Genomic DNA, 115,343 nt, shown 5'->3' with positions numbered 1-115,343 from the left:
TTCGAATATTACCATGGACAGGATAGGCCAGGTGGAGATGATTGAAAAACCGAAAGAAATGTAGGGAAGAACCCGTTCGAAAAAATGAACGGGCTCTTTTTTTTTGACTATATGAAGCGCTTCCAATAGGTGTAATTATATACCATTTTAACTATTCAAAAAATTGACATTATTATACACCCCCCATAGAATGTTAGTTACAAGGGGGAATTGAAATGTCAAAAATTGATTATAAGAAGATAGCTGCACAGCCGGAATTCGAGGCACTTCTTAGAAAACGGAACAGGTTCATCCTGCCGATCAGCATCTTTTTCATCATCGCCACTCTTATTTTTCCAGTGCTGACGGGCTATACCGATCTGCTTACCAATGAAGCATTCGGTAATATTTCATGGGCATGGATCTATGCATTTCTGCTCTTCATCATGGTATGGACACTCGTCACCATCTACATGAAAAGGGCGAAGGAGTTTGACAAGGAAGCCGACGAAATCATCAGAAAGTACAGGGAAGGGGAATACGAATGAATTTAACAGTCATCATCATGTTTCTGGTGTTTGTAGGGGCAACATTGGTAATTACATATTTTGCTTCCAAACGCACACAGTCCACGAGTGATTTCTACACTGCAGGGGGAGGCCTGACAGGCTGGCAGAACGGTCTGGCAATTTCAGGGGATTATCTGTCGGCGGCATCATTTCTTGGTATTGCCGGTGCGATTGCATTATGGGGATTCGATGGGTTCTTCTATAGTGTGGGATATCTGACGGCATATCTGGTCGTTCTGTATATAGTCGCAGAACCGCTCAGGAATCTGGGCAAATATACAGTAGCGGATATGATTGCAGCGAGGTTCGAGCTGAAAAAGGTCCGGGCATTCGCCGCCCTCTCATCCATCACCATCGTCATCTTCTATATGCTTGCCCAGCTCGTCGGTGCAGGCGCGCTCATACAGCTTCTATTCGATATACCCTACAGCATTTCCGTCATTCTTGTAGGTATCATGATGACGATCTATGTGCTGTTCGGCGGCATGACGGCAACGAGCTGGGTACAGATGGTCAAGGCTGTCCTGCTCATGATCGGTACGCTCATCATTTCTTTTCTGGTACTGCTTAACTTCAACTTCAATATATTCGCGATGTTCGGTGAGATGAAGAACATCACTGCGCCGGAATTGGAAGGTTCATTCCTGAATCCGGGTGCACAGGGGAACTCTCCGCTCAATAACATTTCCCTGATTGTCGCCCTGCTGTTCGGTACGGCAGGTCTGCCCCACATCCTCATGAGGTTCTTCACCGTCAAGGATGCAAAGACGGCGAGAAGCTCTGTCATGTGGGCGACATGGATTATCGGAATCTTCTATATCCTGACCGTTTTCCTCGGTTTTGGTGCTGCGGCACTGCTGACGCGGGAAGAGATCATCGCTGCAAACCCGGCAGGCAACATGGCGGCGCCATTGCTTGCTGAAAGGCTCGGGGGAGACTTCCTGATGTCCTTCGTTGCAGCTGTCGCATTCGCAACAATCCTTGCTGTAGTCGCCGGACTGGTGCTCTCCGGCGCAAGTGCATTTGCACACGATATTTATGGACAGGTGATAAAGAAAGGGAAAATGACGGATAGAGAACAGATGCTGGCGGCGAGAACAGCTGCTTTAAGCGTCAGTGTGCTGTCCATCATCCTTGCGATATTCGCCCAGGACCAGAACGTGGCCTTCCTGGTGTCGCTGGCATTCTGTGTCGCCGCCAGTGCCAATCTTCCCGTCATCGTCTATACGATATTCTGGAAGCGCTTCAACACGCAGGGGGCGATCACCGGCATCATCACCGGTCTTGTCGTCTCCCTGGCACTCGTCATACTGAGTCCGAATGTAATGGATCCAACCGGAAGTGCGTTCATCGCCATGGAGCCAATCTTCCCATTGGATAATCCTGCGTTGATTTCTGTGCCTGCCGGCTTCATCGGCGCCTTCCTGGGAACATTCCTCGGCAAAGCGGAATCCCATGACAAGTATCGTGAAGTCAAGGTCAAATCGGTCACAGGCATATCGACATCGGATGTCTCCCACTGATAATAAGATTATCTTATGAGCATCAATAAGATAATTAATTGTTTCTTATGAAGGCGGTGATTCCATTAAATTACCGCCTTTTCCTTTTTGTAAGGGCTTTCGAGCGGGTTAACGGTAAATTTTTCACAATCTAATATATTTTCTTGATTTATTCACAAAGTTCTTGAATTTGATATAATGGTATAGAAGCCGAAGTGGCTATTTTATGAATTACTAAGAAGGAGAGTCAATATGTCTGACAAAAAAGGTTTAGAAGGTATTGTAGCGGCCGATTCCCGCATCAGTTCTATCATTGGTTCCCAGCTCACTTATTGTGGCTATGAAATCGATGACCTTGCTGAAAATGCATCGTTTGAGGAAGTAGTCTTCCTGCTCTGGAACGACAGGCTCCCGAATCAATCGGAACTGGACGAGTTCCAGGCCAAACTATTCGAGCATATGACACTCAACCCGAGAGTCTACAACCATTTTGAAGAATATGCTGCAGACAAGGTCCACCCGATGACGGGCATCAGGACTGCACTGTCATATCTCGCGCATTTCGATCCGAATGCAGAAGACATGAGTGAAGAGGCGAACCAGGAAAAAGCAATCCGCATCCAGGCGAAAGTTGCATCCCTGGTTTCTGCATTCTCAAGAATCCGCAATGGCCAGGAAGTCGTGAAACCGAAAGAAGGACTAAGCTATGCAGCCAACTTCCTGTACATGCTCAATGGAAAAGAGCCGAATGATACTGAAGTTGAAGCGATGAACAAAGCACTTGTCCTCCATGCGGACCACGAACTCAATGCATCCACATTCACTGCACGTGTATGTGTGGCGACACTGTCCGATGTATATTCCGGTGTCACGGCGGCAGCCGGAGCATTGAAAGGCCCACTCCATGGCGGCGCCAACGAACGTGTAATGAAGATGCTTTCCGAAATCGACTCATCGGATGATGTGGAAAGCTATCTTGAAGAGAAGTTCGCCAACAAGGAAAAAATCATGGGCATGGGCCACCGCGTCTACAAAGAAGGGGATCCTCGTGCAAAATACTTGAGGGATATGTCCAAGAAGCTGACAGAGCAGATCGGTGAACCGGATCTCTATGAAAAGTCCATCAAAATAGCAGATATCGTGGAGAAGGAAAAAGGTCTCCTTCCAAACGTCGACTTCTTCAGTGCATCCGTCTACCACTCGCTCGGCATAGACCATGACCTGTTTACACCGATTTTCGCCATGAGCCGTGTGTCCGGATGGCTTGCACACATCCTTGAACAGTATCAGGACAACCGTCTGATCAGACCAAGGGCCGAATATGTGGGCCAGACCGACAGAAAATACGAACCTATTGAAGAAAGATAATCAATCAAGATAAATAATTGGAGGAATAAATTCTATGGCTAGTCAAAAAATAACTACAGACAACGGGGTACTCAACGTACCGGATCAACCTGTCATTCCATTCATCGAAGGGGACGGCATCGGTCCTGACATCTGGAGTGCAGCAAGCAAGGTGCTTGATGCAGCAGTTGAAAAAGCGTACGACGGCAAAAAAGGAATCGAGTGGAAAGAAGTGCTTGCGGGACAGAAAGCCTACGACAAGACAGGCGAATGGCTGCCACAGGAAACGCTCGATACGATCGATGAATATCTGCTGGCCATCAAAGGACCTCTTACAACACCAATCGGCGGCGGCATCCGTTCACTCAACGTGGCACTGAGGCAGGAACTGGACCTCTTCACATGCCTTCGTCCTGTAAGGTATTTTGAAGGTGTGCCTTCTCCGCTGAAACGTCCGGAAGAAACCGACATGGTCATTTTCCGTGAAAATACAGAGGACATCTATGCGGGCATCGAATTCCAGGAAGGGACTGATGATGTCAAGAAAGTCATCGATTTCCTGCAGAATGAAATGGGCGCAAAGAACATCCGTTTCCCTGAAACTTCCGGAATCGGCATCAAGCCGGTATCCAAGGAAGGTACTGAGAGACTTGTCCGTTCGGCGATCAACTATGCAATCGACAACAACCGCCCGTCTGTAACGCTTGTCCACAAAGGGAATATCATGAAGTTTACAGAAGGTGCATTCAAAGCCTGGGGCTATGACCTTGCTGAGCGCGAATTCGGAGATAAAGTCTTCACGTGGAAAGAGTATGACAAGATTGTAGAGGATGAAGGCAGGGAAGCGGCCGACAAAGCCCAATCCGAAGCTGAATCAGCAGGCAAGATCGTCATCAAGGACGCGATTGCAGACATCTTCCTGCAACAGATCCTTACGCGTCCGAAGGACTTTGGCGTTGTAGCGACGATGAACCTGAACGGCGACTATGTCTCCGATGCACTTGCAGCACAAGTCGGCGGTATCGGCATTGCGCCGGGCGCGAACATCAACTACGAAACAGGACATGCGATCTTCGAAGCAACCCACGGTACTGCACCTAAATACGCTGGACTTGATAAGGTGAACCCTTCTTCAGTCATCCTCTCGGGCGTCTTGATGCTTGAGCACCTCGGATGGCAGGAAGCTGCTGACCTCATTACTAAATCAATGGAAAAAACGATCGCTTCCAAAGTCGTCACATATGACTTTGCCCGTCTGATGGATGGAGCAACGGAAGTGAAGTGTTCCGAATTTGGAGATGAACTGATCAAGAACATGTAATCATGTTTGATGACAAGGAGCGTGGACAGCATGAACAGAAAGAAGATTTCGGTCATCGGCGCCGGATTTACCGGTGCCACGACAGCCTTCATCGCTGCATCAAAAGCATTGGGCGACGTTGTGCTGGTCGATATTCCGCAGGCTGAAGACCCGACCCGGGGCAAGGCCCTCGATATGTCGGAGGCGACACCTGTCCTGGGTGTCGATGTGGACATTACAGGCACGAGCAATTATGAAGATACAAGAGACTCCGATATTGTCATCATTACAGCTGGAATTGCGAGAAAACCGGGCATGAGCAGGGATGATCTGGTGAAAACAAATCAGAAGGTGATGTCTGCCGTTACGCGTGAAATAGTGAAATATTCACCTGACTGTTCAATCATCGTCCTGACCAACCCGGTGGATGCAATGACCTACACTGTATATAAGGAGTCCGGCTTTCCCAAAAACAGGGTGATCGGCCAGTCCGGTGTACTCGATACAGCGAGGTTCAGAACATTCATCGCCGAAGAACTGAAGCTTTCCGTCAAGGATGTGCAAGGCTTCGTCCTTGGCGGCCATGGTGATGACATGGTACCGCTCATACGCTATTCCAATGTAGGCGGTGTGCCACTTACGAGCCTGCTGAGCCAGGATAGGATTGATGCCATCATCGAGCGGACAAGGAAGGGCGGGGCTGAGATCGTCAACCTGCTTGGCAGTGGTTCCGCCTATTATGCGCCTGCTGCCGCACTTGTCGAAATGGCTGAAGCAATCCTTTCGGATCAGAAGCGTGTGCTGCCGGCTATCGCCTATCTCGAAGGCGAGTATGGCTATGGAGATATCTATCTTGGTGTGCCTACTGTGCTTGGCGCAGAAGGCATAGAGAGCATCATTGAACTCGAACTGACCGACGAAGAAAAAGACCAGCTGGATAAATCCAAAGAGTCTGTAACGAACGTCATGAATATGTTGAAATAATATTTGTAAAATTCAAGTATGGGCATTATACTGATAAGGCTGCCAATTTGGTGGCCTTTTCGGTTTACAGTTTAAAATGGGAGGAAATTTTTGAAATGGAAAATGGTAGAAAGAAAAATGGTATTTTTCAAAAATTCCTTGATTTTGTCGAGTGGCTGGGTAATAAACTGCCTCACCCGGTAACTCTGTTTGCGCTGCTTGCAGCGCTGACACTGGTAGCGTCTGCCGTCCTATCGATATTCGAGATTACGGTGGAGCACCCAGGAGAGGATCAGGAAACTGTTTCAATCAATAATCTGCTTGACAGTGAAGGGATAAGCTACATATTCTCAAGCATGACCGACAACTTCATCAACTTTGCACCGCTCGGCGTAGTGCTTGTCACAATGCTTGGTATAGGTGTTGCTGAAAGGTCCGGACTGATCAGTGCTGCATTGCGCGGGTTCGTTCTGTCCATACCGAAGCAGCTGATTACTGCCGGACTGGTCTTTGCCGGTATCATGTCTTCGCTCGCTTCCGATGCAGGATATGTCGTACTGCCACCACTTGGGGCCGTACTGTTCCTCGCACTTGGCAGACATCCGCTTGCAGGTCTTGCAGCTGCATTCGCCGGTGTTTCTGCCGGATTCTCTGCCAACCTGCTCCTCAGCGGAACAGACGCGATGCTCGCGGAACTTTCAATCGCAGCGGCATCAGTCATCGATCCGGAATATGCAGAAGGCATGAACGTGGCGATGAACTACTTCTTCATCTCAGCGAGTGTATTCCTGCTCACCCTTGTAGGGTGGTTCGTCTCCGACAAGATCGTCGAGCCGAGACTCGGGAAATTCAATCCAAAGAATGGCGATTCCACTGCAGTGGAAAGCACGGATGAAATGAATCCCCTGAAGCCTGTTGAGAAGAAAGGGCTGATCTGGGCGATCATTTCCGCTGTTGTGGGCATAGCGCTCGCACTGCTCCTCGTCGTGCTGCCGAATTCTCCGATGCGTGGTGACGATGCGATCGGCAGCTACATGGATACAATCGTCCAGTCTCCATTCATGAGTGACGGACTGGTGCCGGTGATTGCTATACTCTTCTTCATACCGGGTCTAGTCTATGGACTGATTACCCGCAGTATCAAAAATGATAAGGATGTTGCCAACCAGATGACCGAAACGATGGCTGCGATGGGCATGTTCATCGTCCTGGCATTCACAGCAGGCCAGTTTGTCGCGTACTTCGCAGAATCCAACATCGGCCTGGTCATCGGCGTCTATGGTGCAGAACTGCTCGAAGCGCTCAACCTCACTGGCATCCCGCTGATCATCGGCTTCATGTTCGTCACGGCCGTGGTCAATCTCTTCATCGGAAGTGCCAGTGCCAAATGGGCGATGATGGCACCGATATTCGTGCCGATCATGATGCAGCTCGGATACTCTCCGGAACTGACGACCATGGCATATCGTGTAGCGGATTCTTCCACGAACATCATTACACCACTGATGACATACTTTGCGATCATCATCGCTTTTGCACAGCAGTATGATAAGAATATCGGGATTGGTACATTGATTTCCGTCATGCTCCCATATTCCATCTTCTTCTTTGTCACGTGGGCGATCATGCTCATCGTATGGATGCTGTTCGGCATCCCACTCGGACCGAATGCACCAATCGAATATAACGGGTAAGATAGAGGCGCAGCTTTGGCTGTGCCTTTTTCTATGGATTAAACCGGCACGGAAATGTATAATCTGATATGAAGAGGCTGAGTTGGAACGGTCGGGATAATTCAGCGGAGAGGAGATATTATAATGAAGAAACTGATTCTAATAGATGGGAACAGCGTGGCTTTCCGTGCCTTCTATGGACTGCCGCTGTTGAGCAACCAGAGCGGACTTCATACGAATGCCATTTTCGGCTATGCCAGGCTTTTGGAAAAACTGATTGCAGATGAGTCTCCCACTCATTTCCTCGTTGCCTTCGATGCAGGGAAATCAACATTCAGACACAAGCAGTATGAAGAGTATAAGGGAGGCAGGCAGAAGATGCCGCCTGAACTGGGTGAGCAGCTGGCCCCGATCCGCAGACTGATCGATGCCTACGGCATCAAAAGATACGAACTGGATGAGTATGAAGCGGATGACATCATCGGGACGCTGAGCAGGAAAGCGGACGAAGAGGGCTTTGAAACGATCATCATCACGGGAGACAGGGACCTCACCCAGCTGGCCAGTGACAACACCGTCATCTACTATACGAAAAAGGGCATATCGGATATCGACAGGTATACACCGGAGTATATCGAAGAGATATACGGCCTCGATCCCGAACAGATCGTCGACCTGAAAGGCCTGATGGGCGACAAGTCGGATAACATACCGGGTGTACCGGGCGTCGGGGAGAAGACGGCACTCAAACTGCTTAAGAATCACGGCAGTGTCGAAGAAGTGCTGAATCATCTGGATGAGGTCAAAGGGAAGAAGCTGAAGGAGAACCTGACCGCGCATAAAGAGGATGCACTGATGAGCAAGTCCCTTGCAACCATCCACCGGGCGGTGCCTCTGGATTTCGGTATGGACAATCTCAGATTCACGGAGGACAATGAACAGGAAAAGTATGAACTCTTCAAGGAGCTTGAGTTCGAGTCGCTGCTCAAAAATATGGAGGCCAGCGAGACCGAGGACAAGGTCGAGTTCACAGATGAACGTGTGGATCAGATGGATGTACTCGGGGAAGATATCTCCCTCCACCTGGAAGTCCGTACGGAAAACTATCTGGTCCATAGGCCGGAGTACATTGCAATCACCGACGGCGAGCGGACATTCATCAGCCCTATGGACGGGGTCGATCCAGGGCAGCTGGAAACGTTCCTCAAATCCAGGAAGATTATCAATGTGTACGATATCAAGCGTCAGATGGGGCTCCTCAAACATCTGGACATCCATTTCCAGGATTTCGACTACGATATCATGCTGGGCAGTTTCCTGCTCGATCCATCCAGGAAAATCATTGATGTCGCAGAGACGGCCGGCCAGTTCAATATCAATATAGACAGTGACGACTATCATTACGGCAAGGGTCGCAAGGCCAAGCAGCCGACCGGGGAGACGCAGTTCAAGTTCCTCAATGACAAGGTGATGGCTGTGCATAATGTCAGGACACTGATGGAAACCTCACTCGAGGAAGATGAAATGCTCGGGTTGTGGAAAGACCTCGAAATCCCTTTGGCCAAAGTACTGTCCAGGATGGAGTACCGCGGTATCAGAGTGGATCCTTCGCGCCTCGAGGAGATGGAGTCGGAGATCAAAGAGCGGCTTGATGAAATAGAAGAGCGAATATACGCACTTGCAGGTGAGGAGTTCAACATCAACTCGCCGAAGCAGCTCGGTCATATCCTTTTTGAAAAGCTGGAACTGCCGGTGATCAAGAAGACGAAAACGGGGTATTCGACTGCAGTCAATGTACTCGAAGAGCTCCAGAACAAGCATGAAATCATCGATTATCTGCTGGATTACCGCTCTCTCTCCAAACTCCAGTCCACCTATGTCATCGGACTCCAGGGGGAGATAAAGGAAGATTCGAAGATCCATACGCGCTTCAACCAGACACTGGCACAGACGGGCCGGCTGTCATCCGTCGAACCGAATCTCCAGAACATACCGATCCGCATCGATGAAGGCCGCCGGATCAGGAAGGCATTTGTACCGAAGGATGAATCGCACGTACTGCTGGCACTCGACTACTCACAGATTGAACTTCGGGTGCTTGCCCACATTACAGGTGACGAGACGATGACCAGTGCATTTACGAGTGATACAGACATCCATACAAAAACAGCGATGGAAGTCTTCAATGTGGAGAAGGAGGATGTCACTTCCGAAATGAGACGGAACGCCAAAGCCGTGAACTTTGGTATCGTGTACGGCATCAGCGACTACGGACTGAGCCAGAACCTTGGCATTACACGGAAGGAAGCCAAAACCTTCATCGACAATTATCTGGATTCCTTCCCCGAGGTGAAGAGCTTCATGAAGTCCATCGTCCAGGATGCCAAACGGGATGGCTATGTAAAGACCCTCCTCAACCGCAGAAGGTACATCCCGGATATACACAGCCGCAATTTCAATGCAAGAAGCTTCGCAGAACGGACGGCCATGAACTCCCCGATACAGGGAAGTGCTGCGGATATCATCAAACTCGCCATGGTCAAATACGAACAATCGAAAGAAGCACAGAAATTCAACGCCGAATTATTGCTCCAGATCCACGATGAGCTGATTTTTGACATTCCGAAAGATGAAGTGGAAGATTTCATTCCGGTCATCAAAGAAATCATGGAGAATGCAATGGAACTCAATGTGCCGCTTAAAGTGGACTACGGGTATGGCAATGATTGGTATGAAGTAAAGTAGGTGATGAAATGCCGGAACTACCGGAAGTGGAACTGGTCCGACGGTCCCTGGAGAAGGAAGTGGAAGGCGCCTCGATCGAGGCGGTCGCCTTTTCCGACTTCGTAAACAAGGGCCACGCAACCAGCCGAAAGACAATTGTAAAGCAGGATCTGGATACATTCAGCAGCAATGTCAGTGGGGCGACAATAAGGAAGGTAGGCAGACGTGGAAAATATCTGTATTTCATCATGGAGAAATCCGATGAAATTTTCCATATGGTCTCGCATCTGGGCATGTCGGGTGCCTTCTTTGTCACAGACTCCATTGAAGCCATTGCGGACAGGAACTACAGGAAGCATTGGCAGGTCGCCTTCAGACTGGAGGATGGACGGACATTGTCATATTGCGACATCAGACGATTCGGAGAGATGCTGACCATCGGCAGGATGGGTGACTTCCCGCCATTCGGCCGCATGGCAGTCGAATATACACACCCCGACAGCATGGTCGACTTCATCGACAGGGTGAAGGCCCCGGCAAACAGGAGCAAGGCGATCAAAGCCGTAATCATGGACAGTTCGGTCATACCGGGTGTCGGAAACATTTATGCATCAGAAGCCCTTTTTGCTTCGGGAATACTGCCGACGAGAAAAGCCGGAAACGTCTCAGTCAAGCGGCTGATGGCACTGCATAGGGCAATTGCCGATGTATTCGACCTCTCCATAGAGAACGGCGGCTCGACCATCTCGGACTATCGGGGTGTGTCGGGGGAAAAGGGGAGCATGCAGGACCGTTTCCATATCTATCAGAAGAAATCCTGTGCCTCGTGTGGCGGACCGGTGAAGACGAAAACGATCGCAACGAGGAACACATTCTACTGTACCAAATGCCAGAGGTGATGAAATGAATTATATAATCGGTCTGACGGGTGGAATTGCCAGCGGCAAATCCACTGCTTCAGACTATATCAGATCAAAAGGGTACCCGGTCCTCGATGCGGATACCTATGCAAAGAAGGCCACTGCCAAGGACGGCCCGGCATACCAGGGAATCATCGACCACTTCGGCGCGGATCTCCTGCAGGATGATGGAGAAATCGACCGGAGGAAGCTCGGTGCCATCGTCTTCAATGATGATGGGGAGAGGAAGGTTCTGAACCAGCTGGTGCATCCGGAAGTGCGGCGGATGATGGACGCTGACAAAGAACGCCTGGCCGAAGCGGGTCATGTGTTCCTCGATATCCCGCTGCTCTTCGAAAATGGCCTTGACCGGCAATGTGACATCACATTGACGGTATATGTGGATCAGGAAACCCAGACCGAAAGGCTTATGGAAAGAAATGGATTTTCCCATTCCGAAGCCCTGTCCCGGATAAACAGTCAGATGCCGCTTTCCGAGAAGCGCAACAGAAGTGATGAAGTGCTTGACAACAGTGGTTCAAAAGACGATCTGTATGCGCAGATCGAAGACTTTCTGGCGAAGATTGAAAAATAGACAATTTATACTAAATACTCCTTTTAATCAATAAACAATATGTTATACTAATTATTGAAAAGTATAGCATAAAGGGGCTAATGTCATGAAAAAAGTAGCAATCAACGGTCTTGGAAGAATAGGGAGAATGGTATTCCGCATTGCCGCCGCTTCCGATGAATTGGATCTTGTAGCGGTCAATGCCAGCTATCCGGCAGAAACACTTGCGCATCTTCTCAATTATGACACCAACCATGGCAAGTGGGACAAGCATGTGGAGCCGAAGGAAGGCAAGCTTGTCATAGACGGCAGTGAGATTCAGATCACCAATGAGAGGAATCCTGAAAATCTGCCATGGGAATCACTGGGTGTAGACCTTGTCATAGAGGCGACAGGTGCATTCAACCATGGTGACAAAGCCATTGCCCACGTCAAGGCAGGCGCAAAGAAAGTGCTGCTTACTGCACCCTCCAAAGGTGGCGATGTGCAGACGATTGTACTCGGCGTCAATGACGAGGCTCTTGACCTCGATACATATGATGTATTTTCAAATGCTTCATGTACGACAAATTGTCTGGCGCCGGTTGCGAAGGTGCTCGATGACGAGTACGGCATCAATAATGGCCTTATGACTACGGTCCATGCCTATACAAATGATCAGAAAAACATTGATAATCCACACAAGGATCTGAGAAGGGCGCGGTCATGCGGAGACAACATCATTCCGACTTCAACCGGAGCGGCAAAGGCGCTTGGCATGGTACTGCCGCAGCTGAACGGCAAGCTTCATGGTCTGGCACTCCGCGTGCCTGTATCCAATGTCTCCCTGGTGGATCTGGTCGTCGATCTGGATAAGCCGGTCACCAAAGAGGAGCTGAATGAAACATTTGAAAAGTATGCACAGGAGGATCTCAAAGGCATCCTCGGTGTTACGGACGAGCCGCTCGTATCCAGCGACTTCAATACCGACAGCAGAAGCTCGATCATCGATTCCTCGCTCACCATGGTCATGGATGACAGGAAGGTGAAGGTCCTCGCCTGGTACGACAACGAATGGGGCTATTCCACACGTGTCGTGGAACTTGCTGAAAAGATCACTGCAGACCTATAATCGATATTTGGAAAGAAGAAACTTCTGTTTCTTCTTTTTTTATTCGGAATATATTATAATGGTATACTAATCCCGGGAAGTGAGGTGGTCATATGAGATGTCCAAACTGCCAGCATACGAGTTCCAGAGTAGTCGATTCCAGGCATACGGATGAGCTGTCCGCCATCCGCAGACGCAGGGAATGCGAAGAATGCGGCTTCAGGTTCACCACTTTCGAGCGCATGGAGCTGTCTCCGCTCGTCGTCGTCAAAAAGGACGGCAACCGAGAAGTCTTCAGCCGCGACAAGCTGATGGACGGACTGCTCAGAGCGTGTGAAAAGCGTCCGATTCCATATGAGGCGCTGGAAAAAACGACTGCACGCATCGAATCTGCACTCAGGAATCTGAACAAGGCAGAGATATCAAGCAACGAAATCGGTGAATTTGTGATGAAGGAATTGATTACACTGGACCAGGTCGCCTATGTCAGGTTTGCATCCGTATATAAGGAATTCAAAGATATCGACCAGCTGATGGATACACTGAAACACCTCGCCAAAGGCAGGGATGATGATGAACTTCAATGAACGACTGAAACCGAATACCGAGTTCATGATCTATAATCCCGCGTCTTTTGAAAAGTCGCACCTGAATGTGCTGAACGAACTGTATCTTCCGCTCATCCATCAGGATGCTCTGATGGCATATATCTATCTGCAGGAGTCCTCCCTGCATCATGATACGCTTGAAATAAGATTCCATAAGGAGATTATGGACGAGCTGAATATGCCCCTGTCCACCTTTTCAGAACTGCTGGAAAAACTGGAAGGGATCGGTCTCGTAAGGTCCTTCGTCTCCAATGAGGCCCACGATGACCTGTTCATCTATGAACTGCTTCTCCCTCTGACCCCGGAAGACTTTTTCAAAGACCCCATGCTGAGCCTGTATCTATACAGCCATATCGGTCCTAATGCATACAAAAAGAAAAAAGAGCGCCTGGCATATCCGCTGAAACCAAAGAATATCACCGAAGTGACGCGGAAGTTCACCGAAGTGTTCCAGGCAGGGAGCGGAGAGGGCTTCACCGTTCCCGACGAATCATTCAAAAGGGAAAATGTCTCCAGCGGCCCCAATCTGGACCTCGATGACTTCGATTTCGATGTGCTTTTTACACACTTGAAAGGGACGAAGATCGACCGGTCCTTCTTTACCAGGGAAGTCAGGATGCTGATTGTGAAGTTGAGCGTGCTCTTCAATTTCAATGCCTATGATATGAAGCAGATTCTGCTTTCCTCGACCACCCAATATGCCGGCATCGACAAGGAGCAGCTGAAATACGAAGCCAGGAAGTATTATCAGAAGGAGAGCCGGGGAAAGCTGCCGGCAATATCGAAACCGCAGACGGAAAACAAGGGCACGGAAGAGGACTCCTATATCGAGCGTCTCGAATCCATCAGTCCGCTTGATAGGCTGAATGATATCAGAAACAACCAGCCAAGCGATAATGACCTCAAGCTTGTGACAGATATCATTGCCAGGACAAGCCTGCCGAACGGAGTGATCAACCTCCTTCTGGAATATGTATATCAGCAGAAGAACGGCGACCTTGGATACAACTACACGATGAAGATCGCAAGGGACTGGGAGGACAAGGGCATCCGTTCCGCCAAAGAGGCCTACCAGTCCATAATGGACTACAGGAAGCAGATGAATGCGAAGCGCAAAGGGCCAAAAGACCGCCAGGGGGAACGCAAGCCATCATGGATGGACGGCGGCCAGAAGCCATCAACGAAAAAAGAAGTGAAGAAGCAGGCACCGCCTAAAAAGGAAGCTGTCCAGAAGACGGCCAAGGACGATCCGGAAATCCAGAAAATGATAGACGACTTTAGAAAATCCAGGTGATATGAATGGAACCCATTAACCAGTTCTTGAAGAACTCGAAAAAAATAAAAGATAACAATGACAAGCTGTATGATTCCCTGATACAGCATCCGAGAATCATAGAGCTGATAGAGAACAGCGATTTTGAGATCACCCGCTCCATGATCAGGAACGATCTGCTTCAGCTGAAGCGGTATACCGAACAGTCGCTGGCCTGTGAGAAGTGCAGCTCGCTCGGTGAATGCATCAACCACCCGCAGGGCTATGTACCATCGATAGATGTCAGAGGCGGCCGGATCCATATCATCTATTCACCATGCCCGACCAAGATAAAGGATGATGCATTCCGTGAAAAGGAGAAGATGATCGAATCCTATCATGTGCCAAAAGACGTCAAGGATGCGACATTCGAAACGGTGTTCCTCGATCCGGATTCGAACAGGCAGGAGATCATCAAGCGGGCAATCGGCACAAGCAAGAAGATCATCGAAGGCATCGATACGAAGGGCCTTTATATACATGGCAGCTTCGGCATCGGCAAGTCCTATCTGCTCGGCTGCATCGCAAATGAGCTGAAGGACCAGTCGGTATCCTCCATCATCGTCTATGTGCCGGAAATCATCAGGGACCTGAAAGCAGGGTTCAAGGATGGCACGACGGATAAGAAATTCAATACCATCAAGAATGCCCAGGTGCTCATGCTGGATGACCTCGGCGCGGAGGATGTGACGCCATGGGTGAGGGATGAAATCATTACCGGCATACTGCATCACCGCATGGTGGAAGGACTGCCGACCTTCGTCAGCTCCAACTATTCCATAGAGGAATTGGAGTACCGCTACAGCAGGACGAAGGAGAACGGGGTCGAAGAGACCAAGGCCCGCCGTATGACGGAGAGGCTCCGGGCGCTGTGCGAGGAAGTGCAGCTCGAGGGCAGCAACTACAGGAACAATTGACGCTTGATTAATGGACGGCCCTGAAGTATACTCAATGTATAATTTCATTAATTAAATTCCAAGGACAATACTTTTTCGTGTTTATTCAAAGAGAGTGCATGATTGGTGTGACATGCATAATGAACCGTCTGAGTTACTCCCTTGATATATGCTGGCTAATACCCAGACGGATCGGACCGTTATTTCCGGCTGAAGGCAGGTCTCTGACCTGCAAATCAGGGTGGTACCGCGGTGAAAATCGCCCCTCTATCAACGAGGGGCGTTTTTTTTATTTTCCATATATGATCAATAATTTTGAAAGGGTGGACATGATGAGTGAGATAGAAATCAAATTCCCCGATGGGAATGCCAAAAATTTCGATGAAGGTGTAACAGCTGAGGAGATAGCACACTCGATCAGCCCGGGTCTCAGGAAGGCGGCGCTTGCCGCGAAGGTTGATGGTGACATGTATGACCTGAGGAGGCCGATCGAATCGGACAGTGAGATAGAACTGATCACGAACAAGAATGCGGAGGGGCTGGAAGTATTGCGCCACTCCACGGCCCATCTCATGGCCCAGGCACTCAAGCGTCTGTACGGCGATGTGAAATTTGGTGTCGGACCCGTCATCGAAGAGGGCTTCTATTATGACTTCGACATGGACGAAAAGATTTCCTCCGATGACTTCGACAAGATAGAGAAGGAAATGAAAAAGATCATCGACGAAAATGTCGAAATCGAACGCCGTGAGCTCTCAAGGGACGAGGCGAAGGATCTATTCAAGGATGATCCCTACAAGCTCGAGCTCATCGATGCGATTCCAGAGGACGAAACGGTGACCGTCTATTCACAGGGTGAATTCACGGACCTGTGCCGCGGGGTGCATGTCCCGTCCACTTCGAAGATCAAATCGTTCAAGCTGCTGTCCACAGCCGGTGCCTACTGGCGGGGGGACAGCGACAACAAGATGCTCCAGCGGATATACGGCACAGCCTTCTTCGACAAGAAGGATCTGAAGGCATATCTGAACCTGCTGGAGGAGCGGAAGGAACGCGACCACAGGAAGATCGGCCGGGACATGGAGCTCTTCCAGAACAATCAGCTGATCGGCGCAGGACTGCCGCTATGGCTGCCGAATGGCGCGACGATCCGTCGTGAAATCGAGCGCTACATCGTGGACAAGGAGATTGCGCTTGGCTACGACCACGTCTATACACCTGTGATGGCGAACGTGGACCTCTACAAGACGAGCGGCCACTGGGAGCACTATCAGGATGACATGTTCCCGCCGATGGACATGAACGGTGAGGAGCTGGTGCTCCGTCCGATGAACTGTCCGCACCACATGATGATCTACAAATCGAGCAAGCACTCCTACAGGGAACTGCCGATCCGCATTGCGGAACTCGGCATGATGCACCGCTACGAAGCGAGTGGTGCGGTCAGCGGCCTGCAGCGTGTAAGAGGAATGACGCTCAACGATGCCCATGTGTTCGTGAGACCGGACCAGATCAAGGAAGAGTTCAAGCGTGTGGTCCAGCTGATCATCGATGTGTATGAAGACTTCGGATTCGAGAACTATTCGTTCCGCTTGAGCTACCGCGATCCCGAGGACACCGAGAAATACTTCGATGATGACGAAATGTGGAACAAGGCGGAGTCCATGCTGAAGGAGGCGGTCGATGAAATGGCGCTCGACTATACGGAAGCGGATGGGGAAGCGGCGTTCTATGGCCCGAAACTCGACGTCCAGGTCCAGACGGCGCTCGGCAAGGAGGAGACGCTGTCCACAGTACAGCTCGACTTCCTGCTCCCTGAGAGGTTCGACCTGACCTATACGGGCAGCGACGGCGAACTCCATCGCCCTGTCGTCATCCACCGTGGTGTCGTCTCCACGATGGAACGCTTCGTCGCATTCCTTACAGAGGAGTACAAGGGTGCCTTCCCGCTCTGGCTTGCACCCCAGCAGGTGGAGATCATACCGGTCAACCTCGACCTCCACTATGATTACGCAAGAGCCCTGAAGGATGAAATGAAGAGCCATGGCATCCGTGTCAATATCGATGACAGGAATGAAAAGATGGGCTATAAGATCAGGGAGGCGCAGATGAGGAAGGTGCCTTATCAGATCGTCATCGGGGACAGGGAGATTGAAGAGAACCAGGTCAACGTCAGGAAGTATGGGGAGAAGGACCAGAACACCTTCGACCGTGATGACTTCATATGGCAGCTCGTGGATGAAATCAGGCTGAAGAAATAGACACTTGACATTCAGGGCATAAGCGTGTAATATATTAGGAGTTGATAAGAACGGACAAGAAGAAGCTCCCGCTTCTCACCCGCAAGCGCCCAGTGTGGCAGCGACCGGGTTTGTACAGTGAGAATGGAATGCAGAGGGCACGGCTCTTCTGCATGCATCTCAATGCTGGTTGGCGGGCGCATTATGTGCCCGCCCTTTTTGTTCGTCTTCAAAATTTATGGAGGTGTCAAAGATAGCAAAAGACCAAACTTTAATCAATGACAGGATTCGTGCCAAAGAAGTGCGCCTTATTGGGCAGGATGGTTCCCAGCTCGGAATCAAATCCAAAAATGAAGCACAGGAAATGGCAGACCGTGTAGAACTTGATCTTGTACTCGTTGCACCGAACGCAAAGCCGCCGGTTGCACGCATCATGGACTACGGCAAGTACAGATATGAACAGCAGCGTAAAGAGAAGGAAGCACGCAAGAAACAGAAAGTGGTCAACGTCAAGGAAATCAGACTTTCCCCGACGATCGAAGACCACGATTTCAACACCAAGTTGAAAAACGCAAAGAAATTCCTTGCGAAAGAGGACAAGGTGAAGGTTTCGATCCGATTCCGTGGCCGTGCCATCACGCACAAGGATATCGGACGCAAAGTATTGGAGCGGTTCGCAGACGAACTTTCCGAAGTTGCAACAGTTGAACAGAGACCGAAGATGGAAGGTCGTTCAATGTTCCTCGTGGTTGCCCCAATCACTGAAAACAAATAATAATCCGGAGGTTAGACCCATGCCAAAAATGAAAACTCACAAAGGTTACGCCAAACGTGTAAAGCGTACTGGAACAGGTAAATTCAAACGCAACAGCGCGTTCACTTCCCACCTGTTCGCCAATAAATCGACTAAACAGAAACGTCACCTGAGAAAAGCATCTCTAGTGGCTAAAGCTGACCAGAAGCGCATCAAAAAACTACTATCATATGTAAAATAATCGAACGATTAAGGAGGAGCACACATGGCACGTGTTAAGAATGGTTTGACGTCCCGTAAAAGACGTAAAAGAGTATTGAAGCAGGCAAAAGGATATTTCGGTGCGAAGCGCACTCTCTATAGAACAGCAAAACAGCAGGTTATCAAATCCGGTCAGTATGCATACCGTGACCGTCGTCAGACAAAACGCGAATTCCGCAAGCTTTGGATTGCGCGTATCAATGCAGCAGCCCGCCAGAATGGCATGAGCTACAGCCGCCTGATGAACGGCCTGAAAACTGCCGGTATCGACATCAACAGAAAAATGCTCTCAGAAATTGCGATTTCTGATGAAAAAGCATTCGCAGAAATTGTAAGCCAAGCTAAAAATGCTCTGGAAAAATAGAAATGAACCAAAAAGGAGCCACTCATAGAGGAGTGGCTCCTTTTTGGTTCAAATATGTCTGGAAAGTTCCTCCAGCAACGGCTCGGAGAATTCAAAATAGCATTCCTTCTGCTCCTTGTTATCATCGTCCGTCTTCTGTTCCGGAAGGATATCCAGCCGGATCAGCTTTTCCCCTTCATCAAAGAACGGGAGGGTCTGGTCGGCATATTCATCCGTAAGCCTGTTGTAGAGGCCCACCGCTTTGTCATCTTCATAAGTGCTGCTTTTCACAAGCACTTCCTGGCCGGATTCTTCAATTTTTGATACCGTAATATTCATCAAGGTAACGCCTCCTAGAGTCTTTCTAAATCTCTGTCTATAATGATGATATCAACTTATCTGAAATATGTGTATCAATATGGGTTATATTACGGAAACTGAAATAATTTATGGTAGAATGGAATCATCTTAACAAAAGACAAGGAGATTGATTATGGACAAGCAGCTTCAAATGATGAAAAGCCTTACGGATACCCATGGCATTTCCGGTTTTGAGTATGATGTGAAGAAAGTGATGCAGGAATATCTGGAGCCGGTGAGTGATGAACTCGTACAGGATAATCTGGGCGGCATCTTCGGCAAGCGCAATGCCAAAGAAGGCTCGCGCACACTGCTCATCGGTGGACACCTCGATGAGATCGGCTTCATGGTCACGAGAATCGATGATGAGGGCTTCATCCGGTTCACTCCGATCGGCGGATGGTGGAACCAGGTCATGCTTTCCCAAAGGATGAACGTAGTGACTGGATCTGGTGTGCTGACAGGTGTCATCGGCTCCAAGCCGCCTCACGTGCTCTCCCAGGAAGCACGCAAGAAACCGGTGGATATGAAGGACATGTTCATCGATATTGGTGTCGCTTCAAAAGAGGAAGCGGAAGAAGCAGGTGTTAAAGTGGGCGATATGATTACGCCGCATTGCGACTTCACCGAGATGGCCAACAAGGACTACCTCCTGGCGAAGGCATGGGACAACAGGTTTGGCTGCGGGGTCGCTATAGAAGTGCTCGAATCACTGAAGGATGAAGATGTCAACATCAACGTCGTAAGTGGGGCGACAGTGCAGGAGGAGGTCGGTCTCCGCGGTGCCAAAGTGGCGGCGAACAAAGTGAAGCCGGATCTTGCGATTGCAGTGGATGTCGGCATCTCCTGGGATACGCCGGGCATGAGCGAAAAGGATGGCACCGGCAAGATGGGAGACGGTCCGCTCGTCCTTCTGCTTGACGGTTCCAATATCGGCCATGTCGGCTTCAGAAGACATGTCGAGAAATTGGCTACGGAAAAGGGCATTCCGGTGCAGTGGTCTGCGATCACAGGCGGAGGCACCGATTCAGGCGCCTTCCATGTTTCCAATGAGGGTGTTCCCTCCATCTCGATCGGTGTTCCGCTCAGATACATGCACTCCAATGTTTCCATCCTGAACAGGAATGACTACAACAATGCAGTGCGTCTCGTCACTGAAATCGTCCGCTCGCTCGATGACAGCAAGGTGGAAGAGATCATTTGGTAGAACCGAAGCACATTGCGTCGAAGGACAACAGGCGCATAAAGGAATTGAAAAAGCTTCAACTGAAGAAATACCGCAAAAAGCAGGGCCTCTTCCTGATCGAAGGGGCGCACTTGGTCGAAGAGGCCATCAGGCATGACCAGGAAGTGCACACACTCATTGCCCTCGAAGACTACGATTACAGCCCTTACGTTACAGAAGGCATGGAAGTGATTACTGTCACTCCGGGCGTGATGAAGCTCCTGTCTTCATTGGAGACGCCACCCGGCATCATGGCTGCGGTGTCATACAGGAAGCCGCAGCCGGACGGCCGCCACGTCCTGCTGCTTGACGGCATCCAGGATCCGGGGAATCTGGGCACACTGCTGCGTACTGCAGATGCTTTTGGCTTCGATCGTGTCATCCTGTCACCGGATACGGTCGATCCCTTCAGTGACAAGGTGCTCCGAAGCGCGCAGGGCAGCACTTTCCACATTGAAATTACTGTGGCGGATGCTCTCCAGTCTGTCCGTGAATTCGACGGGAGGGTGCTTGGCACCTCCCTTGATGGGGCAGCATTCCTGGAACAGATGGAGCTCCCTGAAGGGCCGGTGATGGTCGTACTTGGCAATGAAGGACGGGGTGTGTCGGAAGAAGTGCTCTCCAATGTGGATGTAAAAATGAAGATAGATATGCCCGGTGGCAGCGAAAGCCTGAACGTGGCGATTGCCGGCGGCATCATCATGCATCATTTCAGAGCTTGATTTTTAATCACTTTGATTTATAATAATCCTATAGACGAATATCAAGCTTCAGATGAAGCCGGACATAAATGGTCCAGGAATCCGATACAGGGAGTGCAGCACATGGACTGGAATGCTGCGCACGGATGGGACCAGGGTTCACCTGGCAGATGGAGCAACGGGATAATCCCTTATCTTTCCAGAAGTGTCTGTATTTGTTATGCAGAAAATCAGGTGGTACCGCGGAAACTCCGTCCTTTGATACAAGGATGGAGTTTTTTATTTATATTGGAGGAGTGGAAACATGGATACAGCAGGAATTTTGGAAGTCAGAAAGTCGTTCGATGACGCGATATCGGACGTCGGCAATCTGAATGAACTACAGCAATTGAAAGTTGAGTACCTGGGCAAGAAGGGCAAAGTCACCGGCCTCATGAAGGAGATGAAGAACCTCTCCAACGAAGAGCGTCCGGAGTATGGTGCAAAAGTGAATGAAGTGCGTACACATATCACGGAAGCGATTGAGCGCCGGGGGGAAGTGCTGGAAGAAGCGGCGCTTGAAGAAAAGCTCCGGGAGGAGATGATCGATGTGACGCTCCCGGGACGGACATTCAGCCTGGGAAGCCCGCATCCGCTCAGCCGGACGATCGAGGACATCGAGGATTTCTTCCTTGGGCTCGGCTATGAGATAGCGGAAGGCTATGAAGTGGAGACGGACTACTATAACTTCGAGGCGCTCAACCTGCCGAAATCCCACCCTGCACGGGATATGCAGGACACATTCTACATCTCGGAGGAGACGCTGCTCCGGACACATACCTCGCCGGTACAGGCTAGAACGATGGAGTCGCGGAAAGGCCGCGGGCCGGTCAAGATCATCTGCCCGGGCAAGGTCTACAGGCGGGACAGCGATGATGCGACCCACAGCCACCAGTTCACCCAGATCGAGGGACTGGTCGTGGACAGGAACATCCGCATGAGCGATCTGAAGGGGACGCTCGAGCTCTTCGCCAAGGAAATATTCGGGGCGGAGCGCGAAATCAGGCTGCGTCCAAGCTATTTCCCATTCACTGAACCGAGTGTGGAAGTGGACATCTCCTGCTTCAAATGCAAAGGTGCAGGCTGCAACGTCTGCAAGGGCACCGGCTGGATAGAGATTCTCGGAGCTGGCATGGTTCATCCGAACGTGCTTGAAATGGCAGGTTTCGACCCGGATGAATACTCCGGTTTCGCATTCGGCATGGGACCGGACAGGATTGCGATGCTGAAGTACGGCATCGAGGATATCAGACATTTCTATACGAATGACTTAAGGTTTATCAATCAGTTCAAAGCGACAGAAGATGGTGGTGCGACAAATGAAAGTATCTAAAGAGTGGTTGAATGAATGGATCAGGATTGATGTGCCGATCGATGAATTGGCCGAGAGGATTACACGCGGGGGCATCGAGGTCGATGATGTCATCGACTACACTTCCGAGGTGAAGCATCTGGTCGTCGGTTATGTAGAGAGCGTGGAACAGCACCCGGAGGCGGACCGGCTGAAGATCTGCCAGGTCGATACGGGTGAAGAAAAGAGCCAGATCATCTGTGGGGCGCCGAACGTCAAAGCCGATTCCTACGTGGTCGTCTGCAAAGTGGGTGGACGCCTGCCGGGCGGCATCAAGATCAAGCGGGCGAAGCTCCGCGGGGAGGTTTCCGAAGGCATGATCTGTTCCCTCGAGGAACTGGGCATTCCGGAAGACTATGTGCCCCAGGAATATCAGAACGGCATCTTCATCTTCCCGGAAGAGAAGACGGTCGGGAACAGTGCACTCGAAGCACTGCTGCTCGATGATCAGGTCATGGAGTTCGACCTGACACCGAACCGCAAGGATGCACTCAGCATGGCAGGTGCGGCCTATGAGACACGGGCGCTGTTCGGCGGCGAAGTGGTTCTGCCGGAGCATGAAGTGGCTGAAAAGGGAACGGATGGAGACGGCACGCTCGAAATCAAAAATGAGGATGCCACCGCTGTACCTTACTATGGTGCACGTGTCGTCGAGAACGTGAAGATTGCGCCGGCACCGGCATGGATGCAGCTGCGTCTGATCAAGGCGGGCATCCGTCCAATCAACAACGTCGTCGACATCTCGAACTACGTGCTGCTTGAATTTGGGCAGCCCCTCCACATGTTCGACCGTGATCATATCGGATCGGACCGCATCGTGACGCGCTATGCCGAGGAAAATGAAACGATGAGGACGCTTGATGGCAAGGAAAGGCGTCTTGAGAGCCAGGATATCGTCATCACAAACGGCAGTGAACCGATTGCGCTTGCCGGTGTCATGGGAGGCGAATTCTCGGAAGTGACGGATGAAACGACGAATGTCGTGATCGAATCCGCCGTCTTCAATCCCGTCTCCATACGCAAAACGAGCAGCCGTCTGAACTTGAGGAGCGAAGCTTCCACAAGGTTTGAAAAGGGTGTTTCCCACGAATTCGTGCTCAAGGCGCTGGACCGTGCAGCCCTGCTGCTCGAGCAGTATGCAGGCGGCACCATCTCGACACCGGTCATCTTCGACGGCGCAATCGACCTTCAGGATACGACGATAGAAATTTCAGAGCAGTTCATCAATGCCCATCTCGGGATGAACCTCACGACTGAAGAGATCCAGGAAAGCCTCTCGAAACTTGGTCTGGAGGCAACAGCGAAGGGGGAAGTGCTCGAAGTATCCATCCCATCCCGGAGGGATGACCTGAAGATCAAAGAGGACATCACTGAAGAGGTGGCGCGTATCTATGGCTATGATGCCCTGCCATCGTCCCTGCCTGAGTACACGAAGATCACACCCGGCAGGCTGACGGATGAACAGAGCAAGGTGCGCATCATCCGCCACCAGCTCGAATCACTGGGACTGTCACAGTCGATCAACTATGCATTGACGAGCCACGGGAAGGCGGCCCAGTTCAGCGGATCAGGAGAAGCGCTTGAACTTCTGATGCCAATGAGTGAAGACCATGCGGTACTCAGAAAAAGCATGATTCCCCATCTGGTGGACAATGTCATCTACAACAGGAACCGCCAGCAGAAGGACGTTCAGTTCTACGAAATCGGAAAGATCTTCATTTCCAACGGCACGGCTGTGCTGCCGGATGAAGAGGAGATGCTGGCCGGCATTCTGACGGGGGACATGAACCGTACGGACTGGCTGGGTACGAAAGTCCCTGCAGATTTCTATGCTGCCAAAGGCATCGTGGAAAGCATCCTTGAGAAACTGGGTCTTGAAGACGATGTCCGGTATGAACAGACTGCAAGGTTCGATGAACTGCACCCGGGCAGGTCGGCGGATGTACTGCTGGACAACGAAATAATCGGGTTCATCGGCGAACTGCATCCGAAGTACGCCCAGCAGAACGACCTTGACCGGACAGCGGTGTTCGAAATCAATCTGGATCGGCTGCTTGCTGTCAGGCAGGGGAACATCGTCTATGAACAGCTCTCCAGGTATCCATCCATCACACGCGATATCGCACTGGTCGTCGACGAGTCCGTTGCGGCGGATACACTCGTCCGCATCATTGAGACGGCAGCACGGAAGTATCTTGTGGATGTCTTCGTCTTCGATGTCTACGAAGGTGGAAATATGGAAGCCGGCAAGAAATCCGTGGCACTGCGCCTCACCTACCTGAACAAGGAGAACACACTTACGGATGAGGAAATAGAAAAACTGCATGCACCTGTCTTGGAAGCCCTTGAAGAAAGCGGTGCGCAGATCAGATAGAAAAAGGACGATCACATCAAAATGTGATCGTCCTTTTCATGTCCGTTCGGCTTTATTTGGCGAATACAACGTCCCAGCCGTCTTTTTTGGCAAGCATGTCCCTGGCAATCTCCTTGGCACCTTCCAGGCTGTGGCTCGCCGCCCAGCCGCACTGCACTTCATTGCATGCAGGGACTTCATCGGCTTCGAGCACATCATTGAGTGTGTTTTCCACCACTTCCTGGATATGGTCGAAGTCATCATCGTTCAGCACGGCAAGGTAGAAACCGGTCTGGCAGCCCATCGGGCTCAGATCGACGACTTTGTCGTGATGGTTCCTGATGTTTTCTGCCATCAGGTGCTCGAGCGAGTGCAGTCCCGGCATCTCCATATGTTCCTTATTCGGCTGGCAGAACCTTATATCGTATTTGTAGATGACGTCCCCGTGCTCACCTTCGCTCTTTCCCGCGAGGCGGATGTAGGGCGCATCGACTTTCGTATGGTCGAGGTTGAAGCTTTCGACATTCATTTTCGGCATTTTAAAGACTCCTTTATCTGATTGATTATTCCCATAATAAATGAAAATCCATTGTTTCTCAAACGAATGGAACCTACATGGATCCTTTCTGCCTGAGCAGATCCATCACCTTCCGCCTGGACTTGAAATGCTTCTTGGTCATATTGTCGAGGTAATCCATGCCATGCCTGTCTGCAATCTTTGCTGCGAAGGCATCCGTCTTCCCGCTGGCTCCTCTCGGCACCTCGGTTTTCAGATGGCGGTTCAGGTTCTCCATCTGCTCCAGGTATTTGCTCCGGGCCAGTATGCTGGCGCAGGCAACGGCGATCGATTTGGACTCCGCTTTCGTCTCCTGGTGGATCAGTTCCGGCCTGAACGGCTCCGGGACATACTTCCTGTAGGCGTTCTCCGTCGTGAACTGGTCGATGACGATCGCCTGGACATCCTGCTGCGCTCCGCTATCGAGCTTTTCAAATACATTGCGGATGCAGTGGTCGTGGAGCACCGCCTTCAGTTTGACGATGTTCCACCCCGCGTCTATCTTTTCATTATAGGATGGGTTGTCCAGTATGACGAGGGAGTAGGGGACGATATGGGTGATGTCGCGGGCCAGTTTCCGGACCGTTCCATTGGAGAGATTTTTGGAATCCTTCACGCCAAGCTCCCTGAGGAGGGCCACTTTTTCAGCGGGGACATGGGCGGCACATACCGTCATCGGACCGAAGTAGTCTCCGACACCCGCCTCATCGCTGCCTATCGTATTCAGTTGGTCATAATTCATATTTAACCGTTCCTTTATGTTTTTTTCGTATGCATATACTTGTATAACCACTGGTGGATAAGTATAATAAATTAATGATAACATAAAGAGCTGAAACTTTTGATAGGGAGGCAATGTCAGATGGCAGAATACAGAAACCGCATTGCTGTCGAAATAAATGATCAGCAGTATACGCTGGTTGGGGAAGACGACCCGGAACACATCCGTTATGTGGCCAGGCTCGTCGATGAAAAGATCAAGGAAATCGGTATGAAGAATGCAGGGCTTGATACCACAAGGAAAGCAGTGCTTACAGCAGTGAATGTCATGGATGAATACGTAAAGCTGGCAGAAAAGCACGAGGCATTATTGAAAGAATTGGACCAGCAGGGTAATTGATGTCATGACGCTACTATTACTGATCCTGCTTCTCATAGGGATGGTCATCGGCTACCGCAGGGGCATCATTTTGCAGCTCCTTCATCTGATCGGTACGATTTCGGCCATCATCATTTCTGCCCTGAACTATGAAAAACTTGCCTCCCGCTTCGATATGGTGATGCCCTACCCATCCACTGCCGAGACGCTCACGAATCCGCTGCTGCCGGAAGTGGGCAATGCGGAATTCGCCTTCTATAAGATGGTGGCGTTCTTCATGATATTCGTAGTGGCGAAAATTGTAATACAGCTGATCGTCAGTGCGTTCGACTATCTTCAACAGGTCAACGCATTCGGCACCATCGGTGATGTCCTCGGCACAGCGCTCGGGCTGATCGAGATGATCTATATACTGGTCGTGCTCCTGATGATGACTGCTGTAGTGCCACTGGAAGGTGTACAGACGATGATGGAGAACTCGGGATTTGCACAGTTCCTGATGGACAACACTTTCATCGTTTCCGATAAGTTCATAGAATGGTTACAAACTGAGTCATAGCGATATGGCTCTTTTTTTGGAGGACAATATGACTAAAAAAGATATTATCAATCTGCTTGAGACGATAGCGACATATATGGAACTGTCTTTGGAAAATCCGTTCAAAGTCTCCGCCTACCGGAAAGCGGCCGGGGCGATTGAAAGGGATCCGAGGTCACTTTCCGAAATCGATGACTTCTCTGAAATCAAAGGCATCGGCAAAGGGGTCAACGAAGTCATCACCGAATACGTTCAGAAAGGGGAGTCCTCCGTGCTCGGGGAATTGAAGGATTCGGTCCCGGCACCGCTCATCCAGATGCTCAAGCTGCCGACGCTCGGACCGAAAAAGATTGCGAAGCTGCACAAGGAGCTCGGAATCGTCTCCCTGGAAGCGCTCAAGGCGGAATGTGAATCAGGCCGGGTGAGCGAACTGAGCGGGTTCGGCAAGAAGACGGAGGAGAACATCGCGAAGGCCATTGACGAGCTTCTCACGCGTCCCGAACGGTACCCGATCGAAAAGGTGCACCAGTTCAGAAGCATCATCGAAGCGGCATTTGAGGGCATGGAAGGCATCAGCCGGTACGATAATGCGGGCAGTGCCAGACGCTTCAAGGAAACGAGCAGGGATCTGGACTTCATTGTGGAGACGGAGGATGCAGCCGGTGTAACGGAAACGTTCATTGGTCTGCCATTTGTGAAGGAGGTTGTCGCGAGAGGGGAGCGCAAGCTTTCCGTAGTGATCGAACATGATCTGGATCAGATTGGTGTCGATATGCGTTTTGTGACGCCTGAAGCCTACGCGACGACTCTGCACCATTTCACCGGTTCGAAGGAACATAATGTCAAAATGCGTCAGATCGCCAAAGGCAGAGGGGAAAAGATCAGTGAATATGGCGTGGAGAAGGACGGTGAGGTACTCACATTCGATTCCGAAGCCGATTTCTTCGGCCATTTCAATCTGCCCTATATCCCGCCGGCAATGCGGGAGACGGGAGAAGAAACGGATATCGATGTAGCTGGCATCGTGACGATGGATGACATCCGTGGAGACCTGCATATGCATACGGTCTATAGCGACGGCGCCTATTCCATCCGCGAGATGGTGGAGGCCTGCATTGCCAAAGGCTATGAATATATGGTTATCACGGACCATTCGAAAAGCCTGCGTGTAGCAAACGGACTGGATGAGGTGCGTCTGCGCGAGCAGATTGAGGAAATAAAGGCGCTCAGACCGGAATATCCGGAAATAGACATCTATTCCGGTACCGAAATGGATATACTGAAAGATGGCACCCTGGACTTCCCGGATGATATGCTCGAGGAACTCGACTATGTCATCGCTGCCATCCATTCGAGCTTCCAGCAGACGGAGGATGAAATCATGCACCGTCTGCAGGCGGCATGCGAGAATCCCCTTGTCCGGCATATCGCCCATCCGACAGGCAGGCTGATCGGCAGGAGGGAAGGCTATGCCGTGGATATGGAGAAGCTGCTCCAGATGGCCAGCGATACCGGTACGGTGCTCGAAGTGAACGCCAATCCAAGGCGTCTCGACCTTTCATCGGAAGTGATCAGGAATTCCGGCCTGAACCTGACGGTCAATACGGATGCACACCATTCCAGCCATCTGGATTTCATGGACTATGGCGTGGCGACCCTGCAGAAGGGTCTGATAGAAAAAAATCAAGTGATCAACACACTCTCCCGGGAGAGTTTCAGAGAGTGGGTCAAAAAAGGGAAATAGAGGGTTTACTATGAATGAAAGAACGATAAATACATTGGAGTTCAATAAGATACTCTCCCAGCTTTCTGCATTTGCAGAGAGTGGGAAGACCAAAAAGCTGATCACTGCGGACATCGTATCGACCGAGCTCGAAGAAGTGCTGCAGATGATCAATGAAGTGGATGATGCTTCAACGATGCTGAGGTACAGGCCGGTCGAACTCGGCGGCATCACCGACATCAAAAGGCATGCCAGACGGGCGGAGATCGGCAGCATGCTTGGTGTGCAGGAACTGAATGAAATCAGATCCATGCTCAGCCGCAAGCATGCCCTGAATACGGTATTCAATGATTTCGAGGAAGACGAGATCATGCTGCCCCACCTGCCGGTCTACATCAATGGGCTGCCTGACATCCATTTCCTGTACCGCCGGATTACGGAGACGTGTGACGACACCCAGGTGCTGGACCATGCATCCGAAGCGCTGCTCCGGATAAGGAGGAAGATCAAATCCGAGGAGGGGAGGATACGGGACCGCCTGAATGACATCATCCGCGGCGGCAACCAGAAGAAGCTGTCCGACAGCCTCATCACGATGAGGAACAACCGGTACGTGGTGCCGGTCAAGGTGGAGCATCAGGGCGAATTCAACGGCATCGTCCACGACATGTCCTCAAGTGGACAGACGGTCTATATGGAACCGATGGCAGTCGTCCAGATGACCAACCAGATCCAGAGGCTGAGGGATGAAGAGCAGTCGGAGGTCGAACGCATCCTCTACCAGCTATCCTCCGAAGTGGCCGAAGTGGCCTCGGAACTCGGCATGACCGATGACGCCCTGCACCATATGGACATGGTCTTCGCCAAAGCGAAGTACGGCGCGGGAATCCGTGGATCGAAGCCCGAAGTGGCGGCAACGGGCGGCATCTATCTGCCCGCTGCCTTCCACCCGCTGATTCCGGGTGATGAAGTCGTGAAGAATGACATTGCGATGGATGAGGATACACGGGCCGTCATCATCACCGGCCCGAACACCGGCGGCAAGACCGTAACAATCAAGACCATCGGCCTCAGCGTGCTGATGGCCCAGGCCGGCATCCCCATCCCAGCCCGTGACGGCAGCCGCCTCCGCCTGTTCGAAAAGGTGTACAGTGATATCGGCGATGAACAGTCGATCGAACAGTCACTGTCGACCTTCTCAAGCCACATGACGAATATCACCGGCATCCTCGATGAGGCCGATGACAACAGCCTCGTCCTGCTGGATGAGCTCGGCGCAGGTACTGATCCGGAAGAAGGGGCAGCGCTGGCCATCAGCATTCTGGAGTATCTGCTCGGCAAACGGACGACGGTCGTGGCGACGACGCACTACCCGCAGCTAAAATCCTTCAGCTATACACGGGAGGATACGATCAATGCCAGTGTAGAATTCGACGTCGAAACACTGTCGCCGACATACCGGCTGCTGATGGGCATTCCCGGAAAGTCCAACGCCTTCGAAATATCGAACAAGCTCGGGCTCGACGAGACGGTCATAGAACGTGCGAGAAAGCTCGCAGGCCGTGATTCCAACGATGTCAATGATATGATCTCAGCTCTTGAGCGGCATACGAAGACCGCCCAGGACAACGAGCGGGAAACGCATCAGCTGCTCAAGGAATCGGAAAAGCTCCACAATGAGTTGACATCCTATATGAGTGACTATGAAGCATACAAGGAAAAACTCAGGAAAGAGGCACGGGAGAAGGCGAACCGGGTCATAAGGGATGCCGAGGCGAAGGCGGATGACATCATCCGCACCCTCGAGGACATGAAAAAACTCGGGGCCGACATCCAGGAACACGAACTGATCGACCAGAAAAAGGCACTGTCCGACAGCTACCATCAGGAGGATATACGCAAGAAGGAGCGGGCAGCCAAGGTGGAGCAGATATCCCCCGGTGATGAAGTGGATGTGCTCTCCTACGGACAGAAGGGCGAAGTGATTGAAGTGAAAGATGATTCCGTCACCGTCCAGATGGGCATCATCAAGATGAAGGTCGGCAAGGATGAAGTGAAGCGGCGCAAGAAGGAGAAGCCGAAGCGGACGGTCTCCAGACGGATCGGGCAGTCCCCTGTGAAGAGGGAGCTGGATCTCAGAGGAGAGCGCTATGAGGAAGCCCTCCAGAAGCTGGACAGGTACCTTGATCAGGTGATACTCTCAAACTATAATGAAGTGGAGATCATCCACGGAAAGGGAACGGGTGCGTTGCAGAAAGGTGTGCAGCAATTCCTGAAGTCCCATTCCAAAGTGAAATCATTCAGGGGCGGCATGCCGAGCGAAGGCGGCTTCGGAGTGACCATAGTTGAAATGAAGTAGGTGGCCGGATGGACAATTTTGATATGTATAAATTGGCGAAGATACTGATAGCAGTCGGCATCCTCATGTTTTTGAGCGGTGTCGTCTATCTGATGTTCTTCGCTTAAGCAGTAAAATTGAGGACAAATATATCATCGTGATATACTTGATGCATAATTCAACCAATGGAGGTATTTTATATGGCTATTATAGAAGTGAATGACCAGAATTTTAAAGAAGAAGTGGGAAGCGGCATCAAATTGGTGGACTTCTGGGCACCTTGGTGTGGACCTTGTAAAATGATCGCACCGGTCCTTGAAGAAGTGGCACAGGATGTCGAAGGGAAAGCGGACATCGCCAAGCTGAACGTCGATGACAACCAGGCGACAGCCAGCGAATACGAAGTCATGAGCATCCCGACACTCATACTGTTCAAAGATGGCCAGCCGGTGGATAAAGTGGTCGGCTTCCAACCGAAAGAACAGCTCGTTTCACTTATTGAAAAACATGCATAATTAATCTAGCCGCCTTCGGGCGGCTTTTTTATCATGAAATGTCGAGGGATTATTATGGAAGAACTCAAATTGAAATTGTCGGTACTGCCGACTGAACCGGGATGTTACCTGATGAAGGACCGGCATGGGATCGTCATCTATGTCGGCAAGGCCAAAAACCTGAGGAACAGGGTGCGGTCATATTTTACCGGTGCACATGATGAGAAGACGATGCGGCTCGTGAAGGAGATCACGGACTTCGACTTCATAGTGACAAACTCCGAAGTCGAGTCGCTGCTGCTCGAACTCAATCTGATCAAGAAGCACTATCCGAGGTACAATATTCTGCTCAAGGATGACAAGAGCTATCCGTTCATCAAGATCACGAAGGAAGAGCACCCGAAGCTCATCGTCACAAGGACGGTGAAACCTTCGACGGGCACCTATTTCGGACCTTACCCGAACGCCTACAGTGCACACGAGACGAAGAAGCTGCTGGACCGCATATACCCCCTCAGAAAATGCAACACCATGCCGGACAGATTGTGCCTCTACTATCATATCGGACAGTGCCTGGGTCCGTGTGTCTACGATGTGCAGCAGGAGCAGTACAAGGAAATGATTGATGGCATCACGCGGTTTCTGAACGGCGATACGAAACAGATCGTCGATGAACTGAAGGAGAAGATGGATGCAGCCTCCGAAGCACTTGAGTTTGAAAAGGCGAAGGAGTACCGCGATCTTCTTGGACATATCGAGGCGACGATGAACAAGCAGAAGATGATGACCAAGGATATGACCGCAAGGGACTGCTTCGGCTACAGCGTCTCCAAGGGATGGATGGCCGTTTCTGTACTGCTGGTCAGAAATGGCAATCTCATCGAGAAGAAGGCGGACATGTTCCCTGTAAACGATGATGTACAGGAAGAGTTTTTCCGGTATATCGCCCAGTTCTATGATCTGAAATCCAATATTCTGCCGAAAGAAGTCCATATTGCCCAAGGGCTGAAGCATGAAATCATCGATGAATATCTGCCGGTGACAGTTGTACAGCCCAAAAGGGGGCAGAAGAGGGAAATGGTGGATCTGGCGACCAAGAATGCCGAAATCGCCCTTGAAAACAAGTTTGAGATGATTGACAAGGACGAAGCGAGGACGGTAAAGGCAATTGAATCCCTGGGTGAAATACTGAATATCGAAACACCGGTCCGCATAGAGGCCTTCGATAATTCGAATATCCAGGGGGTCGATCCCGTCAGTGTCATGGTATCCTTCGTGGATGGACGGCCGAGCAAGAAGGACTACCGCAAGTACAAGATAAGGACTGTGACCCAGCCGGATGACTATGCATCGATGGCGGAAGCGGTCAGACGCAGATACACCCGGGTCCTGAAAGAAGGCCTGCCACTGCCCGACCTCATCATCGTAGATGGTGGCGTAGGGCACATGAATACCGTCAAGTCCGTGCTGATGGATGAACTGTCGCTGGACGTCCCGGTAGCGGGCCTTGCGAAAAATGAGAAGCACAAGACGGCGGAGCTGCTCTATGGCGACCAGGCATCCATCGTCCCATTGAAGAAGAACTCGCAGGAATTCTACCTCCTGCAGAGAATCCAGGATGAGGTGCACCGGTTCGCCATCAGTTTCCACAGAAATACACGCCGCAAAACCACGGTCTCATCGAAGCTGGACAATATTGAAGGTGTCGGTCCGAAGCGGAAGCAGAAATTGTTGAGCCATTTTGGATCCATTAAAAGGATGAGCGAAAAGGAAATAGAAGATTTTACAGAAATAGGCATACCGGCGCCGATTGCCAAAAGGATTTTGGAAGCATTGAATGCATGATCGACACGTTTGAATTTTCACAATCTTTTTTTGTGCAACGCTCCAAGTTACCTTGATTTATGCATACCTTGAGAGTAAAATAGTGGTTGTGTAAACTTATTTCATTGGAGAGTTAGGGGGGAATTCGAGTGTCGAAACAAGATTCAAGTTTTGCGATTAGGCGCCTTCATTCTTTGTTGGGAGTAATTCCATTGGGTGTCTTTCTGATCCAGCACCTGCTGGTCAACCACACTGCTACAAGAAGCGAAGAAGCGTTTAACACAGCATCAGAGTTTATGGGCAACCTGCCTTTTGTACTATTCCTGGAGATTTTCATAATCTATATTCCGATTCTATTCCACGGCATCTATGGTATCTATATAGCGTTTACTGCCAAGTATAATATCGGAGGCACAGGCTACGGCTGGCACAGTACATACAGAAATTGGATGTTCTCTCTTCAGAGGATCAGTGGCGTAATCGCTTTTGTCTTCATCGCAATCCACGTCTATCAGACGCGGGTACAGGTATTCTTCGGTGAAGAGGTCAATTTTGACATGGTACATCAGATTGTTACGAACCCGGCATGGCTGGTGTTCTACATCATCGGTATCATCGCGACTGTATATCATTTCGCCAATGGTCTATGGTCGTTCATGGTGACATGGGGCTTCACACAGTCCGACAGGTCACAGCGTGTGATGAGCTACGTATCGGCTATCATCTTTGTGGTAGTCAGCTTCATCGGCATACAGGCAATACTGGCATTTATTTAATAAGGAGTGGACAGAATGGCTAATGATAAAATCATCGTTGTCGGTGGCGGACTCGCCGGATTGATGGCAACGATAAAAGCAGCTGAGACAGGCGCCGAGGTAGACCTGTTCTCAATTGTGCCCGTAAAACGCTCTCACTCCGTATGTGCTCAAGGCGGAATCAATGGAGCGGTCAACACGAAAGGTGAGGGCGACTCTCCAGCAATCCACTTTGATGACACAGTGTACGGTGGGGATTTCCTGGCCAATCAGCCTCCGGTCAAAGCAATGACGGATGCAGCGCCTCAGATTATCCACCTGCTGGACCGCATGGGCGTCATGTTCAACAGGACCCCTGAAGGTCTGCTTGACTTCAGACGGTTTGGTGGAACGCTTCACCATAGAACTGCCTATGCGGGTGCGACAACAGGACAGCAGCTGTTATATGCACTGGATGAGCAGGTCAGGAGATATGAAGTGGATGGTCTGGTCCGCAAATTCGAAGGCTGGGAGTTTCTCGGTGTGGTTCTCGATGACGAGGGACGCGCACGGGGGATTACAGCACAGCAGATGACAAATGCTGAAATCCAGACATTCAAATCGGATGCTGTGGTCATGGCAACAGGTGGGCCGGGAATCATCTTCGGCAAATCCACAAACTCCATGATCAATACAGGGTCTGCTGCATCGGTCGTATACCAGCAGGGTGCAATCTACGCAAATGGTGAATTCATCCAGATCCACCCAACAGCAATTCCTGGTGATGACAAGCTCAGACTGATGAGCGAATCCGCCCGTGGTGAGGGTGGCCGCATCTGGACATATAAGGATGGCAAGCCGTGGTACTTCCTCGAAGAGAAGTATCCGGACTATGGAAACCTGGTGCCAAGGGATATCGCAACACGTGAAATATTCGATGTCTGTGTCAACCAGAAGCTCGGCATCAATGGTGAGAACATGGTCTACCTCGACCTCTCGCATAAGGACCCGCATGAGCTTGACGTCAAGCTTGGCGGCATCATCGAAATCTACGAGAAATTTACAGGGGATGATCCGCGCAAGGTTCCAATGAAGATATTCCCGGCGGTCCACTATTCAATGGGTGGCCTGTATGTGGATTTCGACCAGATGACGAATATTCCGGGACTGTTTGCAGCCGGGGAGTGCGACTATTCCCAGCATGGCGGAAACAGACTGGGTGCGAACTCGCTGCTTTCAGCCATCTATGGCGGCATGGTAGCAGGACCGAATGCCATCGAGTATGTCAAAGGTCTGGATTCTTCATTTGAAGATCTTGATGACGCCATCTATGAGAAATACACGAAGGCCGAACAGGAAAAATTCGATAACATCATGAGTATGGACGGCGATGAGAATGCTTATGTCATCCATAAGGAACTCGGTGAACTGATGACGGACAACGTCACTGTAGTGCGTCATAATGACAAGCTGCTTGAGACGGACAAACGCATTGTCGAACTTATGGAGCGCTATAAGCGCATCAACATCAATGACACCAAGAAGTGGAGCAACCAGGCGGCATTCTTCACACGCCAGCTTTGGAACATGCTTGTACTGGCGCGTGTCATCACCATTGGCGCATACAATAGAAATGAATCCCGCGGTGCCCACTTCAAGCCCGATTTCCCTGAGCGTAATGATGAGGAATGGCTCAAGACGACAAAAGCATACTACGAAGGGCCAACCGAAGCACCACGCTTTGAATACGAAGATGTTGATGTAAGCCTTATCCCGCCTCGTAAAAGAGACTATTCTGCAAAGTCGGAAGGGAGTGCTAAAAAGTAAATGAGTGAAAAAACAGTAAAGTTCAATATAAAGCGTCAGGAAAATACTGAATCCAAGCCGTACTGGGAAGAATTTGAAGTTCCATACCGCGAGAACATGAATGTAATCAGTGCACTGATGGAGATTCAGAGGAATCCGGTCAATACAAAAGGTGAAAAGACGACACCGGTCACTTGGGACATGAACTGTCTCGAAGAGGTCTGTGGTGCATGTTCAATGGTCATCAACGGCAATGCACGCCAGTCGTGTACAGCGCTGATCGACCAGCTGGACCAGCCGGTCAAGCTGGAACCGATGTCCACATTCCCTATAGTCAAAGACCTCCAGGTCGATCGTTCATTCATGTTCGACAGCCTGAAGCGCGTAAAGGCATGGGTGCCGATCGATGGCACATACGACCTTGGTCCTGGACCACGCATGCCTGAAAAGAAACGTCAGACAGCCTACGAGCTTTCGAAATGCATGACGTGTGGCGTATGCCTTGAAGTATGTCCGAACGTCAATGACAGTTCCAAGTTCATGGGTGCTGCACCGATCAGCCAGGTCAGACTGTTCAACCTGCACCCGACGGGTAGCATGAACAAGCATGAAAGGCTGGATGCCCTGATGGGCGTCGGCGGTGTTGCGGAATGCGGCATGGCACAGAACTGTGTGCAGGCCTGCCCTAAAGGCATCCCTCTCACCACTTCCATTGCTGCAATGCAAAGGGAAACAAGTTTCCACATGTTCAAGTCCTTCTTCGGAAGCGACCATGAAGTTGAATAACCCAAAATGGGAAGAGCGCTGCTCTTCCTATTTTTTTATTTTCAAGTACGTTATAATGGAGGAAATAATCGAGAAGGACTGGGGTCAATGAGTGATAGGGAATCCATCATATCCATAGAAAAATCGATCAGATACATATCCGCCCATGTCAAGAGCCATGGACGGGAAATACTGAAGAAATATGAACTGTCCCCTCTGCAGTTCGTCGCCCTCCAATGGGTGGATGACAAGGAGGGCATCACCATCGGGGAGCTGTCGAACAGACTTGATCTGGCACATTCCACAACCACCGATATCGTCGACAAACTTGAGAATGGGGCGTTTGTAAAAAGGCAGAAGTATGAAAAGGACAAAAGGATCGTGCTGGTGCTGATGCAGGACAAGGGCCGCCAGATCATCAAGGAGGTCATCGCCAAGCGTATTTCCTATATTTCCGAGATTACGGCGCATCTCCCAGCCGATGAAAAGGAGATGCTTCCAGTCATTCTGGAATCGATTCTGCATGAAAGTGAAAAACGGAGCCATGAATAAACCGATCGGCGTGATGGATTCAGGCGTCGGCGGACTGACGGTGGCACGGGAGATTATGAGGCAGCTGCCGGACGAATCGATCATCTATTTCGGGGACCTGAATCGATGCCCCTACGGCAACCGCCAGATGGAGGAGGTCAGGCGCTTCACCATCGAGGTCGCCGACCACCTTGTGGGCCGGGGCATAAAGATGCTGGTCGTGGCCTGCAACACTGCTACGGCGGCGGCACTCGACACTCTGAAAAAAAGATATGACATCCCGGTGCTCGGCGTCATAGAACCGGGGGCAAGAAGCGCGATACAGAACAGCACGAACCAGAATGTCATCGTACTGGCAACCGAGGGGACCGTACAGTCAGGGGCATATCCGGAAGCCATCCGCCATATCAACCGCAATTTCAGGATTGAGAGCACCGCCTGTCCGAAATTCGTCCCCCTCGTAGAAGAACTGCGGTATAAGGACAGGGTGGTGGTACGCATCGTCATCCACCAGACTTTGAAGCACCTGTGGGACTCCAGGGCGGATACCGTCATTTTGGGATGCACCCACTATCCGTTGCTTGCCGATGAAATCAGGGACTATTTCCATGGCAGGAAAAAAGTGATCGATTCCGGGTATGAGACTGCACGTGAGGCCAGTGCCATACTGACACTGCTCCAGTCCCATGCGCCAACCGGGGCGGAACCGCAGTACCTGATGATAGTGAATGGGGAGACTTCACGGTTCGAATATATCCTGAAGGACTGGATGCCGTTCATGGATTACTCGATGGAACAAATTGAACTGTAGGAGGAATGGATTATGGTCAGAATAGTGGTCGCCAGCGGCAATGAAGGAAAAATAAAAGATTTCAGGGCGATTTTTCCGGATGATGAAATCATCGGAATCAAGGAGATTCTGCCCGATTTCTCGGTTGATGAGACTGAAGATACATTCAGGGGGAATGCCATCCTGAAGGCTGAAGCAGCATCAGCGCAGCTGAACATGCCGGTCCTGAGCGATGACTCCGGCCTGAGCGTCGATGCTCTGGACGGAGCGCCTGGCGTCTACTCTGCAAGGTTTGCCGGGGCGGATGCAACGGACGGGGAGAACAACAAAAAACTTCTCTCTGAACTCGAAGGCGCCGAAGACCGCAGTGCACATTTCACGTGTGTCATCGCCCTGGCCATCCCGGGCAGGGAGACACGGACATATGCAGGAGAACTGTACGGCGAGATTCTGGAATCACCGCAGGGCGAGGGCGGATTCGGATATGACCCGCTTTTCAGGACGGAAGATGACAGGCTGCTCGGCATGGTTAGTACTGAAGAAAAAGGGGAAATAAGTCATAGAAGAAATGCATTGGACCGGTTGAGGGAAGATACGGCAGTATTCGATGTACTAATACGCTATGATGGGGATGATAGGAATGAAGATTTTGATCGTAAGTGACAATCATGGTGAGCAGGGAATCGTGTATGAGGCCTATGGCAGGAACACAGGAGACCTGAATATCCATCTGGGAGACAGCGAATTCAACTACGATGACACTGAAATGGTGCATTTCGAGCGTGTCAGGGGAAATGTGGACACGGACAGCCGCTATCCTGTGGAAGGACATCATGAAGGGTCGGGTGTGTTCTATACCCACGGACACTTCTACGATATAAAGAAGGGCAGAGAGGTGCTGGCGGACCGGGCCAGGGAATACGGAGCGACGTATGCATTCTACGGCCATTCACATGTGGCGAAGGCTGAAATTGTGGGCGATGTCTACTGCATCAACCCGGGAAGCATCTCGAATTCGAAGGGTGAACTTGAGGAATCCTATGCAGTGCTTGATACTTCCACCAACATCGTCACTTTCCTGGACAGGAAACATGAAGTCCTGAAGGAAGTCGATCTGGATACGCTCTAGACTGTCTGGCCTAACCGGCCAGAACCGTCAAAAGCATCAGTACAGTAAGCACGAGCATGGTCCACTCCATCATACCCCGCTCGTGCCCATAATGCATGGCAGCCCATATGAAAACGAGCAGTACGATGGAGGCGATGGCGAAGATTGAAGGATGCATTTCAAATGTTGTGTACCGTCCGGTCAGATAGAGTATGGACAGGACGGTGAAATAGGTGGCGAGAAATATTCTGGCTGTATTCTTCATTGGCATTCTGCATCCTTTCCCACTAAGTTTATAAGTCAGGAGGGTCAAATATGAATATACTGTATTTCGATGACGATTGCATCATATGCAATCGTTTTGCGAAGACGATCACTGCATTGGACCGGAAGGATGTCATACGCTTCAGCTCCATAAAGGCACTCGATGGCATTGTTCCCGAGCATATCGATTCCGTCGTATACTATTCCGATGACATGTACCTCCATTCCGATGCCATCATCGAAGTGGCGGCCGACACGACAGGCTTCAGGCCCATACGCCTCCTGAAGGCCATTCCGGTCTGCTGGCGCAACGCCCTCTACAGGCTGATTGCGAAAAACCGGTATCGACTGAACGAAAAGATGTCATGCACCATCGACCCGGATGTGAGAAGGAAGATCATCACGTAGGGCAGCGGATGGGCTGCAGCGACTAAACATGACAGAGGGATCATAATATGGTGAGAATAAAAGTGGATGCAGATATAGAACTGAAGGCCATGGCGCAGAAGGACAGGGAGCTGGTCTTCGGCACAGTGGACCAGAACCGTGGCCATCTCAGGAAGTGGCTGCCATGGGTCGACTACATGACAAGCCCGGAAGACTATATCGGAGTGATAAAAGTATGGCAGGAGGATATCGATAACGGCACAGGCCTGCAACTCGGCATATTCCACAAGGGTGAGTTTGTCGGCATGTGCGGATATAATGAAATATTCTCCCTCAGCAGGCGCGGACAGATCGGCTACTGGGTCTCGAAGAAAGGGCAGGGGAGAGGAATCGTCAGGCGATCGGTCGAAAAGCTTGTGGATTATGGGTTCAATACACTCGAACTGAACCGCATCGAGATCATCTGTGGCGAATACAACTACAGGAGCAGGGCACTGCCCGAGGGTATGGGATTTACAAAGGAAGCTGTACTCGCCGATTACGAATTCCTGTACGACCATTATCATGACTGCATCATGTACCGGCAGCTGAAAAGGGAGTACGATTTACGCAAGTTTTAAAAACGGAATATCCGATGGTGTAATAAAACATGAATAATTTTAAATAGGTGTTTGACTTCAAGGGGGCATTTTGATTATAATTGTATTTGTCCGATTCAGTCCTGGTAGCTCAGCCGGATAGAGCAATAGCCTTCTAAGCTATCGGTCGGGGGTTCGAATCCCTCCCAGGACGTTATGAAAGAACCCCCCTTGAGCGGGGTTCATTTTTTTATCATTCCATATGGTGTCCCAGTAGCTCAGCAGGATAGAGCGACAGCCTCCTAAGCTGTAGGTCGGGGGTTCGACTCCCTCCTGGGACGTACTTTTCAGAAAAACAGTATATTATGTGAACCCCCATAGCCTCGTGGCTATGGGGTTTTTTATTGATGAAACTTTTCTACTGGAATAAAAAGGATATACTTAAACAAGTGTTTCACCTTTCAAATAGAGGGAATTCTTAAGTAAAAATGTGGAGAGGGGACATGTCGATTGAGTTATCAATTTGAGGAATTATTTTCGGAAATTCTGGATGATAATCGGGAGGTTCTTGAGGAAATTGAACCGTTTGAGCATCCGCTTGTCGTGCTGCTCCGTAAGTGTCTTGAAGAACAAGAGTCCATGCTTGAAAGGCTCATAGAGGAGTTTGAGGAGGGGAAAACTGAGCTTAAGGATATCAAGACCAACTGTTCTGCCTTGTTCCATGCCAACCAGAAAGTGAATCCCTATTTTGCGGATTGGAAGCGTGCGACGGGGTGGATCGGTTATAAAGATGACAATCCGTCAAAAGAACTGATGGAATCGTTAAAGGAAAAACTGGGCGTTATGCAGGATGACCTGATCAAGATTGCTTCCAAGTTGGACGAAGAATATGGAGAGTCGACTGCCAAATACTTTATACCAACATTCTACTTGCCGGAAGAGAGGGTTGACTGATGGGCTGGAAACATGAACGAATCGACCAAAATGTATATAGCCAGGGTGAAGTGGACAAATGGGTGTACAGCACCTGCGGGCTCTGCTCGGTCGGCTGCGGCTGTTATGTTGCTGTTAAGGATGACAAGATTGTAGGTGTGAAAGGAAATGGGGATGACCCGATCAACCGGGGGAGGCTGGGCCCGAAAGGGGAAAACCAGTGGCATGCCAATAACGCACCGGACCGTCTGAAGACACCGATGATCCGGAATGCATCCGGTGAACTGGAGCCTGCAAGCTGGGATGATGCCATGAAGCTGATTGTGGATAAGGCGAAGCAGTCCCTTGAAGAGAAAGGCAGGAACAGTGTCAGTATATACTCTACAGGGCAGGGTTTCTTTGAAGACTATTATACAATTGCCAAAGTGGGGCGGGCTGGACTGCAGACCCACCTGCTGGATGCGAATACCAGACTATGCACCTCTACTGTCGAGTTTGCACTGCTGCAGTCATTCGGTGCGGACGGTACACCGGCTTCCTTCGATGACATAGACGAAGCGGAAACACTGATGCTGTTCGGCCATAATGTAGCGGAATCGGGAACAGTGCTGTTTGAACGCATCATGGAACGCAAGGTAAGAACAGGAAAACCATACATCATTGCTGTTGATCCGCGTAAAACACTGACGGCAAGAGAAGCGGATCTGCACCTTCAGTTATCACCAGGATCGAACCTTCCATTGATGAACGGCCTGATCAATGCACTGATTGAGCAGGACAAGGTGGATAAGGAATTTGTCGAAGCACATACCGTTGGATACGAAAAAATGAAGGAATCGGTAAAAGGATGGACGCTCGCAAAAACGTCCGAAAGCACCGGCATACCGGAAGATCAGCTCAAGGAGTTCTATAGAGTTATGTGTGATACGCCCTCACTGGTATCAACGACACTCCAGGGGGCCTTCCAGAGTGCAGAAGCGACAAAAGCATGTGTGGCCATCAACAACTTCCATCTGATTCGCGGTCTTATCGGCAAACCAGGTTGTGGTCCGCTCCATACAGCCGGGCAGCCAAGCTCGTCGGCAAACCGGACAGCTGGTGGCGTCGGCACTTATCCTGCCCACCGCAACCCGACCAACCCCTCACATATGAAGGAAATGGCACAACTGTGGAATGTGGAACAGGACTCACTGCCTGCCGGTCCGGAAAAAGGGATTGAGGAGATCATCTCCCATATTGAAAAGGAAGAAGTCGGCTTCTTCTGGAATATCGGGACAAACCCTCTTGTTTCCCTGCCGAACCGCCACCGTGTAAAAAAAGCACTGAAAAGCGTGTTTGTTGTCGTGCAGGATCCATTCCTGACAGAAACGTCGGCAGTAGCCGATGTCATTCTCCCTGCTGCCATGTGGGGTGAAAAGGAAGGAACGATGGAGAATGCCGACAGGACTGTCACCATTTCAAGAAAAGCAGTGGAACCACCAGAGGGCGTGCGATCTGATTTTGAAATTCTTGTGGACTTTGCAAATCGGATGGGGTTCAAGGATAAGGATGGGCAGCCGCTGGTCGACTACTCGACGCCAGAAGAATGCTTTGAGGAGTTCAAGGTCATAACTAAAGGACGTCCTTGTGATATGACAGGCATTACCTATGAACGCCTGGAATCATTGAACGGCATGCGCTGGCCTGTGCCGGATGAAAAATCTACAGGCACACCGAGGCTTTATTCCGACTATAAATTCCACACAACCGTGGATGATGCCCAGGTCTTCGGCAAGGATCAGTTTACCGGCCGCGCGCTGTCGAAAGAAGAATTTCAGGAAATCGGCGCAGAGGGCAGAGCGATACTACACGAAACGCATCATCTGCCACCGTTTGAGCAGCCGAATGACCAGTATCCGATGTGGCTGACGACTGGCCGTTCGGTATGGCACTGGCATACAAGAACGAAGACAGCACGTGCGCCGATGCTGCATATGGCAGCTCCGCACAACTATGTTGAAATTCATACCGAGGACGCCAGGGCGCTCGGAATTGTCCAGGGCGAAGTCATACGCATATCCTCTCCACGGGGTGAAATTGAAGTCCCGGCCCGTATCGGAGAAACAGTTCAGAAAGGACTGCTGTTCGTGCCTTTCCATTTCGGCAACCTGGAAAAGAAAGAATCTGCAAACAACCTTACCAACGACTTCGTCGATCCAATCTCAAAGCAGCCGACCTACAAGCAGTCAGCGTGCAAAATTGAGAAGGTACGGGATGAATACAAGGTGAAGGCGGAGGAATCCTTGGAGGACATTGCCTCCAACTATGGTCTGACAGCAAAAGAGCTGCAGGCCGCAAACAATCTATCTACACCTTATGAAATAGAGAGGGGGACAACCATCGAAGTCCCTGCATCTGTAATAAACACGCCTATCCAACCGTATACGCCGCATCGATGAAGCAAGTGCATCCAGAATCATGACCAGTTCCATTTTCCAATACGGACCACCAGGGATCTTTCACAAGTAGATCTGACTTGTGAAAGGTCTTTTTGTGATGGCATTTTCAGACGAAATCGAATTTTACTGTAAGCAGACGAAAGATTTTTCATTTTACAAACAAAGTACCCTTCTATAAACTTGTAATGAATTTATAAAAAGGAGAATACGTATGAGTAAATTTGATGAACCTATTCTCGTAGTACCGAGGGATGTTCTTTTTAATAATGAGGCGGATGCCTTCAATGGTTTTATTGGTATGAATGATAGAAGGTACGAAAGCATTCTTTCAACTTTTCCCGAGTTCGAGGTCAGACGCCGGGGTGATATGGAGGAGGATCCAGCTTACAAGCAGCTGATCGGTTACGTCATCATCACTTCTGATAATGGTAAAACGCTCTTATACAAGCGGTTGTCTGGCGGCGGCGAGGCACGCCTGCATGGTATGCTGTCGATTGGTGTCGGCGGACATATGAATGATGTGCCGGATGCTTCTGATATCGAGGAAAAGCTTTACATCAATGCCGGCAGGGAGTTGTCTGAAGAGGTCGGATTGTCCCAGGAACAGCTCGAGGACATCGAAATCGTCGGCCTGATCAACGATGATGACAATGAAGTCGGCCGTGTCCATATCGGTGTGGTCTTCAAGGTGACGGTCGAAGAAGCGGATGTCGAGTCACATGAAGAAGACACACTAGAACTGATCTGGGAACGGGATGGCAAACTGTCTGAAAGATCCCCTTACGAATCTTGGAGTGAACTGATCATCAGGGATGCCTATGGACGATAAAGTCATCTCGCACCAGCGGTTTCTCGGCAAGATGAAACGGGACATGGAGGCCGACCACCAGAATGGTGATCATGAGGCGTTCATCGCCAAATTCAGAAGATATGAGGAACTTGGGGAACCGGATATCGGACTTGTCGAACGGTTCTACGAGGCGTTGGATGCCATCGGGAAGCATGATGAGATCATCGATTATGCGCTGCTCCAGATGAATGCAGGCCGGGGGCACTACGATGTGCATATGCGTCATCTGCTTGAGGGGCTCCTGAGCCAGGAGCGGTATTTCGAGGTGGTGGAATTCTCCGACCACCTCATGAAAGAGGAAATCCCACATGACTTCAGAATCGAAGTGGCGGCACTCCGGCACAGGGCGAAGAAGGCGATTGATGAGAAGAAGGAGGCTTTCATCCCTGAAACACCGGAAGTCGATACCCGCGACTATCAGGATATGCAGCCCTATGAAAGGATGGATTTCCTGAAAAGGATCATCGAAGCGGAAGATGACCGGTACGTGAGGCTCATCCGTGAAGCGTCGGTTGCGGAAAAGAAACATGAATTGCTGACCTTCATGCTCCTTTATCTGAGAGCGGTTGGGGATGGGGAGGTGCTCACAGTCCGTAAGATGGGCGAGCAGTTCGACGTCATCCCCCGTGAACTGCCCGACCTTGAAGCGGCCGGAGGCTTCAGGCTGGTGAGTGGGCATGTCATGGACGAGGTGGAGGACAGGATACCGCAGTTTGCCGAGTCGGCAGCTGCCATGCTGATGTCCCACATGCTCCATTGCTATCCGGTCGAGCCCCCTTTTGGAACAGACGTCCTGGTACATGCCTATCTGGAGGAGATACTCGGCATGGTGAACATCGAGTATGAACATGAGGCCGATGCAGATGCCGTCTCCTGGATCCGTTCCCTCGAGCAGGCGATTGCCGGGGAATGAGCGGTGGAAATCAAATGTTGGATATGAAAAATTGATATGTTATACTATACTGGTTGATTGAAATCATGGACTAACGGAGGAATAATAATATGTCTCAAAAGTGGGAAAAACAAGAGGGTAATGAAGGAGTTCTGACTGTCACAGTTCCTGCAAAGGAAGTTGACGGTGCTCTCGATGAAGCATTCAAAAAAGTATCAAAAGAAGTAAGCATACCTGGATTCAGGAAAGGCAAAGTGCCTCGTCAGATGTTCGAAAAGCGTTTCGGTGTCGAATCCCTTTACCAGGACGCACTGGATATCCTGCTTCCAAAAGCTTACACAGAAGCTGTAAATGAAGCGGAAATCAACCCGGTGGACCAGCCTGAAGTGGACATCGAGCAGATGGAAAAAGGCAAAGACCTCATCTTCACTGCGAAAGTCATCGTGGAACCTGAAGTGAAGCTCGGCGAGTACAAAGGACTTGAAGCTGAGGAGCTTGAGACTGAAGTGACTGAAGAGGATGTACAGAAGGAAATCGACAACATGCTCGAAGCACATGCGGACATGGTTGTTAAGGAAGACGGAAAAGTTGAAGAGGGAGACGTCGTCAACCTCGACTTCGACGGCTATGTAGATGGCGAGCAGTTCGAAGGCGGACAGGCTGAAGGATATGAACTCGAAATCGGTTCCGGCAGCTTCATCCCAGGTTTTGAAGACCAGGTGGTCGGCATGGGTGCTGAAGAGGAGAAGGACGTCAACGTCACTTTCCCTGAGGAGTACCATGCAGAAGAGCTGGCTGGCAAAGAAGCGACTTTCAAAGTCAAGGTCAACAGCATCAAATCAAAAGAGATCCCTGAGCTTGACGACGACCTCGTGAAGGAACTCGATCAGGATGTTGAAACTGTGGACGCCTTGAAAGAGAAGCTCGAAAAAGACCTTAAAGAAGCTAAGGAAAACGAAGCAGATGTGACGATGAAGGAACAGCTCATCGAACAGGCTGCGGAAAATGCAGAAATCGATGTACCGGAAGCGATGGTCAAGACTGAAACGGACAGGATGCTCCAGGAATTCGAACAGCGCCTCTCCCAGCAGGGCATCAACATGGAGATGTACCAGCAGCTGTCCGGCCAGGACGAAAATGCGCTCCGTGAACAGATGAAGGACGATGCACAGAAACGTGTACGTACGAATCTCGTACTCAAACAGATTGCTGTTGACGAGGACATCGAAGTGACGGAAGCGGACATGGACAAAGAGCTTGAAAAGATGAGTGAACAGTTCGGCATCGGTGTGGAAGACATCAAATCCACTCTTGGCGACCTCTCCATGCTCCAGGACGACCTCAAAGTACAGAAGGCAATCGATGTACTTGTAGATAACAGAAAACAGAAGTAATGGAAGCAAAAGAGTACAAATGAATCAGGAGCTCTGCAACAGGCCGTTGCAGAGCTCTTAGCTTTATGAAGCTCTGAGACTGTATATTTGATTTTAATGATGATTTCTAGTATATTTTACAGGAATGAAAAAAGAGGTGTTGAAAATGTTTAAATTTAATGAAGACGACACAAATCTCACTTGTTCCTTCTGTGGTAAGGATCAGGAACAGGTGAAGAAATTGATCGCAGGCAGTGGTGTCTACATTTGTAACGAATGTATCGAACTCTGTCATGAAATCATCGAAGAAGAACTGAAGTCCGAGAAGACGGAAGTGTTTACAGAAATACCGAAGCCACAGGAAATACTGGAAGCGCTGAATGACTATGTCATCGGTCAGGACAATGCCAAGCGTGCGCTGAGTGTGGCTGTATATAACCACTATAAACGTATCAACCAGAACCAGGAAGACGGCGTGGAAATCTCCAAGAGCAACATCGCGCTGATTGGACCGACAGGAAGCGGCAAGACACTGCTCGCCCAGACACTGGCCAGGACGCTCAATGTGCCTTTCGCCATTGCGGATGCAACAAGCCTGACTGAAGCAGGTTACGTGGGCGACGATGTCGAGAACATCCTCCTCCGTCTGATCCAGGCAGCAGATTTCGATGTCGAGCGTGCTGAACAGGGCATCATCTATGTCGATGAAATCGACAAGATTGCACGCAAGAGCGAGAATACTTCCATTACAAGGGATGTCTCCGGTGAAGGCGTGCAGCAGGCGCTGCTGAAGATTCTCGAGGGAACGACAGCAAGTGTTCCGCCCCAAGGTGGAAGAAAGCATCCGAACCAGGAATCCATCCAGATCGATACGAAGAATATCCTCTTCGTCCTCGGTGGTGCCTTCGATGGCATGGATGAAATCATCAAGAGGCGTATCGGCGAGAAAGTCATCGGGTTCGGCGGTGCATCCGAGAAAGCGAACGACAAGGATGAGCTCATGGCGAAAGTCCGCCCGGACGACCTCCAGAGCTACGGCCTGATTCCAGAATTCATCGGCCGTGTACCGATCATCAGCTATCTTGAGGAACTGGATGTCGAGGCACTCAACTCCATTCTGACAGAGCCGAAAAATGCACTCGTCAAACAGTATCAGAAGATGCTCCAGATTGATAATGTGGAACTGGAATTCGATAAGGATGCCCTGAACGCGATCAGTGAACTTGCAATCGAAAGGAAAACGGGTGCACGTGGCCTCCGTTCCATCATCGAGGAGCGCATGGTGGACATCATGTTCAATGTGCCTTCCAATGATGAGATCCGCAAGGTGCAGATCACAAGAGCTACAATCGAAGAGGAAGCAGAACCATTGCTATTCGATGAAAACGGCGAAGAGATTCAACTGAACCGAAAAAGTGCATAATGTTTGAAAGAGCTGTCTGAACCATGGACAGCTCTTTTTACTGAAAGGAAGAAAAGCGATGAGAATCAATCCAAACAATGTAGAAATACTCATCTCTGCTGTAAGCAGTGCGCAGTATCCGAAAACTGGCCTCGCGGAAATCGCTTTGAGCGGGCGATCCAATGTCGGCAAGTCCTCCTTCATCAACGCAGTGGCAGGCCGCAAGAACATCGCCAGGACATCCTCCAAACCCGGCAAGACGCAGACATTGAACTTCTATAATATGGACGACCAGTTCGTATTTGTCGATGTGCCCGGCTACGGCTATGCCAAACAGTCGAAGAAGGCCCGCGAAGAGTGGGGAAGGATGATCGAGAACTATCTGGCCGAGAGGGAGGAGCTTGCTGCTGTCATCCAGCTGGTCGATCTGAGGCATAAGCCGACGGAAGATGATGTACTGATGTACAATTACCTGAAGCACTTTGAAATTCCGGTGATCATGATATGCACCAAGATGGATAAGATTCCAAAAAGCAAACTGCAGAAGCATCTGAAAGTGGTCAGGGAGACCATCGACTTTGAAGAAGGGGATGTGATGATTCCCTTCTCTGCGGTGGACAAAAAGAACCTTTCCAAGGCGATGGAGGCAATTTCACAGCATATGTAGGATTGTTCACAAAAATTTCTTATTTATAATTGATATAAATAAGTTTGTGCCGTGGATTATGCTCCTGCAATCTGTTAAAATAATAATTATTGAAAGTGTCCAAAGACGAGGCATAATAGGATAGTGGGGGGCAATTCGGATGCATGTTATCGCATTGAGTCTGAATTACAGAAAAGCGAGTGTTGAAGAAAGAGAAAAGGTGGCGTTCGAGGACGAAGAAGTCATCCCGGCGCTACATAGGCTGAGGGAGCAGAAAAGCGTGCTCGAAGCCGTGCTTCTGTCTACATGCAACAGGACGGAAGTCTACGTCGTCAGCGACCAGGTCCATACAGGGAAGTATTATTCCCAGATGTTCCTTGCCGACTGGTTCAACCTTGACCTGGCATCGGTCAAGAGGATTACGGATATCAAAGTCGGGGATGAGGCGGTCGAACATCTTTACCGTGTCACTTCCGGCCTGGAATCGATGGTTCTGGGAGAAACACAGATACTTGGCCAGATGAGGGATGCGTTCCTTACTGCCCAAAAAGAGCATACGACCGGAACCATGTTCAACAAGCTTTTCAAAGAAGCAATCACAGTGGCAAAGCGCGGGCATAGCGAAACGGACATCTCCAAGAATGCGATATCCATCTCCTACGCCGCCGTGGAGCTTGCAAAGAAGATATTCTCCCGTGTAGGTGACAGTAAAGTGCTGGTCATCGGGGCAGGCGAGATGGCGGAACAGTCCCTTCTGAACCTGACGTCGAACGGCATCAGGAATGTCACGGTCGTCAACCGTTCGGAAGAGAAGGCTGAACGCCTGGCAGACCGGTTCAATGGAAAAAGTGCCTCCATCGACAGATTGGAGGAAGAGCTCACGGGTGCCGACATCGTAATTTCGAGCACTGCTGCACGGAACTATATCATTACGGAAGAACTGGTGTCAGAAGCGATGGCGAGCCGCAAAGGGAAGCCGTTGATCATGATGGACATTGCTCTGCCGCGTGACATCGATCCGACAGTGGGCGGAATGGACAATGTCTACATGTATAATGTGGACGATCTCCAGGGGCTGGTTGATGCCAACCTCTCCACACGCCAGGAGGAAGCTGCCAAAATCGAAGGCATGATTGCCGAAAGTATGGACAAGTTCACCGAATGGGTGAACATGCTCGGTGTCGTTCCGGTCATACAGGCACTCCGTACAAAGGCGCTCTCCATCCATGAGGAAACATTCCAGAGTGTGGAGAGGAAGATGCCGGATATGACTGACCGCGAGCGTACAGTGATATCCAAGCATATGAAGAGCATCATCAACCAGATGCTCAAAGATCCGATCATCTATACCAAGGAGATTTCAGGTGACCGGAAAGCAGGTGCGAAACTTGAAGAAATAGAGCAGCTCTTCGGCATCGAGGAAGAAGTGGATGCCATCCGCCAGCAGGAGAAAGAGAAACAGCAGAAGAAGCTATTGGCAAGGAAGCAGGAGCTGGCACTCGATTAAGGTGGAAACCATATGGATATGATGTTCCGCAGTCATGAATTTATACTGTTATTATACTTTTTGAGCCTTTCTGTGCTAAGCTACGATCTGTTTTTCAGGAATCGGCTGGCCAGGAAGGTTTCCTTTTATCTTGTCATCATCGCCGCCGTACTGCAGGTCGCATCCTTCATCTATATCGGTGCGACCCTCGGCCGCATCCCGATCCAGACAACTTTTGAAGGGATATATGTATTCTCGGCCCTGGTCGTGATCATGGGACTGGTGCATTACAGCCGGAGCGATTCGGAGATCGCCTTTTCGCTCTATGTATTCTGTGCTTTCATATTATTTTCCATCTACACATTTGCACCGGTCACCTACAGCAGGGTGACGGAAGTTTCAGCCATCATGAATGAACTGCTCGTCATCCATATCGTGCTGGCACTGTTTGCCTATGTGCTGTATTTCATTTCAGTGATACATGCCGTGATATATATCATTCAATATGATAATCTGAAAAAGAAGCGTTTCAATCGTCTCTTCTTTTCCCTCTTCAGCATAGAGACGGCCAAAAAGACGATGATACGCACGCTCGTCCTGGGTGTCCTGTTCATGCTGATCAGCATATTCCTCGGAACCCAGTGGGGCATATATATATTCGGAACTGAAATATTCCGCGACTTCAAGGTGCTTGGCACCCTGTTTGTACTCATACTGTATACAGGGTTGTTCTTCCACCTGAAAATAAAGGGCAGCATCTATCAGTTTGCCTGGTTCAACATCCTGATCTTCATCATATGCATGCTGAACTATCTATTCATTACACAGCTTTCCAGTTTTCATTTCTGGAGCTACTAAAGGAGACGCAAAATGAGAAAATTTATCGTTGGTTCAAGACGCAGTGGTCTGGCGATGACCCAGTCCAGACAGTTCATCGACAGTCTTAAATCGCATTACCCCGACCTGGATATCGAAATCAAGGAAATAGTGACCAAAGGGGACAGGATTGTGGATGTCCAGCTGTCGAAAGTGGGGGGCAAGGGCCTTTTCGTCAAAGAGATCGAGCAGGCCCTCGCCGACGAGGAAATCGACATGGCCATCCACAGCCTGAAGGATGTGCCGAGTACCATGCCGGAAGGTTTCACCATCGCATGTGTACCTGAGCGGGAGGATATGCGCGATGCCTTCCTGTCCAACAACAAGGTGCACTTCAAGGACCTGCCGGCAGGCAGCGTCGTGGGTACGAGCAGCCTGAGACGGGGTGCCCAGCTGCTTGCCATGCGTGATGATGTAGAAGTGAAGTGGGTACGCGGCAATATCGATACGCGCATCAAGAAGATGGAATCCGGGGAGTATGATGCGATCGTGCTTGCGGCTGCTGGCCTCAAACGCATGGGCTGGTCCGATAATATCGTTACGGAATACTTCGATCCGGAATCATTCATTCCGGCCATTGCCCAGGGAGCACTCGGCATCGAATGCCGTTCCGGCGACAAGGAGCTGATCGAGATGCTGCAGAAGGTGCATTCCGATGTGGATGCAACATGTACGTCTGCAGAGCGGACCTTCCTGAAGCGCATGGATGGCAGCTGCCAGGTGCCGATCGGCGGCTATGCGACCTATGAAGATGGAGAACTCTATCTGACGGGCCTGATCATGCCTGAAGATGGCAGCGAACAGTATATCGTCAAGAAATCCCATCAGGATCCGGAGACGCTTGGCAATCTTGTCGCTGATGAGATGGAGCGCATCGGCGCAAAGGATATCATCGACCGCATCAATGAAGAACTCTAGGCCATCGGTCATAATGACGCAGAGCAGGGAGCCGGAATTCCGGTCCGGGATGCTCGCGCTCCATCATGTGCCGCTGATCACGACCGAACGGCTGCCTTTTGATGCGTCATTGCTTGAATATGAATATGACTGGCTTGTGCTTACAAGCCGTAATGCAGTGGAGCACTTCCTTCCATTCATGGAATCCGTCAAGTTCGGCAGGCTGGCCAGCATCGGCAGGAAGACGAGCGAGAGCCTGGAGTCCCATGGCTTCACTGTGGACTTCGAACCGCCGGACTATTCGCAGGAAGGGTTCATGGCAAATTTTGCAGCCCATCCGGGTGATCGTGTACTCTATCCTGTCAGCGAGCGTGCCCGCCCGCTCCTTTATGAGCACCTGGGCAGACAGGGGTGCATGGTGGCGCGCATCAACCTCTATCGGCCTGTGGATAACGGCCCCTCGAGGGAGGCGCTGCATGCACTGCTGTTGGAAGCGCCATATGCCATCACATTCTCAAGCCCATCCGGTGTCTGGACCTTCATGAATTGGTTCTCCCCCGATGTGCTTGACGGGATGACCGTAGCTGCCATCGGACATGTGACGGCGGAGGCTTTGAGGGAATGCGGCATAGATTCCATACAGCCGGAAAAGGAAACAATTGAAGATATGATCCTGATGCTGGAAGATAGAATAGATAGGGGAGTATAAAATGAATTTCGATAGACATCGACGTCTGAGAAGAACAGAATTTATGAGGGACATGGTCAGGGAAACGAAAGTTGCAAAGGAAGATCTGATCTATCCGATCTTTGTAGTGGAATCCGATGATGTGAAAGAGGAAGTGCCATCCATGAAGGGTGTCTTCCAGATTTCACTGAACCGCCTCCATGAAGAGCTGGAAGAGGTGAAGGCGGCCGGCATCAAATCCGTCATCTTCTTCGGCATACCGGATGAAAAGGACCCTGAGGGCCATGGTGCCTACCATGACCATGGCGTCATCCAGGAAGCCTGCAGGATTTCGAAAAGGCTGTATCCTGAAATACTGGTCATTCTGGACACCTGCCTGTGTGAATATACGGATCACGGCCATTGCGGACTCATCGACCCGGATACACAGGATGTCGATAATGACAGCACACTGCCGCTCCTTGTCAGGACGGCCGTCTCCCAGGCGAAAGCCGGAGCGGATATCATCGCGCCAAGCAATATGATGGATGGCTTCGTCTCGGAGATCAGAAAAGGGCTCGATGACAATGGCTATAGCCATATTCCGATCATGAGCTATGGCATCAAGTATGCCTCCAAATTCTACGGGCCATTCCGTGATGCAGCGGACTCCACGCCGTCCTTCGGCGACCGCAGGACCTATCAGATGGATCCTGCAAACCGTCTGGAGGCACAGCGTGAGCTGGCAAGCGACCTCGAAGAGGGATGCGACATGATGATCGTCAAACCGGCGCTGTCCTATCTTGACATCATCAGAGATGTCAGAAACAATACGGATGTGCCGGTAGTCGCCTACAATGTCAGTGGAGAGTACGCAATGACACGGACCGCTGTCGATATGGGACTCCTTGAGGAGTCCGTCATCATGGAACAGATGGTTTCGATGAAGCGTGCCGGGGCGGATATGATCATCACATACTTTGCCAAAGACATATGCAGAATGCTTGATGAAGGGATGGAATAGAATGTACGAAAAATCTGAAGCACTTTATGAAAAAGCGAAAGACCTGATGCCGGGCGGGGTGAACAGTCCTGTCAGGGCATTCAACTCCGTGGGCATGAATCCGGTCTTCATAGATCGCGCGAAAGGTGCAAGAACCTATGATGTGGACGGCAATGAGTACATCGACTATGTACTCAGCTTCGGCCCCCTGATCCTCGGGCACAGCGATGAAAAAGTCGTCGACGCCCTCACCGCTGCAGCACAGAAAGGCACCAGCTTCGGTGCACCGACAGAACTTGAAAATGAACTGGCGGAACTCGTCATCGACCGTGTACCTTCGGTCGAGATGCTCCGCATGGTGTCCTCGGGCACGGAAGCGACGCTTGCGGCGCTGCGGCTGGCCAGAGGGTTCACAGGAAAGAATAAGATACTGAAGTTCGAAGGATGCTACCATGGCCACAGCGACTCCCTGCTGATCAAGGCAGGCAGTGGCGTTGCGACGCTTGGACTTCCGGATTCTCCAGGGGTGCCCGAAGGTACGGCGGCGAATACAATCACTGTACCTTACAACGACGAAGAGAGCCTTTCCGAGGCGTTCGACAAGTTCGGCGAGGATATTGCGGCGGTCATAATGGAACCGGTCGCCGGAAATATGGGCGTCGTCCCTCCGAAAGAGGGCTTCCTGAAGTTCGTACGTGAAGTTACGGAGCAGAATGATACGCTGCTCATATTTGATGAAGTCATGACCGGTTTCCGTGTCGGCTATCACAGTGCACAGGGACATTATGGCATTACGCCGGATCTGACATGCCTCGGCAAAGTGATCGGCGGCGGACTGCCTGTAGGGGCATACGGCGGCAGGCGCGACATCATGGAACGCATTGCACCCGTCGGGGACATCTATCAGGCAGGCACGCTGTCCGGCAATCCGCTTGCGATGACGGCAGGGCTTGAGACGCTCAGACAGCTGACACCGGAAAGCTACGCGCATTTCAACAAGCTTGGCGACATGCTTGAAGTCGGTCTTAAGGATATCTTCAGTGAAAAAGGATATCCGCTCACAGTCAATCGTGCCGGATCGATGATCGGTTTCTTCCTGACTGAAGGTCCGGTCTTGGATTTCGACAGTGCGAATACAAGCGATCTCGAGCTTTTCAAAAATCTGTACCAGGAATTGCTGCAGGAAGGCGTCTATCTGCCACCTTCCCAATTCGAGGGCATGTTCCTGTCAACCAAGCATACCGAAGAAGATATCAGGAAGACACTGGATGCCTTCGGGAAAGCACTTGAACGCGTTGCGCGGAAATAGCCTCCGAAATTCGAGTTTATATGCGCAGAATAAAGTGTATAATGAAATAGAATAGATAACGGGAGGTAATTTGAATGGCCAATGACAAGGATAAGCACATATCCGACAAGAAAGCGAACATGAAAGGCGAAAGAGATGAAGATAAAGTCTACATCGAAGGTCAGAACAGGGAAATGATCGATCGCAAAGAGGACAACAAGAAAAATCCGCTTATGTGGATCATTCCAATTGTTATTGTCCTACTGCTCATTCCTCTGATCATCAACCAGTTCAGCGGCGGTGAAGATGAAGAGGGCGGCTCTACATCCACAACTTCCGGAGATGAAGAAACAGAGGAAGAAGGCCTGACCGAAGAGGAAAGTACCGAAGAAGGCTCCGGTTCCGAAGAATCCACCGAAGAAGGTTCCGGTGCTGAAGAGGAGTCCACTGAAGAATCCACTGAAGAAGAAAGCACAGAGGAAGAGAGTACTGAAGAGGGATCATCCGATGATTCCGATGCTGAGGTCACCGAAGAGGAGCCGGGATCAGCCAATGATGAGGCAGAGACTTCCGAAGACAGCAGCACAAACTAATTCTGTCCATGACAACCCCGCAGCAGTGCAGACTGGGCGGGGTTGCATTATGCATGAATATTGTTTTGGATTCCGAAATAATTAATGGGAGGAGGTAGACGGGATGAAGTATCTGAATCTGCTGTTTCTGTTTCTTGCCGCACTCGTCCTGTCTGCGTTGCTGCAGTGGGTCGGGATGGTGCTGCCATGGCTTTTCGGTGCGATGATCGCAACCGTCCTGTTCTACAGGCTGGTGACGAGCCATTTCCATTATCCCAAATGGCTGGGCAATGTCGGACTGGTCATCATCGGTGCGGAAATCGGTTCTGCATTCACCCTGCAGACACTCCATGACATGGCTGACGATTACATAAACATCATACTTATTTCATTGCTCATCATCATTCTGAGCCTGCTTCTGGCAAGGTTTTTCATGAAGATGACCGGCTGTACCATGGAGACGGCCGTACTTTCCTCGGTGCCGGGCGCACTGTCACAGATGATCGTCATGGCGGAGGAGGAGAAGCGTGCGGATCTTCTGCTTGTCACGCTGACACAGATGTCGCGCATCGTACTTGTCGTCATCTTCGTACCGCTGATCGCGAGTTTTACCACGGACAGTGGGGCGGGGGCTTTGAATGAAACCGCCTCTCCGCTCCTGTCCGTCATGACACGGGACATGCTTTGGATCGTCGCTGCCATGCCTGTCGTGATCTTCATACTCGCAAAATTGAAATTCCCTGTGCCATTCATGATGGGGCCGATGCTCGCCGTGCTCGGCTGGAACATGGTGACGGATTACACATTCTCGGTCAACACCGAATTCATGTATGCAGCCCAGCTGTTCTTCGGCATAAGGATCGGCTTCCAGGTATCGACGCTCGTCACCCAGCTGAACAGCCGTCTGATCGCCTCCATGATCATACAGAATGTGCTGGTCATTGCAGGAACGATGGGGCTGGTGATGCTGTTCCTCCTGGTGACCGACCATAATTTCACCGATCTGTTCCTGAGTGCGGCGCCGGGCGGCATCGGGCAGATCATCATCGTTGCCGTTGACATGGGTGCCAACACCGCGATGATTTCCAGCTATCATATATTCAGGATCTTCTTCATCCTTCTGATCGTCGCCCCCTTCATAAACTACTTCCTGAGACGGAACAGGCGCCGGCGCCAGCATGCGGAGGATGGGACTTGACAGCACCGGGGTGTTGGAATACTATAAAATTAATGCAATAGATGAAGGCAGAAGAGTAGTGGTATACGGGTTACAGAGAGCATGTGGGTGCTGTGAACATGCCGAAGTATGCCATGAAAGTAGTCTGCAGAGATCAGTCCTGACCCCGAGTAGGGCCTGACGTGGGATGAGCGTTAATCATCTCGAGTGCAGCATTTCATGCTGAATCTAGGTGGTACCGCGGAGCTTCCGTCCTATAGTCATGGGACAGGAAGCTTTTTATTTTGTCTAAAGGAGAGAATGTTATGGAAATGTCCAAAAAGTACGATCCGAAAATGGTTGAAGAAGGTAAATATGAAAAATGGGTGGAGGCCGGCTATTTCAAGTCCGATGCGGCTTCCGACAAGCCCCCGTACTCCATCGTCATCCCGCCGCCGAATGTGACGGGCAAACTGCACCTCGGCCACGCGTGGGATACGACCCTGCAGGATATCATCACGCGCATGAAGCGGATGCAGGGCTATGAGGTCCTCTATCTTCCCGGCATGGACCATGCAGGCATTGCGACCCAGGCCAAGGTGGAAGCGCGTCTGCGCGAGCAGGGCATCACCCGCCAGGATCTCGGCAGGGAGAAGTTCATTGAACGGGCATGGGACTGGAAGGAGGAGTATGCCGATTTCATCCGCAGCCAGTGGAAAAAGCTCGGCCTCGGCCTCGATTATGACAAGGAGCGCTTTACGATGGACGAGGGTCTATCCAAGGCAGTGAGGAAAGTCTTCGTCGACATGTACAACAAGGGGCTGATCTACCGGGGCGAGTACATCATCAACTGGGATCCGGCGACTCAGACTGCACTGAGTGACATCGAAGTCATCCATAAGGAAGTCGAGGGGAACTTCTATCATGTAAGGTATCCGCTCCCGGATGGCAATCATCTTGAGATCGCCACGACACGACCGGAGACGATGCTCGGTGATACGGCGATCGTCGTCCATCCAGATGATGACCGCTACAGGGAATATATCGGCAAGACCGTGACACTGCCGATCATGGGACGCGAACTGCCGATCATTTCAGACCCGTATGTCGATATGGAATTCGGCACTGGTGTGATGAAGGTGACGCCGGCACATGACCCGAACGACTTTGTGATCGGTGAACGCCATGAGCTGAAGCGGATCAATGTCATGAATGAAGACGGTACGATGAACGACCTCGCCGGCAGATATGCAGGGATGGACCGTTTCGAGTGCCGTAAGGCACTGGTCAAGGATCTCGAGGACGAAGGCTATCTGATCAAAGTGGAGCCGCATGTCCATTCCGTCGGGCATTCCGAGCGCAGCGGGGCGGTCGTCGAGCCCTACCTGTCCACACAGTGGTTCGTCAAGATGGATAACCTTGCGAAGAAGAGCCTGGACAACCAGGATTCCGACAATGCAATCAACTTCGTGCCGGACCGTTTCGATGCAACCTTCCGCCGCTGGATGGAGGATATCCGCGACTGGTGCATCTCCCGCCAGCTCTGGTGGGGGCATCAGATTCCGGCCTGGTACCATAAGGAGTCAGGAGAGATGCATGTCGGCATGGAACCACCGGCGGATCCAGACAACTGGGTTCAGGACGAAGACGTGCTGGATACATGGTTCTCCAGTGCATTATGGCCGTTTTCTACAATGGGCTGGCCCGAGGAGACGGATGATCTGAAGAAGTTCTTCCCGACGAACGTACTTGTGACGGGTTACGACATCATCTTCTTCTGGGTCGCGAGAATGATCTTCTCCTCCCTCGAGCATACCGGCGAGAATCCATTCGATGATGTACTGCTCCATGGCCTGGTGAGGGATGAACAGAACCGCAAGATGTCGAAATCCCTCGGCAACGGTGTCGATCCGATGGATGTCATCGAAAAATACGGGGCGGATGCCCTGCGCTACTTCCTGTCCACGGGAACGACCCCGGGACATGACCTCAGATATTCCGATGAAAAAGTCGAATCCGTATGGAACTTCATCAACAAGATATGGAATGCATCCCGGTTCAGCCTGATGAATATCGGCGAGGACTTCGGTATGGACGACATCAACCTTGAAGGCGAAAAATCATTGGCCGACGAGTGGATACTGACGCGCCTGAATGAAACGATCGGCAATGTCACGCAGCTTTCCGAACACTATGAATTCGGAGAGGCTGGACGCCTCCTGTACAACTTCATATGGGATGATTTCTGCGACTGGTACATCGAGATGGCGAAAGTACCGATGGCTGAAGGCACGGAAGCTGAGAAGGCGATGACGCGCTCCGTACTGCTCCATACCCTCGATAATATACTGAAGATGCTCCATCCGTTCATGCCGTTTGTGACAGAAGAGATATACCAGACGATAGAACCGGACAGGACGATCGTCACAAGCGAGTGGGCAAAGGCGCATACACACCTCAGCAATCCGACATCCGAGGATGCCATGGCACTCCTCGTCGACATCATCAAGTCAGTCCGCCAGACAAGGAACGAAGTCAATACGCCGCTGTCGAAACCGATCGACATATTCATAGAAGTCAAAGACGCGGCACGACGGGAGCTCATCGAGAACAACAGGCACTATATCGAACGCTTCTGCAATCCAGGGTCCCTTGACATCTCTTCTGAAGTTGTGACTGAAGCGGATGTGAAGACGGATGTGGTGAACGGTGCCACAGTCATACTGCCGCTGTCCGGCCTGATAGACATGCAGGAGGAGATTGCACGCCTTGAAGGTGAACTGAAGCGCCTTGAAGGTGAACTGAAGCGCGTGGACGGCAAACTCGGCAATGAAAAATTCACCGCGAACGCACCGGCGGATGTAGTGGAAAAGGAACGGGAGAAACAGATCGGCTACCAGTCCCAGTTCAACGAAGTCAGGGAGAGGCTGGATAATCTGAAAAGAAAGGGATAGGCCATGAGCTATCAAGAAGGATTGAATTGGATTCATGAGAGGATGAAATTTGGCATCAAACCGGGTGTCAGGCGTATGGAATGGATGCTTGGACGTCTGGAAAACCCGGAACGCAATATCAATGGCATACACGTCGTCGGCACGAATGGCAAAGGGTCCACCGTGTCCTATATGCGAAATGCGCTGAACCGGAATGGCTATACTGTCGGGACGTTCACCTCCCCATATATCGAGACATTCAACGAACGGATTTCAGTGGATGGGACGCCGATTTCAGATGATGATATCGTCCACCTGGTCGACATCGTCAAACCGGTGAGTGAAGCACTGGAAGCCGAGACGGACCTTGGCATTGCCACTGAGTTTGAAATCATTACGATGATGATGTTCGTCTATTTCGGGAAGGTGCGTTCGGTCGACTACGTGGTCGTCGAAGCCGGCCTTGGGGCAAAGAATGATTCGACGAATGTATTCCAGCCGATCATGACTGTACTGACAAGCATCGGTCTGGATCATACGAGCATACTGGGCGACACCCTGCTGGATATCGCAAAAGACAAAAGCGGCGTCATCAAGCCCGGTGTTCCGCTTGTCTTTGGTGTCAAGGATGATGTATCCCGGGATTATATCCATACGGTGCTCGAGGAGAACCATGCGAAGGGGATCGAACTGAACAGGGACATCATCATGATCCCCGAAAACGGTGAGTTCCAGTTCCAGTACGGCTCCTACGATTTCCAGGATATCCGGCTTGGCATGGCGGGCAGGCACCAGAAGGAGAATGCTTCCCTCGCCATAGCTGCGCTGATCGAGCTTCATGAAAGGGGAAAGGCGGTCCTCGACTGGAACCAGATGATCCAGGCCATCGAAGAGACCACCTGGCCGGGACGGATCGAAACCATCAATGAAGAGCCGCTTGTCATCATTGATGGTGCCCATAATAATGAAGCGGTGGAAGCGCTTGTGAGTACCATCGGCAAACAGTATCCCGATAGGGAGATTACAGTGCTTTTCTCGGCCATAGAGGGCAAACCTTTGGCTGCGATGGTGGAAAAGCTCGAAGGGATTGCGGATGCCTTCAGCGTGACGGATTTCGACTTTCCAAAAGCACTGCCGAAAGCGGCGATATATGAGAAGGTGAAGCATCCGCGCAGGTCGATGGTGGATGACTATATCCAGTTTATAGAAGATTTTGAAGGGGATCTCCTGCTCGTGACAGGAAGCCTATACTTCATCAGTGAAATCAAGCAGTACTACAACAGAAAAAGACGATAATCCCAAGGGATTATCGTCTTTTTTTATGCTAGAAGGGTCCATAGCCGATCCACAGGCTGATGACCATGAAGGCGGCACATGCCACAATCCATACGAGCATGATCGGCCAGACGAACCTGAGCCATTTCTCATACGGAATGTTGGCGATGCTGAGGCCTGCCATCAGGATGGCCGATGTCGGGAACAGGTAGTTCGACAGGCCATCCCCCATCTGGAAGGCCAGAACAACCGATTGGCGGGGCACGCCGACGATATCCCCGATGGGCGCCATCAGCGGGATGGTCGTTGCCGCCTGGCCGGAACCGGACGGGATGAAGAAGTTGATGATGAACTGGGTGAAGAACATGCCGACCGCCGCAATGGAAGCGGGCAGTCCTTCCAGTATGGAACTGACCGAGAAGATGACCGTATCGATGATGGTACCGTCTTCCAGTATCAGCAGGATACATCTGGCAAGTCCGACGATGAGTGCACCGAATGTGACTTCCTTAGCCCCTTTTATGAAGTCTTCGGCAATGCCGTTCGGTGTATTGCCCCCGACGAGTCCCGAAAGGATGCCCATGGCAAGGAATATTGCGGCAAGATCGGTGCCCGTCGACCAGCCCTGTACGACACCATAGATGATGAGGCCGAAACCAAGAAGTATAATCAGAAGGACGAAGATATGCCTTGTCGTCAGATCCTTGAATGCATAGGATTCCTTCCCGGCATTCTTCTCGAGCCCGTAGACATAGCTGTTGGTCATATCCTTCTGGACCCGCTTGCCGTATCGGTATACAAAGAATGCAGCGATGATGACAAATACGATCTGGACGATGATCCTGTAGAACATTCCGGAAAACAGGGGCAGTCCGGCAACTTCCTGAGCGACACCGACCGTGAATATGTTCATGAACCCGCCTGCAAAGCCTGCCGCAGCGCCCAGGGCAACCATTGCCATGCCAGTCATGGCATCCATGCCGAGGGAACGTGCAAGCATGATTCCCATTGGAATGAATATCAGGGTGGATTCGGCCATGCCGAATGTGGCACCGCCAAGCGAGAAGATGAGCATCGTCAGTGGGATCAGGACGATCTCCCGATTCTTGAGCAGTGAGACGACCTTGTTGATGCCGGCTTCTATCGCCCCGGTCCCGTTGATCATCCCGAATGCTCCGCCGATGAGGAAGATGAGGAAGATGATGCCTGCCGCATCCGTCATGCCTGCAGGGACGACGCGGAATATTTCAGTCCAGTGGACAGGTGTCTGTTCAGTGAACTCGAAAGATGTTTCATCCACGACGAGGATGCCGTTCTCATTTTCAAGTCTGTCATACTCCCCTGCGGGGATGACATAGCTCAAAAGCATCGCCAGAATGACGATGGAATAGATGAGGACGAAAGCGTGGGGTACTTTTATGTATTTCATTTTCAATCCTCCTATGCTGTTGGTGCTTTTAATTATACTTGAGTGATGGGATATGGCAACCTTCCATACATAAATTTCAAATGATTCAATCTTTTTATATTTTAAAATAAATGTATAATGGAAACATCAAATTGTAAGGGGAGATTGTATGGACAGAGGGGAACAATCAGAACAGAGGCCCACGGGATTCAGATTCCCGCATACTTATGCAATCCTTTTTTCGGTCGTCATCATTGCAGCAGCGCTAAGCTATGTCATTCCTGCCGGAGAGTTCGAACGGGTGGAAGTGGGGGACAGGACGGAAGTGGTGCCCGGGAGCTACACGGCGGTAGAACAGAGTCCGGTGTCATTCTTTGAGCTGTTCAAAGCGATTCCCACCGGTCTGATTGATGGGGCGAACATCATATTCTATATATTCCTGGTCGGCGGTGCATTCGGCATCATCAGGGCGACAGGTGCAATCGAAGCGGCCATCCAGAAGGTGATGCTCATGGTCAAGGGGAACGAAAGGCTGATGATTCCGGTCATCATGCTCGTGTTTTCGATTCTGGGTTTCACAACAGGCATGGCGGAAGAGGCCATCATATTCGTTCCCATAGGCATCGTTCTGGCAACAGCACTTGGGTATGACGCGATGGTGGGTACAGCCATGGTGACACTGGGCGCGGCTTCCGGATTCATCGGAGGCATGCTCAACCCCTTTACAGTGGGGATCGCCCAGGAGATTGCGGAACTGACGATATTTTCAGGCTGGCAGTTCAGGAGCGTCGTCTATTTCTTTGTATTGGGAATAGCTATCCTGTATGTCATGCATTATGCGAAAAAGGTGAAGAAGGATCCCGAATCCAGTCTGGTCTATGAGGAGGCCCGGAAGGGGCATGTCAATTTCACGGATGACGTGATGAATTTCGACGAGTTAAAAAAGCGGCATATCATGATTCTTATCACATTTACAGTCGGTATCATCATCAACATATACGGCATCTTCCAGCATGGCTGGTTCCTGACGGAACTGTCCGCCAACTTTTTTGTGATCGGCCTCATCGCCGGACTTGTCGGCGGGATGAAGATCAACGACATATTCGATGCCTTCATCGACGGCATGAAACTTGTCGTCTATGGTGCGATCATCGTCGGTTTTGCAAGGGCCATTGTCGTGGTGCTTGAGTCCGGCGTCATCATAGATTCGGTCATCAATGGAATGAGCAGTGTGCTCGACTTCCTCCCGCCATCCATTACGGCGCTTGGGATGCTCGTCATCCAGGTTGTCATCAACTTCTTCATTCCTTCCGGCTCCGGACAGGCGATGACGACGATGCCGATCATGACGCCGATTGCGGATCTTCAGGAGATTCCAAGGCAGGTCGCCGTACTCGCCTACCAGTACGGGGATGCGATCACGAATACAATCATACCGACTTCTGCGTCATTGATGGGTGTTCTGGCAGTTTCAGGAATCCCCTACATCAAATGGGTCAGGTTTGTATGGAAAGTGACGCTGATGTGGCTCATCATAGCTGCCGCCGCTCTGGTCGTGGCGACGGTGATGGGCATTTCATAGGACATGGGAAAGGCCGGCGGAATCGCCGGCCTTTCGTGATGCATCATGGATTCGTGTCCTCCCGTTTCAGGGCGTCCCTGATCTCCCTGAGCAGAACGGTCTGTTCGTCTTCGGCTGCTTCCTCGACGAAGCGGTTCCGCGTCAGTATATTGACCACTTTTATAAATACGAATATCGCTGCTGCGATGATGATGAAGTCGATGATCGCCTGGATGAAGACACCGTATGTAATCCCCCTGTAGGCCCATTCCGAAGTGAAATCGGTATTGCCGAATATGAGGGCGATGGACGGCATGATGATGTTTTCAACGAGTGCAGTGACGATTTTGCTGAATGCCGCGCCTATGACAACGGCGACTGCAAGGTCCAGTACATTGCCTCTGAGTATGAAATCCCTGAATTCCTGCCACATGCTGGTTCCTCCGAAATTTTTAGTTATAGATTCAGCATCCATCATACAACAAATGCATGTACTTGCAAGGGAGATGGCGTAATCACTTTATTTATATTGATGTTGATATATACTTGAATGTGGAGCGGGTGTATATTTGCTAGAGTCTCCATGATGTGTTAGTATCAATAATTGTTTTGTAAGTTGCGTTACAAAAAGTAATTAATGGGAATAACTAATCCAAAGGAGGAGTAAAATGGAAGAGAACAACCAAGGAAAATTAACACCGGTTTTTTGGATATCACTTGTTATCGTATCTGCTCTTGTCCTTTACGGGACGTTCTTTTCAGAGAACTTCGAAAGCGTAACGGGAGTCCTCACGGGCTTTATAACGAGCAACTTCAGTTGGTATTATGTATCGCTGACGACGATTTTCATCTTGTTTTGCCTGATATTCGTCTTTACACCGATGGGGCAGATCCGTCTTGGCAAGCCGACGGAAAAACCTGAGTTCAAAACGATGTCATGGTTTGCCATGCTGTTCAGTGCCGGCATGGGTATCGGACTTGTATTCTGGGGCGCGGCTGAACCGATCAGCCACTATTTCACCCCCCCGACTGCCGACCCTGAATCAGATGAAGCGATGAAGGAATCATTGCGGAGAACATTCTTCCACTGGGGCTTCCATGCATGGGCAGTCTATGCAGTCGTGGGGCTGGCTCTGGCGTTTGCCCAGTTCAGACGGAATGAGCCCGGCTTGATTTCGAGTACATTGCGGCCGATTCTTGGCAAGCGTGTGGATGGGCCGATTGGCACAGCAATCGACGTGCTGGCTGTGTTCGCCACAATCGCCGGGGTGGCGACTTCCCTCGGCCTTGGTGTCATGCAGATCAATGGTGGCTTGAGCTACCTGTTCGGCATTCCGAACAACATCTATGTGCAGATCATCATCATTGCCATCATTACTGTGCTGTTCATGTACAGTGCATGGACGGGACTATCCAAAGGGATCCAGTACTTGAGTAATGCGAATATGGTCCTTGGCGGCCTTCTGTTGATCTTTACGCTTGTACTTGGGCCAACTGTTCTGATCCTTAACATGTGGACGGATACTTTCGGTGGTATGATCGGCAACTTTGTAAACATGAGTTACGATGTTGCACCGCTCAATCAGGATAAGAACGATTGGCTCGGCGCCTGGACAATCTATTACTGGGGCTGGTGGATGAGCTGGAGCCCATTCGTAGGGATCTTCATCGCACGGGTGTCACGCGGCCGTACAATCCGTGAGTTTGTCCTGGCAGTCATGATCGGGCCGGCCGTACTCAGCTTCTTCTGGTTCAGTGTCTTCGGGGTCACTGCCATCGAATCGGATAGACAGGTCGGTGGATTTGCAGACCTTGCGACTGAAGCCGTGCTGTTTGAAATGTTCAACAATCTGCCGTTTGGCCTGATCGTCTCACTTATCGCGGTGCTGCTGATCGGCACATTCTTCATCACTTCTGCTGATTCGGCAACATTCGTATTGGGTATGCAGACGACGAACGGATCGCTCACGCCACCAAACAGAACGAAAATGATCTGGGGGATTGCCCAGGTTGCTATTGCGATCGTTCTGCTCATGGGCGGCGGACTGACATCACTCCAGGCAGCAGCGATCATTTCGGCATTCCCATTCTCGATCATTCTCATACTCATGATGATTGCAACCTACAAGGATGTTGCGAAAGAGCAGAGATCACTGAATCTCCTCATCGAACCTAACTACGAAGGTACGGAGTATGAAAAGCTGATGAAGGATCATGAGGAAAAACAGAAACTGGATGATGAAAAAGCAGCCAGAGAAAACAATTAAATTAATATATAGTTATGGAAATGACCTATAGACATAAGTTTTACTTATTGCTATAGGTCATTTTTTTGTATCGAAATTATGGCTGAATTGGAAGGGACGGCGTTTACATCGCTTATGTAAAGATATACAATTGATACGAACGGTCATATGACTGGAATATTGATAGGGGGCTATTACAATGAGTCAAAATGTTAATGAAGCTGCCAAGAAGTCGTTCAATGTCGGCGGCAAGGACTATAACTACTATAGTCTGAAGACATTGACTGAACGGGGCATGTCTGAAACACACAAATTGCCATACTCCGTCAGAGTGCTGCTTGAATCAGTGCTGCGCCAGTACGACGGCAGTGTCATCAATGATGAACATATCGAATCTTTGGCAACTTGGGACAAAGGCGACAACCAAGGAAAAGAAGTGCCATTCAAACCTTCACGCGTCATTCTCCAGGACTTTACTGGTGTGCCGGCGGTCGTCGACCTGGCATCTCTCAGAAAAGCGATGGATGATGTAGGTGGAGATGTACAGAAGATCAATCCTGAAGTGCCTGTCGACCTCGTCATCGACCACTCGGTACAGGTGGATGCCTACGGTACTGAAGATTCACTCAGACTGAACATGGAGCTCGAGTTCGAAAGGAACGAAGAACGCTATGAATTCCTGCACTGGGCAACGAAGGCGTTCGACAACTATAAAGCCGTTCCGCCTGCAACAGGCATCGTCCACCAGGTGAACCTCGAGTACCTGGCGAATGTTGTCCATGTCAAAGAAGACGGCGATGAACTTGTGACATTCCCGGACACTCTTGTCGGTACGGATTCCCATACTACAATGATCAATGGTCTTGGCGTACTTGGCTGGGGTGTCGGCGGCATCGAAGCTGAAGCCGGAATGCTCGGACAGCCATCCTACTTCCCTGTACCTGAAGTCGTCGGCGTGCGCATGACGAATGGCCTGCCGGAAGGTGCTACAGCGACAGACCTTGCGCTGCGTGTCACTGAACTTCTGCGCAAGCATGGTGTTGTAGGAAAGTTCGTCGAATTCTTCGGCCAGGGTGTGACAGAGCTTCCACTCGCTGACAGGGCGACAATCGCGAACATGGCACCTGAATACGGTGCAACATGCGGCTTCTTCCCTGTTGATGATGAGACGCTCGAATACATGAAACTCACAGGGCGCAGTGAAGAGCATATCGATATCGTCAAGACGTACCTTCAGGAGAATGACATGTACTTCGATCCGGCAAACGAACCGGTATACAGCGAAGTCGTTGATCTCGACCTCTCCACAGTTGAACCTGCACTTGCCGGACCTAAACGTCCACAGGACCTGATCCAGCTGTCCGACATGAAGGAAGAGTACAGAAAATCCATCACAGCCGAAAGCGGCAACCATGGTCACGGTCTGGATGAAGCGGAATTCGACAAGAAGACGACAGTCAAGTTCAATGATGGCAAAGAAGTTGAAATGAAGACCGGCGACCTCGCCATCGCAGCCATCACTTCATGTACGAATACATCCAACCCTTACGTCATGCTCGGGGCAGGCCTGATTGCGAAGAAAGCAGTTGAAAAAGGTCTGGAAGTACCGGCATATGTGAAAACTTCACTGGCGCCAGGTTCGAAAGTCGTTACAGGCTACCTGGAAGACTCCGGTCTGCAGGAATATCTCGATAAGCTCGGATTCAACCTTGTAGGTTACGGTTGTACGACATGCATCGGCAACTCCGGTCCATTGCTTCCTGAAATTACAGAAGCGATTACTGAAAGCGACCTGCTTGTAAGTTCCGTGCTTTCCGGAAACCGTAACTTCGAAGGCAGGATCCACCCGCTTGTCAAAGCGAACTATCTTGCTTCACCACCATTGATTGTTGCATATGCACTCGCTGGTACAGTGGACATCGATCTGCGCAATGAACCACTCGGCAAGGACAAGGAGGGCAACGATGTCTTCATGAAGGACATCTGGCCATCCACCCAGGAAGTCAAGGATGCAGTAATGGGCAACGTCAGTCCTGAACTCTTCAGGAAGGAATACGAAAGGGTATTCGATGCCAACGAAATCTGGAACAACATCGAAACGACGGATGCACCGCTCTACGACTTCAATCCGGAGTCCACATACATCCAGAATCCATCATTCTTCCAGAACCTCTCTACAGAGCCTGGCAAAGTGGAATCGCTGAGCGGCCTGCGTGTACTCGGCAAATTCGGAGACTCCGTTACGACCGACCACATTTCACCTGCGGGTGCGATCGGCAAGGACACACCTGCCGGCAAATGGCTGATCGAACAGGGCGTATCTCCAAGAAACTTCAACTCATACGGTTCCCGTCGTGGTAACCACGAAGTCATGCTCCGCGGCACATTCGCCAACATCCGTATCCGCAACCAGATTGCAGACGGCAAAGAGGGCGGATTCACAACGTACTGGCCGACTGGTGAAGTCATGAGCATCTATGATGCTGCAATGAAATATCAGCAGGATGGCACAGGACTCGTCGTCATCGCCGGAGACGACTACGGTATGGGATCGAGCCGGGACTGGGCAGCCAAAGGTACGAATCTTCTCGGTGTTGAAGCAGTCATTGCAGCAAGCTATGAGCGGATCCACCGTTCGAACCTTGTAATGATGGGTGTCCTTCCATTGCAGTTCGTTGATGGAGAGGATGCAGATACACTCGGATTCGACGGTAGCGAGACATTCGACATCCAGGTCGGTGAAGATGTCAGGCCTGGACACGTCCTTGATGCTGTGGCAACAAACCAGGACGGCAAGAAGACCGAGTTCAAAGTCAAGGCACGCTTCGATTCAGAAGTTGAAGTGGACTACTACCGCAATGGCGGTATCCTGCAGCTTGTACTCAGAAACAAACTTAAAGAGCAGTAATATTAAAATAACCCATCTCTTCTTGAGATGGGTTATTGCTTTTATTTGCTTTCGAATATGACTTCATCATCCTCAGAGTCTATAACCAGTTCCGTATCTTCAAAGTACCATAGGTCCGATTCCTTGATGAAGACCTGTATGCCATCGTAATCGAATACTTTGCTGTCGGAGGGGATGCGTTCTACTGTCAATGCTGGAGAGAACCCCTGTTTCAGCTGTGTTTCACCGCCATACCTTACATAGATGTTTACGCCCTGTCCTTCTTCCGGATCCAGTTCTTCCTTCATCCAATCCAGTGCACGATCTGTAACTTCCAACATTTCCATCATCCCTTCTGCTACATGAATGTAATTTTGGATTCTGTACCATCCATTATACGTTTAATGTTGGAGATATGTCTAACGACAATGACTACGGCGATGATGAACGAAAAGGCAATCAGCAGCGGATCCCTGAAGACCAGCGAAAGAATAAAGAATAAGACGGCACTCACTATGCTGGAAAGGGATACATATTTGCTGATTTTTAACGTTATCAGAAAAGCGGACAGGAGCAGGATGAAAAGCAGGGGGTTGTATGCCAGTACGGCACCTGCACTTGTAGCGACAGCTTTTCCACCCTTGAACTTCAGGAATATGGAGTAGACATGACCGATGGCTGCTACAAGCCCCGGGATGAATATATGCATATCCACATCGAGGAGCATTGCGGCAAACACTGGAAGCGCCCCTTTGAACATGTCCAGCAGAAGCACGACGATGCCGGCTTTCTTGCCAAGGATCCTGAAAGTGTTGGTTGTACCTATATTGCCGCTGCCATGCTGCCTGAGATCAATCTTATAGAACCAGATGCCGATCAGAAGGCTGAAAGGTGTGGAGCCCAGAAGGTAGCTCAATATCAGGAGTATTATGATCGTTTCCATTTTAAAACCCCTTTATTATCAGGTACTAACAGTTTACCATAAATTTTAAGTGGGGTATAATAAAATATAGTTTACCATAAATTTATTATGTAAACTATATTACTCATATGCAATGTGAATCCATTGATTATGGTTGCAATCATCACGCTTTTGTATAAAAATAGAACATGAGATAAAAATAACGAACATACGTTTGTGGGAGGAAATCCGATTTGGCAAGACAGAATACTTATAACGATGATTCAATACAAATACTTGAAGGTCTGGACGCCGTAAGGAAAAGGCCGGGGATGTATGTCGGTTCAACCGATCATAGGGGACTGCACCACCTGGTGTACGAGATCACCGACAATTCGGTCGACGAAGTCATCAATGGCTACGGCGATGAAATAAATATCACCATCAATCCGGATGAAAGCATCACCATCCGGGATAATGGCCGCGGCATGCCGACAGGCATGCATACATCCGGCAAGCCGACACCGGAAGTCATATTCACCGTACTGCATGCCGGCGGCAAGTTCGGTGCCGGCGGATACAAGACATCCGGCGGTCTGCACGGCGTGGGTGCTTCGGTCGTCAACGCCCTGAGCGAGTGGGTGGAAATCACAATCTACCGGGACGGGAAGGTGCATGAAATGTCCTTTAAGGACGGGGGGGAGCTCGACCGTCCATTGGAGGTGACCGGAAAGACGAAAAGGACCGGTACCGAAGTGACATTCAGACCGGATGGGGAAATCTTCAAATCCGGCACTTCATTCCACTTTGAGACGATTATGGAAAGAATGCGGGAATCCGCCTTCCTGCAGAAGGGGATGCGGATCTCCATTACGGACAGGCGTCCCGAGGAGCCGCTCGAGGAAGTATTCCAATATGATGATGGTCTGAAATCCTTCATCAACTTCCTGAATGAAGGCAAGGATGCGATCGGGGACGTGGTCATGTTCTCCGGCGAATACAATGACATCCTGGCGGAAGTGAGCTTCCAGTACAATGACCAGTACAGTGAAACGCTGATCTCCTTCGTCAACAATGTGCGGACAAAGGACGGCGGTACGCACGAAGTCGGCTTCAAGACCGGCTTCACCCGTGTATTCAATGAGTATGCACGGAAAATCAACGAATTGAAGGACAAGGACAAGAACCTCGAGGGCAATGACATCAGGGAAGGCCTGACTGCAGTCATCTCGGTGAAGATCCCTGAAAACCTGCTCCAGTTCGAGGGCCAGACGAAGAGCAAGCTCGGTACGAGCGAAGCGCGGAATGTCATGGAATCGCTGATGAGCGACCATCTTCCCTATTATCTGGAGGAGAATGGTGCACTGAGCACCCAGCTCGTCAAGAAGGCGATCAAGGCAAGAGGTGTCAGGGAAACGGCACGGAAAGCCCGTGAGGAAGCGAGAAACGGCAAGAAGCGCCGCAAGGATACGCTGCTGTCCGGGAAGCTGACACCTGCACAGAGCCGCAACGCCAAGAAGAATGAACTGTACCTGGTCGAGGGGGACTCTGCAGGCGGATCTGCCAAGCAGGGGCGCGACAGGCGGTTCCAGGCCATCCTGCCGCTGCGCGGCAAGGTCATCAATACCGAGAAGGCGAAGTTTGAGGATATATTCAAAAATGAAGAGATCAATACCATCATCCACACGATCGGCGCAGGCGTCGGGACTGAATTCAGTGTGGATGATACCAACTACGACAAGATCGTCATCATGACCGATGCCGATACGGATGGAGCGCATATCCAGGTACTGCTGCTTACATTCTTCTTCAACTACATGCGTCCGCTCTTTGATGCGGGCAAGATCTACATCGCCCTGCCGCCATTATTCCAGCTGAAAAAGAAGACCAAAAAGAAGGAGGATGTGCGGTATGTCTGGACGGAGGATGAATTGATCGAGGCCCAGAAGGAAATGGGCAAAAACGTCGAACTCCAGCGCTACAAGGGTCTCGGTGAAATGATGCCGGAACAGCTGTGGGAAACGACGATGAATCCGGAGACACGGACATTGATCCAGGTGCGGATTGAAGACGAGGCACTTTCCCTGAAACGTGTCACAACGCTCATGGGGGACAATGTCGAGATGCGGAGAAAGTGGATTGAATCCAATGTCAGCTTCACACTCGAAGATGCAGACAGCATATTGGGAAATGAGGATGTCACAAAACTGGGAGAAAGTGGTGAATTGAATGACTGAACAAGTTCAGCAGCTACAACTTGAAGATGTCATCGGCGACCGTTTCGGCCGCTACAGCAAATATGTCATCCAGGACCGTGCCATCCCTGATGTCAGGGATGGACTGAAACCGGTCCAGCGGCGTATCCTGTACGCAATGTACAAGGAAGGGAATACATTTGAAAAAAGCTTCAGGAAAAGTGCCAAAACGGTGGGGAATGTCATCGGGAACTACCATCCGCATGGAGACTCCAGTGTCTATGAAGCAATGGTCCGCCTCTCCCAGGAATGGAAGATGCGGGAGGAACTGGTCGACATGCACGGCAACAAGGGGAGTGTCGATGGCGACCCGCCGGCTGCGATGCGGTATACCGAGGCGAGGCTTTCCGAGATCTCCAATGAAATGCTCAGGGACATCAACAAAAATACGGTTGATTTCATCAACAACTTCGATGATACGGAGATGGAGCCGACCGTCCTGCCTTCAAAATTCCCGAATCTGCTCGTCAATGGCTCGACGGGCATTTCCGCAGGCTATGCGACGGACATCCCTCCGCATAACCTTGAAGAGGTCATCGATGCGACATTGAAGGTCATTGATAAGTCCTCTGCCTCCGTCGATGAACTGATGGAGATCGTCAAAGGCCCGGATTTCCCTACAGGGGGCATCATCCAGGGCAAGGACCAGATTAGGAAAGCGTATGAGACCGGACGCGGGAAGATCATCGTCCGGAGCAGGGTACGGACCGAGGACACCAGGGGCGGCAAGACCCATATCATCATCGATGAACTGCCGTTCGAAGTGAACAAGGCGAACCTTGTCAAAAAGATGGATGAAATCCGTGCCGACCGCAAGGTGGATGGCATCATCGAGGTCAGGGATGAAACCGACCGCGAGGGCATGCGCATCATTGTGGAAGTGAAGAAGGATGCGAATGTCGAAGGCATCATCAACTACTTCTACAAGAAGACGGACCTTCAGGTGTCCTACAACTTCAATATGGTGGCCATCAGCGACAGGGCGCCGAAGCAGCTTGGCCTGAAGGAGATACTGGAGAGCTACATCGCCCACCAGAAGGCGGTGATCCTCAACCGCTCGCAGCATGAACTGTCGGAAGCCGAGCGCAGGATGCACATCATCGAAGGGCTGATGCATGCGCTGTCCATACTGGATGAGGTCATCCGGGTGATCCGGGAGTCGAACAACAAGCGCAACGCCAAGGAGAATCTGGTGGAAGCCTTCAGCTTTACGGAGGCCCAGGCGGAAGCCATCGTCATGCTCCAGCTGTATCGGCTGACGAACACCGATATCGCGGAGCTTGAAACGGAGCACAGCGAACTCGAATATACGATCAACCAGCTGCGCGAAATACTGGGCAATGAAAAGCAGCTGCTCAAAGTGATCAAAAAAGAGCTGCGGGACATCAAAAAGAAATATGCTACACCGCGCAAAAGTACGGTGGAGGAAGAGATAGAGAACATCGAGCTCGAAAAGGAAGTGCTGATCGCCAAGGAGGAGGTGGTCGTGTCATTGACGAAGGAAGGCTACATGAAGCGCACCAGCCTGAGGAGCTACAATGCGAGCACCCCGGACGAGATCGGCATGAAGGAGGACGACCATGTGCTCCTTGCCCGCCATGCGCATACACTGGAGCATCTGCTCGTCTTCACCAACCTCGGCAACTACATGATCATTCCGGTCCATGAACTGCCCGAGATCAGATGGAAGGACAACGGCCAGCATCTCTCGAACCGCTTCAGGCTCGGAGCGGATGAATCGCCGGTGACGGCTTTCGTCATCGAAGCGTATCAGGATGGCATCTCCGTCGTGACGGCCACAAGACGGGGACAGATTAAACAGACGGAGCTTAAAGCCTATGAAGCGAGCCGGATCAGGCGTCCGATTTCCAGCATCAGCCTCAAAAAGGACGATCAGGTGATTTCCGTGGCACTCTCTGAGGGAGGAACGGAGGACGTCCTGCTGATCACACAGAAGGGCATCTCCCTGAGATACCCGCTATCGGAAGTCAATCCGGTCGGCCTGAAGGCGCAGGGCGTCAGGGCGATCCAGCTGAAACCGGATGATGCGCTCGTCTTCTCGGGGCTCGTTTCCAATGAAAAGTTCCTCGTGACGGTCTCCCAGCGGGGCGCAGTCAAACGGACGGCCATCGACACATTCGAAAGAGGCGCCAGGGCGCAGGTGGGCAGCACGCTGCTCAAGGAAATCAAATCGAAGCCCCATCGCATCATCGGCGCCCGGCTCATCGAAAACAATATCGGCATGATCCTCCATTCGCAAAATTCCAGTTTCAGACTGGATGCCAGATCAATCCGGGTGAGCGGCAAATATGCCAACGGCTCATTCGTCGTGGACGAAAATGAATTCGGTGAAGTTGAGAGTGTCGTATTTGAAGCGGTGCAATAGTCCGAATAGTCCAACTTGAATTTTGGGCTTTAAAGCGCTTTCCCAAATGATATAATATTTGTTATATCAGGAGGTGCTTTATGGATTTTGAAGGAATTGTCCCAGATTGGTTTAAAAGTTTTGTGGACATGGGAAACACCCTGCTGTGGGGGGACTTCCTCATCGGGCTGCTTATTCTTGCAGGTCTTTATTTTTCCATCAGCTCGAGGTTTGTCCAATTCAGATGGTTCAAAGAGATGTTCAAAGTGATTACGGAAAAGGCGGAGACGCTGCCTGACGGCAGGAAAGGGATAGCACCTTTCCAGGCGTTCGCCATCAGTGCCGCTTCACGTGTCGGCACCGGAAACATCGCAGGTGTAGCGACGGCAATCGTGCTCGGGGGCCCCGGGGCGATATTCTGGATGTGGATGATTGCGTTCTTTGGCGCAGCAACGGCATTCTTCGAATCGACGCTTGCGCAGGTCTACAAGGTGAAGGACCGGGAGGGCGGCTTCCGAGGGGGCCCCGCCTACTATATGGAGAAGGGGCTCAACCAGAGGTGGCTCGGCCTGTTCTTCGCAGTGCTGATCACCATTACTTTCGCCTTCGTCTTCAATGGGCTGCAGGCGAATACCATCGCCCATGCCTATGAAGAGGCGTTCAACCTCGACAGATGGGTGGTCGGCATCGTCATCGCCGCCTTTACAGCCATCGTCATCTTCGGCGGCGCCCGGAGGATTGCAAGTGTGGCCGGCTATATCGTACCGGTCATGGCGGTCATCTATCTGCTGGTCGTCTTCGTCATACTCATCATCAACTACGATCAGATCATTCCGATGCTTTCTGCGATCGTCACGAATGCGTTCGGCATCCGGGAAGTGTTCGGCGGCGCCCTCGGCGCAGCGATACTGAACGGCTTCCAGAGGGGGCTGTTCTCCAATGAAGCCGGCATGGGTTCCGCGCCCAACGCTGCAGCATCCGCTGCGGTCAGCCACCCTGTCAAGCAGGGGCTGATACAGGCGCTCGGCGTCTTCTTCGACACGATGATCGTCTGTACGGCAACGGCCATCCTGATCCTGATGTATACGGATCTGAGCTATGGAGCCGATGCGCTCCAGGGCATCCAGGTCACACAGGCGGCAATGACGGAGCAGATCGGCTCCTTCGGGGCAATTTTCATTGCGATCGTCATCCTGCTCTTCGCCTACAGTTCCATCCTTGGAAACTACTTCTATGGCCAGAGCAACCTGAACTACATCAGGGAGAACCGGGTGCTGCTGCTTGTATTCAAAGCACTCGTCGTCGTCATGGTCTTCATTGGAGCGGTGATGGACCTTGAGACGGCATGGGCTACAGCAGACATGTTCATGGCACTCATGGCAGTGACCAACCTCGTTGCGGTATTCGGCCTGAGCAATGTCGTCTGGCAGGTTGCTGCAGACTACAAGGCACAGCTCAAAATGGGCAGGAATCCGGTCTTCGAGACGAACAATATCAAAGCAGATCTGACCGAGGTCGACGAATGGGGCGAGAACCGCTACGCCCAGCGTGGTGACGGACGGTCCTGATGATTGCATAACAAAAAGAGCAGACCATATGGTCTGCTCTTTTCTAGTTGAAGAGTGATCTGAAGAAGGAGACGATGCTGTCGAAGAAATCGGATGCCGCCTTCTTGAATGATTCCCACGCGCTGGACTCCTGTATGTCCTGGCCGATCGATTCGGCCTGTTCAGCCGCATTCTGGAACGCTTCACTCGAAGTGATCTGGTCGAGGAGGTTCTGGGCGCTGTCCTTCAGCCTCTCGGCCTCCTCGCTCCGGAAGATGCCGGAGTCCTGGATCTGTATGATGATGACGACGATCCTGTCGATCTGCTCCTGTGTCAGCAGACCGTCGAGGCCATTGGCCGCCATCTGTTCATCAACGATGTCCCTGATCTCCTGTTCAGCGAGATCTCCGCCCTGATTGATGACTTCAACTTTGATGTCGGTGATCATCTTGTTCAACTGCTCCTGCGAGAACCCTTCGACGTTGCTGTTTTCTTCAGCAATGCTGGAGATGGCCTCAAGCTCCTCCTGGGAGTTCTGGGTGCGTTCGGTATCGATGGCCTCCCCTTGGGATTCATAGGCCTTGTAGATGCCGGAGAGGGCACTTTCACCGGTGACATCCTCAGCCGCCCCGATGACCACTTCCGCATCGGTGATGCCGGATGTCAGAAGTGCATTCTTATATGTCTCCTCGGTAATCTCTGTGATTGCCCCCATGCTCTCATCGACTGTGATATCGAGGCCGTGCCCTTGGCTTTCCTGGATGATTCGGATGCTCGATTTGAGCACGGCGTTGCTGTAGTCCTTGCCGATGTACTGCTGTACATCCTCACTGTAGACATATTCGACCTTGTCGCTCTCCTCGGTGCCGAGTATCCCGCGTGTCGAGTCGAGCAGCTGCTGGTCACTCTCAAGCGCTGCACCATACACTGTGACCGCTTCGTCCCATTCCGAGGCCGCCTGGGCCGGAGCCGGCATCAGCAGCACGAGCACCATTGTTAAAAATAATAGTTTTTTCATCATTATCAATCCCTCATTCCTTATATATATTTTACTATATAAGCATATGACACCACAATTTTTTATTCTCCATGGAATAATGGCGACATTATTTCTTTATTATTTTGTGGAAACCGGTTAAAATGATTGATAGATTAATGACAGGAGCATGATTATGGACAATGAATACAGACGTTCCGACAGACCACAGCCCGAGGGGCGGAAGCGGCGCATCCGGAAGCGGGCGCTCATTCCGCTCATCCTGCTTGCAGTGATCATCGGTTCAGTCCTCTATATATACTTTTCATACCAGTCCGGCCTCGATATCGCACGTGAGAACGGTGTCGAACAGGAAGAGATGGAATTCAACGGGACGGACGATAATGACGGCAAGAAGAACATCCTGCTGCTCGGTGCCGACCGGGAGGTGGATGGCGCCCAGCGGACGGACGTCATCATGCTGGCCCAGTATGACTACATGAACAAGGAAATGAAGATGGTTTCCCTCATGCGGGATATATATGTGGAGATTCCGGGGTTCCAGAGCTATAAGATCAATTCGGTCTACTCCCTCGGGGGTGTCGAGCTGCTCAGGCAGACCATCCAGCAGAATTTCGGCATTGAAGTCGAAGAATATGCAGTCATCGACTATCAGGCCTTCGAATCGGTAGTGGATGTGATCAATAAGGACGGCATCATGATCGATGTGGAGAAGGACATGTCGGAGAAGATAGACACCGAACTGAAGCAGGGGGAACAGCGACTTGGAGGTGAAGACCTTCTTGCCTATGCGCGGTTCCGCCAGGACGAAGAGGGTGACTTCGGCCGGGTCAGACGCCAGCAGCAGGTGATCAATGCGGTCAAGGATGAAGCGCTGACCTTCGGCAGCATCCTCAAGCTCCCTAAAATTGCCGGTACCGGCATGGGACACGTCAATACGAGCATGAGCGATGGGGAACTGTACCGGATGATGGCCTCGTTCCTGATACGGGGGGAGAAGGACATCCCGACACTTACCGTGCCGGTGGAGAATACGTACCAGTTCATGGACACGCCGCATGCCGGGAATGTCATAGACCTCGATTTTGAAACGAACAGCCAGTATATCCACGACTTCTTTGAAGGGGACGTGGAGGACCCGGATGCCGGGGAGCCGACCGGGGAGGCCCCGCCGGTGAATGAATAGGAACATAAAAAAGGATGGCGATTACGCCATCCTTTTTTATGTGTTAGTATTTCGGCTTCCTGTCGAGCTGATCCTGGGTCTTCGGCCATGTGCGTTTGCCATCATTCAGTTCAAATTCCATATTCACATCGGTTACATGTTTCTGCTTGAGGATAAGACTTTCTATTTCATCCCTGATCCTGTTCACTTCCTTGGAGCTGAGGTCCGGATCAATCTCGGCGACGACTTCAGCATGGAGATTGTCCCCTTCCTTCATGACGAAGAGCTTCCTGATGTCCTTTATCTCATCATGACGGAGAACGATCTGTGAGACCCGCTCCTCCATGCGCGGATCATGCTCGCCGAGTGCGCCGGCTGCATTTTCCATGAATATCTTGTATACGATATAGAACATTGCCAGGCCGATGACGACCGAAGCGATGCCTTCACTCTGGGAGAATCCTGTAAAGCGGGCGACAAGTATGGCGATGATCGCGAATATCGCGCCCCCTGTGGCGACAGCGTCCTCAAGGAAGACGAGTTTTGTGGCCGGTTTGGCCCGGTCCATATTGGCGAAGCTTGTGGTCAATGGCTTCAGGCCGTCATAGGGCTTGTCCGCCTGCTGCAGGAGTTCCTTGCCTGCCTTGTACAGCACAAAGCTTTCGAGCACTGCCGCAATGGCGAGGACGCCGATATTGATCAGCAGCATGGTCGTATCGGTTTCCACTGGCAGAGGCTCCAGGATATGGTGAAGACCCTCCCGCACCGTCTCGTAGGCCAGAATGCCGACGATGATGACTGCAAAGAGCAGTACGAGGTTGACCAGACGGCCGAAGCCGAAGGGAAAGCGCTCCGTGGGTGCCTTTTTGGATAGACCGGATCCTATGAATACAAAAAGCTGGTTGAGGGCATCTCCGATGGAGTGCATCATTTCGGCAAACATCGCGACGTTGGCAGTCAGTATGAAGGCTACGCCTTTGAGGCCGGCGATGAAGAAATTGACGATGGAAGCGGTAAGGGAGGCCATACTTCCTTGTTTAAGTAATGCGAGAATATCCTTCAATGGTGTTTCCTCCTTTTGTGTTTTTATAATGTCCCATACCCAATTGAGCATGGAGTTATTTATGGGGATTGATATTGATGTTTGGGCTGGTTGAATTTGTGATATGATAAATATACGGGGTTACGAACACATGTTCTGTATGGAGGGATGGCATGTACAATTATCATATCTGTCCGCAGCGCCATGTATTCTGCGTCGATCAGAAAAGCTTTTTCGCAAGCGTCTCGTGCCTTTTGAAGGGGCTCGATCCCATGACGACCAAACTTGCCGTGGTGGCCGACACGAAAAGCCTCGGCTCGGTGGTGCTTGCGGCCACGCCGGAACTGAAGAAGCTCGGCATAAAGACCGGCTCCAGGCTCTTTGAAATACCGGGACGCAGTGACATCTACATCATCAATCCATCAATGAAGACATATCTGGACTATTCTGCACGGATCACGGCGATTGCATTGAAATACGTGGCCCCTGAAGATTTCCACCAGTACTCGGTCGATGAATTCTTCATGGATGTGACCCAGAGCTACCGCATATTCGCGGATTCGCCGTATGCGCTTGCAAGGCGGATCAAGGCGGAAATATACCGGGAGACGGCCATCGACTGTGCAATCGGCATCGGGGAGAACATGCTGCTCAGCAAGCTCTCTTTGGATATCGAGGCGAAGCGGATGCCTGACGGCATCGCCGAATGGCGGTATCACGATGTGCCGGATAAACTGTGGCCGATCAAGCCGCTGAGGCGCTTCTGGGGCATCAACAGAAGGAGTGAGATCAAACTGAATGAAAGGGGCATATTCTCGATCGGGGATCTGGCACGGTACCCGGCGGCCCACCTGAAGCGGGACTTCGGTGCCATCGGCGTGGACTGGCACCTCCATGCCAACGGTATCGACTCCAGCCTCATCCGGGAAAAGCATACCGTGCATTCGCCGTCGATTGCAAAGAGCCAGATACTGATGCGGGACTACCGCTTCGATGAAATCTATGTGGTGCTGCTCGAACATGTGGACGAGGTCACCCATCGCCTGAGGCTGGAAAGAAAACTTGCCCGGACGGTCCAGTTTGCTGTGGGGACGGCGGAGGGGAGGATATACCGGAAGCAGTTTACAGTCAGGGAGGGAACGAACGACGGAGATTTCGTCATGGTGGGGATATGGAAGGCACTGAAGGCGATCGCCGATTCCTATGCCCTGTACCGCACCATCAGCGTCACGCTGACGAACTTCATTCCTGACAAGGTGAAGCAGATTTCATTGTTTGATGATGTGGAAGCGGTCGAAAGGAGGGAAAGGCTGTTGAGGACGGTGGATCATCTCAAGGTGAAATATGGGCAGCTGAGCGTCATGCGGGCACTCAGCTGTACAGAGGCTTCGACCCTGAAGCTGAGGGATGGACTGATTGCAGGGCATAAAAGATAGGCAGCAAGGGAGCTGCCTATGGATGGCGTAGAGGAACAGGAGGCCATTCAGTATGCCGATGACGAGGGAGACCATCGTACCGACGAGTACATATTCACTTTCCTTGTGGACTGCGCTGTCGGAGCCGCTGCTCGGGAACCGAAGGATGGATTTTGCGGTGATGATCAGCCCCATTGCGGTATACTGGTCGAACAGTACGAACAGGATGATCAGAAAGCGTTCGCTGTATCCGGTGAAATGAAGTCCTGCACTGCCGATTTCTTAATCGTGTCGAGTGCATTCCAGGTCTTTTTGACGGCTTCATGGCTCCATTGTTCCAGATCGCCTTCAGGAGTGGGAATATCTGCAGTATGGAAGCTGCACTTCAATGGAAAATCATGATTGTCCCACAGCAATTTCGCATAGATTGCAACAAACAGGGTATAGTGGGCTCTGGAGGGCAGGATGAACAGTTCATCCCCCATCTGGTAGTCGACATGGAAGAATCTCCGGCCGGAAAGCCATGCCGTGATCTTCTCCTCCATCCATTTCAGCCTGTCGAACAGCGTGTCACCCGCCCCGGGACGAAACATCCGTAATCAGTATGAAAACGATGCCGGTCCATCTCCCAAGTGATATAATACATAGGACGATAACTGCATTATAAATAATTTGCGTCCCAAGACGAATTCGCAAATATTCGTGTGGAGAGGCGAATAATTTTCAGAGCTTCTAAAAATCATGGAGATACCGTGGTAAATCTGATAATATAAGCAAAGTATTAAAATTAGTTGACAGGAGTGCCATTATGCAATTTACAGAGTTGACCATTGAGGAATTCGACCATTTCACCCGGACACACTTCAGTCATTTCACACAGACGAAGGACAACTACCGCCTGAAGGTGGAGCAGGGTATTGAAACCTACCTTGTTGGTGTGAAGGATGGCGGAGCGGTCAGGGCTGCATGTCTCATTACGCTGACCCCGGTAATGAAAGTATTCAAATATGCCTACAGCAACCGTGGGCCGGTGATGGATTATGCAGACAAGCAGGTGTTCGATGTGTTCTTCGAAGGTCTTCACCAGTTTCTGAAACCGAAGAAAGTCATGTATGCCAGGATCGATCCCTATGAAGTGATCAGGGAGCGGGATCATGACGGGAAAATCCTCGAAGATCGGGGCAACCGGTACATCTTCGACTATTTTGAGGAACAGGGCTTCACGCATGATGGATTCACTGTAGGGTTCGACCCGGTCATCCAGATCAGGTGGCATTCGGTGCTTAACCTGGAAGGAAAGGATCCGAAGACGCTCCTGGATGATATGGACAGCCTCCGCAAGCGAAACATCAAGAAGGCCCAGAAGCATGGGCTTCATATACGCTATCTGGAACTCGATGAAATTGATGTGTTCAGGAAGTTCATGAAGGACACTTCGGAAATGAAGTCTTTTGTCGATCGGGACGACTCCTACTATATCAGCAGGAAGAAGCACTTTGGCGACAATGTCATCATTCCGCTTGTATATGTCAATCTGGGCGAGTATACGGAATCCATTTCCAGGGACCGTGATGGCCTGGTCAAAAATATCGAAAAGGCGGAGAAGGATCTGGAAAAGGACCCGTCGAACAAGAAGGCGGAGAAGAAGATCAAGAACCTCGGCGGACAGCTGGAAAATATAGAGGAAAAGCTTGCTGAAGGAAAAGCGCTGCGCGCGACCCACGGTGAGGAGCTGCCGATTGCGAGTGCCTATTATTTCATTACGCCGCATGAAGTGGTCTATCTTGCCGGAGGCAGCGACAACGCGTTCAGGCATTTTGCAGGCAGCTATCTGATCCAGTGGCATATGATCAACTATGCACTCGATCATGGCATCAGCCTCTACAACTTCTATGGCATCAGTGGAGACTTCTCCGAAGAAGCGGAGGACTACGGGGTAATACAGTTCAAGAAAGGTTTCAATGCTACCGTCTTTGAATATGTCGGGGATTTCATCAAACCGATCAATGCGCCGGCCTACAAGGCCTATCAGGCGCTCTCGAAAATACGGAAGCAGATTGGGAGGTAGGAATACGGATGAAATTTGTTGAATTGACCGAAACGGAATATAGGAACTATATTGAAAAAGGGGAGGAATCCGCCTTCTTTCAAATGATAGAAAATAAGAAGAACAGGGAAATGGACAAGCAGAAAGTCCGCCTGCTCGGAGTCAAGGACGATGAGGGTACGGTCATAGCCGCCTGCCTGTTCACCTTGAAGAAGACCGTCATGGGCAAGTATTTCTATTATTCCAATCGTGGCCCTGTCCTGGACTACCATAATCATGAATTGGTCCACTTCTTCCTCCAGGCACTCACAAAATACTTGAAGAAGAACAACGGTCTGTATGTCAAGCTGGACCCCAACTGGATCTACAGAAAGTATGACAAGGACGTGAATCCGAAAGCGGATTATCCTGCGCAGGATGCACTCATCCGCATAATGGAAGAGGAGGGGTATGTCCATCAGGGATTCACCCGGGGATATTCCAGGACGTCGCAGGCAAGATGGATGAGCGTGCTCGACCTGTCCGGCCATGATGAGAAGTCACTGCTGAAGTCCTTTGACTCCCAGCGGAAGCGGAACATCAAGAAGGCCCAGAAGTATGGAGTGAAGGTGCGGTTCCTGGATGTCGATGAAATTGACATCTTCATGAAGCTCTATCTGGATACGAGTGAAAGGCAGGGATTCTTCACGCATCCGAATCCGCGTGAATACTATTCCAACTTCAAGAAGGCATATGGGGATAAGGTACTGATCCCGCTCGCCTATATAGAACTCGATGAGTACGTCAGCAATCTCTCCGAACAGATCGAAGAGAATGAAAACAAGCGAAATCAGCTGATGGAGAAGGAAAATAAGAACGACAAGACGCTAAACAAGATTGCAGAGCTCGACAAGCAGCTCGACAAGATGGCAGAAGACAGGATGCAGGCGAGTGAAATACAGAAAAAAGAAGGCAACATCCTCAACCTCGCCTCAGGCATCTATTTCGAGACGCCGTATGAAATGGTATACCACTCCGGGGCAAGCTCCAGCGAATACGGTCATTTTGTCGGGCCGTACATGATGCACTTCGAAATGATGAAGTATTGCATGGACAAGGGCATCAGCCGTTATAACTTCTATGGAGTGAGCGGAGACTTCTCCGAAGATGGGGAAGACTACGGGGTGTACCGCTTCAAGCGCGGATTCAATGCAGAGATTGAAGAACTGGTTGGAGACTTTGTAAAAGTGATCAGCAAGGTTCCGTATAACCTATACAAGGTGAAGCGGAAAATTGAACAGAAAGCCGCCGCAAAATCCAATTAACCAGCAAAGGAAGGTTTGTTCCAACTATGCAGACATCACCAATCCAAGAGGAGACTTTCAAAGCATTCATGGCCGATTATGACAACTACTGTCATTACATGCATGATCCACTGTACTATGACTATATTTCAACCGTCCAGGAGACACACCTCCTCGGGCTCTATGAGGATGATGCACTCATCGGCGTATCCATGCTCAGTGGCCGTCCTGTCCTGAAACGCTACAGGATATTCACCTCGCATGCCGGCCCATTGATCAAGCCCTTTTCAAATGAGCGGCTCCAATTTTTCCTGAAGGAAATAGATGAATATGCGAAGAAGCAGAACGGGCTCAAGATGATCCACTCCCCCTACCATATATACCAGATACGAAATAGCGAAGGGGAAGTCATCGAGAGCGAATGGAACAACCATGAAATCGTGGACATCTACCGCAACCAGGGATACAGTCATAATGGATTTACGAGACAGCTGGTGACCGATGAACTGCTGAGGCATCAGGCGGTCCTGGATATCACCAAACCGGAAGAAGAGCTGCTCAAGGACATGGACAAGACGACCCGCTATAATACCCGGGCGAGCGAACAGATGGGCCTCCGCCTCAGATATCTTGAAGAGAATGAGTATGACAAGTTCATCGACATATACAAGGATACGGAGGAGCGCATCGGTTTCGATCCCGTCAGCAGCAAAAAGATCAGGAACCTGCTCCACACACTGAAGGATCGTACCTACCTGACATTGAGCTACATCGACCTGGAGGAATATCTGGACAGGCTCACAGAAGAGCTTGATGCATTGGAATCCGACCGGAGGGATATGCAGAATAAGATTGATGCGGGCAATGGGACGAAGCGGATGAAAGGACGGCTCAATGAACTGAAGGACCTGGCTGCAAACAAGCAGAAGCGCCTGGAGAAGATCAGGGGTGTACAGGCGGAGTATGGCAGCATCATAGAGCTGTCTGCTGCGATGTACTACTACAACAACCATGAGATGGTATACCTGTTCAGCGGGAGCTACCCGGAACACTCCATGTTCATGGGCACCAACTATACGACATGGCAGATGATCAAAAAGGCCAAATCACTCGGGCTTGGACGGTTCAACTTTTCCGGTCTGACCGGCGACTTCACAGAAGATTCCAAGGACTATGGTGTCTATAAGTTCAAGAAGGGCTATGATCCTTTCATTGAAGAACTGCCGGGCACATTCGAAAAGATCTTCAACAGGCCGGTATACAAGCTGGCTGAAAAACTCAAGAAGGTGTAGACGTCAAAAGAAGCTATAGCATTGCTATAGCTTCTTTTCTTTATGCATTTCCTGAAGCAGTGTGCCATATTTGGCGTTCCAGCTCCTGTAGGAAACTATCCAGAACAGAAGGGTGAGCAGTATGAGTGCAATGGTGGCCGGCCAGAACCATCCCGAAACGATGCCCTCAGCGTAGGAGAGACCGATGGGTGAAAACAGTACATAGCAGAAGACCATGGCTCCCATCAGCAGGACCGTGACAGGAATCGCAAATTTCCAGGGTGCCATATCCACTTTGGGATCATGCTTGAAGTGATGGGGTTCATCAAGCGGCCTGATGAAGCCTGAAATCATCATGATTGCAACGGCGAGTACAAACAGGATGCCCTGGATATGGATGAAGCTGATATCGAAGCTGAAGCCGAAAAGCATCGGGAACCCCCATATCAGCATGTAATAGAGGACAACATGGACTACAATCGCAATCTTGGCACCGATGGGTGGGATGTGTTTTGAGAATATGCCGACAAGGATAATCGCAATCACCGGAATGTTGAAGAAGCCGGTGAATTCCCTGATGATGTTCCATAGCCCTTCCGGCGCACGTAGCAGAAGCGGGGCGATGAAGAAGGAGACGAGTGCAAGCAACGTACCGAACCATTTGCTGACCCGTATCATTTCCCTGTCGGAAGCGTCCTTCTTTATTTTTATCTTGTAGAGATCATAGACGAACATTGTCGCTGCACTGTTGAGAAGTGAATTAAAGCTTGAAAATACTGCACCGAGCAGTACAGCGAGGAAGAAGCCGCTCAGCACGGGCGGCAGCAGTTCGCTGATCAGCGCAGGATAGGCCAGATCCATCGTCTCCAGCCCGTCGCCGTAGAGATGATAGGCGATAATGCCCGGAATCATCATCATGAATGGGACGAGGATTTTCAGGAATCCAGTGAACAGGGTGCCTTTCTGGCCTTCGGCAAGGCTTTTTGCACCGAGTGTCCGCTGGATGACATACTGGTTGGTACCCCAATAGAAAAGGTTGGCGAAGATCATTCCGGTGAATATTGTGCCGAACGGTACGGCATCTTCACTGGAACCGATGGCATTCAGCTTTTCAGGTTCTTCGGTGGCGATCGTCTTCATGCCTGAGAGCATATTCCCGTCACCGAGTGCATGGAATCCGATAAGGGGAATCAGCAGCCCGATGATGAGCAGGCCAACACCATTCAAGGTATCGGATACCGCAACGGCCTTCAGCCCTCCGAATATCGCATACGCGGCTCCGATGATGCCCACAATCCAGATGACGATCCACATGGACTGTTCGAGTGACATGCCGAGGAGGGCGGGGACGTCGAAAAGCTGCAGTACGGCAATTGCGCCGGAATAGAGTACCGAGGGAATGGTTACGAAAGTATACCCAAGCATGAACAGCAGGGTGACCATCAGGCGTGTCCCTTCATCAAAACGGCTGTCTACAAATTCGGGCAGGGTGGTGAAGGCGCCTCCTATGTATCTGGGCAGCAGAACGAGCGCAAGGATGATGACCGAAATCCCTGCAGTCACTTCCCATGCCATATTGGACATATTCGCATTGTATGCCTGGCCGTTCAGCCCGACAAGCTGTTCGGCGGAGAGGTTGGTGAGGACGAGGGAACCTGCTATGAATCCACCGGTCAGACCGCGGCCGGCAAGGAAGTATCCATCGCTGTCACTGATCGTGTTGCGTGTCTTGCGATAGGAGTACCAGGCGACAAAAGCCATGAACAGGATACATGTGACAATGGTATAGGTCATTCTATCAACTCCAGATGGTATATGTAATTTATTTCTAATATCTATATATTCCTAATCGGGAAAGATAAACATAAAAGGGTAAAAATATTATAAGTATAATGGAAAAGGATAGTGTCTATTTAACGAGGGTTTTATATACATTAACAGTATTTAAACAAATACATCAAAAATGTTAATAAATGTTGTTTTTTTACTTGTCTTTTTATCTAGGTCGAATTATACTATAACTATACCGTTTAAAATACATTTAAAGGAAGGTATGGAAAAATGAGTAAAATAGGATATGCGAGAGTAAGCACAAAGGGACAGAACCTGGAAAGCCAGCTGGATATGCTGCAGGAGGCAGGATGCATCAAAATATTCTCCGAAAAGGTGAGTGGACGGAAGACGGAGCGTACAGCGCTTGAACAATGCATGGAATACATGCGGGAAGGCGACACGATGGTGATCACCAAGCTGGACCGCCTGGGCAGGACCACGAAGGAACTGATAGAACTGGCCACGACGCTGGAAAAACGCGGAATCGACCTTGAAATCATCAATATGAACGTCACAACGAAGGATCCGATGGGGAAAATGTTCTTTACGATGATGTCTGCATTTGCGGAACTGGAAGCGAGCCTGCTGAGCGAGCGTACGAAAAAAGGGCTGGAATCAGCAAGGGCACGCGGCAGAAACGGTGGCAGGCCTGGAATAACGGATGACAAGAAAGCGATGATACAATCATTATATGATACAAAAAAGTATACAGGGAAACAGATTGCAGAAATGGTCGGCGTATCAAGAGCGACTGTATATAAAGTTGTAAATGAATCAAAAGATAATGACTGATGAGCAATAGGAAATAGAACAAAAAAAAATATGTTAAATGCCTGATCCGGAAATGACTCCGGATCGGGTATTTTTTTGGTCAAACAGTAAAATACTGGTGATTTTATAAGGATATATTTCTTCATATTATAAAGTTTACATAATATATATTATAGGAAGTTATCTATATATCGAAAAGAAGTACCCTTTTTTATCTTCCTTCCATATTTCACTCGATTATATACATCATAGCCGATGCACGGAACTTCTGCTACTGCATTCGCCTGTACGGATCGTTATGCCCATCCGATACGCCTTTGCTCATATTATATATGGAAATGATTTGCCTTGGAATCCGTCATATGCAATTATCTGCAACCATCTCAGATTTACTTAAACCTGTCTATCATGTATGTACATGTTTCGTTGAGCCATCCTGCAAGTCATAAAAAAACAGCTGCTTCATATGCAGCTGTTCCATTTCTATCTTCTTCTGTTGTCACGCGGCCGTTCGGGTTCGTCCATTCCTTCAGTTCTTGGACGTTCATCTGCAACTTCCTTCTTCCTTCTGCGTCCTCTGATATACAGCCATGTCAGAATGCTCACGATCAATGACAGTATACCAAGGAATGCGGCATATCCCATCAGCGGCTCCCAGCTGGTATCCTCGATGAAATTCGGCACGATGAATGCTGTCAGTGCCATGATAAGAAAAACGATGATCGGCATGATTATATACTTCTTTACACTCATTACAAATAGTATGCTGACGATGATGACGAGCAGTATGCTTATGATATAGAAGCTTGCGCTCTGGATCATTATATTCACCCCCCCGTGTCGGCTTTTCCATATTCATATTCTCTTAATTGGGTCTTTTGAAACCTTTTCCCTGCGGCTTTATCAATTGGTGTTTTTAAAATAAATGATTTTAATTTTTTGAATTTTCATGTATAATGGCTTTAATACTTCGGTTTCCGAAATTAAAGGAGTGTCAAAATAATGGAACAATTGAAATCCAGAAATGAAGTTGAAGAGAATTATACATGGAATCTGACCGATCTGTTCGAATCTGATGAATCGTTCGAGCAGGCTGTGGAGGAAATCCGTCCTGAAATAGGAAATTTCAGCGGAAAGTATGCGGGTAATCTGACCGATGCTTCGGTTGCAGTTGAAGCAATCGAAGATTTCAAGGGTCTCATGGAGTCGTTGGTACCGATCGGTGCATACGCGAATCTCAGACTGTCTTCAGATCAGGGGGATGCATCGGCACAGAAGCTGAGCGGCCTTGCAAGCAATATCGGTACATACTTCAGCAGTGAAACGAGCTTCCTGACAAGCGAACTGCTGCAGAAGGATGAATCCTTCCTCAAGGACATCAAGTCCCAGGCCCCGGGGTTTGAAAAGTTTGTGGATGAACTGCTGAAGAACAAGCCGTACCATCTGGATGCGAAAGTTGAAAAGGCACTTGCCTCCTACTCTACTGTGTTCGAAGGACCGTACAGCCTCTATCTGAAAACAAAGCTGCTGGACATCGATTTTGGTACATTCACTGCCAACGGACAGGAAATCCCCCTCTCCTACCTCGCCTTCGAAGGCGAGCTTGAAAGCCATGAAGATACTGAAGTGAGGCGGAATGCATTCCGTGCATTCAGTGACAAGCTTGCGGACTACCAGCATACGACAGCAGCGACATATGACCTCCAGCTGAAGCAGGAGAAGACGACAGCCGATCTCAGAGGCTTCGACTCGGTCATCGACTACCTGCTCCACCGCCAGGATGTGGACCAGACACTATATAACCGTCAGATCGACATGATCATGAGTGATCTTGCGCCACATATGAGGCGCTATGCGAAACTGCTTAAACGTGTCCATGGTCTCGATGAGATGAAGTATGAAGATCTCAAGATTTCTCTCGATCCGTCCTCGGAACCTGAGATCAGCGTCGAAGAGTCGAGGAAGTACATCAACGATGCACTCGGCATCATGGGAGAAGACTATATCAACATGGTCAACCGCGCCTACGATGAGCGCTGGATCGACTTTGTGAAGAACAAGGGTAAATCCACCGGCGCATTCTGCTCCAGCCCATATGGCTCCCACCCGTTCATTCTGATATCATGGACATCACTGATGACGGAAGTGTTCGTACTTGCCCATGAACTGGGACATGCAGGCCATTTCTACAATGCCAACCGGGAACAGAATGTATTCGATGCAAGAAGTTCCATGTATTTCATAGAGGCGCCGAGTACAATGAATGAAATGCTCATGGCGAACCATCTGCTTGAGAATTCGGATGATCCGAAATTCAAACGATGGGTCATCAGTTCCATCATTTCAAGGACGTACTACCACAACTGTGTCACCCACCTGCTTGAAGCTGCCTACCAGCGTGAAGTCTACAAGAAGGTGGACAACCATGAAAGCGTCTCTGCACCAGAACTGAATCGTCTCAAACGCCAGGTGATCGAGGAGTTCTGGGGCGATGATGTGACGATCACCGAAGGTGCAGAACTGACATGGATGAGACAGCCGCACTACTACATGGGGCTCTATCCATACACGTACTCAGCCGGACTGACCATTGCGACCGCAATGAGCAAGCGGGTGCTGAATGAAGGTCAGCCTGCCGTCGATGACTGGCTGAAGGTGCTCAAGTCCGGAGGTACGAAATCCCCTGTCGAGCTTGCACAGATGGCCGGTGTAGACGTAACGACAGACCAGCCACTCCGTGATACGATTGATTACATTGGTGAGCTTGTGGATCAGCTTGAAGCACTGACAGAAGAAATAGAAGGATAGGAAAAACCGGTAATCGAATTTCGATTACCGGTTTTCTTTGAGCAGTGTTTCCCGGGAGGTCTGTTCGACTTTCCCTTCTTTCATCAGACGTCCAAGTGCACGCTTGAAGGAGCCTTTTGACATATTGAACGCTTCTTTGATGTCTTCTGGTGAGCTCTTGTCATTCAGCGGCATGCGTCCGCCATTTTTATTGATATAGTCCAGCAGCTTTTCGCTGTCGGCGTCCATCTTCTTGTATGCCTGCTGGATGAATGAACCGTTGATTTCGCCCTTGTCATTGATGCCGATGACCCTGAATTTTTTCAGTTCGCCCAGTCTCGGTTCGTCTTCGCGTTCGCTTTCATGGACAAATACCTTATGGCCACCTTCGGTCAGAAGGAAGGTGCCGATCCGGAGAAGACGGTATGCGCGGCCTTCCATCCATTTGTTCTTCAGTTCTTCAAACTTGGACGGCTCGACCGGGGTGAAGCGTTCTGCTGCTTCATTTTCGGTGATGAGTCTGCCATACAGCTGGCTATCGCTTTCCGCCCTCAGTTTGAGATACAGCTTGTCGCCTTCCTTCGGCCACACGCTTTTCACTTTGGGAAGATCGATCCACGGCACCAGTATCTCCCTCGGAATGCCGATATCCACATAGGCACCCTCCCTGTTCACTTCCGTGACAGTGGCATAGCCATACTGGTCGACGGAAGCATCAGGGACGACGGGTGCTGCAAACAGTTCGCCACTTCTGTTCGGATAGATGAAGGCGCTGACCTCCTCCCCGATTTCGTACTCCCTGTCCGAGGCCGAAGCGTTCATCCTTATATAGAGTGCATCTTCCATCTTCAGATGATAGGTGGAACCTTCCTTTTTAATTACTTCCAAAAATTGTACTGTACCTGATATCTGGTTCATATATTATCTCCTTCATTATTATAGATCGTTTCAATCACTTCGGTCATATCTTCGTTGATGACAAGGTCTGCCTCCCCGTCAAATGGTGTTTCATCCCTGTTGATGATGATCAGGTGGCCGCCACTGAAATAGTTGATCAGAAATGCTGCCGGATTCACCAGGAGGGACGACCCCATCACTACCAGCGTATCTGCCTGCGCCAGTTTGTCTATGGCAGAATTTATGACGGTTTCATCAAGCATTTCCCCATAGAGTACGATATCCGGCCTGAGTACGCCGCCACATTCGCAGTGCGACAGGTTCCAGGCCATGACGGTCTGCTTGGAGTATTCCCTGTCGCATGATGTGCAGTAGAAACGGTTGAGCGAGCCATGGAGTTCATCTACATTCCGGCTGCCTGCATCGTGATGCAGACCATCTATGTTCTGGGTGATGACCCCGAGCGAACGGCCCTCTGCTTCTTCGTGCGCGATGAAGTCATGCACAATGTTCGGGGCCTTGTCTGCAAGCATCAGACGTTTCCTGTAGAAACGGATGAAACTTTCCGGTTCATCCTCAAGGTGTGCCCTGCTCAAAAGATATTCCGGCGAATGGCCTGCCCTGCTGATTTCATCGAACAGGCCACCCATACTTCTGAAATCGGGGATGCCGCTTTTTACCGACACCCCTGCACCAGTGAAAAATACGGTACGACGACTGTCATCCATTATACTGGAAAATCGGCGCAATTCGTGCTTCATTGGTATCCGCCCTCCTAGAATTATATTTCAATGGTACCATAAATGTGTTATCATCGCTTAAGAATATACTAAAGGAGAATGCCTATGCTACAGGTTATAGATGTTGGTCTGAGGTTTGGCGACCGCAAACTGTTTGAAGATGTAAATATAAAGTTCACCCCGGGGAATTGCTACGGGCTGATCGGCGCAAATGGTGCCGGCAAGTCGACGTTCCTCAAAATACTCTCAGGAGAAATGGAGGCTCAGACCGGCCATGTGAGCATGGGGAAGGATGAGCGTCTGGCCGTCCTTAAGCAGGACCATTTCGGATATGAAGAGTATCGCGTCCTGGATGTCGTAATGATGGGCCACGCAAAGCTGTGGGAAGTCATGAATGAAAAGAATGAAATATATATGAAGCCCGATTTTTCAGATGAGGATGGCATACGTGCTGCTGAACTCGAAGGTGAATATGGAGAAATGGGCGGCTGGACGGCCGAATCCGATGCTGAAAGCCTATTGCATGGTCTGGGCATAGATTCAAGCCTGGTCGACAAGAACATGTCAGAACTTGAAAACAACCAGAAAGTCAAAGTTCTGCTTGCACAAAGCCTGTTCGGCAACCCTGATGTACTGCTCCTCGATGAGCCGACCAACGGCCTCGATATAGAAGCGATCCAATGGCTTGAAGAATTCCTGATTAATTTCGACAATACTGTTATCGTGGTTTCCCACGACCGCCATTTCCTGAATAATGTGTGCACACATATTGCCGACCTCGACTTCGGAAAAATACAGTTGTATGTAGGCAACTATGACTTCTGGTACCAATCCAGCCAGCTGGCCCAGCAGATGGCCCAGGACCAGAACAAGAAGAAGGAAGAGAAGATAAAGGAACTGAAGGATTTCGTTGCACGCTTCAGTGCGAATGCCTCCAAATCCAAGCAGGCGACGAGCCGTAAGAAGACGCTTGAGAAGATCGAACTCGAGGACATCAAGCCATCGTCCAGGAAGTATCCTTTCGTGAAATTCACACCGGACCGAGAAATCGGCAACGATCTGCTCTATGTCAAAGGGCTGACGCACAGTGTGGATGGGAATAAAGTGCTGGACGACGTAAGCTTTACGCTGGATCCATATGACAAGGCGGTCCTGATCGGCTCCTCTGAAATCGCGCGGACTACCCTCCTCCGCATCCTGGCTGGTGAAATCACCCCGGACGCGGGCGAAGTCAAATGGGGAGTGACGACAAGCCAGAGCTATATGCCGAAAGACAACTCGGAATATTTCGAAGGCGTCAATACGAACCTTGTCGACTGGCTGCGCCAGTATGCGCCACCTGAAGAACAGACGGAAACCTTCCTGAGAGGATTCCTTGGAAGAATGCTGTTCAGCGGCGAAGAAGCCAAAAAGAAGGCAAGCGTATTGTCAGGTGGGGAAAAAGTCCGTGCAATGCTGTCGAAGATGATGCTGTCAAAAGCGAATGTCATCCTGCTCGATGAGCCGACCAACCACCTCGACCTGGAAAGCATCACTGCAGTGAATGACGGTCTCAAAGACTTCAAAGGCTCGATCATATTCACTTCCCATGACTTTGAGTTCATCAACACGATCACAAACAAGGTGATTGATCTGAAGAATTCCGGTGCCATCGTCAAGGAGTCCACCTACGAGGAGTATCTGAAGGATCAAGGCCTTATAAAATCGTAATTTATAGACAATTGCATATATTTTTAAAAAAATAGTTTACATGCATGATTTATGTATGTATAATGGCATTTATAAAATTAAATATCAGTTGGATGAGGCGCATCAATCATGAGTAGCCACTTAACATAAAGTCTGCGAACTTTAAGTGTGTGAAAGGGTGCGATGCCGAAATGGCCTGCCGTTGCAGCGGCAAGTCATTGGATCTGAGGGTTAAGAGCTACAGGTCTGTCATTATTTTTACAATAATGGAGTGCATCACTTGTGTATAGATCAGAACAAGTCCGGCATTCCGCCGGGCTTGTTTTTTTAGTTTGAGTGAGTGCTTCCCTACAGGAGGACATATGGAAACGAGCGTTTTGAAATTTGGCGGAACATCAGTTGGGGATTTCGACAAGATAAAAGAGATTGCGAATGAATTGAAATCAAGGGTTTCCCGGGGAGAAAAGCTGATTGTCGTAGTCAGTGCAATGGGCGGCACAACAGATGAACTTCTGTTGAATGCAAACAGCCTCTCCTCCACTCCGAAGGAGGACCATGTGGCACTGCTGCTGACTACAGGAGAGCAGCAGACCATCTCCTACCTCTCGATCGTCCTTGAAGATCTTGGCATACGGACAAAGGCGATGACAGGCTACCAGGCAGGCATAAAGACATTTGGCGGCCACATGAAAAGCAGGATTGCGGATATTGATCAGCATCACCTGGAAGCCGCTTTGGAAACCCATGATGTCATCGCCATAGCCGGATTTCAGGGCATCAACGACAATATGGAGATCACCACGCTTGGACGCGGAGGATCCGATACGACGGCAGTGGCCATAGCGGCACGCTGCAACATGCCATGTGAAATATATACGGATGTGAATGGTGTCTATGCCACAGACCCGCGTGTATATGGAGAAGCAGGAAGAATATATGAAATTACGTATGATGAAATGATGGAAATGAGTGCACTCGGTGCAGGCGTCCTTGAAACACGATGCATAGAGATCGCGAAGAATCATTCGATTCCCCTTTATTTGGGACGGACACTATCAGATGAGAAAGGAACATGGATCATGGAAGAGACACAAGTTCTTGAAAGAAAAGCAGTAACCGGTGTGGCGCTGGACAGTGACATCATCCATGTCACACTATATGAACCCGAACGGGAATCCACGCTCATCTTCGATCTGTTTGAAAAGTTCGAAGCCCATGACATCAATATCGATATGATCTCGCAGGTCGTGAACAGTGAAGGCTTCCAGTTGTCCTTTACAGTCAAAGGAAACGAATCCTATCGACTAGATGAGATATTCGAAGCGGTCGAACGTCTGCACCCGGATATGGTGCTCGATGTAAGGACCAACCATTCGAAAGTCTCGATCATCGGTTCCGGAATGCGCGATATGACTGGTGTTGCCTCCAAGGCCTTCATGGCACTTCAGGCAGCGGGCATCATGTTCTATCAGACCACAACTTCGGAAATCAGCATTTCCTATGTTGTGGACAGTGAAAAGGACAGGCAGGCAGTGGAAGTACTGGCGACAAAATTCAATCTATAAAATCAGGAGGAAATCATTATGGTAAAGGTAGCAATAGTTGGAGCGACAGGTGTCGTCGGAAGCAAGATGATTGAAATGTTCGAGCAGTATGAGATAGCAGCGGATGAGCTTGTACTCTTCTCCTCTCCCCGGTCTGCGGGCAAGGAGGTCCAGGTGCAGGGTCGGACGTATACAGTCCGGGAACTGACGGAGGAAGCGACGAAGGAAGGCTTCGATTATGTCATCATGAGTGCCGGTGGCGGCACAAGCAAGCAATTCGCTCCACTCTTTGAAGAAGGCGGCGCCATCGTGATAGACAATTCAAGCCAGTGGCGGATGCATGAAGATATCGATCTGATCGTGCCGGAAATCAACAGGCCGGCACTTGATCGCCGGATCATTGCAAATCCGAACTGCTCCACAATCCAGTCTGTTGTCGCCCTTCAGCCACTGAAGGAAAAATTCGGACTCAAAAGGGTCCATTATACAACATACCAGGCAGTATCCGGTTCAGGTGTCGGCGGTCTGCGCGACCTTGAAGAAGGTGCAAAGGGAGAGGCACCGACAACCTACCCGCATCCCATCCATGACAATGTACTTCCCCATATAGACGTCTTCCTTGAAGATGGCTATACAAAAGAGGAAAGAAAAATGATTGATGAAACACAAAAGATTCTGAGTCAGCCTGACCTCGCTGTGACGGCGACCTGTGTCAGGGTGCCTGTCACAAACAGCCATGCCGTTCAGATCAATGTCACCCTTGATAGGGATGCTACTGTCGAAGAGGTGCGTGAAGTCTTCAAGGGCATCCCCCATATCAAACTGGTGGACAATCCAGAGAACAATGAGTACCCGACTCCTCTTGAGAGCACAGGAAAAAGTGAAGTATTCGTCGGCCGCATCCGGAAGGACGAGTCGCTCGACAATACGTTCCATATATGGTGTACAGCAGATAATCTTCTAAAAGGCGCAGCGCAGAATACGGTACAGATCCTAAAAATGATGATGGAAACGGAGAGTGTTCAAAATGGATAGTGATATTATTTTTGAAGGTATTGGCGTAGCGATTACAACCCCTCTTACGAATGATGAAGTGGATTATGATGCGTTCAGGAAGCATATCGAGTATCTGATTGAAAACAATGCCCAGGCGATCATTGTAAATGGTACAACCGGCGAATCCCCTACACTGGCTTCCGATGAAGCACGCGAACTGCTGAAAGTCGGTGTGGACACGGTTGACGGCAGGATCCCGGTCATCGCCGGTACAGGAACAAACTCGACACGTGCCAGCATAGAGCTGTCCAAGTATGCAGCAGAAATCGGAGCGGATGCACTGATGCTCATCACCCCCTACTACAACAAAAGCAACCAGCGCGGCCTCTATCAGCACTTCACAAAGATTGCAGACAGCACGGATCTTCCGGTCGTCCTGTACAACGTGCCGGGAAGAACAGGCATGACCATTGAACCGGAAACGGTCGCAGAATTGAGCAGACACCCGAATATTGCGGCGCTGAAGGATGCTGTAGGCGATCTTGGATATACTGAAGAAGTACTCGAACTGACTGCAGACCAGAATTTCATCCTGTACAGTGGAAATGATGACAATATGCATGACTTCTGCAAGCTGGGTGGAAAAGGTCTGATTTCGGTCGTAGGAAACATCATTCCAGGTGAGCTTCAGGAAGTCTATGAAAGCATAAAGAATGACAGCAAAGATTCAAAAGAGCAGTTCGATGCATTGATGCCGATGATCAGAGCCGTACAGGTGGATGTCAATCCGATCCCTGTAAAAGCGATGACGAGTGAACTCGGGTTCGGCAATTATGAACTCAGACTGCCACTTGTTCCTCTTGAAGAGGAAGTGTTGAATGAAGTGGTCCAGACGCTGAGAAACTTCAAGGAGGGCTCCCTCGTATGAAGATCCTCCTCATAGGCTACGGCACAATGAACAAAATTACAGCAAGACTTGCCGAAGAAGAGGGGCATGAAATAGTTGGAATCATTGCAGGCAGCGGCAAGGACGCCCCCTACCCTGCATTCGACACGATTGATGCAGCAGAAGCGGATGTCGCAATCGATTTCTCGCATCCGGACCTCCTTCTGCCCCTGCTTGAGGATGAGGTGAAAACTCCTCTTGTAATCGCTACGACAGGACAGAAGGAAGAGATCGTATCTCTACTCAAGGAAAAAAGCGAATCATTGCCGGTGTTCTTCAGTGCCAACATGAGCTATGGCGTACATGTAGTGAATACGCTGCTCAAGAAGGCATTGACGATGCTGGATGAGTTCGATCTGGAGATGGTGGAACGCCATCATAATAAGAAAGTCGATGCACCAAGCGGGACACTCGTAAAATTGCTCGATACCGCTCTGGATCACCGTGAAAACAGCTATCCGGTCTATGACAGGTCCAATATCCATGAAAAAAGGAAGAAGGAAGAGATTGGCATCAGTGCGATCAGGGGCGGTTCCATTGTAGGTACACATGATGTTATATTTGCTAAAGATGACGAAGTCATCGAGATCACCCATCAGGCACAATCCAAGGAAATATTTGCGAATGGTGCACTGAAAGCTGCAAATGTTCTGGTCAATCGTCCGAATGGCTTTTACGACTACAATAATTTATTCGAGGAGAGATAGTAGAATGGAAAACTTTACAGCAGAAGAAATCATCCAGTACATCAGTAATGCACACAAGGTGACACCGGTGAAAGTATACGTCAACGGAAACTTTGAAGGTGTGGAATTCCCGGATACACTCAAAGTGTTCGGCAGTGAAACTTCCAAAACGATCTTTGCAGATCTGGCGGATTGGAAAGCATTCGAAGAATACAACAAGGATATCATCACAGATATCGAAGTTGAAATGGACAGAAGAAACTCTGCAATTCCGTTGAAAGATCTTTCAGAAACGAATGCACGCATAGAACCGGGCGCGTTCATCCGTGAGAATGCCGTAATTGAAGATGGTGCAGTCGTTATGATGGGTGCTACGATCAATATTGGTGCAATCGTCGGCGAAGGTACAATGATAGATATGAACGCATCCCTCGGCGGACGTGCTGTCACAGGCAAGAACGTCCATGTGGGCGCAGGTTCGGTACTCGCCGGTGTCATCGAGCCGCCAAGTGCTTCCCCGGTAGTCATAGAGGATGATGTCCTGATCGGTGCAAATGCCGTTATCCTTGAAGGTGTGAGGGTCGGAAAAGGCGCGATTGTAGCAGCGGGAGCAATTGTTACGGATGATGTTCCAGCGGGGGCGGTTGTAGCAGGTACACCTGCAAAAGTGATCAAGCAGTCCCAGGATGTGGACAGCTCCAAGAGGGAAATCGTTTCAGCGCTGAGGAAGCTTAATGACTGATATTGAATTTGTGACTGAGCACAGACGGGTGCTGCATCAGCATCCTGAAACAAGCATGCAGGAATTCGAGACGACAGAATACATCCTCGGGTTTCTGCAGCAGATGGATATTCCTTTTGAACGGCCTCTTGAAACAGGGGCCGTTGCTCATCTGTCGGGGAATTCCGACAGGACCATCGCCTTCAGGGCGGATATAGATGCCCTGCCGATACAAGAGGAGAATGATGTACCCTACCGCAGTACAAAAGACCATGCCATGCATGCGTGTGGACACGATGGCCATACGGCAGCCTTGATGCTTTTCGCAAAACGCTGTAAAACTTTGCATGACGCAGGAGAGCTGAAGCACAATGTCATATTCATTTTCCAACCTTCCGAAGAGACGGCGGCAGGTGCCAACCAGCTCATCGATGCCTGGGATCCTGATGAGGATATTGAAGCGGTGTTCGGCGTCCATATGATGCCCAATGAAGACGAAGGCAAAGTGGTGCTTCGGGACGGTGAAATCACTGCAAGCGCAACCGAATTCCGATTCTACGTCGATGGAAAGTCGGCCCATGTGGCGGCGAAGCATGATGGCATATCAGCGATAGAAACCCTGCTTCACATCACAACGCAGCTGACACAGCTCCAGCACTTCCACCTCAATGGATTGAACCGCAATATCATCCATATCGGAAATCTGAATGCCGGTGAAGCGATCAACACCGTTGCAAGCAAGGGGTATCTCGAAGGTACGATACGGACTTATGAGATGGAAGATCTTGAAACGATAAAGGAACGGATGAAAACATTGGCCCGTACAGCCACAGAGCTGTTCAGTTCCGAGGTGGAGGTCACCTTCAATGAAGGGTATCCGCCTGTAATGAACGCAGCTTCACTGAGACAGTCCGTGGAGGCGGCGCTGGCCTCCATCAATATCAATATCATCGACAGTGACAAGCCTTACCTGTTCGGTGAGGACTTCAGTTTCTACGACCGGATCGCTCCTTCGTATTTCATATTTTTCGGGAGCCGGAATGAAGAAAAGGGATTTACAAGCAGCCTGCATACATCGACATTCGATCTCGACGAAGCAGTGCTGGTGAAAGTGGCAGATTATTATGAAGCGCTGATGGAAGAAATATAAGAAGGAAGTGGATGGAATGGGTGGCACACTCACAATAGACAGAAAACAATTCATACAGACGGCCAAAGCGGCAACAGGAGGCAAGAATGTCATCGCTGTTGTTAAGAATAATGCATATAATTATGGTCTGGAATTTTCCGTAAAAGCATTTCTTGAGGCTGGCATCCATTCGTTCGCTACCACTTCGATGGATGAGGCGCTTGAAATCAGAAGGATCTCCCGGGACGCAATGGTTTTCCTGATGAATCCGACCTATGATTTCCAGACGGTCAGGGAAAATGGTTTTCATATTACATTGCCATCCCTGGAATACTACCATGAATATAGGGAGGCACTCTCCGGCATCAGCGTACATCTGGAGTATGCAGGACTCTTCAACCGTTCCGGCTTCAGCACATCCGAAGATATGGTTGAAGTCATCAACGATGCATATTCCCTCCCCCAGCATGCCAGAGTGGATATTACTGGCATCTGGACACACTTCGGCTATGCCGATGAACTTGATATGGAAGAATACGAAGTGGAAAGGGAGCTATGGTTGACGCTTCTTTCCGACGTTCTGTCTACAGGACACACCTTCGACTACATCCATGCCCAGAACAGTGCAAGCTTTGCACGTGATGGTCTGTTCAACGGACACACCCATCTGAGACTCGGCATCGCCTTGTACGGCTCACGCCCCTATGCAACGCTTCCTGCTGAAAGTTATGTCCAGAGCATGACATTGAAGGCGCCCATCGTCCAGTTGAGACGACTTTGCGCCAACCAGAAGTGCGGCTATGGCGGAAGTTATCAGCCTGAAAACGATACGAAGATTGCAGTGGTCGATATCGGCTATGGGGACGGCATTTTGAGGAAGCGTGCTGAATTCGACTGCATGATCGATGGAAAGCGCTATGCGATCAGGGCTTTGATGATGAGCCATATGATTGTGGAAGTGGATGAAGATGTGACCCTGGATGATGAAGTCATCATGTACAGCAATGATTTGAGGATCGACGAGTACACGGCCCTCGGTGCAGGTGCAAACTCCGAGCAGCTGGGTGCGCTGAACTACAATTCTTTAAAAAAGGTGATTTTAAATGACACTAACGTATATCAATGATGAACTGCATTTGAATGGACATTCCCTGAGAGGGCTGACGGAACAATATGGAACTCCCCTTTTCGTCTACGATGAAGACGCACTCCGCAACCAGTGCAGGAGATACCACAGTGTTTTTGAAGGGGAATCGCTGGATTACTCCATTTCGTATGCTTCAAAGGCATTCACTTCCATACAGATGGTCAAACTTCTCGAAGAGGAGGACATGAAGCTTGACGTCGTTTCGGCAGGCGAGCTGTACACGGCACTGGAAGCAGGATTTCCGGCTTCGCACATACACTTCCATGGGAATAACAAGACCACCGAAGAAATCGAATATGCACTTGAAATGGGTATTGGATTATTTGTAGTGGATGCAATGGATGAAGTGGCGCTCCTCGACCGCCTCGCCGATCAGCCGGTTGATGTCCTGCTAAGAATCAATCCGGGCATCGATGTAAATACACATTCGTATATCCAGACCGGCCAGGAAGACAGCAAGTTCGGCCTGTCGATTCAAAATGGGACTGCACAGGAGGCCATCGACAGGATACATAGCAGTAACCAGTTGAATTTCAAGGGTGTCCATTATCATCTCGGTTCGCAGATATCCGAGGAAGGTCCCTTCCTGAAAGCTTTGGAAGTCGTTTTTGAATGGCTGTCCAGTACCTCCATCGATGTTGAAATATTGAATATGGGTGGCGGTTATGGTGTCCGCTATACTGAAGAGGATGTAAGATTCCCGATTGAGGAAGGGTTCTCCCGGATTATTGGAAAGCTGAAATCCCTTGCTGACGAATATGACATCGCCTTTCCCCACATCATGATAGAGCCGGGCCGTTCAATTGCAGCAGAAGCCGGCATCACCGTCTACGAAGTGGGTGTCGTAAAGGATATTCCAGGCGTATCAAGGTATGTGTCGATTGACGGAGGAATGAGCGATCATATCCGGACACCTCTGTATGATGCAAAATACGAGGTATTGACTGTAGACGCTGGAGAGGGAAAAAATATCGACTCACACGTTGTCGGCAAGCTATGTGAATCCGGTGATGTCATTGGAAAGAATCTTTCCCTGCCCGAGAATATCAGGCGTGGAGACCTGATTGCGGTCGGTACGACAGGTGCCTACCACTACTCCATGGCTTCGAATTACAATCAGATGAGGAAACCAGCCGTTGTATTTGTCACTGAAGACAATGTAAGGGAAGTCATCAGAAGGCAGAGCCTGAAACAGCTTGTGGAAAATGATGTGATATAAAATAAAAAGAGCCCTTGGGCTCTTTTTATTTTTGTATATAGAAATGCATATAAAAAACCTGGGCCAAGCCCAGGTTCAGATGATACAAATCAATTTATCATAAATAGATTTATATTAGAGTTTAACAACGTTTGCAGCTTGTGGGCCGCGGTCGCCTTCAACGACTTCGAATTCTACTGACTGACCTTCTTCAAGGGATTTGTAGCCTTCTTGATTGATAGCGGAGAAGTGTACGAATACGTCGTTTTCACCCTCGATTTCGATGAAGCCAAAACCTTTTTCTGCATTGAACCATTTTACTGTACCTTGTTTCATTAATTAAATCCTCCAGTGACGATATTCAATAGCATAATCCATATACCATAGAAATGTATGGTACATACAATTTCTTATATGGAGAATACTTATTGATATCCCAATTATAAGCCATATGGATCGGATTTGCAAACGATTCTTTACCGGTTTTGTACTTTTTTATGAATATTCTAATAATATTATGCAAATAATTCCCCGTCTTTAAGCATCATCGGTGTATAGAATATCTGCAGGTCTTCTCCGCAATCTTCACAGTGCGCCATCTCACAGCCGTTGAAGAATGCGAGAAGGTTGTATTTTCCTTCTTTGAATGAATGGAACTGTTCTTTCATTTTCTGGATGATATCCGTATATGCATCTTTCATGGCTTTTTCAGACTCGTAGCTGAACTGTCTGACGATGCCTTCCTGCCACCCCTCAAAAAGCCACCAGCCTTCGTAATCTGCTCTGAGTATGACAATCTTAAACATTTTAAAAACTCCATTCACGTTTGATAATATATGTATTATATACGCGTATAATTCGCATTATCAAGCTAAAAATCCTATAATATAGTATAAGAGGTGTTGCAAATGGAATCAAGAATGATAATCGTATCCGGACATGTCCAGGGTGTCGGCTTCAGGTATTCGACAAAAGTCATTGCAGACCGGCTGAATATCACCGGCTATGCAGCAAATGTCCGGGACTATGTTGAAATACTGGCCACCGGCACGGAATCGGATCTGGATGAATTTGTACAGCAGGTCACACAAGGTGCCTCCCCTGCTTCGAATGTTGATGACTATTCGGTCAAAACGATTCCCCTGGAAGATGGCTATGATAGATTTGTAACCAAATAGTATTGACTGAAGGTGTAATTTAAAGATGAAGAATAATATATCACACTGGTTCGCCTCATTGATTTCCATACCGGTCGCGGTTGTAGCTGGCATGTTTTCGATGATCGCCTTCGATATCCATCTGGCTTTCGATATGATGATTGCGACGGGCGGCTTTTTTGCAGCCTACTTCCCCACCCAATCGATAAGCCTGAATTCGCAGTTGCAGAAAATGGGAATATCAAAAAGTGAATACCGTTATGTCAAAAGCCAGCTGTCTGAAGCGAGGGAAAAGATCAAAAGGCTGAGACAGAGCTACAAGAACGTACGGACTTTAAAGGACGCGAAACTCATATACGATATCAACCGTCTTGTCCGGACCATATACCAGGCGGTTGAAAATGATCCCAAACTCTTTTTCAATGTCCAGCAATTCTTTCATTCGAATCTTGATTCTGCGGTGAACACCATCGAGCAGTATCTCTTCCTGTACAAGATGCCGGGCAAGACGAAGGAAGAAAAGGTGAAGCTGCACGAAACAAGGATTTCACTGCTTGAGCTCAAAAGAACCATACAGTCCAACCTGTCGGCGATGAACAGGGACAGCTATCAGGCTCTGGAAGTTGAGAAGGATTTCATAAAATTGAATAGGAAACGTACCATGTCCACACTCAAACTGGATAATAAACTTGAAAAACAGAAGGTGGACCTGAAGAAAAAAGAGAAAGAGCCAGTATATCAAAACAGAGGTGAAGATGATGAAAGAGGAAAATAAATTAAAAGAGAAGCTATTATCCGACCCATTCTCTTCAGTGGATGAAGATACGGATCTCATCCCCCAGCCTGAGATGGCCGTTGAGGAAAAAAGGGAACAGAGCACGCTGACGACCTATCAGGAAAGGTTTACAGAAGAAGACCTGAAGAAGATTGAAGAGATCAAGAACAAGATAGAACCCCTTGATAATGATGCACTCATCCAATATGGCTCGAATGCCCAGCAGGCACTGTCCAAGTTCTCCCACCAGATGCTCTCGGAAGTCCAGTCGAAAGACGTTGGCCCCATCGGAGAGACGTTGGAGAGCCTGATGAAGAAACTGAAGGAGATCGACCCGGATGAACTGACGAAAGAGAAGAAGAATATTTTCAACCGCATATTCCGAAGAGTGAAGAAATCTGTAAACGAGCTGATTTCGAAACACCAGAGCGTAGCTTCACAGGTGGACCGTATCGGTATACAGCTTGAGCATGCCAAGGAAGTCCTGGTCAAAGATGTGCACCTGCTCGACAAACTGTATGACCAGAACAAGGACTACTTTGATGCAATCAACATCTACATTGCGGCTGCCGAAATGAAGAAGGAAGAACTTGAGAACGAAACACTGCCCGAGCTGAGAAGAAAGGCCGAGGAATCGAGCAATCAGATGCATGTCCAGGAAGTAAATGACATGATGCAGTATATCAACCGGCTTGAAAAACGTATCCATGACCTCAAGCTCTCAAGGCAGATCACCCTGCAGTCTGCCCCACAGATCAGAATGATCCAGAACATCAACCAGACGCTGGCGGAGAAGATCCAGAGCTCCATCCTGACAAGCATACCGCTTTGGAAGAACCAGATGGCCATCGCCCTCACTCTGCTCCGTCAGGAATCGGCTTCACAGGCCCAGCAGGCAGTCACCAATACGACCAATGACCTGTTGACCAAGAACTCTGAAATGCTGAAACAGAACTCAATACGGACAGCCCAGGAGAATGAACGGGGTATCGTAGATATCGAAACATTGAAGACCACCCAGGAAAACCTGGTAACCACCATTGAAGAGACATTGAGGATCCAGCAGGAAGGTTCGCAGAAACGCCAGGCGGCAGAGCGCGAGCTTGAAAGCATGGAAGAGGAACTCAAGACGAGACTCCTGGAACTCAAGGAAGAACACCGATACTAATCCCATAATAAAAAGCGCATCCTCTGGATGCGCTTTTTATTATGAGTATTTTACCTTTTCTTGTTTCATGCCGATCAGATAACCGGCGATATATCCGATAATCAGGACTGGAATCCATTCGAATGAACTCTCGAATAGAGGCATGCTTTCTATCCATCCCAGATTCATCCATCCATTCCTGTGTATGACTGCAAGTACACTTGTGATGATCACCAGAGCGACCGGCAGTTGGAAGCTTAGCCTCGGTGAAGGAACAAAGTATGTCAGGAACAGTAACACAACGGAAGTCATTGCGATCGGATAGATGATGTAGAGGACCGGCAGACTTGTCTGGATAACCTGGTTAAGCCCCTGGTTGGCCAGAACAAGAGAAATCAGAGTAAATATGATGACGAATGCCTCATATGATATTTTCGGCAGGATACTATTGAAGTATTCACTTACTGCCACAATCAGGCCAGTAGCAGTCGTCAGACATGCCACAGCAACGATGATACCAAGCAGGATCGCACCGAATTGACCATATGAATCATTGGCGACAAACGTCAGAAGGAAGGTGCCCAGGTTCTGATCATCGACCTGTTCCCCGCCCAGATTCACACGGTTGCCGATCCAGCCAAGGGAGACGTAGATGACACCAAGAAGCAGTGCTGCAATGGAGCTTGCTTTGACTGTTTCGATAAGCAGTTCTTTTCTGCTGGTGACACCAAGATCCCGGATTGAGTTCAGAACAATGACTGAAAATGCGATTGCTGCGATGGCGTCCATAGTAAGGTATCCTTCGGTAAACCCAACTGAGAACGGTGCAGTCGTGTCGAACCCTTCTGCCGGGGCACCTGGGTCATTGCTTATGTACATCATAATCGCCCTGATAATAAGCGCTACAATGGTGACCAGCAGTACCGGTGTAAGGAATCGGCCGATATTATCGACCATGCGGCTCGGATTATAGCTTAAAAGAAACACAATAGCAAAGAAGACAATTGAGAATATGAGCAGGCTTGCCCACCCTGTGCCGTCCATGAATGGCATAAGTGACATTTCATAGGCTGTTGTAGCTGTCCTCGGGATGGCGAAGAATGGACCTATTGCCAGATAGATGACCACCATGAAAATGATTGCAAAAGCCGGATGGACGACTTTAAGCGACTCCCGGTACCCACCTTTTGAGATGGACCCGGCAATTACCCCGACCAGCGGCAATCCTACGCCGGTAATAACGAAGCCGATGATTGCCATCCAAAAATAGTCTCCGCTTTGGAAACCAAGACCTGGTGGGAAAATCAGGTTCCCTGCCCCAAAGAACATGGCAAAAAGCATGAACCCGATGATGATGCTGTGTTTGAAACTCATTATTTGACCTCCTAATACGTAAAAGTTATTGAAATGGTAAACCTTAGTTTACAATACAAACCCCTTTAAGTCCATAAAATTCTTAATTGTCAGATATTACAATTTGTGAAAAGCTACACTAGTATTTTGGTCAGTATTCTCTTGAGCAGATTCGGCAATGCAGAAGCGATTTCCTCAGCATTATTGACGATGATGGTGTTGGTATCATAGATATTTTTGATGGCAGCAAGTGTATTTCCTTCATTCGATTCGTCTATGAAGATATTGATGACCTGGATGCCCGACTTCCTGGCCTCCTGTACTGCTTCATGCGTATCTATGATTCCACTCTGATTGTACTGTTCGGCACTTGGCAGGCCATCGGAGAACATGATGATGAAACGATCCTTCTCACTGCGCAACTGCAGCTTTCCGGTCTCATGCTTGATGACGAGTCCATCACGGTTATCTCCGGAAGCCTCGAGATCCATAAGGGAGACGGGGTAATAATACTTGGATCTCTCGAAATCCATATGTTCATAAATATTATTGGGGTAATGATTTTTCATCACTTCAAAGGTATCCTCATGATGGGAGACGATGCGGTGCGGTATTCCCAAAGACTTTAGAATATTATTCACTATGATGACGCCATTCCGGCAACCTTCAAGATTTTCAGTCATGGAGAATGACTGGTCGATGATGACTGTAAACGCAGCATCGATCTCCTTCGACTTGGTATTTTTCTTTGTGAACAGTTTGGGACTGTCATCTATTATAGGTCCTATCGGATTCTTCATCAGTTTCCCGGATGTGCGTCTCGTCTGGAAAGCATTCATCTTGTAGTTGAGTATCTGTGTAATATCTCCGACGACTTTCTTGGCGACTGCATTGTAGGACTCGAATATTCTTTGGTATTCCTTGTACTGGGAGAGCCTGATTTTAGGTTTTACTATGTTCAGCACTGCATGCTGATTGATAGCCCCCGAATCCTCGAACAGATTGTCTCCGGTGTTCCTGCCAAAGCCTTCATGATAATCCGATACATCGTCTTCATATGGGTTCTGCTTGCCATGTGCACTTTTTCTTGAGGTGTTGTCCCCTGTCTCCCCCAGCATATTCGCTTCATCAGCATCACGGTCCGTTTTGGTATCCACACGGCTCGTCTCCTCTTCTTGCTGCTCCTCGGCCTTTTCATCCAGGCGGTCGGAATCCTTCCTGAATGGAGTCGCCCTATTGAATCCACTGATGTCATTAAAGGGCATATCGTGCAGCCTGAACGAGGTCTTCAGTGAAATTTGTTGTGATATGGCTGATATTATCTTTTCTGTCAATACAATGCTGTCTTCTGTACTGTCACTGATGAGGGATATGGGCTCACCAAATGCTTCCATGGTTTCCCGACCTTCGAGAATCGCTAGATTGAACGATTTCAGGAAAGCCTCGGCATCATTGGAAGACCTTTTTTTGTATTCCTCGGTTTTTATGCGATCTCCCTTTTGAATGATGTTTCTGACCAGTGGACGCTGTCTGATGGCTGCCCGTCTGTTTCGGTAGTATTCGAGGGACAGGAAGATCTGCTGTGTAAATACATCCCTGTCCTTCATCCTGTCATATTCCCGGTAGTTGAAAATATAAGGGGAAGGATATCTGGTAAGTATATCGTACCTGAATCCTTCCCTTTCACTGATATCCATTCTATGTTTCCAGAAGAAACTCATATTGAACTCATTGGAAGCGGGATTATAATAGCTGTATTTCCGGACGGTCACCGTCACTTCCTTCTTCTTGAGGAGAAGGCGTGCGAGATCAGTGATTTCCATCATTATTTTGGAATCTACAATTTCATCATTGAATTTTATAAATGAATAGCTCATGTTTATCACATTCCAAACTGAAGTTCTGCTGCATTCAGAATCGCCTTTTTCTCCTGTTCACTATCGAGCTTGTCAATGATGGCCCGGTAGCATGCACGTCCAATCGGCATCTGCGTACTGAGGTCGGCCAGGTCGATCAGACTTCTAACGCTGGAGGCTTCCTGGGAAATCTGTCCCTGTTCGGTCATTGTGACAAGGTCTCCATGGAAATTTGTGATGGCATTGATGATTGACTCATCCTTCTGGATGCTTTGCGCGTTCAGCACCTGAATCAGCGCATCCCTCGATACGTAACCAAGCTCAATGACATTGAAACGGTTGAGCAGCGCTTCATTCATCGGCATGGTACCGACATATCCTACATTGATTGCCGCAATGACATTGAACCCATCTTCAGCGACGATCGTATCACCAGTCAAGGGGTTTGTAATCGTCCTGCGATAATCCAGTGCCGCATTCAGAATCGGCAGAACTTCCGGTTTGGCCATGTTGATTTCGTCGATATAGAGCATGGCGCCTTCCTTCATTGCACGGATGACCGGACCATCTATGAAAGTGATTTCCTGTCTGCCTTCGTTATATTCGATGGTCTTGAATCCGAGCAGGGATTCGATATCGACATCCACTGAACAGTTTATGCTGTACATATCCTTGTCCAGTTCTCCAGTCAGGTCTTCTGCCAGCCTAGTTTTTCCGGAACCCGTCGGGCCCTTCAGAAGCAGATTTTTTCCAAGGGATAGGATGATCAGGGAATCGCTTTTAATCGTTTCGTCATTATGCAGGAAATTTATTGGCATATCTATTCAACTTCTTCAAAGTATGTTTTGTAGTAGCCGCCGACTTTTCCGGAATTGTCTTTGACGAATATATATTCTTCCGTTTCATTGACTACCGTGTAGGTCTCCCCTGGGGTCAACATATCGGATACTTTATATTTTTTTGCATCTGTATGCCCTACTCTGACTGTTCTCAAGTTATTATCATTCCAAGTTTCGTGAAGCATCTTCATCTCTCCAAACATCTTATTTTATTATGATTCTAACATAAAAATGACAGGCATCCCACGGGAGCCTGTCATGATTTTTCAATTAGCCTTCAAGCAGAAGGTCTTCTGGATTTTCAATCAGATCTTTAATCGTTTTGAGGAATCCAACAGCCTCTTTTCCATCGATGACCCGGTGGTCATAGCTGAGTGCAATGTACATCATCGGACGGTTTTCCATTTTTTCATCATCGATTGCTACAGGGCGTTTCTGGATTGTGTGCATTCCCAGAATTGCTGCCTGAGTACCGTTGATGATCGGTGTGGACATCAGTGAACCGAATACACCACCGTTTGTAATGGTGAAGGAGCCGCCTGTCATGTCATCAAGGCCGAGTTTCTTGTTCTGCGCCTTCTTGGCCATGTCGACAATATCGCTCTCGATTTCAGCGAAAGTCTTGCGGTCGCAGTCCCTGACTACTGGAACGACAAGTCCTTCGTCTGTGGACACCGCAACGCCGATATCGTAGAACTGTTTCAGAACAAGGTCTTCTCCATCGATTTCAGCATTGACAGCCGGATATTTTCTGAGGGCTGCCACTGAAGCTTTTGTAAAGAATGACATGAAACCAAGGCGTGTACCATCGTGGCGTTCCTGGAATTCATCTTTCTTGCGCTTCCTGAGTTCCATAAGGTTGGTCATATCCACTTCATTGAAAGTTGTAAGCATTGCTGTGTTCTGGGAAACTTCCAGGAGACGTTTTGCAATCGTCTGGCGTCTGCGGGACATTTTTTCCCTGACTACAGGCTTCTCCGGTTTTTCGGATGTCTGTTTCTGTGGCTGTTCCTGCTTTTTGGGCGCTTCGGATTTTTCAGGCTGTTTGCCGTGGTTGTCTACATCCTGGCTCCTGACGAGTCCGCGGGGATCGGATGCATTGATATCGCTCAAATCGATGCCTTTCTCGCGTGCCATGCGTCTTGCTGAAGGTGTGGCAACGATACGTTCATTGTCATCTGAAGTTTCTTCTTCGGAGGCCTCTTTGGAGTCGTCTTTCGAAGATTCCTCTTTTTCTTCTTTCTTATCTGAACTTTCCTTGGATTCCTCTTTGGAACTTTCCTCTTTGGAACCCTCATCCTCTTTGGAAGACTCATCCGCCTCTTCTTCGGAGGAGCCGCCTGCTTCGCCGTTATCTTCAACGATGGCAATCACCTGGCCCACTTCAACAGTATCGCCTTCTTCAGCTTTGAGCTCGGTGATGACACCGGCTTCTTCACTGATCACTTCGACATTCACCTTATCCGTTTCAAGTTCGAGAATGTTTTCACCCTTCTCGACACGATCGCCTTTTTGCTTCAGCCAACTCGCAATCGTTCCTTCTGTAATTGATTCAGCCAGTTCTGGTACTTTAACTTCAGCCATTATTCTACCTCCTATGATTTTAGAGCAGTTTCAATGATATTTTGTTGTATCAGCTTGTAGGATTCCCCATCACCTTCTGCAGTAGAGGCACGTCTGATCCTGCCTACATAGTTCACGTCCACCTTGTCAGGGACAATTTCCAGAAGGAAAGGCAGTGCATAGTGATAAGTACCCATGTTTTGCGGTTCTTCCTGGACGAATCTCACTTCATCAAGATTTTTGACATCATTCAATACTTCCTTGATCTTTTCCGATGGGAACGGATAGATCTGTTCCAGCCTGATGATGAGTATTTCGTCGTTAGGATTTTCTTTTTGTTCCGTCAGAAGATCGACCGCCATTTTGCCACTCGCAATCAGGACCTTTTTCACCTTCGTCTTCTTGTATGAAGGGACAATGATCTCCTTGAAGCTACCTTCTACAAAGGCGCTTACAGGTTCACTTACAATCTGGTTGCGGAGCAGGCTCTTTGGTGTCATGAGAACCAGTGGCCTCATCTTTTCTGTGTCCAGATACTTTGCCTGTTTTCTCAACAGATGGAAGTAGTTGGATGCACTGGACAAGTTGGCTACGGTCATATTGTTCTCGGCAGCAAGCTGGAGATAGCGTTCCAGACGGGCTGAGGAGTGCTCCGCCCCCTGCCCTTCCTGTCCATGAGGCAGGAAGAGTGTCATACCGGTAGTTTCGCCCCATTTGGCATTCCCTGCCGCCATGAAATTGTCGAATATCACTTGCGCCATATTCGAGAAATCACCATATTGCGCTTCCCATATTGCCATGACATTCTTGCGTTCGACATTGTATCCATAGTCGAATCCGACAACGGCTGCTTCCGAGAGTGGTGAATTATGAACGTCGAATGTTGCACTTGAATCACTTACTTCATGAAGGGGCACGTGCTCCTCCCCGGTTTCGGGGTCATGAAGGACTGCGTGACGCTGGGCAAATGTTCCGCGCTCGGAATCCTGTCCGGTCAGCCTGATCGGCGTACCGTCCTGGTTGATTGTTGCAAAAGCAAGTACTTCTGCATGTGCCCAGTCTACAAGATCTTCTTCATTTTCAAATGGTTTTTTCCTGCGATCAAGGACATTGGACAGCTTTTTGAAGACTGTAAAGGACTCCGGGTATTTGAAGAGATCGTCGTTGATCTCCTGGAGACGTTCGCGGGAAATTTCATCCGCGGGATTTTCCTGCCCCTCAAGAATTGCCTGGGGAGTCTGTAGTTTTTCGTCTACATTCGTATCTTTCTTGTCAATCTTGTCATGGGCAGCTCTCATTTCGTCGAATACAGCCTGGATGATTTTATCTTTTTCATCTTCAGAAATGATGTCCTGCTCGACAAGCTGGGAGCCGTAGATTTCGTCGATTGTATCGTGGGATTTCACTTCCTGGTACAGAAGTGGATTGGTTGCTGAAGGTTCGTCCATTTCATTATGGCCGTATCTTCTATAGCCCACTACGTCGAGTACGATGTCCTTGTTGAACTTCTGTCGGTACTTGAGTGCAATCTCGATTGAACGCAGTACATGTTCTGGCCTGTCGGCATTGACATGCAGTATGGGCAGGTCAAATCCTAAAGCGGCATCTGATGCATATACTGTCGATCTTGCATCTGTTTCCTCCGTTGTGAACCCGATGCGGTTATTGGCGATAATGTGCATGGATCCACCGGTACTATAGCCATCCAGCTTGCCAAGGTTGAGGGACTCATAGACGATGCCCTGGCCAGGGAATGCGGCATCCCCATGGATGATGGCTGCAATCGCCTTGTTGTAATCCTGTTCAGGTTTTCCGGCATGATCAGTAGTTTCCTGCTGCGCACGGGCTTTACCAAGCACGACAGGTCCAACTACTTCCAGGTGGCTCGGATTGTTGGCAAGACTGATACGCTGCTCGAGTCCTTTATCACTTCTGGTCTTGGCACCACCCAGGTGATATTTCACATCCCTCATCCATCCCTGTGTAATTTCCAGGGAGTCATCTTCAGGAAGAAACTTCATCGGGTCCGTATGCATGAATTCACTGATCATCATTTCATAAGGCTTCTCCAGAACATGTGTCAATACATTCAGGCGGCCACGGTGTGCCATGCCAATCTGAAGGTTCGGAATGCCTTCATCAGCCATCAGGCTGAGCAGATGGTCGAGCATCGGCACGATGGAATCGAGACCTTCGATTGAGAATCGTTTGGCACCGACAAAGTTCTTATGAAGGTATTTTTCGAAGCCTTCGACCTTTGCCAAAGTTTCAAACAGGTGCTTCTTTTCATCAGGAGAAAGTGAGATTTCTTCCTGTGTTTCGATTGTTTCTTTCAGCCACTGGCGCTCTTCAGTATCATTGATATGCATATACTCATACGCAAGCGGACCAGTATATAGTGAATGGAGTTGAGTTACAGCTTCATAGGCATTGTCATAGTAGTCGCCAAGATGTACGCTTACCAGCGAAGCAGGCATTTTTTTAAGATCATCTTCTGTAAGATTATAATCTTCATAGTCCAGGCTTGGAATATTTTTGACATCGGGTCTGTAGAGCGGATAGATGTCTGATTCCAAGTGGCCGAACAGCCTGATGTTGTCTATCAGACGCAATAGGCTTTTTACTTTACTATGATCGATATCCGATTGGACAGTGCCTGGCTGGCCAGAACCGATATTTTCAAATAGGAAGCGCATTTCATCGCTTACACTGCCCGGATCATCTTGATACATGTCATGAAGCTCGAGAAGCAATCCCATATTGGTACCGAAGCGTACCGGGGCGTTCTCAAGTTCTCTCTCTTGCATTTTGCCACCCTCTTTAGAATCTTTTTAGCTTATACAGTACCATTTTAGCACTATGGTATGCCGTTTTAAAGGCAATAATGGCTGTTATTAGAACAATTCTCTAATTTTCCAGAGGGAAACGTATGGTTACTTTTGTAAAACTGCCTTCTTCGCTTTCCATCCATACCTTCCCCTTATAGTTATCAATAAGTTTTCTTGCTATAGAGAGTCCAAGGCCGTTGCCTCCGAGCTCCCTGCTCCTTGATTTATCCACCCTGTAGAATCTGTCGAATATCGCCTCGATTTCATCTTCGGGAATGCCGATGCCGTGATCGGTGATGGCGATGTCGAAATGATCTTCCTTCTTCTCCGTTGTCACGATAATATGCTTTCGTTCATGGTCATATTTTAGAGCATTATCAAGGAATATCACCAGGATCTGCTCCAGATGGTAAGGATTGATAAGGAATTTTATGGCATGGGCATCAAGGTCGAGAGTGAAAGTATAATCAGGATGCAGCTTTCTTAAAGCATCCACCCTGCTCTTTATTTCCTGGTTGATTTCCACTTCCTCCATCACTTCTGTCGTCTTGCCATCATTTTTCGTAAGCAGCAGCAGTTCTTCGACCAGCTTGTTGATCCGTTGGAGTTCATCGATGGAAATTTCCAATGATTCATCCAGGACTTCAGGCTTGTGCCTCCCCCATCTGCTGATCAGCTTCAGGTGTCCCTGGATGATTTGAAGAGGCGTCCTCAATTCATGTGAAGCATCTTCAACAAACTGCTTCTGCTGATTGTATGAGCGCTCAAGGGAGTCCATCATATGATTGAACGAGTCGACCATATAATCCGTCTCTTCTGTGTTCGTCTCTATCTGGAGACGCTCTGAGAAACCTTCGGATTCGATCCTTCTCAACTGATACGCAATATTCCTGATAGGCTTCACCATCTGTGTTGAAAAGAAGTAGCTGATGATCGATGTGAACAATATGGACATGAAGCCTACTATGATGGCAATGAAAACCATCATCCTGATTACGGAATTGTAGTAGTCGAGTGGATGAATCACTGAAATGTACCCGTTCCAGTATTGCGAATCCAATTTCAC

General features: G+C 49.7%; 104 protein-coding genes, 2 tRNA genes, 1 riboswitch and 1 other annotated feature (2 of these 108 cut by a window edge). Of the genes, 82 read left to right on the top strand and 24 right to left on the bottom strand.

Annotation, left to right across the window (positions count from 1 at the left end):
- From RQP18_RS07775 to rplT, 18 genes are all read left to right on the top strand, one after another.
- A protein-coding gene (locus RQP18_RS07775; RefSeq protein WP_373446000.1) for a hypothetical protein crosses the window boundary here: on the top strand, window positions 1-64 show its end. It extends 644 nt beyond the left edge of the window; 64 of the gene's 708 nt are visible here — the last part of the coding sequence; the start codon falls outside the window, past its left edge; its stop codon occupies window positions 62-64.
- 151 nt (window positions 65-215) lie between these two features.
- A complete protein-coding gene (locus tag RQP18_RS07770; protein WP_342387166.1) occupies window positions 216-527 on the top strand; it encodes a DUF485 domain-containing protein in 312 nt (103 codons plus the stop codon).
- Window positions 524-2,071 carry a solute symporter family protein gene (locus RQP18_RS07765; RefSeq protein WP_342387165.1) on the top strand — a complete coding sequence of 516 codons (1,548 nt, stop codon included), beginning with the start codon at window positions 524-526 and terminating at the stop codon, window positions 2,069-2,071. Before RQP18_RS07770 ends, RQP18_RS07765 begins: the two co-directional genes overlap by 4 nt.
- A 231-nt stretch (window positions 2,072-2,302) precedes the next feature.
- Window positions 2,303-3,418: a citrate synthase gene (locus RQP18_RS07760; protein WP_342387164.1), complete on the top strand. Its 1,116-nt coding sequence runs from the start codon at window positions 2,303-2,305 to the stop codon at window positions 3,416-3,418.
- Between the two features lie 34 nt (window positions 3,419-3,452).
- Window positions 3,453-4,718, top strand: coding sequence for an NADP-dependent isocitrate dehydrogenase (gene icd, locus RQP18_RS07755; protein WP_342387163.1), 1,266 nt, complete (start codon window positions 3,453-3,455; stop codon window positions 4,716-4,718).
- 9 nt (window positions 4,719-4,727) lie between these two features.
- Window positions 4,728-5,681, top strand: a complete 954-nt coding sequence (gene mdh, locus RQP18_RS07750) for a malate dehydrogenase (protein WP_342387162.1) — start codon at window positions 4,728-4,730, stop codon at window positions 5,679-5,681.
- 95 nt (window positions 5,682-5,776) lie between these two features.
- Entirely contained in the window at window positions 5,777-7,354 is a 1,578-nt protein-coding gene (locus RQP18_RS07745) for an AbgT family transporter (protein WP_342387161.1), read from the top strand.
- Window positions 7,355-7,477: 123 nt separating this feature from the next.
- A complete protein-coding gene (gene polA, locus RQP18_RS07740; protein WP_342387160.1) occupies window positions 7,478-10,078 on the top strand; it encodes a DNA polymerase I in 2,601 nt (866 codons plus the stop codon).
- 8 nt (window positions 10,079-10,086) lie between these two features.
- Window positions 10,087-10,956, top strand: coding sequence for a bifunctional DNA-formamidopyrimidine glycosylase/DNA-(apurinic or apyrimidinic site) lyase (mutM, locus tag RQP18_RS07735; RefSeq protein ID WP_342387159.1), 870 nt, complete (start codon window positions 10,087-10,089; stop codon window positions 10,954-10,956).
- A gap of 4 nt (window positions 10,957-10,960) precedes the next feature.
- Window positions 10,961-11,551, top strand: coding sequence for a dephospho-CoA kinase (coaE, locus tag RQP18_RS07730; RefSeq protein WP_342387158.1), 591 nt, complete (start codon window positions 10,961-10,963; stop codon window positions 11,549-11,551).
- A gap of 85 nt (window positions 11,552-11,636) precedes the next feature.
- Entirely contained in the window at window positions 11,637-12,641 is a 1,005-nt protein-coding gene (locus tag RQP18_RS07725; RefSeq protein ID WP_342387157.1) for a glyceraldehyde-3-phosphate dehydrogenase, read from the top strand.
- Window positions 12,642-12,733: 92 nt separating this feature from the next.
- Window positions 12,734-13,207, top strand: coding sequence for a transcriptional regulator NrdR (gene nrdR, locus RQP18_RS07720; protein WP_342387156.1), 474 nt, complete (start codon window positions 12,734-12,736; stop codon window positions 13,205-13,207).
- Window positions 13,188-14,522, top strand: a complete 1,335-nt coding sequence (locus RQP18_RS07715) for a replication initiation and membrane attachment family protein (protein WP_373445999.1) — start codon at window positions 13,188-13,190, stop codon at window positions 14,520-14,522. The genes nrdR and RQP18_RS07715 overlap by 20 nt, the downstream gene beginning before the upstream one ends.
- 5 nt (window positions 14,523-14,527) lie before the next feature.
- Complete coding sequence (gene dnaI, locus RQP18_RS07710; protein ID WP_342387154.1) at window positions 14,528-15,457, top strand: primosomal protein DnaI; 930 nt, start codon at window positions 14,528-14,530, stop codon at window positions 15,455-15,457.
- Window positions 15,458-15,768: 311 nt separating this feature from the next.
- Entirely contained in the window at window positions 15,769-17,697 is a 1,929-nt protein-coding gene (gene thrS / locus RQP18_RS07705; protein ID WP_342387153.1) for a threonine--tRNA ligase, read from the top strand.
- Window positions 17,698-17,920: 223 nt separating this feature from the next.
- Entirely contained in the window at window positions 17,921-18,451 is a 531-nt protein-coding gene (gene infC, locus RQP18_RS07700) for a translation initiation factor IF-3 (RefSeq protein WP_031544557.1), read from the top strand.
- 19 nt (window positions 18,452-18,470) lie between these two features.
- Window positions 18,471-18,671 (top strand): 50S ribosomal protein L35, encoded by a 201-nt coding sequence (gene rpmI / locus RQP18_RS07695; RefSeq protein ID WP_031544559.1) that lies wholly within the window; start codon window positions 18,471-18,473, stop codon window positions 18,669-18,671.
- A gap of 24 nt (window positions 18,672-18,695) precedes the next feature.
- Window positions 18,696-19,055, top strand: coding sequence for a 50S ribosomal protein L20 (rplT, locus tag RQP18_RS07690; protein ID WP_031544561.1), 360 nt, complete (start codon window positions 18,696-18,698; stop codon window positions 19,053-19,055).
- Between the two features lie 48 nt (window positions 19,056-19,103).
- Here rplT and RQP18_RS07685 read toward each other — a convergent pair whose 3' ends face one another.
- Window positions 19,104-19,373, bottom strand: a complete 270-nt coding sequence (locus tag RQP18_RS07685; RefSeq protein WP_342389390.1) for a hypothetical protein — start codon at window positions 19,371-19,373, stop codon at window positions 19,104-19,106.
- 154 nt (window positions 19,374-19,527) lie between these two features.
- Here RQP18_RS07685 and RQP18_RS07680 point away from each other — a divergent pair, with 154 nt between their 5' ends.
- The 4 genes from RQP18_RS07680 (at window position 19,528) to pheT (ending at window position 25,084) form a co-directional block, all read left to right on the top strand.
- Window positions 19,528-20,601 carry a M42 family metallopeptidase gene (locus RQP18_RS07680; RefSeq protein ID WP_342387152.1) on the top strand — a complete coding sequence of 358 codons (1,074 nt, stop codon included), beginning with the start codon at window positions 19,528-19,530 and terminating at the stop codon, window positions 20,599-20,601.
- Window positions 20,595-21,341: a TrmH family RNA methyltransferase gene (locus RQP18_RS07675; RefSeq protein WP_342387151.1), complete on the top strand. Its 747-nt coding sequence runs from the start codon at window positions 20,595-20,597 to the stop codon at window positions 21,339-21,341. The genes RQP18_RS07680 and RQP18_RS07675 overlap by 7 nt, the downstream gene beginning before the upstream one ends.
- A gap of 283 nt (window positions 21,342-21,624) precedes the next feature.
- Window positions 21,625-22,692, top strand: coding sequence for a phenylalanine--tRNA ligase subunit alpha (gene pheS, locus RQP18_RS07670; RefSeq protein WP_342387150.1), 1,068 nt, complete (start codon window positions 21,625-21,627; stop codon window positions 22,690-22,692).
- Window positions 22,679-25,084, top strand: coding sequence for a phenylalanine--tRNA ligase subunit beta (gene pheT, locus RQP18_RS07665; protein ID WP_342387149.1), 2,406 nt, complete (start codon window positions 22,679-22,681; stop codon window positions 25,082-25,084). The genes pheS and pheT overlap by 14 nt, the downstream gene beginning before the upstream one ends.
- 52 nt (window positions 25,085-25,136) lie before the next feature.
- Here pheT and RQP18_RS07660 read toward each other — a convergent pair whose 3' ends face one another.
- Both RQP18_RS07660 and rnhC read right to left on the bottom strand, forming a co-directional pair.
- A complete protein-coding gene (locus RQP18_RS07660) occupies window positions 25,137-25,601 on the bottom strand; it encodes an S-ribosylhomocysteine lyase (protein WP_031544579.1) in 465 nt (154 codons plus the stop codon).
- A gap of 73 nt (window positions 25,602-25,674) precedes the next feature.
- Window positions 25,675-26,445 carry a ribonuclease HIII gene (gene rnhC, locus RQP18_RS07655; protein ID WP_373445998.1) on the bottom strand — a complete coding sequence of 257 codons (771 nt, stop codon included), beginning with the start codon at window positions 26,443-26,445 and terminating at the stop codon, window positions 25,675-25,677.
- A gap of 36 nt (window positions 26,446-26,481) precedes the next feature.
- On the opposite strand from rnhC, the gene zapA reads away from it, so the two are divergent.
- The 13 genes from zapA to RQP18_RS07590 all read left to right on the top strand — a co-directional run bounded on the left by zapA (window position 26,482) and on the right by RQP18_RS07590 (window position 39,390).
- The gene (gene zapA, locus RQP18_RS07650) at window positions 26,482-26,739 is read left to right on the top strand and encodes a cell division protein ZapA (RefSeq protein WP_342387147.1); all 258 of its coding nucleotides are present in this window, start codon (window positions 26,482-26,484) and stop codon (window positions 26,737-26,739) included.
- A gap of 4 nt (window positions 26,740-26,743) precedes the next feature.
- Window positions 26,744-27,277, top strand: coding sequence for a CvpA family protein (locus tag RQP18_RS07645; RefSeq protein WP_342387146.1), 534 nt, complete (start codon window positions 26,744-26,746; stop codon window positions 27,275-27,277).
- A 28-nt stretch (window positions 27,278-27,305) separates the two neighbouring features.
- Window positions 27,306-29,000 (top strand): DNA polymerase/3'-5' exonuclease PolX, encoded by a 1,695-nt coding sequence (gene polX, locus RQP18_RS07640; RefSeq protein ID WP_342387145.1) that lies wholly within the window; start codon window positions 27,306-27,308, stop codon window positions 28,998-29,000.
- Between the two features lie 10 nt (window positions 29,001-29,010).
- On the top strand, window positions 29,011-31,338 hold the full coding sequence (locus RQP18_RS07635) for an endonuclease MutS2 (RefSeq protein WP_342387144.1): 2,328 nt from the start codon (window positions 29,011-29,013) through the stop codon (window positions 31,336-31,338).
- A 179-nt stretch (window positions 31,339-31,517) separates the two neighbouring features.
- Window positions 31,518-31,832: a thioredoxin gene (gene trxA / locus RQP18_RS07630; RefSeq protein WP_031544591.1), complete on the top strand. Its 315-nt coding sequence runs from the start codon at window positions 31,518-31,520 to the stop codon at window positions 31,830-31,832.
- A gap of 54 nt (window positions 31,833-31,886) precedes the next feature.
- The gene (uvrC, locus tag RQP18_RS07625) at window positions 31,887-33,656 is read left to right on the top strand and encodes an excinuclease ABC subunit UvrC (RefSeq protein ID WP_342387143.1); all 1,770 of its coding nucleotides are present in this window, start codon (window positions 31,887-31,889) and stop codon (window positions 33,654-33,656) included.
- A gap of 128 nt (window positions 33,657-33,784) precedes the next feature.
- Window positions 33,785-34,411 carry a succinate dehydrogenase cytochrome b558 subunit gene (locus RQP18_RS07620; RefSeq protein WP_342387142.1) on the top strand — a complete coding sequence of 209 codons (627 nt, stop codon included), beginning with the start codon at window positions 33,785-33,787 and terminating at the stop codon, window positions 34,409-34,411.
- Window positions 34,412-34,426: 15 nt separating this feature from the next.
- Entirely contained in the window at window positions 34,427-36,196 is a 1,770-nt protein-coding gene (gene sdhA, locus RQP18_RS07615; RefSeq protein ID WP_342387141.1) for a succinate dehydrogenase flavoprotein subunit, read from the top strand.
- Window positions 36,197-36,961, top strand: coding sequence for a succinate dehydrogenase iron-sulfur subunit (gene sdhB / locus RQP18_RS07610; protein ID WP_342387140.1), 765 nt, complete (start codon window positions 36,197-36,199; stop codon window positions 36,959-36,961).
- An 87-nt stretch (window positions 36,962-37,048) separates the two neighbouring features.
- Entirely contained in the window at window positions 37,049-37,492 is a 444-nt protein-coding gene (locus RQP18_RS07605) for a MarR family winged helix-turn-helix transcriptional regulator (protein ID WP_342387139.1), read from the top strand.
- Window positions 37,485-38,282, top strand: coding sequence for a glutamate racemase (racE, locus tag RQP18_RS07600; protein WP_342389389.1), 798 nt, complete (start codon window positions 37,485-37,487; stop codon window positions 38,280-38,282). The genes RQP18_RS07605 and racE overlap by 8 nt, the downstream gene beginning before the upstream one ends.
- A gap of 12 nt (window positions 38,283-38,294) precedes the next feature.
- Window positions 38,295-38,924 (top strand): RdgB/HAM1 family non-canonical purine NTP pyrophosphatase, encoded by a 630-nt coding sequence (gene rdgB, locus RQP18_RS07595; RefSeq protein ID WP_342387138.1) that lies wholly within the window; start codon window positions 38,295-38,297, stop codon window positions 38,922-38,924.
- Window positions 38,902-39,390 (top strand): YfcE family phosphodiesterase, encoded by a 489-nt coding sequence (locus RQP18_RS07590; protein ID WP_342387137.1) that lies wholly within the window; start codon window positions 38,902-38,904, stop codon window positions 39,388-39,390. Before rdgB ends, RQP18_RS07590 begins: the two co-directional genes overlap by 23 nt.
- Window positions 39,391-39,400: 10 nt before the next feature.
- On the opposite strand, the gene RQP18_RS07585 is transcribed toward RQP18_RS07590, so the two are convergent.
- Window positions 39,401-39,634 carry a hypothetical protein gene (locus tag RQP18_RS07585; RefSeq protein WP_342387136.1) on the bottom strand — a complete coding sequence of 78 codons (234 nt, stop codon included), beginning with the start codon at window positions 39,632-39,634 and terminating at the stop codon, window positions 39,401-39,403.
- A 50-nt stretch (window positions 39,635-39,684) separates the two neighbouring features.
- Between RQP18_RS07585 and RQP18_RS07580 the strand changes: the two genes are divergently transcribed.
- The 21 genes from RQP18_RS07580 to RQP18_RS07480 all read left to right on the top strand — a co-directional run bounded on the left by RQP18_RS07580 (window position 39,685) and on the right by RQP18_RS07480 (window position 61,306).
- Window positions 39,685-40,041 (top strand): thiol-disulfide oxidoreductase DCC family protein, encoded by a 357-nt coding sequence (locus RQP18_RS07580; protein ID WP_342387135.1) that lies wholly within the window; start codon window positions 39,685-39,687, stop codon window positions 40,039-40,041.
- Window positions 40,042-40,088: 47 nt separating this feature from the next.
- Window positions 40,089-40,640 carry a GNAT family N-acetyltransferase gene (locus RQP18_RS07575; protein ID WP_342387134.1) on the top strand — a complete coding sequence of 184 codons (552 nt, stop codon included), beginning with the start codon at window positions 40,089-40,091 and terminating at the stop codon, window positions 40,638-40,640.
- A gap of 98 nt (window positions 40,641-40,738) precedes the next feature.
- Window positions 40,739-40,812 (top strand) — tRNA-Arg (locus RQP18_RS07570).
- A gap of 53 nt (window positions 40,813-40,865) precedes the next feature.
- Window positions 40,866-40,939: transfer RNA gene (locus tag RQP18_RS07565), tRNA-Arg, on the top strand.
- Between the two features lie 169 nt (window positions 40,940-41,108).
- The gene (locus RQP18_RS07560; protein ID WP_342387133.1) at window positions 41,109-41,552 is read left to right on the top strand and encodes a hypothetical protein; all 444 of its coding nucleotides are present in this window, start codon (window positions 41,109-41,111) and stop codon (window positions 41,550-41,552) included.
- A complete protein-coding gene (locus RQP18_RS07555; protein WP_342387132.1) occupies window positions 41,552-43,969 on the top strand; it encodes a molybdopterin-dependent oxidoreductase in 2,418 nt (805 codons plus the stop codon). The genes RQP18_RS07560 and RQP18_RS07555 overlap by 1 nt, the downstream gene beginning before the upstream one ends.
- A gap of 211 nt (window positions 43,970-44,180) precedes the next feature.
- Window positions 44,181-44,798 (top strand): DNA mismatch repair protein MutT, encoded by a 618-nt coding sequence (locus RQP18_RS07550; protein ID WP_342387131.1) that lies wholly within the window; start codon window positions 44,181-44,183, stop codon window positions 44,796-44,798.
- Complete coding sequence (locus RQP18_RS07545; protein ID WP_342387130.1) at window positions 44,788-45,732, top strand: hypothetical protein; 945 nt, start codon at window positions 44,788-44,790, stop codon at window positions 45,730-45,732. The genes RQP18_RS07550 and RQP18_RS07545 overlap by 11 nt, the downstream gene beginning before the upstream one ends.
- 89 nt (window positions 45,733-45,821) lie before the next feature.
- The gene (gene tig, locus RQP18_RS07540) at window positions 45,822-47,105 is read left to right on the top strand and encodes a trigger factor (protein ID WP_342387129.1); all 1,284 of its coding nucleotides are present in this window, start codon (window positions 45,822-45,824) and stop codon (window positions 47,103-47,105) included.
- Between the two features lie 145 nt (window positions 47,106-47,250).
- Complete coding sequence (gene clpX, locus RQP18_RS07535) at window positions 47,251-48,507, top strand: ATP-dependent Clp protease ATP-binding subunit ClpX (protein WP_342387128.1); 1,257 nt, start codon at window positions 47,251-47,253, stop codon at window positions 48,505-48,507.
- 58 nt (window positions 48,508-48,565) lie between these two features.
- On the top strand, window positions 48,566-49,153 hold the full coding sequence (yihA, locus tag RQP18_RS07530) for a ribosome biogenesis GTP-binding protein YihA/YsxC (RefSeq protein ID WP_342387127.1): 588 nt from the start codon (window positions 48,566-48,568) through the stop codon (window positions 49,151-49,153).
- 139 nt (window positions 49,154-49,292) lie between these two features.
- Entirely contained in the window at window positions 49,293-50,639 is a 1,347-nt protein-coding gene (hemA, locus tag RQP18_RS07525; RefSeq protein WP_342387126.1) for a glutamyl-tRNA reductase, read from the top strand.
- A gap of 12 nt (window positions 50,640-50,651) precedes the next feature.
- Window positions 50,652-51,476 carry a cytochrome c biogenesis protein CcsA gene (gene ccsA, locus RQP18_RS07520; RefSeq protein WP_342387125.1) on the top strand — a complete coding sequence of 275 codons (825 nt, stop codon included), beginning with the start codon at window positions 50,652-50,654 and terminating at the stop codon, window positions 51,474-51,476.
- A gap of 12 nt (window positions 51,477-51,488) precedes the next feature.
- Window positions 51,489-52,412: a hydroxymethylbilane synthase gene (gene hemC / locus RQP18_RS07515; RefSeq protein ID WP_342387124.1), complete on the top strand. Its 924-nt coding sequence runs from the start codon at window positions 51,489-51,491 to the stop codon at window positions 52,410-52,412.
- Entirely contained in the window at window positions 52,399-53,100 is a 702-nt protein-coding gene (locus RQP18_RS07510) for a uroporphyrinogen-III synthase (protein WP_342387123.1), read from the top strand. Before hemC ends, RQP18_RS07510 begins: the two co-directional genes overlap by 14 nt.
- 1 nt (window position 53,101) lies before the next feature.
- On the top strand, window positions 53,102-54,082 hold the full coding sequence (gene hemB, locus RQP18_RS07505) for a porphobilinogen synthase (protein ID WP_342387122.1): 981 nt from the start codon (window positions 53,102-53,104) through the stop codon (window positions 54,080-54,082).
- Between the two features lies 1 nt (window position 54,083).
- Entirely contained in the window at window positions 54,084-55,370 is a 1,287-nt protein-coding gene (hemL, locus tag RQP18_RS07500) for a glutamate-1-semialdehyde 2,1-aminomutase (RefSeq protein WP_342387121.1), read from the top strand.
- 74 nt (window positions 55,371-55,444) lie between these two features.
- Window positions 55,445-55,942 (top strand): cytochrome c, encoded by a 498-nt coding sequence (locus RQP18_RS07495; RefSeq protein WP_342387120.1) that lies wholly within the window; start codon window positions 55,445-55,447, stop codon window positions 55,940-55,942.
- A gap of 103 nt (window positions 55,943-56,045) precedes the next feature.
- Window positions 56,046-57,119 (top strand): AbrB family transcriptional regulator, encoded by a 1,074-nt coding sequence (locus RQP18_RS07490; RefSeq protein ID WP_342387119.1) that lies wholly within the window; start codon window positions 56,046-56,048, stop codon window positions 57,117-57,119.
- A gap of 32 nt (window positions 57,120-57,151) precedes the next feature.
- Window positions 57,152-57,358, top strand: a binding site (T-box leader).
- A gap of 45 nt (window positions 57,359-57,403) precedes the next feature.
- Window positions 57,404-60,031, top strand: a complete 2,628-nt coding sequence (locus RQP18_RS07485) for a valine--tRNA ligase (RefSeq protein WP_342387118.1) — start codon at window positions 57,404-57,406, stop codon at window positions 60,029-60,031.
- A gap of 3 nt (window positions 60,032-60,034) precedes the next feature.
- Entirely contained in the window at window positions 60,035-61,306 is a 1,272-nt protein-coding gene (locus tag RQP18_RS07480; RefSeq protein WP_342387117.1) for a bifunctional folylpolyglutamate synthase/dihydrofolate synthase, read from the top strand.
- Between the two features lie 28 nt (window positions 61,307-61,334).
- Here the strand turns inward: RQP18_RS07480 and RQP18_RS07475 are convergent, their stop codons facing one another.
- Window positions 61,335-62,714, bottom strand: coding sequence for a YfcC family protein (locus RQP18_RS07475; protein ID WP_342387116.1), 1,380 nt, complete (start codon window positions 62,712-62,714; stop codon window positions 61,335-61,337).
- A gap of 148 nt (window positions 62,715-62,862) precedes the next feature.
- Here RQP18_RS07475 and RQP18_RS07470 point away from each other — a divergent pair, with 148 nt between their 5' ends.
- On the top strand, window positions 62,863-64,275 hold the full coding sequence (locus RQP18_RS07470) for a YfcC family protein (protein ID WP_342387115.1): 1,413 nt from the start codon (window positions 62,863-62,865) through the stop codon (window positions 64,273-64,275).
- Between the two features lie 43 nt (window positions 64,276-64,318).
- On the opposite strand, the gene mscL is transcribed toward RQP18_RS07470, so the two are convergent.
- Complete coding sequence (gene mscL, locus RQP18_RS07465; RefSeq protein ID WP_342387114.1) at window positions 64,319-64,687, bottom strand: large conductance mechanosensitive channel protein MscL; 369 nt, start codon at window positions 64,685-64,687, stop codon at window positions 64,319-64,321.
- A 235-nt stretch (window positions 64,688-64,922) separates the two neighbouring features.
- Between mscL and RQP18_RS07460 the strand changes: the two genes are divergently transcribed.
- Together RQP18_RS07460 and acnA are read left to right on the top strand one after the other, a co-directional pair.
- A complete protein-coding gene (locus RQP18_RS07460) occupies window positions 64,923-66,521 on the top strand; it encodes a glycine betaine uptake BCCT transporter (protein WP_342387113.1) in 1,599 nt (532 codons plus the stop codon).
- Between the two features lie 178 nt (window positions 66,522-66,699).
- Window positions 66,700-69,408 (top strand): aconitate hydratase AcnA, encoded by a 2,709-nt coding sequence (gene acnA / locus RQP18_RS07455; RefSeq protein ID WP_342387112.1) that lies wholly within the window; start codon window positions 66,700-66,702, stop codon window positions 69,406-69,408.
- Window positions 69,409-69,449: 41 nt separating this feature from the next.
- Here the strand turns inward: acnA and RQP18_RS07450 are convergent, their stop codons facing one another.
- Together RQP18_RS07450 and plsY are read right to left on the bottom strand one after the other, a co-directional pair.
- Window positions 69,450-69,737 carry a HesB/YadR/YfhF family protein gene (locus RQP18_RS07450; protein WP_373445997.1) on the bottom strand — a complete coding sequence of 96 codons (288 nt, stop codon included), beginning with the start codon at window positions 69,735-69,737 and terminating at the stop codon, window positions 69,450-69,452.
- 8 nt (window positions 69,738-69,745) lie between these two features.
- The gene (gene plsY, locus RQP18_RS07445; protein WP_342387110.1) at window positions 69,746-70,330 is read right to left on the bottom strand and encodes a glycerol-3-phosphate 1-O-acyltransferase PlsY; all 585 of its coding nucleotides are present in this window, start codon (window positions 70,328-70,330) and stop codon (window positions 69,746-69,748) included.
- 212 nt (window positions 70,331-70,542) lie between these two features.
- On the opposite strand from plsY, the gene parE reads away from it, so the two are divergent.
- The 3 genes from parE (at window position 70,543) to RQP18_RS07430 (ending at window position 76,476) form a co-directional block, all read left to right on the top strand.
- On the top strand, window positions 70,543-72,525 hold the full coding sequence (parE, locus tag RQP18_RS07440; RefSeq protein ID WP_342387109.1) for a DNA topoisomerase IV subunit B: 1,983 nt from the start codon (window positions 70,543-70,545) through the stop codon (window positions 72,523-72,525).
- A complete protein-coding gene (gene parC / locus RQP18_RS07435) occupies window positions 72,518-74,929 on the top strand; it encodes a DNA topoisomerase IV subunit A (protein WP_342387108.1) in 2,412 nt (803 codons plus the stop codon). The genes parE and parC overlap by 8 nt, the downstream gene beginning before the upstream one ends.
- A gap of 80 nt (window positions 74,930-75,009) precedes the next feature.
- Window positions 75,010-76,476 (top strand): alanine/glycine:cation symporter family protein, encoded by a 1,467-nt coding sequence (locus RQP18_RS07430; protein ID WP_342387107.1) that lies wholly within the window; start codon window positions 75,010-75,012, stop codon window positions 76,474-76,476.
- 43 nt (window positions 76,477-76,519) lie between these two features.
- On the opposite strand, the gene RQP18_RS07425 is transcribed toward RQP18_RS07430, so the two are convergent.
- On the bottom strand, window positions 76,520-77,476 hold the full coding sequence (locus RQP18_RS07425; protein WP_342387106.1) for a DUF1002 domain-containing protein: 957 nt from the start codon (window positions 77,474-77,476) through the stop codon (window positions 76,520-76,522).
- 151 nt (window positions 77,477-77,627) lie between these two features.
- Here RQP18_RS07425 and RQP18_RS07420 point away from each other — a divergent pair, with 151 nt between their 5' ends.
- A complete protein-coding gene (locus RQP18_RS07420) occupies window positions 77,628-78,638 on the top strand; it encodes an LCP family protein (protein ID WP_342387105.1) in 1,011 nt (336 codons plus the stop codon).
- A 43-nt stretch (window positions 78,639-78,681) separates the two neighbouring features.
- On the opposite strand, the gene RQP18_RS07415 is transcribed toward RQP18_RS07420, so the two are convergent.
- The gene (locus RQP18_RS07415) at window positions 78,682-79,680 is read right to left on the bottom strand and encodes a cation diffusion facilitator family transporter (RefSeq protein ID WP_342387104.1); all 999 of its coding nucleotides are present in this window, start codon (window positions 79,678-79,680) and stop codon (window positions 78,682-78,684) included.
- Between the two features lie 152 nt (window positions 79,681-79,832).
- Here RQP18_RS07415 and RQP18_RS07410 point away from each other — a divergent pair, with 152 nt between their 5' ends.
- On the top strand, window positions 79,833-81,095 hold the full coding sequence (locus RQP18_RS07410; protein WP_342387103.1) for a Y-family DNA polymerase: 1,263 nt from the start codon (window positions 79,833-79,835) through the stop codon (window positions 81,093-81,095).
- 52 nt (window positions 81,096-81,147) lie between these two features.
- Window positions 81,148-81,336 carry a hypothetical protein gene (locus RQP18_RS07405; protein ID WP_342387102.1) on the top strand — a complete coding sequence of 63 codons (189 nt, stop codon included), beginning with the start codon at window positions 81,148-81,150 and terminating at the stop codon, window positions 81,334-81,336.
- On the opposite strand, the gene RQP18_RS07400 is transcribed toward RQP18_RS07405, so the two are convergent.
- Window positions 81,305-81,667: a hypothetical protein gene (locus tag RQP18_RS07400; RefSeq protein WP_373445996.1), complete on the bottom strand. Its 363-nt coding sequence runs from the start codon at window positions 81,665-81,667 to the stop codon at window positions 81,305-81,307. The genes RQP18_RS07405 and RQP18_RS07400 overlap by 32 nt on opposite strands.
- Before the next feature lie 215 nt (window positions 81,668-81,882).
- On the opposite strand from RQP18_RS07400, the gene RQP18_RS07395 reads away from it, so the two are divergent.
- From RQP18_RS07395 to RQP18_RS07385, 3 genes are read left to right on the top strand one after another with little or no spacing between them, the layout of a single operon-like run.
- Complete coding sequence (locus tag RQP18_RS07395) at window positions 81,883-83,142, top strand: aminoacyltransferase (RefSeq protein WP_342387100.1); 1,260 nt, start codon at window positions 81,883-81,885, stop codon at window positions 83,140-83,142.
- Between the two features lie 8 nt (window positions 83,143-83,150).
- Window positions 83,151-84,425: an aminoacyltransferase gene (locus tag RQP18_RS07390; protein WP_342387099.1), complete on the top strand. Its 1,275-nt coding sequence runs from the start codon at window positions 83,151-83,153 to the stop codon at window positions 84,423-84,425.
- 26 nt (window positions 84,426-84,451) lie between these two features.
- A complete protein-coding gene (locus RQP18_RS07385; protein WP_342387098.1) occupies window positions 84,452-85,696 on the top strand; it encodes a peptidoglycan bridge formation glycyltransferase FemA/FemB family protein in 1,245 nt (414 codons plus the stop codon).
- A gap of 24 nt (window positions 85,697-85,720) precedes the next feature.
- On the opposite strand, the gene RQP18_RS07380 is transcribed toward RQP18_RS07385, so the two are convergent.
- A complete protein-coding gene (locus tag RQP18_RS07380) occupies window positions 85,721-87,469 on the bottom strand; it encodes a solute:sodium symporter family transporter (RefSeq protein ID WP_342387097.1) in 1,749 nt (582 codons plus the stop codon).
- Window positions 87,470-87,736: 267 nt separating this feature from the next.
- Here RQP18_RS07380 and RQP18_RS07375 point away from each other — a divergent pair, with 267 nt between their 5' ends.
- A complete protein-coding gene (locus tag RQP18_RS07375; protein WP_342387096.1) occupies window positions 87,737-88,300 on the top strand; it encodes a recombinase family protein in 564 nt (187 codons plus the stop codon).
- Window positions 88,301-88,762: 462 nt separating this feature from the next.
- Here the strand turns inward: RQP18_RS07375 and RQP18_RS07370 are convergent, their stop codons facing one another.
- Entirely contained in the window at window positions 88,763-89,101 is a 339-nt protein-coding gene (locus tag RQP18_RS07370) for a hypothetical protein (RefSeq protein ID WP_342387095.1), read from the bottom strand.
- Window positions 89,102-89,281: 180 nt separating this feature from the next.
- Between RQP18_RS07370 and pepF the strand changes: the two genes are divergently transcribed.
- Window positions 89,282-91,087, top strand: coding sequence for an oligoendopeptidase F (gene pepF / locus RQP18_RS07365; protein ID WP_342387094.1), 1,806 nt, complete (start codon window positions 89,282-89,284; stop codon window positions 91,085-91,087).
- Between the two features lie 24 nt (window positions 91,088-91,111).
- On the opposite strand, the gene RQP18_RS07360 is transcribed toward pepF, so the two are convergent.
- The gene (locus RQP18_RS07360; protein ID WP_342387093.1) at window positions 91,112-91,984 is read right to left on the bottom strand and encodes a CvfB family protein; all 873 of its coding nucleotides are present in this window, start codon (window positions 91,982-91,984) and stop codon (window positions 91,112-91,114) included.
- Window positions 91,981-92,724 (bottom strand): NAD-dependent protein deacylase, encoded by a 744-nt coding sequence (locus tag RQP18_RS07355; protein WP_342387092.1) that lies wholly within the window; start codon window positions 92,722-92,724, stop codon window positions 91,981-91,983. Before RQP18_RS07355 ends, RQP18_RS07360 begins: the two co-directional genes overlap by 4 nt.
- Before the next feature lie 84 nt (window positions 92,725-92,808).
- On the opposite strand from RQP18_RS07355, the gene RQP18_RS07350 reads away from it, so the two are divergent.
- From RQP18_RS07350 to lysA, 9 genes are all read left to right on the top strand, one after another.
- Window positions 92,809-94,413: an ABC-F family ATP-binding cassette domain-containing protein gene (locus tag RQP18_RS07350; protein WP_342387091.1), complete on the top strand. Its 1,605-nt coding sequence runs from the start codon at window positions 92,809-92,811 to the stop codon at window positions 94,411-94,413.
- Between the two features lie 84 nt (window positions 94,414-94,497).
- Window positions 94,498-94,677, top strand: a riboswitch (Lysine riboswitch).
- Window positions 94,678-94,754: 77 nt separating this feature from the next.
- Window positions 94,755-95,957 (top strand): aspartate kinase, encoded by a 1,203-nt coding sequence (locus tag RQP18_RS07345; RefSeq protein WP_342387090.1) that lies wholly within the window; start codon window positions 94,755-94,757, stop codon window positions 95,955-95,957.
- An 18-nt stretch (window positions 95,958-95,975) separates the two neighbouring features.
- Window positions 95,976-96,971, top strand: a complete 996-nt coding sequence (locus RQP18_RS07340; protein ID WP_342387089.1) for an aspartate-semialdehyde dehydrogenase — start codon at window positions 95,976-95,978, stop codon at window positions 96,969-96,971.
- On the top strand, window positions 96,964-97,860 hold the full coding sequence (gene dapA / locus RQP18_RS07335) for a 4-hydroxy-tetrahydrodipicolinate synthase (protein ID WP_342387088.1): 897 nt from the start codon (window positions 96,964-96,966) through the stop codon (window positions 97,858-97,860). The genes RQP18_RS07340 and dapA overlap by 8 nt, the downstream gene beginning before the upstream one ends.
- Window positions 97,857-98,585: a 4-hydroxy-tetrahydrodipicolinate reductase gene (gene dapB, locus RQP18_RS07330; protein WP_342387087.1), complete on the top strand. Its 729-nt coding sequence runs from the start codon at window positions 97,857-97,859 to the stop codon at window positions 98,583-98,585. The genes dapA and dapB overlap by 4 nt, the downstream gene beginning before the upstream one ends.
- 4 nt (window positions 98,586-98,589) lie before the next feature.
- Entirely contained in the window at window positions 98,590-99,306 is a 717-nt protein-coding gene (gene dapD, locus RQP18_RS07325) for a 2,3,4,5-tetrahydropyridine-2,6-dicarboxylate N-acetyltransferase (RefSeq protein WP_342387086.1), read from the top strand.
- Window positions 99,299-100,435: a M20 metallopeptidase family protein gene (locus tag RQP18_RS07320; protein WP_342387085.1), complete on the top strand. Its 1,137-nt coding sequence runs from the start codon at window positions 99,299-99,301 to the stop codon at window positions 100,433-100,435. The genes dapD and RQP18_RS07320 overlap by 8 nt, the downstream gene beginning before the upstream one ends.
- Before the next feature lie 16 nt (window positions 100,436-100,451).
- A complete protein-coding gene (locus RQP18_RS07315) occupies window positions 100,452-101,540 on the top strand; it encodes an alanine racemase (protein WP_342387084.1) in 1,089 nt (362 codons plus the stop codon).
- Window positions 101,518-102,780 carry a diaminopimelate decarboxylase gene (lysA, locus tag RQP18_RS07310; protein ID WP_342387083.1) on the top strand — a complete coding sequence of 421 codons (1,263 nt, stop codon included), beginning with the start codon at window positions 101,518-101,520 and terminating at the stop codon, window positions 102,778-102,780. Before RQP18_RS07315 ends, lysA begins: the two co-directional genes overlap by 23 nt.
- Before the next feature lie 114 nt (window positions 102,781-102,894).
- Here lysA and cspA read toward each other — a convergent pair whose 3' ends face one another.
- Both cspA and RQP18_RS07300 read right to left on the bottom strand, forming a co-directional pair.
- Window positions 102,895-103,095 carry a cold shock protein CspA gene (gene cspA / locus RQP18_RS07305; protein WP_017548994.1) on the bottom strand — a complete coding sequence of 67 codons (201 nt, stop codon included), beginning with the start codon at window positions 103,093-103,095 and terminating at the stop codon, window positions 102,895-102,897.
- A 179-nt stretch (window positions 103,096-103,274) separates the two neighbouring features.
- Window positions 103,275-103,565 (bottom strand): DUF1033 family protein, encoded by a 291-nt coding sequence (locus tag RQP18_RS07300; protein ID WP_342387082.1) that lies wholly within the window; start codon window positions 103,563-103,565, stop codon window positions 103,275-103,277.
- A gap of 102 nt (window positions 103,566-103,667) precedes the next feature.
- Here RQP18_RS07300 and RQP18_RS07295 point away from each other — a divergent pair, with 102 nt between their 5' ends.
- Genes RQP18_RS07295 through RQP18_RS07285 form a run of 3 tightly spaced genes read left to right on the top strand, consistent with a single transcriptional unit; the run spans window position 103,668 to window position 105,859 of the window.
- Window positions 103,668-103,937 (top strand): acylphosphatase, encoded by a 270-nt coding sequence (locus RQP18_RS07295; RefSeq protein ID WP_342387081.1) that lies wholly within the window; start codon window positions 103,668-103,670, stop codon window positions 103,935-103,937.
- Window positions 103,938-103,962: 25 nt separating this feature from the next.
- A complete protein-coding gene (locus tag RQP18_RS07290) occupies window positions 103,963-104,691 on the top strand; it encodes a 5-bromo-4-chloroindolyl phosphate hydrolysis family protein (RefSeq protein WP_342387080.1) in 729 nt (242 codons plus the stop codon).
- Window positions 104,675-105,859, top strand: a complete 1,185-nt coding sequence (locus tag RQP18_RS07285; protein ID WP_373446164.1) for a toxic anion resistance protein — start codon at window positions 104,675-104,677, stop codon at window positions 105,857-105,859. Before RQP18_RS07290 ends, RQP18_RS07285 begins: the two co-directional genes overlap by 17 nt.
- A gap of 39 nt (window positions 105,860-105,898) precedes the next feature.
- Here RQP18_RS07285 and brnQ read toward each other — a convergent pair whose 3' ends face one another.
- The 7 genes from brnQ to RQP18_RS07250 form a co-directional block, all read right to left on the bottom strand.
- Window positions 105,899-107,212, bottom strand: coding sequence for a branched-chain amino acid transport system II carrier protein (gene brnQ / locus RQP18_RS07280; RefSeq protein ID WP_342387079.1), 1,314 nt, complete (start codon window positions 107,210-107,212; stop codon window positions 105,899-105,901).
- 113 nt (window positions 107,213-107,325) lie between these two features.
- Entirely contained in the window at window positions 107,326-109,068 is a 1,743-nt protein-coding gene (locus RQP18_RS07275) for a hypothetical protein (protein WP_342387078.1), read from the bottom strand.
- Between the two features lie 5 nt (window positions 109,069-109,073).
- Window positions 109,074-109,865, bottom strand: coding sequence for an ATP-binding protein (locus RQP18_RS07270; protein WP_342387077.1), 792 nt, complete (start codon window positions 109,863-109,865; stop codon window positions 109,074-109,076).
- A 2-nt stretch (window positions 109,866-109,867) separates the two neighbouring features.
- Window positions 109,868-110,071, bottom strand: a complete 204-nt coding sequence (locus RQP18_RS07265) for a DUF6501 family protein (RefSeq protein WP_342387076.1) — start codon at window positions 110,069-110,071, stop codon at window positions 109,868-109,870.
- Window positions 110,072-110,156: 85 nt separating this feature from the next.
- Window positions 110,157-111,470 carry a 2-oxoglutarate dehydrogenase complex dihydrolipoyllysine-residue succinyltransferase gene (odhB, locus tag RQP18_RS07260; protein ID WP_342387075.1) on the bottom strand — a complete coding sequence of 438 codons (1,314 nt, stop codon included), beginning with the start codon at window positions 111,468-111,470 and terminating at the stop codon, window positions 110,157-110,159.
- Window positions 111,471-111,481: 11 nt separating this feature from the next.
- Window positions 111,482-114,256 carry a 2-oxoglutarate dehydrogenase E1 component gene (locus RQP18_RS07255; RefSeq protein ID WP_342387074.1) on the bottom strand — a complete coding sequence of 925 codons (2,775 nt, stop codon included), beginning with the start codon at window positions 114,254-114,256 and terminating at the stop codon, window positions 111,482-111,484.
- A 100-nt stretch (window positions 114,257-114,356) separates the two neighbouring features.
- Window positions 114,357-115,343: the 3' portion of a HAMP domain-containing sensor histidine kinase gene (locus RQP18_RS07250; protein ID WP_342387073.1), read on the bottom strand. Its footprint extends 378 nt past the window's final position; the window shows 987 of its 1,365 coding nt (coding positions 379-1,365); its start codon lies off the right edge, out of view; it ends in the stop codon at window positions 114,357-114,359.

Origin of the sequence: Salinicoccus sp. Bachu38 (assembly GCF_038561955.2) — a bacterium.
Lineage (GTDB): Bacteria > Bacillota > Bacilli > Staphylococcales > Salinicoccaceae > Salinicoccus > Salinicoccus bachuensis.
The sequence above is the reverse complement of the archived record's forward strand: the minus strand, read 5'-3'. Positions and strand labels throughout refer to the sequence as shown.

Coding starts and splice junctions, on each gene's coding strand:
- RQP18_RS07770 (WP_342387166.1), top strand. CDS start 216: ATGTCAAAAATTGATTATAAGAAGATAGCTGCACAGCCGGAATTCGAG.
- RQP18_RS07765 (WP_342387165.1), top strand. CDS start 524: ATGAATTTAACAGTCATCATCATGTTTCTGGTGTTTGTAGGGGCAACA.
- RQP18_RS07760 (WP_342387164.1), top strand. CDS start 2,303: ATGTCTGACAAAAAAGGTTTAGAAGGTATTGTAGCGGCCGATTCCCGC.
- icd (WP_342387163.1), top strand. CDS start 3,453: ATGGCTAGTCAAAAAATAACTACAGACAACGGGGTACTCAACGTACCG.
- mdh (WP_342387162.1), top strand. CDS start 4,728: ATGACAAGGAGCGTGGACAGCATGAACAGAAAGAAGATTTCGGTCATC.
- RQP18_RS07745 (WP_342387161.1), top strand. CDS start 5,777: ATGGAAAATGGTAGAAAGAAAAATGGTATTTTTCAAAAATTCCTTGAT.
- polA (WP_342387160.1), top strand. CDS start 7,478: ATGAAGAAACTGATTCTAATAGATGGGAACAGCGTGGCTTTCCGTGCC.
- mutM (WP_342387159.1), top strand. CDS start 10,087: ATGCCGGAACTACCGGAAGTGGAACTGGTCCGACGGTCCCTGGAGAAG.
- coaE (WP_342387158.1), top strand. CDS start 10,961: ATGAATTATATAATCGGTCTGACGGGTGGAATTGCCAGCGGCAAATCC.
- RQP18_RS07725 (WP_342387157.1), top strand. CDS start 11,637: ATGAAAAAAGTAGCAATCAACGGTCTTGGAAGAATAGGGAGAATGGTA.
- nrdR (WP_342387156.1), top strand. CDS start 12,734: ATGAGATGTCCAAACTGCCAGCATACGAGTTCCAGAGTAGTCGATTCC.
- RQP18_RS07715 (WP_373445999.1), top strand. CDS start 13,188: ATGATGATGAACTTCAATGAACGACTGAAACCGAATACCGAGTTCATG.
- dnaI (WP_342387154.1), top strand. CDS start 14,528: ATGGAACCCATTAACCAGTTCTTGAAGAACTCGAAAAAAATAAAAGAT.
- thrS (WP_342387153.1), top strand. CDS start 15,769: ATGAGTGAGATAGAAATCAAATTCCCCGATGGGAATGCCAAAAATTTC.
- rpmI (WP_031544559.1), top strand. CDS start 18,471: ATGCCAAAAATGAAAACTCACAAAGGTTACGCCAAACGTGTAAAGCGT.
- rplT (WP_031544561.1), top strand. CDS start 18,696: ATGGCACGTGTTAAGAATGGTTTGACGTCCCGTAAAAGACGTAAAAGA.
- RQP18_RS07685 (WP_342389390.1), bottom strand. CDS start 19,373: ATGAATATTACGGTATCAAAAATTGAAGAATCCGGCCAGGAAGTGCTT.
- RQP18_RS07680 (WP_342387152.1), top strand. CDS start 19,528: ATGGACAAGCAGCTTCAAATGATGAAAAGCCTTACGGATACCCATGGC.
- pheS (WP_342387150.1), top strand. CDS start 21,625: ATGGATACAGCAGGAATTTTGGAAGTCAGAAAGTCGTTCGATGACGCG.
- pheT (WP_342387149.1), top strand. CDS start 22,679: ATGAAAGTATCTAAAGAGTGGTTGAATGAATGGATCAGGATTGATGTG.
- RQP18_RS07660 (WP_031544579.1), bottom strand. CDS start 25,601: ATGCCGAAAATGAATGTCGAAAGCTTCAACCTCGACCATACGAAAGTC.
- rnhC (WP_373445998.1), bottom strand. CDS start 26,445: ATGTTATCATTAATTTATTATACTTATCCACCAGTGGTTATACAAGTA.
- zapA (WP_342387147.1), top strand. CDS start 26,482: ATGGCAGAATACAGAAACCGCATTGCTGTCGAAATAAATGATCAGCAG.
- RQP18_RS07645 (WP_342387146.1), top strand. CDS start 26,744: ATGACGCTACTATTACTGATCCTGCTTCTCATAGGGATGGTCATCGGC.
- polX (WP_342387145.1), top strand. CDS start 27,306: ATGACTAAAAAAGATATTATCAATCTGCTTGAGACGATAGCGACATAT.
- RQP18_RS07635 (WP_342387144.1), top strand. CDS start 29,011: ATGAATGAAAGAACGATAAATACATTGGAGTTCAATAAGATACTCTCC.
- trxA (WP_031544591.1), top strand. CDS start 31,518: ATGGCTATTATAGAAGTGAATGACCAGAATTTTAAAGAAGAAGTGGGA.
- uvrC (WP_342387143.1), top strand. CDS start 31,887: ATGGAAGAACTCAAATTGAAATTGTCGGTACTGCCGACTGAACCGGGA.
- sdhA (WP_342387141.1), top strand. CDS start 34,427: ATGGCTAATGATAAAATCATCGTTGTCGGTGGCGGACTCGCCGGATTG.
- sdhB (WP_342387140.1), top strand. CDS start 36,197: ATGAGTGAAAAAACAGTAAAGTTCAATATAAAGCGTCAGGAAAATACT.
- RQP18_RS07605 (WP_342387139.1), top strand. CDS start 37,049: ATGAGTGATAGGGAATCCATCATATCCATAGAAAAATCGATCAGATAC.
- racE (WP_342389389.1), top strand. CDS start 37,485: ATGAATAAACCGATCGGCGTGATGGATTCAGGCGTCGGCGGACTGACG.
- rdgB (WP_342387138.1), top strand. CDS start 38,295: ATGGTCAGAATAGTGGTCGCCAGCGGCAATGAAGGAAAAATAAAAGAT.
- RQP18_RS07590 (WP_342387137.1), top strand. CDS start 38,902: ATGAAGATTTTGATCGTAAGTGACAATCATGGTGAGCAGGGAATCGTG.
- RQP18_RS07585 (WP_342387136.1), bottom strand. CDS start 39,634: ATGAAGAATACAGCCAGAATATTTCTCGCCACCTATTTCACCGTCCTG.
- RQP18_RS07580 (WP_342387135.1), top strand. CDS start 39,685: ATGAATATACTGTATTTCGATGACGATTGCATCATATGCAATCGTTTT.
- RQP18_RS07575 (WP_342387134.1), top strand. CDS start 40,089: ATGGTGAGAATAAAAGTGGATGCAGATATAGAACTGAAGGCCATGGCG.
- RQP18_RS07555 (WP_342387132.1), top strand. CDS start 41,552: ATGGGCTGGAAACATGAACGAATCGACCAAAATGTATATAGCCAGGGT.
- RQP18_RS07550 (WP_342387131.1), top strand. CDS start 44,181: ATGAGTAAATTTGATGAACCTATTCTCGTAGTACCGAGGGATGTTCTT.
- RQP18_RS07545 (WP_342387130.1), top strand. CDS start 44,788: ATGGACGATAAAGTCATCTCGCACCAGCGGTTTCTCGGCAAGATGAAA.
- tig (WP_342387129.1), top strand. CDS start 45,822: ATGTCTCAAAAGTGGGAAAAACAAGAGGGTAATGAAGGAGTTCTGACT.
- clpX (WP_342387128.1), top strand. CDS start 47,251: ATGTTTAAATTTAATGAAGACGACACAAATCTCACTTGTTCCTTCTGT.
- yihA (WP_342387127.1), top strand. CDS start 48,566: ATGAGAATCAATCCAAACAATGTAGAAATACTCATCTCTGCTGTAAGC.
- hemA (WP_342387126.1), top strand. CDS start 49,293: ATGCATGTTATCGCATTGAGTCTGAATTACAGAAAAGCGAGTGTTGAA.
- ccsA (WP_342387125.1), top strand. CDS start 50,652: ATGGATATGATGTTCCGCAGTCATGAATTTATACTGTTATTATACTTT.
- hemC (WP_342387124.1), top strand. CDS start 51,489: ATGAGAAAATTTATCGTTGGTTCAAGACGCAGTGGTCTGGCGATGACC.
- RQP18_RS07510 (WP_342387123.1), top strand. CDS start 52,399: ATGAAGAACTCTAGGCCATCGGTCATAATGACGCAGAGCAGGGAGCCG.
- hemB (WP_342387122.1), top strand. CDS start 53,102: ATGAATTTCGATAGACATCGACGTCTGAGAAGAACAGAATTTATGAGG.
- hemL (WP_342387121.1), top strand. CDS start 54,084: ATGTACGAAAAATCTGAAGCACTTTATGAAAAAGCGAAAGACCTGATG.
- RQP18_RS07495 (WP_342387120.1), top strand. CDS start 55,445: ATGGCCAATGACAAGGATAAGCACATATCCGACAAGAAAGCGAACATG.
- RQP18_RS07490 (WP_342387119.1), top strand. CDS start 56,046: ATGAAGTATCTGAATCTGCTGTTTCTGTTTCTTGCCGCACTCGTCCTG.
- RQP18_RS07485 (WP_342387118.1), top strand. CDS start 57,404: ATGGAAATGTCCAAAAAGTACGATCCGAAAATGGTTGAAGAAGGTAAA.
- RQP18_RS07480 (WP_342387117.1), top strand. CDS start 60,035: ATGAGCTATCAAGAAGGATTGAATTGGATTCATGAGAGGATGAAATTT.
- RQP18_RS07475 (WP_342387116.1), bottom strand. CDS start 62,714: ATGAAATACATAAAAGTACCCCACGCTTTCGTCCTCATCTATTCCATC.
- RQP18_RS07470 (WP_342387115.1), top strand. CDS start 62,863: ATGGACAGAGGGGAACAATCAGAACAGAGGCCCACGGGATTCAGATTC.
- mscL (WP_342387114.1), bottom strand. CDS start 64,687: ATGTGGCAGGAATTCAGGGATTTCATACTCAGAGGCAATGTACTGGAC.
- RQP18_RS07460 (WP_342387113.1), top strand. CDS start 64,923: ATGGAAGAGAACAACCAAGGAAAATTAACACCGGTTTTTTGGATATCA.
- acnA (WP_342387112.1), top strand. CDS start 66,700: ATGAGTCAAAATGTTAATGAAGCTGCCAAGAAGTCGTTCAATGTCGGC.
- RQP18_RS07450 (WP_373445997.1), bottom strand. CDS start 69,737: ATGATGGAAATGTTGGAAGTTACAGATCGTGCACTGGATTGGATGAAG.
- plsY (WP_342387110.1), bottom strand. CDS start 70,330: ATGGAAACGATCATAATACTCCTGATATTGAGCTACCTTCTGGGCTCC.
- parC (WP_342387108.1), top strand. CDS start 72,518: ATGACTGAACAAGTTCAGCAGCTACAACTTGAAGATGTCATCGGCGAC.
- RQP18_RS07430 (WP_342387107.1), top strand. CDS start 75,010: ATGGATTTTGAAGGAATTGTCCCAGATTGGTTTAAAAGTTTTGTGGAC.
- RQP18_RS07425 (WP_342387106.1), bottom strand. CDS start 77,476: ATGATGAAAAAACTATTATTTTTAACAATGGTGCTCGTGCTGCTGATG.
- RQP18_RS07420 (WP_342387105.1), top strand. CDS start 77,628: ATGGACAATGAATACAGACGTTCCGACAGACCACAGCCCGAGGGGCGG.
- RQP18_RS07410 (WP_342387103.1), top strand. CDS start 79,833: ATGTACAATTATCATATCTGTCCGCAGCGCCATGTATTCTGCGTCGAT.
- RQP18_RS07405 (WP_342387102.1), top strand. CDS start 81,148: ATGCCGATGACGAGGGAGACCATCGTACCGACGAGTACATATTCACTT.
- RQP18_RS07400 (WP_373445996.1), bottom strand. CDS start 81,667: ATGTTTCGTCCCGGGGCGGGTGACACGCTGTTCGACAGGCTGAAATGG.
- RQP18_RS07395 (WP_342387100.1), top strand. CDS start 81,883: ATGCAATTTACAGAGTTGACCATTGAGGAATTCGACCATTTCACCCGG.
- RQP18_RS07390 (WP_342387099.1), top strand. CDS start 83,151: ATGAAATTTGTTGAATTGACCGAAACGGAATATAGGAACTATATTGAA.
- RQP18_RS07385 (WP_342387098.1), top strand. CDS start 84,452: ATGCAGACATCACCAATCCAAGAGGAGACTTTCAAAGCATTCATGGCC.
- RQP18_RS07380 (WP_342387097.1), bottom strand. CDS start 87,469: ATGACCTATACCATTGTCACATGTATCCTGTTCATGGCTTTTGTCGCC.
- RQP18_RS07375 (WP_342387096.1), top strand. CDS start 87,737: ATGAGTAAAATAGGATATGCGAGAGTAAGCACAAAGGGACAGAACCTG.
- RQP18_RS07370 (WP_342387095.1), bottom strand. CDS start 89,101: ATGATCCAGAGCGCAAGCTTCTATATCATAAGCATACTGCTCGTCATC.
- pepF (WP_342387094.1), top strand. CDS start 89,282: ATGGAACAATTGAAATCCAGAAATGAAGTTGAAGAGAATTATACATGG.
- RQP18_RS07360 (WP_342387093.1), bottom strand. CDS start 91,984: ATGAACCAGATATCAGGTACAGTACAATTTTTGGAAGTAATTAAAAAG.
- RQP18_RS07355 (WP_342387092.1), bottom strand. CDS start 92,724: ATGAAGCACGAATTGCGCCGATTTTCCAGTATAATGGATGACAGTCGT.
- RQP18_RS07350 (WP_342387091.1), top strand. CDS start 92,809: ATGCTACAGGTTATAGATGTTGGTCTGAGGTTTGGCGACCGCAAACTG.
- RQP18_RS07345 (WP_342387090.1), top strand. CDS start 94,755: ATGGAAACGAGCGTTTTGAAATTTGGCGGAACATCAGTTGGGGATTTC.
- RQP18_RS07340 (WP_342387089.1), top strand. CDS start 95,976: ATGGTAAAGGTAGCAATAGTTGGAGCGACAGGTGTCGTCGGAAGCAAG.
- dapA (WP_342387088.1), top strand. CDS start 96,964: ATGGATAGTGATATTATTTTTGAAGGTATTGGCGTAGCGATTACAACC.
- dapB (WP_342387087.1), top strand. CDS start 97,857: ATGAAGATCCTCCTCATAGGCTACGGCACAATGAACAAAATTACAGCA.
- dapD (WP_342387086.1), top strand. CDS start 98,590: ATGGAAAACTTTACAGCAGAAGAAATCATCCAGTACATCAGTAATGCA.
- RQP18_RS07320 (WP_342387085.1), top strand. CDS start 99,299: ATGACTGATATTGAATTTGTGACTGAGCACAGACGGGTGCTGCATCAG.
- RQP18_RS07315 (WP_342387084.1), top strand. CDS start 100,452: ATGGGTGGCACACTCACAATAGACAGAAAACAATTCATACAGACGGCC.
- lysA (WP_342387083.1), top strand. CDS start 101,518: ATGACACTAACGTATATCAATGATGAACTGCATTTGAATGGACATTCC.
- cspA (WP_017548994.1), bottom strand. CDS start 103,095: ATGAAACAAGGTACAGTAAAATGGTTCAATGCAGAAAAAGGTTTTGGC.
- RQP18_RS07300 (WP_342387082.1), bottom strand. CDS start 103,565: ATGTTTAAGATTGTCATACTCAGAGCAGATTACGAAGGCTGGTGGCTT.
- RQP18_RS07295 (WP_342387081.1), top strand. CDS start 103,668: ATGGAATCAAGAATGATAATCGTATCCGGACATGTCCAGGGTGTCGGC.
- RQP18_RS07290 (WP_342387080.1), top strand. CDS start 103,963: ATGAAGAATAATATATCACACTGGTTCGCCTCATTGATTTCCATACCG.
- RQP18_RS07285 (WP_373446164.1), top strand. CDS start 104,675: ATGAAAGAGGAAAATAAATTAAAAGAGAAGCTATTATCCGACCCATTC.
- brnQ (WP_342387079.1), bottom strand. CDS start 107,212: ATGAGTTTCAAACACAGCATCATCATCGGGTTCATGCTTTTTGCCATG.
- RQP18_RS07275 (WP_342387078.1), bottom strand. CDS start 109,068: ATGAGCTATTCATTTATAAAATTCAATGATGAAATTGTAGATTCCAAA.
- RQP18_RS07270 (WP_342387077.1), bottom strand. CDS start 109,865: ATGCCAATAAATTTCCTGCATAATGACGAAACGATTAAAAGCGATTCC.
- RQP18_RS07265 (WP_342387076.1), bottom strand. CDS start 110,071: ATGCTTCACGAAACTTGGAATGATAATAACTTGAGAACAGTCAGAGTA.
- odhB (WP_342387075.1), bottom strand. CDS start 111,470: ATGGCTGAAGTTAAAGTACCAGAACTGGCTGAATCAATTACAGAAGGA.
- RQP18_RS07255 (WP_342387074.1), bottom strand. CDS start 114,256: ATGCAAGAGAGAGAACTTGAGAACGCCCCGGTACGCTTCGGTACCAAT.